Origin of the sequence: Streptosporangium sp. NPDC002721 (assembly GCF_042888905.1) — a bacterium.
Classification (GTDB): Bacteria; Actinomycetota; Actinomycetes; order Streptosporangiales; family Streptosporangiaceae; genus Streptosporangium.
In genome coordinates, this window is record NZ_JBIAQI010000007.1 from 39,468 (window position 1) to 154,810 (window position 115,343).

Annotated in this window: 93 protein-coding genes (1 of these 93 only partly in view); 48 read left to right on the plus strand and 45 right to left on the minus strand. The window is 71.8% G+C overall.

Annotated elements, in window-relative coordinates; all coding sequences use genetic code 11:
• Positions 1 to 141 precede the first annotated feature (141 nt).
• The 4 genes from ACFYWM_RS10955 to ACFYWM_RS10970 form a co-directional block, all read right to left on the minus strand.
• Complete coding sequence (locus ACFYWM_RS10955; protein WP_389912032.1) at positions 142 to 1,443, minus strand: hemolysin family protein; 1,302 nt, start codon at positions 1,441 to 1,443, stop codon at positions 142 to 144.
• On the minus strand, positions 1,440 to 1,922 hold the full coding sequence (gene ybeY / locus ACFYWM_RS10960; protein ID WP_344742683.1) for an rRNA maturation RNase YbeY: 483 nt from the start codon (positions 1,920 to 1,922) through the stop codon (positions 1,440 to 1,442). The genes ACFYWM_RS10955 and ybeY overlap by 4 nt, the downstream gene beginning before the upstream one ends.
• A 121-nt stretch (positions 1,923 to 2,043) precedes the next feature.
• Positions 2,044 to 3,111 carry a PhoH family protein gene (locus ACFYWM_RS10965; protein ID WP_389912035.1) on the minus strand — a complete coding sequence of 356 codons (1,068 nt, stop codon included), beginning with the start codon at positions 3,109 to 3,111 and terminating at the stop codon, positions 2,044 to 2,046.
• Positions 3,112 to 3,203: 92 nt separating this feature from the next.
• Complete coding sequence (locus ACFYWM_RS10970) at positions 3,204 to 3,554, minus strand: histidine triad nucleotide-binding protein (protein ID WP_389912725.1); 351 nt, start codon at positions 3,552 to 3,554, stop codon at positions 3,204 to 3,206.
• Between the two features lie 283 nt (positions 3,555 to 3,837).
• On the opposite strand from ACFYWM_RS10970, the gene ACFYWM_RS10975 reads away from it, so the two are divergent.
• A complete protein-coding gene (locus ACFYWM_RS10975) occupies positions 3,838 to 4,317 on the plus strand; it encodes a SigE family RNA polymerase sigma factor (protein ID WP_043655278.1) in 480 nt (159 codons plus the stop codon).
• Complete coding sequence (locus ACFYWM_RS10980; RefSeq protein ID WP_389912037.1) at positions 4,314 to 5,009, plus strand: hypothetical protein; 696 nt, start codon at positions 4,314 to 4,316, stop codon at positions 5,007 to 5,009. The genes ACFYWM_RS10975 and ACFYWM_RS10980 overlap by 4 nt, the downstream gene beginning before the upstream one ends.
• 233 nt (positions 5,010 to 5,242) lie before the next feature.
• Here the strand turns inward: ACFYWM_RS10980 and ACFYWM_RS10985 are convergent, their stop codons facing one another.
• From ACFYWM_RS10985 to hrcA, 3 genes are all read right to left on the minus strand, one after another.
• Positions 5,243 to 5,974: a 16S rRNA (uracil(1498)-N(3))-methyltransferase gene (locus ACFYWM_RS10985; RefSeq protein WP_389912040.1), complete on the minus strand. Its 732-nt coding sequence runs from the start codon at positions 5,972 to 5,974 to the stop codon at positions 5,243 to 5,245.
• A 120-nt stretch (positions 5,975 to 6,094) separates the two neighbouring features.
• Positions 6,095 to 7,237: a molecular chaperone DnaJ gene (dnaJ, locus tag ACFYWM_RS10990; protein WP_389912042.1), complete on the minus strand. Its 1,143-nt coding sequence runs from the start codon at positions 7,235 to 7,237 to the stop codon at positions 6,095 to 6,097.
• Between the two features lie 14 nt (positions 7,238 to 7,251).
• The gene (gene hrcA, locus ACFYWM_RS10995; RefSeq protein ID WP_389912045.1) at positions 7,252 to 8,265 is read right to left on the minus strand and encodes a heat-inducible transcriptional repressor HrcA; all 1,014 of its coding nucleotides are present in this window, start codon (positions 8,263 to 8,265) and stop codon (positions 7,252 to 7,254) included.
• A gap of 182 nt (positions 8,266 to 8,447) precedes the next feature.
• Between hrcA and ACFYWM_RS11000 the strand changes: the two genes are divergently transcribed.
• From ACFYWM_RS11000 to ACFYWM_RS11010, 3 genes are all read left to right on the plus strand, one after another.
• Entirely contained in the window at positions 8,448 to 9,209 is a 762-nt protein-coding gene (locus tag ACFYWM_RS11000) for a hypothetical protein (RefSeq protein ID WP_389912048.1), read from the plus strand.
• Between the two features lie 78 nt (positions 9,210 to 9,287).
• Positions 9,288 to 10,103, plus strand: coding sequence for a DUF3097 domain-containing protein (locus ACFYWM_RS11005; protein ID WP_389912051.1), 816 nt, complete (start codon positions 9,288 to 9,290; stop codon positions 10,101 to 10,103).
• 33 nt (positions 10,104 to 10,136) lie between these two features.
• A complete protein-coding gene (locus ACFYWM_RS11010) occupies positions 10,137 to 10,838 on the plus strand; it encodes a DUF4870 domain-containing protein (RefSeq protein WP_389912054.1) in 702 nt (233 codons plus the stop codon).
• Between the two features lie 25 nt (positions 10,839 to 10,863).
• Here ACFYWM_RS11010 and hemW read toward each other — a convergent pair whose 3' ends face one another.
• Entirely contained in the window at positions 10,864 to 12,075 is a 1,212-nt protein-coding gene (gene hemW, locus ACFYWM_RS11015; RefSeq protein ID WP_389912057.1) for a radical SAM family heme chaperone HemW, read from the minus strand.
• A 211-nt stretch (positions 12,076 to 12,286) separates the two neighbouring features.
• Between hemW and ACFYWM_RS11020 the strand changes: the two genes are divergently transcribed.
• Together ACFYWM_RS11020 and ACFYWM_RS11025 are read left to right on the plus strand one after the other, a co-directional pair.
• Positions 12,287 to 13,999: a hypothetical protein gene (locus tag ACFYWM_RS11020; RefSeq protein WP_389912060.1), complete on the plus strand. Its 1,713-nt coding sequence runs from the start codon at positions 12,287 to 12,289 to the stop codon at positions 13,997 to 13,999.
• Entirely contained in the window at positions 13,999 to 14,346 is a 348-nt protein-coding gene (locus tag ACFYWM_RS11025) for a DUF5955 family protein (protein ID WP_389912063.1), read from the plus strand. The genes ACFYWM_RS11020 and ACFYWM_RS11025 overlap by 1 nt, the downstream gene beginning before the upstream one ends.
• A gap of 107 nt (positions 14,347 to 14,453) precedes the next feature.
• On the opposite strand, the gene ACFYWM_RS11030 is transcribed toward ACFYWM_RS11025, so the two are convergent.
• Entirely contained in the window at positions 14,454 to 15,383 is a 930-nt protein-coding gene (locus ACFYWM_RS11030; RefSeq protein WP_389912066.1) for a hypothetical protein, read from the minus strand.
• A 145-nt stretch (positions 15,384 to 15,528) separates the two neighbouring features.
• Between ACFYWM_RS11030 and ACFYWM_RS11035 the strand changes: the two genes are divergently transcribed.
• Positions 15,529 to 16,806 (plus strand): glycoside hydrolase family 18 protein, encoded by a 1,278-nt coding sequence (locus tag ACFYWM_RS11035; RefSeq protein ID WP_389912069.1) that lies wholly within the window; start codon positions 15,529 to 15,531, stop codon positions 16,804 to 16,806.
• Positions 16,807 to 16,869: 63 nt separating this feature from the next.
• On the opposite strand, the gene lepA is transcribed toward ACFYWM_RS11035, so the two are convergent.
• Positions 16,870 to 18,708, minus strand: coding sequence for a translation elongation factor 4 (lepA, locus tag ACFYWM_RS11040; RefSeq protein ID WP_389912072.1), 1,839 nt, complete (start codon positions 18,706 to 18,708; stop codon positions 16,870 to 16,872).
• Between the two features lie 74 nt (positions 18,709 to 18,782).
• Here lepA and ACFYWM_RS11045 point away from each other — a divergent pair, with 74 nt between their 5' ends.
• Positions 18,783 to 19,784 carry a hypothetical protein gene (locus ACFYWM_RS11045; protein WP_389912075.1) on the plus strand — a complete coding sequence of 334 codons (1,002 nt, stop codon included), beginning with the start codon at positions 18,783 to 18,785 and terminating at the stop codon, positions 19,782 to 19,784.
• Between the two features lie 168 nt (positions 19,785 to 19,952).
• On the plus strand, positions 19,953 to 20,225 hold the full coding sequence (rpsT, locus tag ACFYWM_RS11050; protein WP_389912078.1) for a 30S ribosomal protein S20: 273 nt from the start codon (positions 19,953 to 19,955) through the stop codon (positions 20,223 to 20,225).
• Positions 20,226 to 20,552: 327 nt separating this feature from the next.
• On the opposite strand, the gene holA is transcribed toward rpsT, so the two are convergent.
• The 5 genes from holA to hutI form a co-directional block, all read right to left on the minus strand.
• A complete protein-coding gene (holA, locus tag ACFYWM_RS11055) occupies positions 20,553 to 21,524 on the minus strand; it encodes a DNA polymerase III subunit delta (RefSeq protein WP_389912080.1) in 972 nt (323 codons plus the stop codon).
• 177 nt (positions 21,525 to 21,701) lie between these two features.
• Positions 21,702 to 24,215: a ComEC/Rec2 family competence protein gene (locus ACFYWM_RS11060; protein WP_389912083.1), complete on the minus strand. Its 2,514-nt coding sequence runs from the start codon at positions 24,213 to 24,215 to the stop codon at positions 21,702 to 21,704.
• A 208-nt stretch (positions 24,216 to 24,423) separates the two neighbouring features.
• A complete protein-coding gene (locus tag ACFYWM_RS11065; RefSeq protein ID WP_389912086.1) occupies positions 24,424 to 25,302 on the minus strand; it encodes a helix-hairpin-helix domain-containing protein in 879 nt (292 codons plus the stop codon).
• A gap of 210 nt (positions 25,303 to 25,512) precedes the next feature.
• Positions 25,513 to 26,382: a DegV family protein gene (locus tag ACFYWM_RS11070; RefSeq protein ID WP_389912089.1), complete on the minus strand. Its 870-nt coding sequence runs from the start codon at positions 26,380 to 26,382 to the stop codon at positions 25,513 to 25,515.
• An 84-nt stretch (positions 26,383 to 26,466) separates the two neighbouring features.
• Positions 26,467 to 27,675 (minus strand): imidazolonepropionase, encoded by a 1,209-nt coding sequence (gene hutI, locus ACFYWM_RS11075; protein ID WP_329091979.1) that lies wholly within the window; start codon positions 27,673 to 27,675, stop codon positions 26,467 to 26,469.
• Positions 27,676 to 28,595: 920 nt separating this feature from the next.
• Here hutI and ACFYWM_RS11080 point away from each other — a divergent pair.
• The 6 genes from ACFYWM_RS11080 to ACFYWM_RS11105 are packed head-to-tail and all read left to right on the plus strand — an operon-like array spanning position 28,596 to position 34,508.
• Entirely contained in the window at positions 28,596 to 29,480 is an 885-nt protein-coding gene (locus ACFYWM_RS11080; protein WP_389912092.1) for an STAS domain-containing protein, read from the plus strand.
• A complete protein-coding gene (locus ACFYWM_RS11085; protein WP_389912095.1) occupies positions 29,480 to 29,860 on the plus strand; it encodes an STAS domain-containing protein in 381 nt (126 codons plus the stop codon). Before ACFYWM_RS11080 ends, ACFYWM_RS11085 begins: the two co-directional genes overlap by 1 nt.
• The gene (locus ACFYWM_RS11090; protein WP_389912098.1) at positions 29,857 to 30,258 is read left to right on the plus strand and encodes an anti-sigma regulatory factor; all 402 of its coding nucleotides are present in this window, start codon (positions 29,857 to 29,859) and stop codon (positions 30,256 to 30,258) included. Before ACFYWM_RS11085 ends, ACFYWM_RS11090 begins: the two co-directional genes overlap by 4 nt.
• A complete protein-coding gene (locus ACFYWM_RS11095) occupies positions 30,246 to 31,256 on the plus strand; it encodes an ATP-binding protein (RefSeq protein WP_389912101.1) in 1,011 nt (336 codons plus the stop codon). The genes ACFYWM_RS11090 and ACFYWM_RS11095 overlap by 13 nt, the downstream gene beginning before the upstream one ends.
• The gene (locus tag ACFYWM_RS11100) at positions 31,253 to 32,935 is read left to right on the plus strand and encodes a hybrid sensor histidine kinase/response regulator (protein WP_389912104.1); all 1,683 of its coding nucleotides are present in this window, start codon (positions 31,253 to 31,255) and stop codon (positions 32,933 to 32,935) included. Before ACFYWM_RS11095 ends, ACFYWM_RS11100 begins: the two co-directional genes overlap by 4 nt.
• Positions 32,928 to 34,508: a SpoIIE family protein phosphatase gene (locus ACFYWM_RS11105; protein WP_389912106.1), complete on the plus strand. Its 1,581-nt coding sequence runs from the start codon at positions 32,928 to 32,930 to the stop codon at positions 34,506 to 34,508. Before ACFYWM_RS11100 ends, ACFYWM_RS11105 begins: the two co-directional genes overlap by 8 nt.
• 234 nt (positions 34,509 to 34,742) lie before the next feature.
• On the opposite strand, the gene hflX is transcribed toward ACFYWM_RS11105, so the two are convergent.
• Positions 34,743 to 36,113, minus strand: coding sequence for a GTPase HflX (gene hflX, locus ACFYWM_RS11110; RefSeq protein ID WP_389912109.1), 1,371 nt, complete (start codon positions 36,111 to 36,113; stop codon positions 34,743 to 34,745).
• Between the two features lie 276 nt (positions 36,114 to 36,389).
• On the minus strand, positions 36,390 to 37,073 hold the full coding sequence (locus ACFYWM_RS11115) for a DUF4097 domain-containing protein (protein ID WP_389912112.1): 684 nt from the start codon (positions 37,071 to 37,073) through the stop codon (positions 36,390 to 36,392).
• A 243-nt stretch (positions 37,074 to 37,316) separates the two neighbouring features.
• Between ACFYWM_RS11115 and aceB the strand changes: the two genes are divergently transcribed.
• The 6 genes from aceB to ACFYWM_RS11145 all read left to right on the plus strand — a co-directional run bounded on the left by aceB (position 37,317) and on the right by ACFYWM_RS11145 (position 44,606).
• A complete protein-coding gene (aceB, locus tag ACFYWM_RS11120; protein WP_389912115.1) occupies positions 37,317 to 38,903 on the plus strand; it encodes a malate synthase A in 1,587 nt (528 codons plus the stop codon).
• A 109-nt stretch (positions 38,904 to 39,012) separates the two neighbouring features.
• Positions 39,013 to 39,648 carry a DUF1016 N-terminal domain-containing protein gene (locus ACFYWM_RS11125; RefSeq protein WP_389912119.1) on the plus strand — a complete coding sequence of 212 codons (636 nt, stop codon included), beginning with the start codon at positions 39,013 to 39,015 and terminating at the stop codon, positions 39,646 to 39,648.
• Positions 39,649 to 39,829: 181 nt separating this feature from the next.
• Positions 39,830 to 41,287 (plus strand): FAD-binding oxidoreductase, encoded by a 1,458-nt coding sequence (locus ACFYWM_RS11130; protein ID WP_389912122.1) that lies wholly within the window; start codon positions 39,830 to 39,832, stop codon positions 41,285 to 41,287.
• A complete protein-coding gene (locus ACFYWM_RS11135) occupies positions 41,287 to 42,534 on the plus strand; it encodes an FAD-binding oxidoreductase (RefSeq protein ID WP_389912125.1) in 1,248 nt (415 codons plus the stop codon). The genes ACFYWM_RS11130 and ACFYWM_RS11135 overlap by 1 nt, the downstream gene beginning before the upstream one ends.
• A 1-nt stretch (position 42,535) precedes the next feature.
• A complete protein-coding gene (locus tag ACFYWM_RS11140; RefSeq protein ID WP_389912128.1) occupies positions 42,536 to 43,783 on the plus strand; it encodes a (Fe-S)-binding protein in 1,248 nt (415 codons plus the stop codon).
• A gap of 52 nt (positions 43,784 to 43,835) precedes the next feature.
• Positions 43,836 to 44,606, plus strand: a complete 771-nt coding sequence (locus ACFYWM_RS11145) for an IclR family transcriptional regulator (RefSeq protein ID WP_389912131.1) — start codon at positions 43,836 to 43,838, stop codon at positions 44,604 to 44,606.
• A gap of 176 nt (positions 44,607 to 44,782) precedes the next feature.
• Here ACFYWM_RS11145 and ACFYWM_RS11150 read toward each other — a convergent pair whose 3' ends face one another.
• Positions 44,783 to 45,712: a hypothetical protein gene (locus ACFYWM_RS11150; RefSeq protein WP_389912134.1), complete on the minus strand. Its 930-nt coding sequence runs from the start codon at positions 45,710 to 45,712 to the stop codon at positions 44,783 to 44,785.
• A gap of 169 nt (positions 45,713 to 45,881) precedes the next feature.
• Here ACFYWM_RS11150 and ACFYWM_RS11155 point away from each other — a divergent pair, with 169 nt between their 5' ends.
• Together ACFYWM_RS11155 and ACFYWM_RS11160 are read left to right on the plus strand one after the other, a co-directional pair.
• A complete protein-coding gene (locus ACFYWM_RS11155; protein WP_389912137.1) occupies positions 45,882 to 46,514 on the plus strand; it encodes an RNA polymerase sigma factor in 633 nt (210 codons plus the stop codon).
• Complete coding sequence (locus ACFYWM_RS11160; protein WP_389912139.1) at positions 46,511 to 47,608, plus strand: CU044_5270 family protein; 1,098 nt, start codon at positions 46,511 to 46,513, stop codon at positions 47,606 to 47,608. The genes ACFYWM_RS11155 and ACFYWM_RS11160 overlap by 4 nt, the downstream gene beginning before the upstream one ends.
• 134 nt (positions 47,609 to 47,742) lie before the next feature.
• On the opposite strand, the gene ACFYWM_RS11165 is transcribed toward ACFYWM_RS11160, so the two are convergent.
• Positions 47,743 to 48,291 carry a hypothetical protein gene (locus ACFYWM_RS11165; RefSeq protein ID WP_389912142.1) on the minus strand — a complete coding sequence of 183 codons (549 nt, stop codon included), beginning with the start codon at positions 48,289 to 48,291 and terminating at the stop codon, positions 47,743 to 47,745.
• Positions 48,292 to 48,384: 93 nt separating this feature from the next.
• Between ACFYWM_RS11165 and ACFYWM_RS11170 the strand changes: the two genes are divergently transcribed.
• Both ACFYWM_RS11170 and ACFYWM_RS11175 read left to right on the plus strand, forming a co-directional pair.
• Positions 48,385 to 49,068: a response regulator transcription factor gene (locus ACFYWM_RS11170; protein ID WP_329091950.1), complete on the plus strand. Its 684-nt coding sequence runs from the start codon at positions 48,385 to 48,387 to the stop codon at positions 49,066 to 49,068.
• Positions 49,065 to 50,324 carry a sensor histidine kinase gene (locus tag ACFYWM_RS11175; protein WP_389912145.1) on the plus strand — a complete coding sequence of 420 codons (1,260 nt, stop codon included), beginning with the start codon at positions 49,065 to 49,067 and terminating at the stop codon, positions 50,322 to 50,324. The genes ACFYWM_RS11170 and ACFYWM_RS11175 overlap by 4 nt, the downstream gene beginning before the upstream one ends.
• A 93-nt stretch (positions 50,325 to 50,417) precedes the next feature.
• On the opposite strand, the gene ACFYWM_RS11180 is transcribed toward ACFYWM_RS11175, so the two are convergent.
• Complete coding sequence (locus tag ACFYWM_RS11180) at positions 50,418 to 50,939, minus strand: hemerythrin domain-containing protein (protein WP_389912147.1); 522 nt, start codon at positions 50,937 to 50,939, stop codon at positions 50,418 to 50,420.
• Positions 50,940 to 51,162: 223 nt separating this feature from the next.
• Here ACFYWM_RS11180 and ACFYWM_RS11185 point away from each other — a divergent pair, with 223 nt between their 5' ends.
• Positions 51,163 to 51,777 carry a TetR family transcriptional regulator gene (locus ACFYWM_RS11185; protein WP_389912150.1) on the plus strand — a complete coding sequence of 205 codons (615 nt, stop codon included), beginning with the start codon at positions 51,163 to 51,165 and terminating at the stop codon, positions 51,775 to 51,777.
• Positions 51,778 to 51,874: 97 nt separating this feature from the next.
• Positions 51,875 to 53,446, plus strand: coding sequence for an MDR family MFS transporter (locus tag ACFYWM_RS11190; RefSeq protein ID WP_389912152.1), 1,572 nt, complete (start codon positions 51,875 to 51,877; stop codon positions 53,444 to 53,446).
• A gap of 113 nt (positions 53,447 to 53,559) precedes the next feature.
• Here the strand turns inward: ACFYWM_RS11190 and ACFYWM_RS11195 are convergent, their stop codons facing one another.
• Positions 53,560 to 55,431, minus strand: a complete 1,872-nt coding sequence (locus tag ACFYWM_RS11195) for a CheR family methyltransferase (RefSeq protein WP_389912154.1) — start codon at positions 55,429 to 55,431, stop codon at positions 53,560 to 53,562.
• A gap of 21 nt (positions 55,432 to 55,452) precedes the next feature.
• Positions 55,453 to 56,469, minus strand: coding sequence for a chemotaxis protein CheB (locus ACFYWM_RS11200; RefSeq protein WP_389912157.1), 1,017 nt, complete (start codon positions 56,467 to 56,469; stop codon positions 55,453 to 55,455).
• A 105-nt stretch (positions 56,470 to 56,574) separates the two neighbouring features.
• Between ACFYWM_RS11200 and ACFYWM_RS11205 the strand changes: the two genes are divergently transcribed.
• The 3 genes from ACFYWM_RS11205 (at position 56,575) to ACFYWM_RS11215 (ending at position 58,813) form a co-directional block, all read left to right on the plus strand.
• On the plus strand, positions 56,575 to 57,420 hold the full coding sequence (locus tag ACFYWM_RS11205) for an STAS domain-containing protein (protein WP_389912159.1): 846 nt from the start codon (positions 56,575 to 56,577) through the stop codon (positions 57,418 to 57,420).
• A 153-nt stretch (positions 57,421 to 57,573) separates the two neighbouring features.
• A complete protein-coding gene (locus tag ACFYWM_RS11210; protein WP_389912162.1) occupies positions 57,574 to 58,143 on the plus strand; it encodes a hypothetical protein in 570 nt (189 codons plus the stop codon).
• 262 nt (positions 58,144 to 58,405) lie between these two features.
• Positions 58,406 to 58,813, plus strand: a complete 408-nt coding sequence (locus ACFYWM_RS11215) for a PepSY domain-containing protein (protein ID WP_389912165.1) — start codon at positions 58,406 to 58,408, stop codon at positions 58,811 to 58,813.
• Here ACFYWM_RS11215 and ACFYWM_RS11220 read toward each other — a convergent pair whose 3' ends face one another.
• Positions 58,814 to 59,491: an HNH endonuclease family protein gene (locus ACFYWM_RS11220; RefSeq protein ID WP_389912167.1), complete on the minus strand. Its 678-nt coding sequence runs from the start codon at positions 59,489 to 59,491 to the stop codon at positions 58,814 to 58,816.
• Positions 59,492 to 59,809: 318 nt separating this feature from the next.
• Here ACFYWM_RS11220 and ACFYWM_RS11225 point away from each other — a divergent pair, with 318 nt between their 5' ends.
• Positions 59,810 to 60,277 (plus strand): peptidase inhibitor family I36 protein, encoded by a 468-nt coding sequence (locus ACFYWM_RS11225; protein WP_389912170.1) that lies wholly within the window; start codon positions 59,810 to 59,812, stop codon positions 60,275 to 60,277.
• Positions 60,278 to 60,357: 80 nt separating this feature from the next.
• Here the strand turns inward: ACFYWM_RS11225 and ACFYWM_RS11230 are convergent, their stop codons facing one another.
• The 4 genes from ACFYWM_RS11230 to miaA form a co-directional block, all read right to left on the minus strand.
• On the minus strand, positions 60,358 to 61,116 hold the full coding sequence (locus ACFYWM_RS11230; protein WP_389912173.1) for an SDR family NAD(P)-dependent oxidoreductase: 759 nt from the start codon (positions 61,114 to 61,116) through the stop codon (positions 60,358 to 60,360).
• Between the two features lie 193 nt (positions 61,117 to 61,309).
• Positions 61,310 to 63,511, minus strand: coding sequence for a tetratricopeptide repeat protein (locus ACFYWM_RS11235; protein ID WP_389912176.1), 2,202 nt, complete (start codon positions 63,509 to 63,511; stop codon positions 61,310 to 61,312).
• Positions 63,512 to 64,151: 640 nt separating this feature from the next.
• On the minus strand, positions 64,152 to 64,958 hold the full coding sequence (gene dapF / locus ACFYWM_RS11240; RefSeq protein ID WP_389912179.1) for a diaminopimelate epimerase: 807 nt from the start codon (positions 64,956 to 64,958) through the stop codon (positions 64,152 to 64,154).
• A gap of 104 nt (positions 64,959 to 65,062) precedes the next feature.
• On the minus strand, positions 65,063 to 65,968 hold the full coding sequence (gene miaA / locus ACFYWM_RS11245) for a tRNA (adenosine(37)-N6)-dimethylallyltransferase MiaA (protein ID WP_389912182.1): 906 nt from the start codon (positions 65,966 to 65,968) through the stop codon (positions 65,063 to 65,065).
• A gap of 73 nt (positions 65,969 to 66,041) precedes the next feature.
• Here miaA and ACFYWM_RS11250 point away from each other — a divergent pair, with 73 nt between their 5' ends.
• Positions 66,042 to 66,368, plus strand: coding sequence for an antitoxin (locus ACFYWM_RS11250; RefSeq protein WP_389912185.1), 327 nt, complete (start codon positions 66,042 to 66,044; stop codon positions 66,366 to 66,368).
• 35 nt (positions 66,369 to 66,403) lie between these two features.
• On the opposite strand, the gene ACFYWM_RS11255 is transcribed toward ACFYWM_RS11250, so the two are convergent.
• The 4 genes from ACFYWM_RS11255 to miaB all read right to left on the minus strand — a co-directional run bounded on the left by ACFYWM_RS11255 (position 66,404) and on the right by miaB (position 70,306).
• Positions 66,404 to 66,931 (minus strand): methylated-DNA--[protein]-cysteine S-methyltransferase, encoded by a 528-nt coding sequence (locus ACFYWM_RS11255; protein WP_389912187.1) that lies wholly within the window; start codon positions 66,929 to 66,931, stop codon positions 66,404 to 66,406.
• Positions 66,932 to 67,000: 69 nt separating this feature from the next.
• Positions 67,001 to 67,699, minus strand: coding sequence for a hypothetical protein (locus ACFYWM_RS11260; protein ID WP_389912189.1), 699 nt, complete (start codon positions 67,697 to 67,699; stop codon positions 67,001 to 67,003).
• A gap of 226 nt (positions 67,700 to 67,925) precedes the next feature.
• Positions 67,926 to 68,474, minus strand: a complete 549-nt coding sequence (locus ACFYWM_RS11265; protein WP_389912192.1) for a hypothetical protein — start codon at positions 68,472 to 68,474, stop codon at positions 67,926 to 67,928.
• 335 nt (positions 68,475 to 68,809) lie between these two features.
• A complete protein-coding gene (gene miaB / locus ACFYWM_RS11270) occupies positions 68,810 to 70,306 on the minus strand; it encodes a tRNA (N6-isopentenyl adenosine(37)-C2)-methylthiotransferase MiaB (protein ID WP_389912194.1) in 1,497 nt (498 codons plus the stop codon).
• Between the two features lie 166 nt (positions 70,307 to 70,472).
• On the opposite strand from miaB, the gene ACFYWM_RS11275 reads away from it, so the two are divergent.
• The 6 genes from ACFYWM_RS11275 (at position 70,473) to ACFYWM_RS11300 (ending at position 76,743) form a co-directional block, all read left to right on the plus strand.
• Positions 70,473 to 71,156 (plus strand): Uma2 family endonuclease, encoded by a 684-nt coding sequence (locus ACFYWM_RS11275; protein ID WP_389912197.1) that lies wholly within the window; start codon positions 70,473 to 70,475, stop codon positions 71,154 to 71,156.
• 80 nt (positions 71,157 to 71,236) lie between these two features.
• Complete coding sequence (locus tag ACFYWM_RS11280; RefSeq protein WP_389912200.1) at positions 71,237 to 71,992, plus strand: amino acid ABC transporter ATP-binding protein; 756 nt, start codon at positions 71,237 to 71,239, stop codon at positions 71,990 to 71,992.
• 51 nt (positions 71,993 to 72,043) lie between these two features.
• Positions 72,044 to 72,865 carry a glutamate ABC transporter substrate-binding protein gene (locus ACFYWM_RS11285; protein ID WP_389912203.1) on the plus strand — a complete coding sequence of 274 codons (822 nt, stop codon included), beginning with the start codon at positions 72,044 to 72,046 and terminating at the stop codon, positions 72,863 to 72,865.
• Between the two features lie 60 nt (positions 72,866 to 72,925).
• Complete coding sequence (locus ACFYWM_RS11290) at positions 72,926 to 73,594, plus strand: amino acid ABC transporter permease (RefSeq protein ID WP_389912205.1); 669 nt, start codon at positions 72,926 to 72,928, stop codon at positions 73,592 to 73,594.
• On the plus strand, positions 73,591 to 74,544 hold the full coding sequence (locus tag ACFYWM_RS11295) for an amino acid ABC transporter permease (protein ID WP_389912208.1): 954 nt from the start codon (positions 73,591 to 73,593) through the stop codon (positions 74,542 to 74,544). Before ACFYWM_RS11290 ends, ACFYWM_RS11295 begins: the two co-directional genes overlap by 4 nt.
• A gap of 321 nt (positions 74,545 to 74,865) precedes the next feature.
• Positions 74,866 to 76,743 (plus strand): prolyl oligopeptidase family serine peptidase, encoded by a 1,878-nt coding sequence (locus ACFYWM_RS11300; RefSeq protein ID WP_389912210.1) that lies wholly within the window; start codon positions 74,866 to 74,868, stop codon positions 76,741 to 76,743.
• Positions 76,744 to 76,944: 201 nt separating this feature from the next.
• On the opposite strand, the gene rny is transcribed toward ACFYWM_RS11300, so the two are convergent.
• The 3 genes from rny to recA form a co-directional block, all read right to left on the minus strand.
• Positions 76,945 to 78,558: a ribonuclease Y gene (gene rny / locus ACFYWM_RS11305; RefSeq protein ID WP_389912213.1), complete on the minus strand. Its 1,614-nt coding sequence runs from the start codon at positions 78,556 to 78,558 to the stop codon at positions 76,945 to 76,947.
• A 286-nt stretch (positions 78,559 to 78,844) separates the two neighbouring features.
• On the minus strand, positions 78,845 to 79,342 hold the full coding sequence (locus ACFYWM_RS11310; protein WP_389912216.1) for a regulatory protein RecX: 498 nt from the start codon (positions 79,340 to 79,342) through the stop codon (positions 78,845 to 78,847).
• Positions 79,343 to 79,857: 515 nt separating this feature from the next.
• The gene (gene recA / locus ACFYWM_RS11315; RefSeq protein ID WP_389912219.1) at positions 79,858 to 80,997 is read right to left on the minus strand and encodes a recombinase RecA; all 1,140 of its coding nucleotides are present in this window, start codon (positions 80,995 to 80,997) and stop codon (positions 79,858 to 79,860) included.
• 335 nt (positions 80,998 to 81,332) lie between these two features.
• Between recA and ACFYWM_RS11320 the strand changes: the two genes are divergently transcribed.
• The gene (locus tag ACFYWM_RS11320) at positions 81,333 to 81,611 is read left to right on the plus strand and encodes a hypothetical protein (RefSeq protein ID WP_389912222.1); all 279 of its coding nucleotides are present in this window, start codon (positions 81,333 to 81,335) and stop codon (positions 81,609 to 81,611) included.
• 214 nt (positions 81,612 to 81,825) lie between these two features.
• On the opposite strand, the gene ACFYWM_RS11325 is transcribed toward ACFYWM_RS11320, so the two are convergent.
• Positions 81,826 to 82,020, minus strand: a complete 195-nt coding sequence (locus ACFYWM_RS11325) for a DUF3046 domain-containing protein (protein ID WP_389912225.1) — start codon at positions 82,018 to 82,020, stop codon at positions 81,826 to 81,828.
• A 71-nt stretch (positions 82,021 to 82,091) separates the two neighbouring features.
• Positions 82,092 to 82,580: a VOC family protein gene (locus tag ACFYWM_RS11330; protein ID WP_389912228.1), complete on the minus strand. Its 489-nt coding sequence runs from the start codon at positions 82,578 to 82,580 to the stop codon at positions 82,092 to 82,094.
• A 353-nt stretch (positions 82,581 to 82,933) separates the two neighbouring features.
• Between ACFYWM_RS11330 and ACFYWM_RS11335 the strand changes: the two genes are divergently transcribed.
• Entirely contained in the window at positions 82,934 to 87,904 is a 4,971-nt protein-coding gene (locus ACFYWM_RS11335; protein ID WP_389912727.1) for a DEAD/DEAH box helicase, read from the plus strand.
• A gap of 227 nt (positions 87,905 to 88,131) precedes the next feature.
• On the plus strand, positions 88,132 to 88,281 hold the full coding sequence (locus ACFYWM_RS11340) for a hypothetical protein (protein ID WP_389912231.1): 150 nt from the start codon (positions 88,132 to 88,134) through the stop codon (positions 88,279 to 88,281).
• Positions 88,282 to 88,469: 188 nt separating this feature from the next.
• On the opposite strand, the gene ACFYWM_RS11345 is transcribed toward ACFYWM_RS11340, so the two are convergent.
• The 6 genes from ACFYWM_RS11345 to ACFYWM_RS11370 form a co-directional block, all read right to left on the minus strand.
• A complete protein-coding gene (locus ACFYWM_RS11345; RefSeq protein WP_389912234.1) occupies positions 88,470 to 94,277 on the minus strand; it encodes an amino acid adenylation domain-containing protein in 5,808 nt (1,935 codons plus the stop codon).
• On the minus strand, positions 94,274 to 95,479 hold the full coding sequence (locus tag ACFYWM_RS11350; RefSeq protein WP_389912237.1) for a 2-oxo acid dehydrogenase subunit E2: 1,206 nt from the start codon (positions 95,477 to 95,479) through the stop codon (positions 94,274 to 94,276). Before ACFYWM_RS11350 ends, ACFYWM_RS11345 begins: the two co-directional genes overlap by 4 nt.
• On the minus strand, positions 95,472 to 96,455 hold the full coding sequence (locus ACFYWM_RS11355; protein WP_389912240.1) for an alpha-ketoacid dehydrogenase subunit beta: 984 nt from the start codon (positions 96,453 to 96,455) through the stop codon (positions 95,472 to 95,474). The genes ACFYWM_RS11350 and ACFYWM_RS11355 overlap by 8 nt, the downstream gene beginning before the upstream one ends.
• Positions 96,446 to 97,369 (minus strand): thiamine pyrophosphate-dependent dehydrogenase E1 component subunit alpha, encoded by a 924-nt coding sequence (locus tag ACFYWM_RS11360; RefSeq protein ID WP_389912243.1) that lies wholly within the window; start codon positions 97,367 to 97,369, stop codon positions 96,446 to 96,448. The genes ACFYWM_RS11355 and ACFYWM_RS11360 overlap by 10 nt, the downstream gene beginning before the upstream one ends.
• Positions 97,362 to 98,840: a condensation domain-containing protein gene (locus ACFYWM_RS11365; RefSeq protein WP_389912247.1), complete on the minus strand. Its 1,479-nt coding sequence runs from the start codon at positions 98,838 to 98,840 to the stop codon at positions 97,362 to 97,364. The genes ACFYWM_RS11360 and ACFYWM_RS11365 overlap by 8 nt, the downstream gene beginning before the upstream one ends.
• A gap of 191 nt (positions 98,841 to 99,031) precedes the next feature.
• Positions 99,032 to 100,495, minus strand: a complete 1,464-nt coding sequence (locus ACFYWM_RS11370; protein WP_389912250.1) for a class I adenylate-forming enzyme family protein — start codon at positions 100,493 to 100,495, stop codon at positions 99,032 to 99,034.
• A gap of 262 nt (positions 100,496 to 100,757) precedes the next feature.
• Between ACFYWM_RS11370 and ACFYWM_RS11375 the strand changes: the two genes are divergently transcribed.
• The 5 genes from ACFYWM_RS11375 to ACFYWM_RS11395 all read left to right on the plus strand — a co-directional run bounded on the left by ACFYWM_RS11375 (position 100,758) and on the right by ACFYWM_RS11395 (position 110,963).
• Positions 100,758 to 107,006 (plus strand): amino acid adenylation domain-containing protein, encoded by a 6,249-nt coding sequence (locus ACFYWM_RS11375; RefSeq protein WP_389912252.1) that lies wholly within the window; start codon positions 100,758 to 100,760, stop codon positions 107,004 to 107,006.
• Position 107,007: 1 nt separating this feature from the next.
• A complete protein-coding gene (locus tag ACFYWM_RS11380; RefSeq protein ID WP_389912255.1) occupies positions 107,008 to 107,181 on the plus strand; it encodes an MbtH family protein in 174 nt (57 codons plus the stop codon).
• Between the two features lie 60 nt (positions 107,182 to 107,241).
• Positions 107,242 to 107,493 carry an acyl carrier protein gene (locus tag ACFYWM_RS11385; RefSeq protein ID WP_389912257.1) on the plus strand — a complete coding sequence of 84 codons (252 nt, stop codon included), beginning with the start codon at positions 107,242 to 107,244 and terminating at the stop codon, positions 107,491 to 107,493.
• 25 nt (positions 107,494 to 107,518) lie between these two features.
• Positions 107,519 to 108,961 (plus strand): hypothetical protein, encoded by a 1,443-nt coding sequence (locus ACFYWM_RS11390; protein ID WP_389912260.1) that lies wholly within the window; start codon positions 107,519 to 107,521, stop codon positions 108,959 to 108,961.
• 148 nt (positions 108,962 to 109,109) lie between these two features.
• Positions 109,110 to 110,963, plus strand: coding sequence for a N,N-dimethylformamidase beta subunit family domain-containing protein (locus ACFYWM_RS11395; protein WP_389912263.1), 1,854 nt, complete (start codon positions 109,110 to 109,112; stop codon positions 110,961 to 110,963).
• Positions 110,964 to 110,988: 25 nt separating this feature from the next.
• Here ACFYWM_RS11395 and ACFYWM_RS11400 read toward each other — a convergent pair whose 3' ends face one another.
• The 3 genes from ACFYWM_RS11400 to ACFYWM_RS11410 all read right to left on the minus strand — a co-directional run bounded on the left by ACFYWM_RS11400 (position 110,989) and on the right by ACFYWM_RS11410 (position 114,524).
• Positions 110,989 to 112,182, minus strand: a complete 1,194-nt coding sequence (locus ACFYWM_RS11400) for an FAD-dependent monooxygenase (protein ID WP_389912266.1) — start codon at positions 112,180 to 112,182, stop codon at positions 110,989 to 110,991.
• A 31-nt stretch (positions 112,183 to 112,213) separates the two neighbouring features.
• Positions 112,214 to 112,471: a hypothetical protein gene (locus ACFYWM_RS11405; RefSeq protein ID WP_389912269.1), complete on the minus strand. Its 258-nt coding sequence runs from the start codon at positions 112,469 to 112,471 to the stop codon at positions 112,214 to 112,216.
• Between the two features lie 382 nt (positions 112,472 to 112,853).
• Positions 112,854 to 114,524, minus strand: coding sequence for a BTAD domain-containing putative transcriptional regulator (locus tag ACFYWM_RS11410; protein ID WP_389912273.1), 1,671 nt, complete (start codon positions 114,522 to 114,524; stop codon positions 112,854 to 112,856).
• Positions 114,525 to 114,995: 471 nt separating this feature from the next.
• Here ACFYWM_RS11410 and ACFYWM_RS11415 point away from each other — a divergent pair, with 471 nt between their 5' ends.
• On the plus strand, positions 114,996 to 115,343 hold the 5' portion of the coding sequence (locus ACFYWM_RS11415) for a MarR family winged helix-turn-helix transcriptional regulator (RefSeq protein ID WP_389912276.1). 93 nt of this gene lie beyond the right edge of the window; 348 of the gene's 441 nt are visible here — the first part of the coding sequence; it begins with the start codon at positions 114,996 to 114,998; the stop codon falls past the right edge of the window.

The following is a 115,343-nucleotide window of genomic DNA, read 5'->3' on the forward strand; positions in this document are numbered from 1 at the left end:
CAGGCGCATCCCGGGCCAGGCGCATCCCGGGCCAGGCGCATCCCGGGCCAGGCGCATCCCGGGCCAGGCGCATCCCGGGCCAGGCGCATCCCGGGCCAGGCGCATCCCGGGCCGCCGAGGCGGCCCGGGGCCCGGAGGCCCTTACTGGTCGGCGGAGGCCGAGACCGAGTCGGACTCGGCGGGAACCGCCCTGGTGACGAGGACCGTGCCGATCCGGTTGCGGCGCCCGGCGAGGCTCTCGGCCGTCAGGCTGAGCCCCTCCACCACCGCCTGGGAACCGGCGATCGGCACCCGGCCCAGCGCGTGCGCCAGCAGCCCGCCGACGGTCTCGACGTCGTCGACCTCCAGCTCGATGCCGAACAGGTCCTCCAGGTCCCCCACCGGGAGCCTGGCGGTCACCCGGACCGCGCCGTCCTCCAGCGGCTCCACCCTGGGCGCCTCCTGGTCGTACTCGTCGGCGATCTCACCGACGATCTCCTCCAGGATGTCCTCGATGGTGACCAGCCCGGCCGTGCCGCCGTACTCGTCGATGACGATGGCCTGGTGGATCTGGCGGGCCTGCATCTCGCGGAGGAGCTGGTCGATCGGCTTGCTCTCCGGCACGTAGGTGGCCGGGCGCATGAGGGCCTCAACCGGCTCGGCTCGTCCGTCGTCACCGGTGTCCTGCACCCGGCGGGCGATGTCCTTGAGGTAGGCGATGCCGATGACGTCGTCCTCGTTCTCGCCGACCACCGGGATGCGCGAGAAGCCGCTGCGCAGGGCGAGCGACAGGGCCTGGTTCAGCGTCTTGCCGCGCTCGATGAACACCATGTCGGTGCGCGGCACCATGACCTCGCGGACCAGGGTGTCGCCGAGCTCGAAGACCGAGTGGATCATCTCCCGCTCGTCGGGCTCGATGACCCTGCGCTCCTCGGCCAGGTCGACCAGGTCGCGCAGCTCGGCCTCGGAGGTGAAGGGCCCCTCGCGGAAGCCCTTGCCGGGCGTCACGGCGTTGCCGAGCAGGATGAGCAGCTTGGGCAGGGGCCCGAAGATCCGGGTCAGGCCGTAGACCAGGGGCGCGCTGGCGAGCGCGATCGGCTCGGCGTGCTGGCGGCCCAGCGTGCGCGGGGAGACCCCGACGATCACGTAGCTGACGACGATCATGACGGCGGCGGCGGCGGTGTAGGCCCACCCCTGGTCGCCGAGCCAGTCGATGAAGAGCAGCGTGGCGATCACCGTGGCGACCAGCTCGCAGCTCAGCCGGAGCAAGAGCAGCAGGTTCAGGTAGCGGGGCGGGTCGGCGACGATGGCCTGCAGGCGCTCCGCGCCCCGGCGGCCGTCACGGACGAACTCCTCCGCGCGAACCCTTGAGATGCGGGTCAGGGCCGTCTCCGCGCTGGCGATCAACCCGCCGACCACGACGAGGACGACGGCCGAGAACAACCACCCGTTGGCGAAACTCACCGCTGGGGGCGCACCTCCCGCCACGACTCCAGAAGCTCGCCCTGAAGGCCGAACATCTCCTTGTGCTCCTCGGGCTCGGCGTGGTCGTAGCCGAGCAGGTGGAGGATGCCGTGCGTGCACAGCAGCTCCAGCTCGGCCTCGGTGCCGTGCCCGGCCTCGGCCCCCTGCTTGGCGGCCACCTGCGGGCAGAGCACGACGTCGCCCAGGAGCGCCGGGTCGGTGGGCGCGTCGCCCTCCTGCCTGGCCCCCGCGCCGGGACCGGGGCGCAGCTCGTCCATCGGGAAGGCGAGCACGTCCGTGGGACCCGGCTCGCCCATCCACTGCTCGTGCAGCACCGACATGGCCTCTTCGTCGACGACCAGGATCGACAGCTCGGCGAGCGGGTTGATGCCCATCCGCTCCAGCACGTGCCCCGCCAGCGAGACGATGAGCCCCTCGTCGATCTCGACGCCTGACTCGTTGTTGACCTCGACGCTCATCGTCCGTCCACCGCTCCCCGCCCGCCGCGCGACCGGTTCGTACGACACGACCCGATCGGTTTCCCGCGCCGGAGTCGCTCCGTGCCCGTCACTTCTCGACCGGCCGCCGGCCCGTCCGCTCTCATGATCTCCCCCGGGGGCGCTGCTTGACCACGCCCTTGATCTGCTCCACCGCGCTGCTCTGGCGCTGCGTCTCGTCGTAGCGCCCGTACGCGTCCACGATGTCCCCCACCAGCTTATGCCGCACCACGTCGGCACTGGTCAGGCGACTGAAGTGGATGTCGGAGATGCCCTCGAGGATGTCCTGGACGACCCTGAGGCCGCTCTGGGTGCCGTTGGGCAGGTCGACCTGGGTGACGTCTCCGGTGACGACGATCTTCGAGTTGAAGCCCAGCCGCGTCAGGAACATCTTCATCTGCTCCGGCGAGGTGTTCTGCGCCTCGTCCAGGATGATGTAGGCGTCGTTGAGCGTACGGCCGCGCATGTAGGCCAGGGGGGCCACCTCGATCGTGCCTGCGGCCATCAGCCTGGGGATCGAGTCGGGGTCGAGCATGTCGTGCAGCGCGTCGTAGAGCGGGCGCAGGTAGGGGTCGATCTTCTCGTAGAGCGTGCCGGGCAGGAAGCCCAGCCGCTCGCCCGCCTCGACCGCGGGGCGGGTGAGGATGATCCGGTTGACCTTCTTCTCCTGGAGGGCCTTCACCGCCTTCGCCATGGCGAGGTAGGTCTTGCCCGTGCCGGCCGGTCCGATGCCGAAGACGATGGTGAACCTGTCGATCGCGTCGACGTAACGCTTCTGGTTCACCGTCTTCGGGCGGATGGTCCGGCCCCGCGAGGAGATGATGTCCAGGGAGAGAACCTCGGCGGGCCGGTCGGAGGTCATCCGCAGCATGGCGATGCTGCGCTCGACCGCGTCGGCCGTGAGCTGCGCGCCCCCGCGGACGAGCTCGGACATCTCCTCGAAGAGCCGCACCACGGTGCTGCTCTCCTCGGGACTGCCGGTGACGGTGATCTCGTTGCCACGGACGTGGATGTCGGCGCGGAAGGCGCCCTCGATGACGCGCAACAACTCGTCGCGCGAGCCCAGCAGGCTGACCATCGACTGATCGTCCGGAATAACCACCTTCGCCTGGGTCCGGCTGGCACCCCGGGACCTCGTCGGCGTTCTGCTGGAATCGTTTGTCTCGGACATGAGCGGGCCTTACGGCCTGTTCGCCTCCAGATATAGGCGCGGAACTTCAACGCCATGCTAGCCGCGATCACCAAGATCGCGCCTACCTGTTTTCAGCCGGGCGGCCACCGCAGGTCGCGCCCGCCGAGAACGTGTCCGTGCACGTGGAAGACGGTCTGGCCGGCCGCGGGCCCGGTGTTGAACACCAGCCGGTAGCCCGGCTCGGCGATCCCCTCCTGCCGGGCGACCTCGTGCGCGGCCTTGATCACCTCGTCGGCCAGGCCGTGGTCGGCGGCGGCAAGGGCGGCCGCGTCCCGGTAGTGGCCCTTGGGGATCACCAGCACGTGGGTCGGCGCCTGGGGGTTGACGTCGCGGAAGGCCAGCGTGCGATCGGTCTCATGGACGATCTTCGCGGGAATCTCCTTGGCCACGATCCTGCAGAACAGGCAGTCGGCTTCGCTCACCATGCAGGCACCATACCGCTGAGGACGTTGCGAATCGGTGATGGTTCCCGTCCGCAAACAAAGATCCACCCAGATATGGTGGGTGTGCAAAACTTCAACCACGACAGCCCTTTGCGCGCAGCAATATATGGCCGCCTGGCGAGGACACGACTGGGTCATGCCCCCTAATGAACCGGAAGAGCGTAAACCCTCTGGGAAGGCCAAGCGTCCCACTGATGTGACCACCGAGACCCTCGTGGCCGACAGGTCGCTCGGGGCGGTGCCCGTCGGATGGGATGCCGACATGGCCGTGACCGCGCTCTACAGCGCGCACTATCGGTCTCTTGTGCGTCTCGCCGTCCTACTCGTCCGCGACATGGCAACCGCGGAGGAGGTCGTGCAGGACGCGTTCGTCGCCATCCATGGCGCCTGGCGCCGACTGCGCGACACCGACAAGGCACTGGCCTACCTGCGACAGTCGGTCGTCAACCGATCACGTTCGGTGCTTCGGCACCGGGCGGTCGTCGAGAAGTACGCGCCCAAGGGCATGCCCGACGCGCCGAGCGCCGAGAACGGGGCGATCGGCGAGTTCGAGCGTTCCGCCGTCATCGAGGCGCTTCGCGGGCTGCCCGCACGCCAGCGGGAGGCCCTGGTCCTGCGTTACTACGGAGACCTGTCCGAGGCGCAGATCGCCCATGCGATGGGCATCAGCAAAGGCGCGGTCAAGAGCCACACGGCTCGCGGGATGGCCGCCCTACGAACCTCACTGGAGCAACTGTCATGACCGACTCCCCGGATGAGTACGGCGAGCTGCTTCGCCGCGCGCTCAGCGCGGAGGCGAACTCGGTCGTTCCCTCCCCGGACGGGCTGGAGGTGATCCGCGGCCGCATCGAGCGGCGCGGGCTCCGCCGCCTGGTGTGGTGGCGAACCGGAGCCTCCGTCGCCGGCGCGGTCCTCGTCGCGGCGACCGTCGTCATGGTGGTTCCCCAGTTCCGCGAGGAGGTGGGCCGCCAGGTGAGGACCGAGTGGGTCAACTTCAACGCGTCGACCCCTCCCGTCGACGGGTCCGCCACCTCACGCCCCCCGGCGCCCGCCTCGCAGCCGCCGTCCGACCACGCCCCGCTCCCCGCCCCCGGCAGGTCGGAACCCGGCGCCACCATGCTCTCGCCGAAGCCCACACCGTCCAGGAGCGTGGCGCCCAGCGCGCGGCCGACCTCCAGGGCGCCCCAGGCTCCGGCGACTCCCAGGGCGACGCCGACGCCGACCCCCACCTGCCCCACCCCTCTCGACAGCCCCACCGTCGAGCCCAGCGGGATCCTCAGGAAGTGCGAGGAGATCGAGGCGACGCCGACGCCGACGAAGCCCGCCCCCTCGGAGAGCCCGTGCTCGCCCGACGGGTGCGCGCCCTCGGACGACGCGTCGCCTCCCCTGCCCACGGAGGTGGGCAGCCCGATCCCGCTCCCCACCCAGAGCTAGCGCGGTGACCGGTCACGGCGGCCCCTGACCGGTTCTCTCGCCGTCCCCTTCGCGGGGCGTGCCCTCAGAGATCCTCCCGCCCTCTTCGCGGGGCGAGTCATCGGAGGTCTCGTCACACGGATCCACCGGGACCGGCGACCATCGGGAGGTGACCGTCGCAAGACGGCCTTCGCAAGACGGCCTTCGCAAGGTGACCGGCTGCCCACCGGCCGGGTGTCACCACCGGCCCGGTGTCACCAGCGGCCGCTGCGCGTCTGGAGCACCGCCGCCGCGACGACCCCGGCCGTCGAGGTCCGCAGCACCGTCGGCCCGAGCAGCGCCGGCACCGCCCCGGCCTCGCGGAACGCGGCGATCTCCTCCCCCGACACCCCGCCCTCGGGGCCGACCACCACGACGATGTCGCCACCGGCCGGAAGGGACAGGCCGGACAGCGGGACGGCGGCCTCCTCGTGCAGCACCACGCCCAGCGCCGCCGCCGACAGCAGGGCGGCGACCTTCGCGGTGGACGCGAGCTCCCTCACCTCGGGCAGGTGGAAGCGGCGCGACTGCTTGCCCGCCTCACGCGCCGTGGAACGCCAGCGGGCCAGCGCCCTGGCCGCCCGCTCGCCCTTCCACTGGGTGACGCACCTGGCCGCGGACCAGGGGACGATCACGTCGACCCCCGCCTCGGTCATCATCTCCACGGCCAGCTCGCCCCGGTCGCCCTTGGGCAGGCCCTGGACCACGACCAGGCGCGGTGAAGGTACGGGAACCTCGTGGCGGCGCAGCACCTCGACCCGGAGCGAGTCCTTGCCCGCCTCGGTCACCACGCACTCGGCGACGGAGCCCGCCCCGTCGGTCAGGTCGAGCCGCTCGCCCGCCCGCAGCCGCCGTACGGCCGCCGCGTGGCGTCCCTCGGGACCGCCGAAGACGAACGCCGGCCTGGCCAGGTCGGCGGGGTCGGCCAGGAAGACCGGGACGGTCATGGGCCGTCGGGGCGGACCGTGCCGGGGCGCCGGGCCCCGGAGCGGCCCCGGCCGGGACGGCCCGGCCGGAGGCGGGCCCGGTCGCGCCGATGCAACCGGGCCTGTGAGCGGGTCTGGTCGTCAGCGGCCATTGAAGGCGTCGCGCAGGCGGGAGAAGAAGCTCTGCTGCCCGGGGGCGAACTTGCCCGGCGGGCGCTCCTCGCCGCGGAGCCTGGCGAGCTCCTTCAGGAGACCCTCCTGCTCGGCGTCGAGGCGGGCAGGGGTCTCCACGTTCACGTGGATCAGCAGGTCGCCGCGGCCCGTCTCGTTCAGGCGCTGCACGCCCCGCCCGTAGAGCGGGATCGTCTGCCCCGACTGCGTGCCGGGGCGGATGTCGAGCTCCTCGGCGCCGTCGAGCGTCTCCATGGTCAGGATGGTGCCGAGCGCGGCCGCGGTCATCGGGATCTGCACGGTGCAGTGCAGGTCGTCGCCGCGCCTCTCGAAGATCTCGTGGGGGCGCTCGACGATCTCCAGGAACAGGTCGCCGGGCGGGCCTCCGCCCGGGCCGATCTCGCCCTCGCCGGCGAGCTGGATGTGGGTGCCGCCCTCGACGCCGGCCGGGATGCGGACCTTGATGGTCCGCCGGGTGCGGACCCGGCCGTCGCCGGAGCACTCCTGGCAGGGGTTGCGGATGATCGACCCGAAGCCGCCGCACTGGGGGCAGGGGCGGGAGGTCATGACCTGGCCGAGGAAGGACCGGGTGACCTGGGACACCTCGCCCCGGCCATGACACATGTCACAGGTGTCGGGGTGGGTGCCGGCCGCGGCGCCGGAGCCGGTACAGACGTCGCAGACCACGGCGGTGTCGACGACCAGCTCGCGGGTCGTGCCGAAGCCCGACTCACGCAGGTCGAGCTCGACCCGGATGGTGGCGTTGCGCCCGCGCCGGGCCCGGGAGCGGGGGCCGCGGCCACCGCCGCCACCGGCCGCGCCGAAGAAGGCGTCCATGATGTCGCTGAACGGGAAGCCCGCGCCGAAGCCTCCGGCCCCCGCGCCACCGCCCGAGGCGAACGGGTCGGCGCCCATGTCGTACATCTGCCGCTTGTTGGAGTCGGACAGGACCTCGTAGGCCTGGGTGATCTCCTTGAAGCGTTCCTGGGTCTCGGGGTCGGGGTTGACGTCGGGATGCAGCTCGCGCGCCAGGCGGCGGTACGCCTTCTTGATCTCTTCCGCACTGGCGTCGCGGCGCACCCCGAGGGTGCCGTAGTAGTCGCTCTTAGCCACTTTTCGTTGACCTCTTATGATGCAGCCAGGATCTGGCTGACGTAGCGTGCCACCGCGCGCACCGCGCCCATCGTGACCGGGTAGTCCATTCGCGTCGGGCCCAGCACACCGAGCCGGGCCAGTTGCTTGTCCCCCGAACCGTATCCGGCGGCGACGATGGACGTGCCCTGGAGTCCGGTGTAGGGGTTCTCCGAGCCGATCCGCACGGTCAGCGCCGAAAGGTCCGAGGTCTCACCGAGCAGTCGCATCAGCACGACCTGCTCTTCCAGGGCCTCCAGCACGTCGCGGAGACCGACGGTGAAGTCGGCTCCCGCGAGGTTGGCGGCCCCGGCAAAAACGATCTTCTCATCATGCCGGTCCACCAGGGACTCCAGCAGCACTGACAGGATAGTGGCAGCGAGCGGCCGGTCCTCCGTGGGCAACCGCTCCGGCAGGTCCGCGACCTTGTCGGGGACGCTGGTGAGCCCGCACCCGTCGAGGGAGGCGTTGAGCATCGCGCGCAGGTGGGCCACGCGCTGCTCGTCGACGACGCTGGACAGCTCGACCACGCGTTGCTCGACCCGGCCGGTGTTGGTGATCAGCACGAACATCAGCCGGCGCTCGCTCAGCGGCACCAGCTCGACGTGCCTCACCGTCGAGTGGGTCAGCGTGGGGTACTGCACCACGGCGACCTGCCGGGTGAGCTGGGCGAGGAGCCGCACCGTCCGCATGACGACGTCGTCGATGTCCACCGCGCCCGCGAGGAAGCTCTCGATGGCCTTGCGTTCCGCGCTCGACAGGGGTTTCACCTGCGAGAGCCTGTCGACGAAGAGGCGGTAGCCCTTGTCGGTGGGCACCCGCCCGGCGCTGGTGTGGGGCTGGGCGATGTAGCCCTGCTCCTCCAGCACCGCCATGTCGTTGCGGATCGTCGCCGGGGACACCCCGAGGTTGTGCCGGTCCGCGAGAGCCTTCGAACCCACCGGCTCATTGGTGGACACGTAGTCCTCGACGATGGCGCGAAGCACGGCGAGCTTTCGGTCGTCGACCAACGTGGTCACCTCCCTGCCTGCGTTCATAGGGAAACACGAGGTTTGGCACTCTGTGTTCCCGAGTGCCAAGTGTACGGCCCCGGTGCGGAAGGCGCGATAAGCAAGAGCTGCGGATGATGACGGCAAGCCGTTGTCAAGTCAACTGCTATCGCGATCCAAGCGGCACCCACCACAATTTGGGCATGTCCAACGATTTCGGTTCTTATCCGGGCGATGCCTCCCGCAACCCCGGTCACGGCGCCCCCCAGCAGCCGTACGGCCAGCAGTACGGCCAGCAGCAGTACGGCCAGCAGCCCCCCTCGTACGGCTACGCGCCCCCCGGTTACGGCGCCCCGCAGGGACCGCCCCCGCCCAGCGGGAAGATCAAGCCGAGCATCGGGTGGATCGTCGGGGTCTGGCTGCTCGCCCTGGTCAGCATCGTCGTCGGCATCGGCGGCTTCGCCGGGGGCCTTTTCAACGCGGTCACCGACGCGGCGCCGACGCAGACGTTCGCCCCCGGCCAGGCCGCGACGGTCAAGATCGATCCCGCGGACAAGCCGGCGATCTACGTCGCCACCGGCGGCCCCACCCAGTTCGAGTGCACGCTGAAGGGCGGCACGGGCACGCCCAGCCTGCAGAAGCCCGACATCCAGCAGACCGTCGCGGGTTCCGACGGCGTCACCTGGGAGATGGGCCTGCGGGTCGGCGTGGACCAGGCGGGCGACTACCAGGTCCAGTGCTCCGCCGATCCCGCCGAGGGCACGACCTTCGGCGTGGGCAAGGAACTGGCCGCCGACTCGCTGGTGGGCGGGGTGCTCGCCCTGTTCCTGATCCCCGCGATCGGGATCCTGCTGGCCATCGTCGTCACGATCGTCGTGCTGGTGAGGCGGAGCGGCGCCCGCAAGCGCCGGGCCGCCGCGGTGCCGGTGGGGCAGTGGGGACAGCCGGGACCCTACGGCGGGTGACGGTGGTGTTTGCTAGCGTCCCACCTGATCCCGGGGAGGTCCCACCTGGTCCCGGGGAGAGAGGGTGGGCGGTCGGTGATGTACGAACGTGACGTTCTGGCGGGAGACTGGCGGCGCCCGCGCAGGGGGACGATCCCCCAGGTGCCCGCGGAGCTCGACCTCGTCGTCGAGGACGCCGACGGCGGCTTCTGCGGCGCCGTGGTGGCCTGCGACAAGGAGGCCGTCACCCTGGAGGACCGGTTCGGGCGCCGCCGGGTGTTCCCGCTGGAGCCGGCCGCGTTCCTCCTGGAGGGCCGGGTGGTGACGCTCGTGCGGCCCGCCGCCGCGCCGCGCGGTCCCAGGCGGAGCGCGTCGGGCTCCATCGCGGTGGAGGGCCTGCGGGCCCAGGTCGCCAAGGAGAGCCGGATCTACGTGGAGGGCGTGCACGACGCCGCGCTCGTGGAGAAGGTGTGGGGGCACGACCTGCGGGTCGAGGGCGTGGTCGTGGAGTATCTGGAGGGCGTCGACCACCTGCCCTCGATCGTCGAGGAGTTCGGCCCGGGGCCGGGACGGCGGCTGGGCGTGCTCGTCGACCACCTGGTCCCCGGTTCCAAGGAGAGCCGGATCGCCGCCCGGGTCTCCTCACCGCACGTGCTGGTCGTCGGCCATCCGTTCGTGGACGTCTGGCAGGCGGTCAGGCCGCGCGTGCTCAAGATCCCTTCCTGGCCGTCGGTGCCGCGCGGCGTGCCCTGGAAGGAGGGCGTCGTCGCCGCGCTGGGCTGGGACGTGGAGCCCGGCGTCGCGTGGCGCCGCATTCTCGGATCGGTCACGACGTACGCCGACCTGGAGCCCGAGCTCCTCGGTCCCGTCGAGGAGCTGATCGACTTCGTGACGGCTCCCGGCGAGGATGACTAGGCCGTCAATTCTTCAGGATCTTCAGGAGGGGACATGAGCGAGAACCCCGAGGACCCACCGGGCGACGACCGGACCCGGCGCATCGGCGACCCCCCGCCCGGCCACACGTGGCCCGGCCAGGGCGCCCCGCCCCCCGGCCAAAGCCACGGACAGCCGGGCCAGGGCTACGGGCAGCCGGGTCAAGGGCACGGACAGCCGGACCAAAGCCACGGACAGCCGAACCAGGGCTACGGGCAGGACCAGAGATACGGGGGCTACCCGCCGCCCGCCTCCCCGTACGACGCGGGCGGCCACCAGGGCGGTTACCAGCCCGGACCCGGATACCCCGAGCACGGCGCGTACAACGCGTACAACTCCTACGGCGCCGCGCAGGGATACGGCTACCAGGCGCCGCCCGGCACGTACGGCCCGCGGCCCGGCAGCGACGACACCACCATGGCGATGCTCGCCCACCTGCTGGGCCTGCTGACCTCCTTCGTCGGGCCGCTGGTGCTCTATCTGGCGAAGAAGGACGAGTCGCCCTACGCGCGCGACCAGGCGGCCGAGGCGCTCAACTTCCAGCTCACGGTGCTGATCGTCTACTTCGTCTCCTGGATCCTGGCGTTCGTGCTCATCGGTTTCGTGCTGATGTTCTTCCTCTGGATCGGCTCGATCGTCATGACGATCGTCGCCGCGGTGGCGGCCAACCGGGGAGAGACGTACCGCTATCCGGTGAACATCCGCTTCGTCAGCTGACCCGGCCGGCCGCCGGGCCCCGGCCTCAGGTGAGGTCGCGGACCAGGGCGTCGGCCAGCAGGCGGCCGCGCAGGGTGAGCACCGCGCGGCCCGCCTTGAACGGCTCCACCTCCAGCAGGCCGTCGGCCAGCGCGCGGGCCACCACCGGGGGGCGTTCCAGCTCCCGGAGCGGGAAGCCCTGCGCGAGACGCAGCTCCAGCATCAGCCGCTCCACCGCCCTGTCCCGCCGGCCCAGCACCTCGCGCGCGTGCGCGGGCGAGGTGCCCGCGGCCAGGCGCTGGGCGTAGGCGGCGGGGTGCTTGACGTTCCACCAGCGGGTGCCGCCGACGTGGCTGTGCGCCCCCGGGCCGACGCCCCACCAGTCGCCGCCGGTCCAGTAGAGCAGGTTGTGCCGGCAGCGCCCGGCCTCCGAGGTGGCCCAGTTGGACACCTCGTACCACTCGAACCCCGCCTCGGCCAGCATGGCGTCGGCGATCAGGTAGCGGTCGGCGGCCACGTCGTCGTCGGGCATCGGGAGCTCGCCGCGCCTGATCCTGGCGGCCAGCTTCGTCCCGTCCTCGACGATCAGCGAGTACGCGGAGACGTGGTCGGGCCCCGCCTCGATCGCCGCGGCCAGCGACGCGCGCCAGTCGTCGTCGCTCTCCCCCGGCGTGCTGTAGATCAGGTCGAGGTTGACGTGCTCGAACCCGGCCTCCCTCGCCTCCCGTACGGCCCGCGCGGGGCGGCCGGGGGTGTGGCGGCGGTCGAGCACCTGGAGCACGTGCTCGCGGGCGCTCTGCATCCCGAAGCTCATCCGGTTGAACCCGCCCGCGCGCAGCTCCGCCAGGTAGGCGGGGTCCACCGACTCGGGGTTGGCCTCGGTGCTCACCTCGGCGCCGGGGGCGAGCCCGAACTCCTCGTCGATCGCCCGCAGGATCCGTACCAGGTCCCCGGCGGGGAGCAGGGTGGGGGTTCCCCCGCCGAAGAACACGGTCTCGACGGGGAGGCGCGTGGCGCCGAGATTGGCCCGCGCCCGCCGCACCTCGTCGACGGCGGTGTCCGCGTAGTCCTTCTGCGACGCGCCCGGCCCGAGCTCGGAAGCCGTGTAGGTGTTGAAGTCGCAGTAACCGCACCGGGTCACGCAGAAGGGGACGTGGACGTAGAAGCCGAAGGGCCGCTCGCCGAGCCCGGCGAGCGCGCTCTCCGGCAGCTCGCCCGAGGTGGGTACGGGATCGCCGTCGGGAAGTGTGGATGGCACGCCCCAAGTCTGCCGCCTCCCCGGCGATGCGCGGTACGCCGGAGCTTGGGCCCCAACTTAACCGGCGATTTCCCCATCCTCCCGGCACGAACCGCCATAGCGTTTCAGCCGATATTTGCGCTATATCGCTGTGAAACACCCCAAGGAATGTATGAGCCACTCATCACAAACATCCAGCGACCCCGCCAACGGTCACGCGCAACGGCCCCCGATGCGAAACGCCACCCGCTATCTCTGCGCCGGCGCCTATCTCGACGACCGTTTCCGTGACCGCGTCCTGAGCGAGGTCCTCGGCGACCCCTACCGGGCCGTCCCCCCGTCCCACGGCGGGTTCGACCTGCTGCCGGTGGTCCTGCACTGCCTGCGGGCCGAGCGGCTCGCGTTGATCCGCGACGCGGTCCTCAGCGCCCTGCTCGCCCTCTCGCTGGTCCTGTCCTTCACCTCCACGCTCTCCTGGCTGAGCCTGCTGCTGCCCCTGGCCGTGCTGGCCCTTCCGAGGGTGCGCCGGCTCTCCGTCGGGCTGCGCGCCCTGCTGCTGCTCGTCATCTGGGCACCGCTCTCCGTGGCCTTCGGGGTGCTGGCGTTCCTCTCCACCCTCTCCAGCGCGTACTCGCGGCCTCTCGGCTACGACCCCGTGACCGGCGAGGTGACCGGGCAGTCTTCCGGCACCTCACCGATCCTGTACTCGCTGCTCACACTGCTGCTGATCGTGGCCCTTTTCGCCGTTGCCATCGGTTACTGGGTGATGCGCTATTTTACTATTATAAATAGCCTCAAACCGGGCGCTCGTGGCGGCAGTATCGAGGAGGCGCCGGAATTCCGGCAGCGACTCGCCTATATCAACAGGGCTCAATGGGGAAATATCACCCTTTATGGGAACGAGAATCCGTTCGTCGGTTCAGGAGGAGTACGACGCTCCTGGTCGATCGCGGTGGAGCTGGACCGGCTGAAGCACCGGCCCGCCGGTGTGGGTCCCGAGCCGCGGCAACGCGTGCGGATCGACCCGATGGACCTCCACGCCTTCGTCCACGCGCGGATCGCGGAGATGCGCGACGCCGTCGAGTGGCAGGGCGAGCGGATCGGCCGGCTGCGCATCAGCGACCACGTCGCGGCGCGGGGCACCTTCACCCGGGCCGACTGGCAGAGCGCGAACCTGCCGGGCCGCCGGGCGTTCCCGAGCCATCCCTTCCTCGATCCGGAGGGGAGACGCCCCCTCACCGAGGCGACCCCGGACATCGTCGACGCGGTGGGGCGCCACCCGCAGGGCGGGATGCGCTACTACCAGCGGATCACCGTGGGCGCGGAGGGGCCGGAGATCAGGAACGCGGCGGGGCAGGTCGTCGCCCCCGCCGAGGACCAGGAGATCACCGTCTCGGCCTTCGTCCACCTGGCCGTGGAGGGGCGGATGCTCTACACGCAGTTCGTGCTGGCGGTGATGCCGCCCGTCAGGGACGACTTCCACATCGACGAGCTGTTCTCGCTGAGCAGGGGCGCCCTGCTCTGGGAGGTCGTCAAGCGCGTCAGGCTCGACCTGATCGCCGACGTGGTCTTCGCGCCCTTCCGCCTCGTCCGCACGGCCTTCCGGAGGCTGCGGCAGAACGCCACCGCGCCCGACCCCGCCGACTACCTGGCCTACCCCTTCGGGGTGAGGGAGAGCGTGCGCGAGCTGGGGGCGGAGCCCCGGCTCGACCGCTTCACCCAGGTCCTGGACGCCGACAAGTACACCAAGCTGATCGAGCAGCGGCTGACCGAGGCGGTCCTGGACTACCTGGAGGCCAGGGAGGTCGACACCAGCGGGTACCGGAGCCAGGCGGCGACCCTGATCAACAACGGTGCGCTGATCACCGGCGGCACCGTCAACGGGCCCGTCGCAGCCGGTGCCGGAGCGACGGCGACGACGACACAGCACCGGGGAGACGCGTGATGACGAACACCAACCACGGGATCCAGATCACCGGCGGCACCGTCAACGGGCCCGTCGCCGCCGGGAAGGGGGCCCGAGCCGTGCAGCACGTGGGCACGCCCCCCGGCGACGACCGCGCCACCGAGCTGATCGCCCTCGTCCGTGACCTGACACGGCGTCACGCGGACGAGCTCGGCGACATCCGGCCGGTGCTCAGGGAGACCGACCTGCTCGAAGCCGAGCTGCTGGAGGAGAACCCCGACCCCGCCCACCTGTCCGACACCCTGACCCGGCTCTCCGGGCGCGTCGCCTCGGTGGCCGCCGTCGCGGAGGCCGTGACGGCCCTCATCGCCCTGCTCTCCTCGTGACCACGGGCCCGCCCTCTCCCGGCCCCTCCCGGCCGAGCCCGCCGGAGCGCCCGTGTCGTGGGCGGGACCGGCGCTCCGCCGAGGCGTCTCCCGTGGGTTCCAGCGGGTCAGATCTCGTGCTCGGCCCGCACCGGCAGGCCGTACCGCCGGGCGAGGGGGTTCCACAGCCTCAGAAAGCCCCGCTTGGCCGTGGTCGCCTCGCCGGAGAAGGCCAGGCCCCGCCGGTAGTCGGCGTCGCCGCTCCAGGCACGGTCGCACTCGGCCTCCTGGCGGGTCGCCCAGGCGAGGAACGCCTCGTCGGCGTCGAAGGAGGCGGTGAGGGCCCTGGTGAGGCGCGCCTTGACCGCGTCGCCTCCGGGAAGCTCGCCGGTGCTCAGCGCGCCGACCTGGACCACCTGCTCGCGGCGGGCGGCGGTGATCCGCTGGAGCGTGGCGAGCCCGGTGGCGGTGCCCTCACAGGAGCGCAGCTGGCCGAGGGCCGAGCCGAGGCCCGACCTGGAGCCGCCGCTGTCGGCGAGCAGGGCGTCGAGGACCCTGGCCTGGGTCTCGGCGTCCTGGGGCCCCTGGGGAGCCCGCCCCGCCGAAGGCGTCCCGGTCTCGGCCTCCGCCCGGTCACCGCTCGCCGCCGCCCCGACGCCGCCCGCCACGGACGTGCCGCTCTCCGGCGGGACGAGCCGGAAGGCCCCGGCGGCGGCCAGCGCCATCGCGAGGACCGTGGCCGTCGTGACCAGCGGCCAGACCTTGCGATCCGCTCGGGGCGGCCGGTCGCGGCCCCGGTTCGGCGGAGGTCGCCAGGGCCGCTCGTCCCGCTGGGGAGGCCGCTCCTCCGGAGGGAGGTGCTGCTGCCAGTCGGCGGGATCCTGCCGCCACTCGCCGGGCGGGACCCGGTTCTCGCCGGGGGGAACGTCGCGCGAGGGCTGGGCCGGCGGGGACTGGCCCAGCGGAGGCCGCCCCCCTGTCGACGCCCCGCACCCGGGGCATCTCGACAGCCCGCGCACAGGGGTGCCACATCGGTTGCAGAACGCCTGCTGCTCCATGCCTTGCCAAGTTAGCCGAAGCATCCCGCCGCCGACCGGTCAAAACGCCGTTGGCCGTTGACGGCCAGATCACGCAGGTCTACGATCCGTGAAAACTTAAAGGAAAGTTTCCTATAAGTTACTATTCCAAGCAGTGGAGAAGCCCGTGCAGAGACTCCTCCGTAAAGTGATCGCGGCAGCCCTCGCCGCGGGTCTCGCGGCGGTGGCCCTACCGGCCCCGGCCCAGGCCCAGACCCCCCAGGGACACGGTGACCGCTACAAGCGGGTCGCCTACTTCATCCAGTGGGGCGTCTACGGTCGCAACTACCACGTCAAGGACATGGAGACCAGCGGCGCCGCCGCCAAGCTGACCCACATCAACTACGCCTTCGGCTTCGTCAACGCCGGGGGCGACTGCTACTCCCCCGACCCGTGGGCCGACTGGCAGCGCCCGGTGCCCGCCGAGCAGAGCGTGGACGGCGTCGCCGACGCCGAGGGCCAGGCGCTGAACGGCAACCTGAACCAGCTGAAGAAGCTCAAGGCCAAGCACCCCGGGCTCAAGGCTCTGATCTCCCTCGGCGGCTGGACCGGTTCGAAGTACTTCTCCGACGCGGTGCTCACCCCCGAGGGCCGCGCCAAGCTGGCCTCCTCCTGCATCGACCTGTGGCTCAAGGGCAACCTGCCCGGCACCGCGGCCGGCACCGGGGCGGGCGTGTTCGACGGCATCGACCTCGACTGGGAGTGGCCCGGTTCCTCCGGCGAGGTCGGCAACGTCATCCGCCCCGAGGACAAGCGGAACTTCACCCTGTTCGTCACCGAGCTCCGCCGCCAGATGAACGAGTTCGACCGGCGCACCGAGCTGACCGCCTTCCTGCCCGCCGCCGCCGCGAAGATCGACGCGGGCTTCGAGGTCCGCGACGTCTTCAGGCAGCTCACCTTCGCCACCATCCAGGGCTATGACCTGCACGGCTCCTGGGAGACCGTCACCGGCCACAACGGCAACCTGTTCACCGACCGGCGCGACCCGCACCCGGTGAAGTACAGCGTGGACCAGACCGTCCGCGACTACCTGACGCGCGGCGCACCCGCCAAGAAGCTCGTGGTGGGCGTACCGGCGTACGGCCAGGGCTGGACCGGCGTCACCGGCGGCAGGAACGGCCTGTACGGCACCGCCACCGGCCCGGCTCCCGGCACCTTCGCGGCCGGAAGCGAGGACTACAAGATCCTCGTGAACAAGCCGGGCAAGCGCTACCGCGACCTGCTGACCGGGTCCGTGTGGCTCTACGACGGCAACGAGTTCTGGTCCTACGACGACCCGGCCTCGCTGCTCCAGAAGGCGGCCTACATCCGCCTGAAGGGCCTCGGCGGCTCGATGATGTGGTCCATCGACCAGGACGACAGCAAGGCGTCGCTCACCTCGGCGCTCTACAGCGTCCTGCGCTGAGCGACCCTCTCATACCGGGCGAGGCCGCAGGATCTGGATCATCTGCGGCCTCGCCCGCACGTTCTACTTCTTGGGCTTGTCCGTGGACGACTCGGTGGACAGAGCGGCGACGAACGCCTCCTGGGGCACCTCGACGCGGCCGACCATCTTCATCCGCTTCTTGCCCTCCTTCTGCTTCTCCAGCAGCTTGCGCTTGCGGGAGATGTCGCCGCCGTAGCACTTCGCGAGGACGTCCTTGCGGATGGCGCGGATGTTCTCACGGGCGATGACCCGGGCGCCGATGGCCGCCTGGATCGGCACCTCGAACTGCTGCCTGGGGATGAGCTCGCGCAGCTTCTTGGCCATCTCGACCCCGTAGGCGTACGACTTCTCCCGGTGGACGATGGCGCTGAAGGCGTCCACGGCCTCGCCCTGGAGCAGGATGTCGACCTTGACCAGGTCCGACTCCTGCTCGCCCGAGGGCTCGTAGTCCAGCGAGGCGTAGCCGCGCGTACGGGACTTGAGCTGGTCGAAGAAGTCGAAGATGATCTCGCCGAGCGGCATGGTGTAGCGGATCTCGACACGGTCCTCGGACAGGTAGTCCATGCCCTGCAGGTTGCCCCGGCGGTTCTGGCAGAGCTCCATGATGGCGCCGATGAACTCCGAGGGGACGAGCACGGTCGTCTTGACCATCGGCTCGAAGACCTTCTCCACCTTGCCGGTGGGGAACTCCGAGGGATTCGTGACGACGACCTCCTTGCCGTCCTCCATGATCACCCGGTAGACCACGTTGGGCGCGGTGGAGATGAGCGAGAGGTTGAACTCGCGCTCCAGCCGCTCGCGGACGATCTCCATGTGGAGCAGGCCCAGGAAGCCGCAGCGGAACCCGAAGCCCAGGGCCGCGGAGGTCTCCGGCTCGTAGTCGAGGGCGGCGTCGTTGAGCTGGAGCTTGTCCAGGGCCTCGCGGAGGTCGGGGTAGTCGTCGCCGTCGATGGGATACAGGCCGGAGAAGACCATGGGCTTGGGGTGCTCGTACCCGCTGAGCGCCTTGACCGCCGGGCGCGTCACGGAGGTCACCGTGTCGCCGACCCGCGACTGGCGGACGTCCTTCACGCCGGTGATCAGGTAGCCCACCTCGCCGACGCCGAGCCCCTGGTCGGCGATCTTCGGCTCGGGCGAGATGACGCCGATCTCCAGCGTCTCGTGGGCGGCGGTGGTCGACATCATCAGGATGCGCTCGCGCTTGCCCAGGTGGCCGTCCATGACCCGGACGTAGGTGATCACGCCGCGGTAGGTGTCGTACACCGAGTCGAAGATCAGCGCGCGGGCGGGCGCGTCGGCGTCGCCGACCGGGGCCGGGACGTTCGCGACCACGTGGTCCAGCAGCTCGGAGACGCCCACGCCGGTCTTGCCGGAGACCTTCAGCACGTCCTCCGGCTCGCAGCCGATGAGGTGGGCGATCTCCGCGGCGTACTTCTCCGGCTGGGCCGCGGGCAGGTCGATCTTGTTGAGCACCGGGATGATCGTCATGTCGTTGTTCATGGCCAGGTAGAGGTTGGCCAGCGTCTGCGCCTCGATGCCCTGCGCGGCGTCGACCAGCAGGATCGCGCCCTCGCACGCCTGGAGCGACCGGGAGACCTCGTAGGTGAAGTCGACGTGCCCGGGGGTGTCGATCATGTTGAGGACGTAGTCGGTGTCGCCGACCTTCCACGGGAGCCTGACCGCCTGCGACTTGATCGTGATGCCGCGTTCGCGTTCGATGTCCATCCGGTCGAGGTACTGAGCACGCATGGAACGGTCGTCGACCACTCCGGTGATCTGCAGCATCCGGTCGGCGAGCGTCGACTTGCCATGGTCGATATGCGCGATGATGCAGAAGTTGCGGAGCACAGCGGGGTCGGTCTGGCCAGGCTGAATGCGCACCGGGGTCCGTTTCAACAGATTGATGACGATCACACGGCTGGCATGCCAGCCGTCTTCCATGGTGACATGTCCGGGTGATTGCCCGGACCAGAGCACGGCGCGGCCTGCGGTTCCTCGCTATGGTGGCGGCCCTGCTCCTCGCGCTTCCCGGGGTGGCCGTGGCCACCCTCACCCTGCAGTTTACCGGGACACCCGCCCCGTGGGCCAAGACGACCGGCCACGACGCCCTGTGGCTGGGCCACGCCTGGGTCGACGGCCGCAAGACGGCAGACGACGTGCGCACCCTCGCCGCCCGGCTGCGAAAGACCGGGATCAGGGACGTGTACGTCCACTCCGGCCCCTTCGACCCCGACGGGACCCTGCCCGCCGGCAAGCACCCGAAGGCGGCCGACTTCCTGAAGTGGTGGCGCGAGGAACTTCCCAAGGTCAGGGTGTCGGCCTGGCTCGGCCAGAAGGTCGACGGCGTCCTGGACCTCGACGACGCGGCCTCCAGGAAGCGCGTGCTGGACGGCGCCCGCGCGATCACGGCGCTCGGCTTCGACGGCGTCCACTACAACTTCGAGCCGATCGGCGACGGCGACACCGACTTCCTCGACCTGCTGACCCAGACCCGCGCGATCGTGGGCGACGGCCTGCTCTCCACCTCCACCCCGCAGATCGAGCCGTTCCCGCTCGTCCGCCCGGCCGCGCGCGCCGTCACCGGCCGCGACAAGTACTGGTCGCCCGGCTACTTCGGCCAGGTCGCCAAGCTCACCGACCAGGTCGCGATCATGACCTACGACTCCTACCTCCCCTTCCCCTCCGTCTACGGCGGCTACGTCGTACGGCAGAGCTCGCTGGCGCTGGAGCTCGTCCCCGAGGAGAAGACGGTGCTGATCGGCGCCCCGGCCTATCACGACCACGGCGTGGCCTGGGCCGACGAGGCCGAGAGCGTCGAGAACGCGGCCAGGGGCGCCCGGCTGGCGCTGACCTCGTACGGCAGGCCGCGCGAGCGTTTCGGCCTGGCGCTCTACGTCGACTTCGCCGCCACCAAGGAGGACTGGGCGGAGTACGAGAAGTTCTGGTTCAAGCCGTGAGCGTTCCGGTCCGAGCCATCATCATCACACGCTAAACTGATCAGGCATCCTTCTGCCCGGCCCGTCGATTTGAGTGTCGACCACGGCAGTTGGTAGCCTAGTCAACTGCGTGTGGCGCGCCCTCTCTGCCCGCGCGCCCCATCCAACGACATTCACCGAGGCTTCTTCGTGGCGAACATCAAGTCCCAGATCAAGCGCAACCGGCAGAACGAGAAGGCCCGGCTGCGTAACAAGGCTGTCAAGTCTTCCCTGAAGACGGCCATCCGCAAGTTCCGCGAGGCCGCCGACCAGGGCAACGTCGAAGAGGCCGTCGTGCTGCAGCGCGCCGCCTCCCGCCAGCTGGACAAGGCTGCCAGCAAGGGCGTGATCCACCGCAACCAGGCCGCCAACCGCAAGTCGGCGATCGCCCAGCGCGCCGCCGCCCTGTCGGCCGCCAAGTAGTTCCAGGTCTCGCGAACGCCGCTCCCTCCGGGGATGCGGCGTTCTTGCGTCTCAGGCCGGTTTTCCCTCCCGTGCCGGGCCCTGCCTCGCGTCTCAGGCGGACCCCGCTCCCCGTGTGCCTGACGCCCTGTCTCGCGAATCTCAGGCCGGATCTTCCCCAGCCACGCCTCACCCCGGCTCTTCCCGGCCCCTAGCCACGCCTCACCCCGGCTCTTCCTGGCTCTTCCCGGCCCCGGCCGTGTCTCCCCCGGCCCTACCGGGCCCCGGGCGTGCCTGGTTCCCGGCCCCGGCCGCGTCTCCCTCAGCCCTCCCGGCTCTTAGGCGTGCCTAGCGCCCCGTGCGGCTGGCCACCACGGTCTGGACCATGTGCTCCAGCGCGTACGCCGGGTCGGCCCCGCCACCCTTCACCTGCGCGTCGGCGAGGGCCGCGGCCTGGATCGCACGGGCGAGGCCCTCCGGGCCCCAGCCGTTCAGCTGCCGCTGGACCCGCTCGATCTTCCAGGGCGGCATGCCGAGATGGCTGGCGAGCTGGCCGCCCCGGAGGTTACGGGGAGCGCCTCCCACCTTGGCCAGCGAGCGCAGCCCCCCGGCGAGCGCGCTCACCAGCAGGACCGGCGCCGTACCGGTCGAGAGCGCCCAGCGCAGCTGCTCCAGGGCGTCGCCCAGCCGCCCCTCGACGGCCGAGTCGGCCACGGTGAACCCGCTCACCTCGGCCCTGCCCCGGTGGTAGCGCGCGACGGCGGCCTCGTCGATCGTCTTGCCGGGGGTGTCGAAGGCGAGCTGGCTGCACGCGGCGGCCAGCTCGCGAAGGTCGTTGCCCACGGCGTCGAGGAGCGCGGCGGCGGCGTCGGCCCCGATGGTGCGCCCGGCCCGCTTCAGCTCCGTCTTGACGAACGCCAGGCGCTCGGCCGCCTTGGTCACCTTGGTGACGGGGACCACCTGGGCTCCGGCCTTCTTGAGCCCGTCGACCAGGGCCTTCCCCTTGACGCCCCCCGGGTGGACGAGGACCAGCACGGTCTCCTCCGCCGGGCGGGCCGCGTAGGAGACGACCTCGGCGATGACGTCCTTGCCGAGGTCGTGGGCCGAGCGGACGACCACCACGGACCTGTCGCCGAACAGCGAGGGCGACGTCATGCGGGTGAGCTCTCCGAGCTCCATCTTCGAACCGGGGAGATCGTGCACCTCGGCGGTCGGGTCGGCGGCCTTGACCGCCGAGGTCACCTCGCTCACCGCGCGGTCGGCCAGGAGTTCCTCGTCGCCGAGTATCAGGATCACGGGTGCCGGATCGGTTGCCGCCATGTCGAGCAGCATGCCACGTCCGGGTGACCGGATGAGCCGTCGGCAAGTCGTTCGCAATCGAAATGCAGGTGCCACGGGGCACTCTGGAAACAGCACAGGAGGTGAGAATCATGACAAACTCCACTATTCGCCGCCACGCCTGCCCGCGCTGCGGGACGTCCCTCGACGAGGGCCCGATCATGTACCGTTGCGCGCGCTGCAGCCGGTCGGTCTACGCCGCCGACGTGAACACCGAGTTCCGCCGCCCGGCCAGGACCGGGAGCTGACCCGCGCCTCCCGGCCGGAGCCGGGAACCGCCGCCCACCGCCCGGTCCGGGCAGGAGACCACCCCCACCGCCCGGCCAGGACCGGGGCCTGACCCGCACCGGCCCCGTCCGTCCGGACCGGGGGCCCCGGGCCGCCCGCCAACGGGGCCGCGCGTCCACGGGCGACGACGGCCAGAGCCCCCTCGCGGACCACCACCGCGAGGTCGCCCGACAGATCCGTCCGGTAGGCGCGCACGCCGAGCCGGTGCAGCGCGGCCAGGGTCGACGGGGCGGGGTGGCCGTAGCCGTTGTCCGCCCCCACGCTGATCAGAGCGGCACGGGCGCCGGAGGCGGCGAGGAAGGCCGGGTCGTACCTGCCCGATCCGTGGTGCGGGACCTTGAGGATCTCGGCGGGCGGCAGGCCGCGCCGGAGCAGCTCCGCCTGAGCCTCGGTCTCGATGTCGCCGCTGAGCAGGGCCGCCCCCGCCGCCCAGCGGACGTGCACCACGACGCTGGCGTTGTTGACGGCCGCCCCCTCCCCCGCGCCGGGCGGGGAGGCCTCGGCCGCCGGGCCGATGACGGTGAGCTCCGAGGGCCCGAACCGCCAGCTCGCGCCGGGCCGCGCCGCCCACTCGGCCACGTGGCGCCGGGCCAGGTCAGCGCTCAGCCTCACCCCCTCTCGCTCTCCGGCACCGTGCGGGGTCACCACCACCGCTCCCACGGCACGCCCGCGAAGGACACCGTCGAGGCCGCCCACATGGTCGAGGTGCGGATGGGTGAGGATGACCAGCGGCACCTCCCCGACCCCCATGGAGCGCAGGCAACGGTCCACCGGCACCGGGTCCGGGCCCGCGTCCACCACCACGGCCCGCCCCGGCCCCGCCGCGACGAGCAGGGCGTCTCCCTGGCCGACGTCGCAGGCGACCAGCAGCCATCCGCGAGGCGGCCAGCGTGCCACGATCGGCGCGGCCACCGTCACGGCGAGGACCAGCCCGGCCAGGGCCGCCAGGGCGATCAGGCGTGGCCGCCGGTGCCGCAGCACCAGCACGGCGACCGGCACGGCGGCGGCCAGCAGGAGCAACCCGGTGACGCCGCCCGGCCACGGAACCACGCCCAGCGGGAGCGCCGCGGTGTGCTCGGCCACCTCGATGATCCATCCGGTGGCCAGCCCCGCCGGACGGACCAGCAGCTGGGCGAGCCCCATGTGCAGGGGCGCGATCAACGCCACCGCGAAGCCGAGCAGGGTGGCGGGGGCCACGGCCGGGCCCGCGAGCAGGTTGGCCGGGATCGCCACCGGTGCGAGCTGCCCCGACATCAGGACCAGGACGGGGGTGACCGCGGCCTGGGCGGCGGCGGCCACGGCGGTCGCCTCGGCGAGCCACCGGGGCATGCGGGTCGAGAGCCGGTCGCGCCAGCCCGGGGCGAGGACCAGGATGCCCGCGGTGGCCGAGACCGACAGCGCGAAGCCGTAGGAGCGGGCGAGTTCGGGGACGAAGAGGACCAGCCCCAGGACCGTCACCGACAGGGCCGCGACACCGTCGCGCGAGCGGCCCGTACCGAGGGCGAGGGCGGCGACCCCGCCCATCAGGAGGGCCCTGAGCACGCTGGGCGAGGGCCGGGCGACGACCGCGAAGGCGACCATGGCCGCCATCGCCAGCACCGCCCGCGCCGCGAGGGGCAGCCCGGCCGTCCTGGCCAGCGCGACCGCCGCTCCCGCCACGACGGCGAGGTTCGCGCCGGAGACCGCGAGGAGATGGCTCAGGCCCGCCGCCCTGAAGTCGGCCTTGACCTGCTCGTCCATCCGGGACACGTCGCCGACCACCAGGCCGGGCAACAGCCCGCGCTGCGCCGGCGGCAACACGTCGGCCGCCTCCCGCAACCCCGACCTGAGCGCCCCGGCCGCGCGCTGTTCCCAGGAGGGCCCGCTCAGGGCCCGCGGCGCTCCCCTGACCAGCACCACCGCCGCGAGCAGCTCCCCGGGGTCGGCCCTGCCGAAGCGCCCGGTGATCTCCACGCGCTGGCTGGGCAGCAGGGAGCGCCACCCGGCGCCGGAGACGAACAGCACCACCGGGGCCCGCAGCGCCACCCTGCCCGTTCCCGTCCCGACCGACTCGACCCGGGCGGGAACCACGAAACCCTCTCGCGGGAAAGGCCCTCCTTTCTGCCTCGTCTCCCTGGGGTCGTCGGTCACCACCACCTCGGCCGTCGCCGAGGCGTTCCTGCCCGCGAGCTCGGCGACCGGCCCCGTACCGACCGCGTGCACCCGGAACGCCACCGACCCCGCCACCGCGGCGGCGCATCCCAGGACCGCGATCACCGCGTTCCGTCTGCCCGTCGCCTCCCGGCCTCGGGTCAGGACTGCCACGGCCAGGGCACCCGCGGCCATGAGGCCGGCCGTCACCGCACCGGTCACGGCCGGGCAGCCCAGCAGGACGAGAGCGGCCATCCACGAGATGGCCGCCGGAAGGACCAGCTGCGTGGCGTGCGCACGCCACCCCTTTCCGGAACCGTCCGGGCTTCCCGAACCGCCGGACCTTCCGGCCCTTTCAGCCTCTCCGGCCCCTCTGGACCTCTTATGACCACCGGAGCCGTCCGAGGTGTCGAGGGCGGCGAGCGTGGTGGACCGCGTCATGGCCGTCCGCGTGGCCGGGGCGTCAGACACGGGCCTTGTCACGCATCTCGGCGTACTTCCGGTCGCCTATCCCGCTCACGTCGCGGAGCTGCTCGACGGAGCGGAAGCCGCCGTGCGCGTCGCGGTATTCGACGATGCGCCGGGCGAGCACCTCGCCCACGCCCGGTAACTGCTCGAGCTGCTCGGGGGTGGCGGTGTTGAGGTCGACGACGGCGGTGGCGGGATCCGGGGGACTCACCGTGGCGGGCGCCGCCGCGACGGCGGCCGCGCCGGAAAGGCCGACGACGATCTGCTCGCCGTCGACGAGCTTGCGCGCGAGGTTGAGGGATCCCGTGGCGGCCGCTCCCCGGACGCCCCCCGCCTCCTGGACCGCGTCGGCGACCCGCGAACCGCCGGGCAACGTGATCACCCCTGGCCGGCGGACCTTGCCCGTCACGTGAACGGTCAGCTCGGCGACCGGCATGGGCTGCTGCCGCGAAGCGGTGACGGGCGCCGACAGCGGGGACCCGGAGACCGGCATCGGCGGGGCCAGTGGCTCGGGCTCCGGCCGGGAGCGCCAGGCGTACACACCGCCCGCGACGGTGGCCACGAGGGCGACGAGCAGCAGGAGGCGCAGCCCCGGGCGGTCAGGACCGATCGCGGCCTTCTGGGTGGCCACGACCTTGCGAAGCGCCTCGAAGGACGGAGGGATCGGCGCCGAACGCGTACGCGCGAAGGAGGCGTCGTGAACGACCGCGTCCTCCGGCTCGCCCGGGGCGCCGGGTCGCGCGTGCCTGCCCACGCACGGCGTGCCGGCCGGACGGCACGGCAGGGACGCCGGGTCGGGTGATCCGCTTCCGGTCAGGCTCCGCAGCCGCGACTCGGCTTGGAACCGCTCGGTGTTCTGGCCTGTGGTCCGCACCCGCAGGACGTTACGGAGGCGGCGGCGAGCGCACTTTCGCCGAATCGTGTTCTGTGGATAGTGGGCCGCACAGACCGGATCGGCCGGTCTCACGGACCGGCGAACCTCGCGGGCCGCTTGAACCTCACGGACCGGCGAACCTCACGGACCGGTGAACCTCGCGGGCCGCTTGAACCTCACGAACCGGCGAACCTCACGGGCCGGCGAACCTCACGGGCCGGTGGACACCAGAGGCTCTCCGGTGGAGATGGTGACGCCGAGCATGCCGGGGCCGACGTGTGCGCCGATCACCGGGCCGACCTCGACGACGATGACCTCGGCGAGGGAGGGAACGCGCCGTCGCAGTCGTGCGGCCAGGGTCTCCGCGCGGGAGCGGGCGGCGAGGTGCTGGACGGCGATCTCCACCCGGCCGGTACCCGCGGCCTCGACCGCGAGGTCCTCGAGGCGGGCGATGGCACGGCTCGCCGTACGGACCTTCTCCAGGGGGACGATCGCGCCGTCGGAGATGTGCAGGATCGGCTTGATCATCAGTGCCGAGCCGAGGAGGCTCTCCGCCGCGCCGATCCGCCCTCCCCTGCGGAGATACTCCAGGGTGTCGACGTAGAAGAAGCTGCGGATCGACTCCGCGCGGCGGCGGGCGGCGTCCGCCACCTCGGTCCGTGTCGCGCCCTTCGCGGCGGCACTCGCGGCGGCGAGGACCGGGAACCCGAGGCCCATGGCGATGGACCTGCTGTCGACGACATCGACCGGAACGGGGGAATGCTCGGCCCCCGCGCGGGCGGCCTCGACCGTACCGGACATCTCAGCCGACAGGTGGATGGAGACGATACCGGTCGCGCCCCGGGCCGCAGCCTCGGCGTAGGCGTCCGTGAAACGGCGCGGGGCGGGCATGGAGGTCGTCACCTGGCCCCGTTCCCGCAGCATGTCGCCCACGCTCGTGCCCTCGGTCCGCGTCACGTCGTCGAGCGCCCGGCCTCCCACGATCATCTGGAGCGGCACCACGACGATTCCCCTGCGGGAGACCTCCTCCGGAGGGAGGTAGGCGGTGGAGTCCGTGACGACGGCGACCCGTGGAGACATGTCCAGAGGTTACGGGGTGGAGATCACGCGAAGGAGACGAGAACCCCGCCTCAGGCCTGCTGAGACGAGGAGCCCGCCGCGGGTCTACTGGACGGGGGTGCCGCCGCGCCAGACGCGGCGGGGCTTGAGGCCGAAGGACCAGGCGAAGGCGCCCTCGTGGTCGGCGTCCCACTGGACGATGTCGGCCAGGCGGCCGGGGGCGAGAACGCCGCGATCGGGGGCGCCGAGGACCGTGGCACCACCGAGGGTGGCGGCCCGGAGGGCGTCGCCGACGCTCATGCCGAAGGCCGCGACGGCGAGGCTGATGACCAGGGACATCGAGGTGATGCCGCAGTGGCCCGGGTTGTGGTCGCTGCCGAGGGCCACGGTTACCCCCTGGGCGAGCATCCGGCGGACCGGGGGCAGGCTGCCACGCTGGAGGGCGGTGCCGGGGCAGACCACGGCGGGGACGCCGTATCGGGCCAGGATCGCGATGTCCTCGTCGGTGGTGTGGTGGAGCAGGTCGGCGGAGGCGCAGCCGAGTTCGGCGGCGAGCTGGACGGCGCCGCGCCGGGTGTAGGCGCCGGCGTGCACGCGGGGCAGCAGGCCGACGTTGCGCCCGGAGGCCAGGACCCAGCGGGCCTCCTCCGCGGTGAAGTGGCCCTCGTCGCAGTAGACGTCGACACCGTCGGCTCCCGCCGCGGCGGCGTCGGCGCACCAGGCGCCCACGGCCTCGACGTAGTCGCGCTGGCGGCCGAAGTATTCGGGCGGGACGACGTGCGCGGCCATGAAGGTCACGTGCACCCGCGGCATCATCGGTTCCTTCTCCAGCTCGCGCAGGAGTCGCACGTCGGCCAGCTCGCCGTCACGGGTGAGGTGGTAGCCGGTCTTGGCCTCGATGGTGGTGGTGCCGCTGAGCAGCCAGTCGCGAAGCCGCTCGCGGACGCCGTTGCAGAGCGTCCAGGGGTCGGTGCCACGGGTGACCGTCACGGTGGAGCCGATGCCGCCGCCCGCCGCGGTGATCGCGGAGGGGGTGGAGCCGCTGGAGCGCATCGCCATCTCGGCGTAGCGGTTTCCCGCGTAGACCGGATGGGTGTGCGCGTCGATCAGGCCGGGGGTGACCAGCGCGCCGCCCAGGTTCTCGACGTGGTCGACGTCGACGATGTCGTCGACGACACCGGGCACGCTCTGCGGAAGATCCGCGGCGCGGCCGACCCAGGCGATCCGGTCGTTGTGGACGAGGATCGCCGCGTTGCTGAACACGTCGTTTCCGGTCCAGAGCCGGCCGATGTTGGTCAGGAGGCGGACCGTCATCGCATCACCGCCTTGTGTTCAGGGGAAGACACTCGGAGGAGGACCGCACCCGGACGGGGCGAGCCGTTCCGGACGTCGCCGGGCACCGTGCCCTTCAAACCCGCTGTGAGTCCGGACGGCATCGGGGGTCTCCTGCTCTCATCCGCGTATCTGTTGTGCGGCGACAGTATCGCCGAGATCATGATCGGGCGATTTCAGTTCAGTTACGTTATTTCACAAGTCGGCCCGCTGTACAGGCTAATTGGGAAGAACGCCGCCCCTCCGCGACCGCACCTCACCCGCCGGCTCGACGATCACGTGTGGCGTTGAGCAACTTTCCACAGCTCAGACTACTTCTTCATCGCCCGTAACAGTAGTCACCAGAGCAACTTGCGTCATAACATCTCGCTAGATTTGCCTTATGGTAGCAATCCAAACCTTGGGCGACCACTGTCACTTTTGAGGCTTTTGTACGTTTTCGCGTTCTTGTAGTGCAGCCCTCACGGGCCCCGGAACGCAAGTTCCGGCATTGAAACGCCGCTCGCCACCACCCTAAGCTGACATCCGGAAGGCCTGAGCCGACACCCGGAAGGCTCGCGCCCTCCCGGCGCGCCCCCGGCGATCCTCACGGGCTCCGCACGGTTCGCCCGTCACGAACGCACGGTTCGCCTGTCACGAACGCACGGTTCGCCTGTCACGAACGTGGTTCGCCCGTCATGAACGTGGTTCGCCCGTCACGAACGCGCGGGTCGTCTGTCGCGAAGCGGCCCCCGAGGACCACCCGCGAGGCCCATGATGTGATACGGCCACCCCGGCCGCCCGGCCCGGCCCCTTCACCCTCTTGAAGCTCTGACCACAAGCGGCCCACCGAACACCCAAAAAGGGTCGTAAGCAGGACGTTCCATGTAACCTTTCGTGCGAGTTGTCTCCAGGTCGTACGCATGGGAGTTGCCTTGTCCGTCCACGCGGACGCCGGTCGGCGTCGCATCGAAGAACTTTTCCAGGAGCACGAGGCGCGCGTCTTCAAGCGCTGGCTTGAGATCGCCCGTTCGCCCAGCGGCGGCACCGGCAATCAGGCGGATCGCGGGGGGCTGGCCGAGCAGTTACGCGAGCTCTACCAGTCGCTGCGCCAGTCGTTCGGCGAGTCCGGCGACCTCAGCGATCTGCGCGGCCTGCTCGCCGAGCTCTCCCGCGACCGCGCCCGCCAGGGGTTCACCCCGACCGAGACCGCGATCGTGGTGTTCGGCCTGAAGGAGGCGCTCTACGAGATCGTCGAGGAGGACGGCTCCCCCGAGGCCCTGCGAGGTTTCATCTGGTTCTCCCGGGTGATCGACGACCTCGGGCTCTTCACCATGGAGAGCTACGCGGCGGCCAGGGAGAAGATCATCATCGACCAGGCGGAGCAGCTGCTGGAGCTGTCCACCCCGGTGGTCAAGCTCTGGGAGGGCATCGTCGCGGTGCCGCTGGTCGGCACGCTCGACTCGGCCAGGACCCAGGTCGTCATGGAGAAGCTGCTGCAGACGCTCGTCGACACCGGCTCCGAGCACGCGGTCATCGACATCACTGGGGTGTCCGCCGTCGACACCGAGGTCGCCCAGCACCTGCTCAAGACCGTGGTGGCGGCCCGGCTGATGGGCGCCGAGTGCGTGATCTCCGGCATCCGCCCGCAGATCGCCCACACCATCGTCACCCTCGGCATCGAGTTCGGCGACATCGTGACCAAGGCCACCCTCGCCGACGCGCTGGCCCACACGCTGCGGGCGAGCGGGGTCAGGTTCGTCAAGGGCGGGGAGTCGCGCATCGCGGTGCGGACGGTGGAGGGCTGATGGATCGCGTCCCCATCCTCAAGCTCGGCGACATCCTGATCGTCTCCATCCAGATCGACCTGCAGGACATGAGCGTGCTCGCGCTCCAGGAGGACCTGTCGGAGAAGGTGGTCGAGACCGGTGCGCGAGGGGTGATCATCGACATCACCGCCGTGGAGATCGTCGACTCCTTCATCGGCCGGATGCTGGCCACCATCGCGGCGATCTCCCGCATGCTCGACGCAGAGACGATCGTCGTCGGCATGCGGCCGGCGGTGGCGATCACCCTCGTCGAGCTCGGCCTCTCCCTAGGCGGTGTACGCACGGCGCTCAATCTTGAGAAGGGCGTCACGATGCTGAACCAGATCGAAAGTTCCGAGCGTTCAGCGGCCTCCCGGTGACGACCGCGGAGGAGTTGCCCATCAACGCCAACGGCGACGTCGTGCTGGTCCGCCAGCGAGTCAGGACCGTCGCCGTGAACGTGGGCCTGTCCCTGGTCGACCAGACCAAGGTGGTGACCGCGGCCAGCGAGCTGGCCCGCAACGCCCTGGTCTACGCCGGAGGCGGGCAGGTGCGCGTCGAGGTCGTCCACAAGGGCATGCGGAAGGGCCTGCGGATGGTCTTCAGCGACAACGGCCCCGGCATCCCGGACATCGATCAGGCACTGACCGACGGCTGGACCACCGGCGGGGGCCTCGGCCTCGGCCTCAGCGGCTCCCGACGCCTGGTCGACGAGTTCGACCTGGAATCGACTCCCGGTGAGGGCACGCTGATCACGGTGACGAAATGGGCGCGCTGATCCGCTCCCAGCGCGACGCCTGGGTACGGGCGGAGGACGCCAGCTCGATCGGCGCCCTCCGCCGTACCGCCGTGACGCTCGCGGAGATCCGCGGATTCAGTGAGGAGGACACCGGGCGGGTCGCCGTCGCGGTGAGCGAGGCCGCGTCGAACCTGGTCAAGCACGCGACCGAGGGCGTCATGCTGATCCGCCCGCACCCGGAGCTGGACTCGGCGGTGGAGGTCCTCGCGATCGACCGGGGGCCGGGGATGCTGGACGTCTCGCGCGCCCTGCGCGACGGCTACTCCACCGCCGGCACCCTCGGCATCGGGCTGGGCGGCATCGCCCGGATGGCCAGCGGGTACGAGGTCCACTCCATACCCAGCCGGGGCACCGTGCTCGGCATGTACTTCGCCGCCCAGGGCGCGCCCCACCCCCCGTCCCGGGTGAGCGGCCTGACCCGCCCGATCGGCGAGGAGACCGTCTGCGGCGACGCGTTTGTGGCCGCCGAGGAGGGCACTACGACAACCGTGATGCTCTGCGACGGCCTCGGCCACGGGCCCGCGGCCGCCCAGGCCTCCCAGGAGGCGGTGCGGCTCTTCCTGCGGCACGCGGACCTCGCCCCGGTCACCGTCCTGGAGCGCATCCACGCCGGCCTCGGCCACACCAGGGGCGGCGCGGTCGCCGTGGCCCGTGTCGACGGCGCCGCGGGCACGGTCAGCTTCGCCGGCCTCGGCAACGTCTCCGCGTGGATCGCCCACAACGAGGGCCGCCAGGGGATGATCTCCGTCCCGGGCATCGCCGGCCACAAGGCCAGGACCCTGCGCCAGTACGAGTACACCCTGCCGCGCCACGGCGTCGTCCTGCTCCACTCCGACGGCCTGACCGAACGCTGGGACATCACCTCCTACCCGGGGCTCGTCACGCGCCTGCCCTCCGTCGTCGCGGGCACGCTGCTGCGCGACGCCGGGACCCGCAGGGACGACGCCTGCGTGGTCGCCGTCAGGCCGAACACATGACCGGGGACGAGCTGGTCCGGATCCCCGTCCGGGACGACCAGGACGTCTTCGCCATGCGCAAGCTGGGCCGCGAGGTGGCGGAGAGCGTGGGGCTGGAGCCCCAGGACCAGATCCGGGTGGCCACCGCGCTGAGCGAGATCGGCAGGGAGCTCGTCGAGGCGGGAACCGACGCCTCCGTCGCCTTCCTGCTGGAGCGGGACGCCCTGCTCGTCACGGTCGACTTCCCGGCGAAGATCGGCTTTCGCTCCTCGGACGGGGTGACGCTGGCGGGGCGTCTCGTCGACCACATCGAGCTCGATCCCGCCGAGGGAAGAATAAGCATGGTCAAACGGCTCCCGCAGGGCCGCAAGCCGAGACTCTCGGCGGAGGAGATCCGTGCCAGGATCGCCGCCACGACGCCCACCACCGCCCTCGACGAGCTGCGCAGGCAGAACCAGGAGCTCGCCGAGACCCTGGAGGAGGTCCTGCAGCTCAACACCGAGCTGGAGGAGACCAACCAGGGCGTACTGGCGCTCTACAACCAGTTGTCCGAGGAGCTGGAGGAGACCAACCGCGGCGTCGTGGCGCTCTACGCCGAGCTGGACGAGAAGTCCGCGCAGCTCCGGGCGGCGAGCGACGCGAAGAACAGGTTCTGGGCCACCGTCAGCCACGAACTGCGCACCCCCCTCAATTCGATCATCGGCCTGGTCCGCCTGCTGGTGGGCCCCGGCGGGGAACCCCTGGCCGCCGAGCAGCTCCACCAGATCAACCTCATCGGCTCCTCCGCGGAGACACTCCTGTCGCTGGTGAGCGAGCTGCTCGACATGGCGAAGGCCGAGGCAGGGAGGCTCGACCCGCAGCCCTCCATGGTCGACCTGGTGGCCCTGGCCGAACGGCTGCGCATGACGCTGCACCCCACCACCGGCAACGACGAGGTGCGGCTCACGGTGGAGATCTCGCAGGCGCCGCAGGAGATGATGGTGGACGAGGTGATGCTCACCCGGATCCTGCGCAACCTGCTCTCCAACGGGCTGAAGTTCACCGAGCACGGCGAGGTCAGGCTGGAGGCGAACCTCGACGCGACCACCCACGACCTGGTCTTCACCGTGACCGACACGGGGATAGGCGTGCCCGAGGAGCACCTGGAACGCGTCTTCGAGGAGTTCTTCCAGGTCCCGGGGCCGATCCAGGTGCGGAGCAAGGGGACCGGGCTCGGCCTGCCGTACGCCCGGCGGCTGGCGGAGGCGCTGGGCGGCGCGCTGCAGCTGACCAGCGTCGCCGGATCCGGCACCACGGCCACCCTGAGGCTTCCCTACCGGCACGACGGGGCTCCCGTGGTCGGCCGGGTGCTCGTCGTGGACGACGACGAGGAGTTCCGCGCCACCATACGCCGGATGCTCACCGGGTTCGCCGCGCACGTCGACGAGGCCTCCGACGGGCTGATGGCGCTGGAGATGATGACGGCCAACCCACCCGACCTCGCGCTGATAGACCTGCTGATGCCCCGCCTCGACGGCACCGCGCTGATGCTGCGGATGTCGGACGACGAGCGGCTGCGAGAGGTCCCTGTGGTCGTCGTGACCGTCGCCACGTCACGCCAGGTCCCCGAGCGGGCGCACATGATGATCTCCAAACAGGGGCTGCGCCGCGACACCCTGCTGGAGGCGATCGGAAGCGCCCTCGGACCCGCCGATGGGTGACAACGCGGCGACGGTGCTGGTCGTGGACGACACCCCGACCAAGCTGTACATCCTGTCGAGCTGGCTGCGGCGCTCGGGGCACCAGGTCGTGCAGGCCACCGGCGGCATGGAGGCGCTCGTCAAGGTCAGGGAGCTCCTGCCGGACCTCGTCGTCCTGGACGTACGGCTGCCCGACATCAGCGGCTACGAGGTCTGCGAGCAGATCAAGGCCGACCCGGCGACGTCCTCCATCCCGGTCATCCAGATCTCCGGGGCGGCGATCACCCCGGCCGACCGGGCGCACGGGCTCGAACGCGGCGCCGACGCCTACCTGGCCGAGCCGGTCGAACCCGACGAGTTCGCCGCGACGGTCGAGGCCACGCTGCGCTACTACCGCGCCCGGCAGCGGGCCGAGCTGATGGCCCTGCGGCTGGCCGCCCTCACCGAGGTCACGCTCTCGATGAACTCCGCCGAGACGTTCGACGAGCTCCTCGCCACGGCCGTCGAGGGAACCTCGCGAATCCTGGGGCGGCACGCGAGCACGCTCGCCCTGCCCCCCGACGGCCAGACCCGCAGGTTCTCCGCGACCCCCTCGGGGGGCGCCGTCGCCAAGGTCGCGGCACCGAACACGCTGCCCGGCCTGAGCGCGATGTCCCTGGGCGGCGCCGCCGGCACCCAGGTCTTCACGGTTTCGGCCGCCGACTGGGTGAACCTGACGCCCGACTCGACCCTCGGCCGTGACATCTCGGCCGTGGTCTGCCGCACCAAGCTGGGCCGGCCTCCCGTCTACCTCGGGGTGGTGGCGGATCCGGCACTCGACGCCGACGAGTCCAACGTGCTGCGCCAGCTCGGCCAGGCCCTCGGCCTCGCCGTGGACGCGCTGCGGGCGTACGCCGAGGAGCACGCGATCGCCCTCACCCTGCAGCGCAGCCTGCTGCCGGCGCGACTCCCCGAGACCCCCGGGGTCGCGATCAGCTGGCGGTACCAGCCGGCGGTCGACAACGTCGAGGTCGGAGGCGACTTCTACGAGGTCCTGCGGCTGGGCCACCGGGTGCTCATCGCCATCGGCGACGTGCAGGGACACTCGCTGCTGGCCGCCACCGTCATGGCGGAGCTGCGCCACGCGCTGCGCGCCTCCGTCATCGGCACCTCGGACCTCGGCGCGTCGATGGCGCTGCTCAACGAGGTGCTGCGGCGCTACCACCCCGGCATGACCGCCACCGTGTGCCTGCTCCTGCTCGACCCGGCGACCGGGGAGATGGAGATCGCGAACGCGGGGCACATCCCGCCCCTGTTCATCGCGGACGCCCAGGCCCACTACCACCGCCTGGGAAACCTCCTGCTGGGGGTGGCCCAGGAGACCTACCGGGTCGACCGGGTGAACGTCCCCGAGGGAAGCTCGGTGCTGATGTTCACCGACGGGCTGATCGAGGACCGCGACAAGCTGCTCGACGAGAGCCTGGAGATCGTACGGCACCTGGCGGAGCGGGTGGAGGAGGACCTGGAGGTCTTCTGCGACCGGCTGATCGAGCGCTTCGGGGCCAGGGAGGACGACGTGGCGCTGGTGATGTTCCGCCGCGGGACACATCGCTGACACAGCACGGGAACGTCACCGGCCCGCACCTGAACGCCACCGGTCGCCACCGGTCGGCACCGGTCGGCACCGGTCGGCACCGGTCGGCACCGGTCGGCACCGTGAAGAGGGCGGGCGGTCCGGACAGGCCGAGAACGATCATCCCGGGCCACCGGTGCCGGAAAGACGAAACGACCACCCCGGGCGACCGGTGCCGGGTCGGCACGGCGGTCACCCCGGGTGGCCGGTGGGAAATCAGACGGCGGTCTCGACCGGTTTGGCGGTCTTCTCCAGCTCGGCGAAAAGGCCGGGCAGGACCCTGGCGTGCAGGACGGTGCCGTCGCCGGTGTGCTCGACGCCGAGGACCTCGCCCTCCTTGTGCGCCCGGGAGATCAGGTCGCCGCGCTCGTACGGCACGAGAAGCCTGACCTCCTGGTCGAAGCGGGGCAGCTCCCGCTCGATCACGGCCCGCAGCTCGTCGAGCCCGGCACCGGTGCGGGCCGAGACCACGACGGTGCGGCTCTCCTTGGCGGTCAGCTGGGCCAGCACCACCGGGTCGGCGGCGTCGGCCTTGTTGATGACCACGATCTCGGGGATGTCGCGGGCGCCCTCGATGTCGCCGATCACCTCTCGCACCGCGGCGAGCTGCGAGTCGGGGTCGGGGTGCGAACCGTCGACCACGTGCAGGATCAGGTCGGCGTCGCCGACCTCCTCCAGCGTGGAGCGGAACGCCTCGACGAGCTGGTGCGGCAGGTGCCGGACGAACCCGACGGTGTCTGCCAGCGTGAACAGGCGGCCGTCGGGCGTCTGCGCCCTGCGGACCGTCGGGTCGAGCGTGGCGAACAGGGAGTCCTCGACGAGCACTCCCGCGCCGGTCAGCCGGTTCAGCAGCGAGGACTTGCCCGCGTTGGTGTATCCGGCGATGGCCACGGCGGGAACCTCGCGCTGCGTGCGCCGCGAGCGCTTGGTCACGCGGGCGGTGGTCATCCCGCCGATCTGGCGGCGCAGCTTGGCCATCCGCTCGCGGATGCGGCGGCGGTCCAGCTCGATCTTGGTCTCACCGGGGCCGCGGCCGCCCATGCCGACGCCGCCCGCGGCGCGACCGCCGACCTGGCGCGACAGGTTGCCACCCCAGCCTCGCAGGCGCGGCAGCAGGTAGTTGAGCTGCGCGAGCTCGACCTGCGCCTTGCCCTCGCGGCTCTTGGCGTGCTGGGCGAAGATGTCGAGGATCAGCATGGTCCGGTCGATGACCTTGACCTTGACGATCTCCTCGAGCTGGCGGAGCTGGCCGGGGCTCAGCTCCCCGTCGCACACCACGGTGTCGGCACCGGTGGCGGAGACGATGTCGGCGAGCTCCTGTGCCTTGCCCGAGCCGATGTAGGTCGCGGTGTCGGGCTTCTGCCGGCGCTGGATCAGCCCTTCGAGCACTTCCGAACCCGCGGTCTCGGCGAGGAGCTTCAGCTCCAGGAGGGAGTTCTCGGCGTCGGTCGCCGTCCCGGAGGTCCAGACGCCGACCAGGACGACCCGCTCAAGTCGCAGCTGGCGGTATTCGACCTCGGTGACGTCTTCCAGCTCCGTGGAGAGGCCCGCCACCCGGCGGAGTGCCTGGCGCTCGGCCAGGTCCATCTCACCGTTGTCGAGCAGGTCGTCGAATCGGTCGATGTCCAGCGGCTCACGAGTGTCTATGTCGTCGCTCCATTCAGATGGTTGGTGCGTATCGTTCTTCCCGTATGAGTGAACGCTCGAACACCCCGGGTCTCTTCCCCCCGATGGTGCCACGGGAACCCCCGCGCCATCACCTGGTTATCACCACTTCGTCCCCAACGGAGTCCCCACCGGAGTTCCCACCGGATCCGGGCATCCCCTGATCAGGGCGCCGGGGAAGGCCCCGGGCCCGCGGCGTCAGGGAAGCAGGACCTGGGCGTCACCGGAGCCCGTCTTCAGCGTGACCTTGCGGGGCGAGGCCGGGTCCTCGGTCACCTCCACGGTCTTCTCCCCGGAGCCGGTCTCGGCGGTGACGTCGTAGCCCTCCTTGGGAAGGTAGGCGACGACGTCGCCGCTCCCGGTCTCGATCCGCACCCCCTCCGGCGGGGCGGAGAACCTCGCCTCGACGTCGCCGGAGCCGGCTTCGGCGGTGAACCGCTTGGAGGTGAGGCCACCGGCCTCGATGTCGCCGGAGCCGCTCGTGGCGTTCGTCTCCCCGGTCAGCCCGCGCATCGTGATGGTGCCCGAGCCGGTGTCGAGCCTGGCCGTGAGGCCCCTGGGGATCTCGACCTTGTAGTCGACCGAGCAGTTCCCCCGGCACTCGTCGCGCAGGGTGAGCGTGCCGCCGTTCACCGGGTGGCTGGGGGTGGGCCTGGCGCCGCGCCAGTGGATGGTCTCGGTCACGTGGACGGCCTCGCGGTCCGACTCGGTGACCACGATGTCGCCGGAGTCGGTGGCGACGTCCAGGGCCGTCAGCCTGCCGGTGACGTCGTAGGAGACGACCTCCTGCCGCCGCTCGCGGAAGTCGAGGGCGAGGTCGCATCCCGAGAGCACGAACATCGACCCCACGACCGCTCCGGCGACGAGCATGTTCTTCCTCATGCGCTCAATCCTCGATTCCCTCGGGAAGTCTTCGCTTCCCGTGTGCGACCGGCCCGTGCCACCCCTCTGCGGAGGGTGCTGATCTCACTGTGTCCGAGTACGCCTCCCAGATCATCGGGGAACTCCCGGAGCGAGCCCTGAGGGAGACCCTGCCTTTGACCGGTAACCGGCCCTCAAGTAGCGTCGATTCCACAATTCAGAATTACTTTTCCACTGTGCGGAAAATTGAAGGAAAGAGGACTCATGGACGGTGTGGAGATCGGCGGTCCCGTCCAGGACCGCTTCGACGAGATCCTCACGCCGGAGGCACTGGCCTTCCTGGCCACCCTCCAGCGTGAGTTCGACGGCCGGCGCCTGGAGTTGCTGGAGGCCCGCCAGGCCCGCCAGGCCGAGCTGTCGGCCGGCGGCACCCTCGACTTCCTGCCCGAGACCAGGCACGTGCGCGAGTCCGAGTGGCACGTCGCCCCGCCCGCGCCCGGCCTGGTGGACCGCCGCGTGGAGATCACCGGTCCCGTCGACCGGAAGATGACGATCAACGCGCTGAACTCGGGCGCGAAGGTCTGGCTCGCCGACTTCGAGGACGCCAACGCCCCCACCTGGGAGAACACCATCGGCGGCCAGCTCAACCTGCGCGACGCGCTCGACCGGACCCTGGACTTCTCCGCCGGGGAGAAGAGCTACGCGCTCAAGCCGGACACGGAGCTGGCCACCATCGTGGTGCGTCCCCGCGGCTGGCACCTGGACGAGAAGCACCTCACCCTCGACGGCAGGCCGTTCTCGGCCTCCCTCGTCGACTTCGGCCTCTACTTCTTCCACTCGGCGCGGCGGCAGATGGCCAAGGGCAAGGGCCCGTACTTCTACCTGCCGAAGATCGAGTCGCACCAGGAGGCCCGCCTCTGGAACGACGTCTTCGTCAGGGCGCAGGAGCTGCTCGAGATTCCCCGGGGGACGATCCGGGCCACGGTGCTCATCGAGACCTACCCGGCCGCGTTCGAGATGGAGGAGATCCTCTACGAGCTCCGCGACCACTCCGCGGGCCTCAACGCGGGCCGCTGGGACTACCTCTTCAGCGTGATCAAGAAGTTCCGCACCCGTGGCCGCGAGTTCCTGCTGCCCGAGCGCAACGCCGTGACGATGACCGCCCCGTTCATGCGTGCCTACACCGAGCTGCTGGTCAGCACCTGCCACCGGCGCGGGGCCCACGCCATCGGCGGGATGGCCGCGTTCATCCCCTCCCGGCGCGACCCCGAGGTGAACAAGGTCGCCCTGGAGAAGGTCACCGCCGACAAGACCCGCGAGTCCGGCGACGGCTTCGACGGCTCCTGGGTGGCCCACCCCGACCTCGTGCCGATCTGCCGCGACGTCTTCGACGCCGTCCTGGAGGACCGGCCGAACCAGCTACACCGCCTGCGCGAGGACGTCTCCGTCTCCGCCGCCGACCTGCTCGCGGTCTCCAAGACCCCCGGTGACATCACCGAGGCGGGGCTGCGCAACAACGTGGACGTGGCGCTGCGCTACCTGGCCGCCTGGATGGGCGGGCTGGGCGCGGTGGCGATCCACAACCTGATGGAGGACGCGGCGACCGCCGAGATCTCCCGTTCCCAGGTCTGGCAGTGGATCCACAACGGCATCGAGCTCGCCGACACCGGCGCCGTGGTGACCAGGGAGCTGGTCGAGAGGATCATCGACGAGGAGCTCGGCAAGATCAAGGCCGAGCCCGGTTACGACGAGGCCCTCTACGGTCAGGCCACCGCCCTGTTCAAGGAGGTCGCCCTGGACGACGACTTCGCGGAGTTCCTTACTCTCCCGGCGTATGCGCGTATGCCGTGACATGACCATTCCGACGGTGAGGAATCCTCATCCCCCGGCGGGGATTCCTCACTCCGGGTGGTCGTCAGGGGCGGATGCGGGCGTCGGGCCGAGTGGATACTTTGCGTGCATGAGCGATGACAGGAACGGCGAAGGAGCCGATCGGGGCGAGTACGAAGCACTGCTCGACGCCGTCAAACGCGAGATCATCGGCAGCAGGGGGCGGGTGGCACTGCTCACCACCGACACCGAGCTGATCCGGCAGTACTGGCGGATCGGCCGCCACATCCTCGACCGGCAGCCCGACGACGAGTGGGGCAGGAGGGCGGTGCCCCGGCTCTCGGCCGACCTGCGCGGCGCGTTCCCCGAGGCAATCGGATACTCACGGACCAACCTCCTCTACATGAGGGCCTTCGCGGCGGCCTGGCCCGACTCCGTGCCGCAGACGGCCCGGCCGATTCCCTGGGGTCACCACATCGTCCTGCTGGATATGCTGGACAGCAGGGCGACCAGGGAGTTCTACGCGCGCAAGACCGCGGACGAGGGATGGGCCAGGGGCGTCCTGATCACGATGATCAAGGGTCGGCTGCACCTGCGCATCCGCCGCTCCCCCTCGGGGCCCGCCCGCACGCCGCCCTCCCCCGACTGCCGGGCCTCCCAGCGGGCGGCCGGCGAGCCCCGCTTCGCCGGGCTCGTGGACGACGGCCCGAGGCACGGCAGGAGCGCCGGCGCCGCCGCGCTGAGCGAGAATTCAAGACACAGATGACGCAGACGACATAGATGACGCAGACGACGAGGACGACGAGGGTGAGGAAGACGACGTCCTCGGTCGGCCGACGGAGGCCGGCGATCACCGGCGGCGCCGGACCGCCGGACCCGCCGGACGCGCCGGGCACACGGGGCACACGGGGCACACCGGGCTCACCGGGCTCGCCGGAGGAGGAGCGATGTCGACGAAGACCCTGGACGAGCCGGCCCGCAGGTTCGAGGAACTCCTCGGCCCCGGGTCGGTCATCACCGATCCCGTACGGCTGCGCACCTACGAGTGCGACGGGCTGACCCACCACCGGGTCACCCCCGGCGTCGTGGTGCTACCGGAGAGCGCCGAGCAGGTCGCGGCCGTGGTGCGGATCTGCAACGAGTACGGCCTGCCCTTCGTGGCCAGGGGCGCCGGGACCGGCCTGTCGGGCGGCGCCCTGCCCCGGGCCGACGGGGTGCTGGTGGTGACCTCGAAGATGCGGCGGATCCTCTCCGTCGACGTGCCGAACCGGCGGGCGACCGTGGAGCCGGGGGTCACCAACCTGGCGATCACCGAGGCCGTCCGCGACCTGGGCTACTACTACGCGCCCGACCCCTCCAGCCAGCAGGTCTGCACGATCGGCGGCAACGTGGCGGAGAACTCCGGCGGCGCGCACTGCCTGAAGTACGGCTTCACCGTCAACCACGTGGTCGGCCTGGAGATCGTCACCCCCGACGGCGACATCGTCGAGCTCTCCGACACCGATCCCGGCTACGACCTGCTGGGCGCGTTCGTCGGCTCGGAGGGCACCCTCGGCATCGCGACCAAGGTCGTCGTGCGGCTGAGCAGGCTGCCCGAGTCCGTCACGACGCTGCTCGCGGCGTTCGAGGACATCGAGCGGGGCGGGCGGGCGGTGTCGGCGATCATCGGCGGTGGCATCGTGCCGGCCGCGATCGAGATGATGGACGCCCTCGCCGTCGAGGCTGCCGAGGCGGCCGTGGCGTGCGCCTACCCCGAGGGCGCGGGGGCGGTGCTGATCGTGGAGCTGGACGGCCCCGCCGAGGAGGTCGCGCACCAGTTCGACGAGGTGACGCGGCTGTGCCGGGAGAGCGGCGCGTTCGAGATACGGGTCGCCGACGACCCGGCGGAGCGGGCCGCGATCTGGCGGGGCCGCAAGTCGGCGTTCGCGGCGGTGGGCCGGATCAGCCCCGCCTACATCGTCCAGGACGGCGTCGTCCCCCGGACCGCGCTGCCGGGGGTGCTGGCGAGCATCGACGCCCTCTCCCGCGAGTACGGCATCAGGGTGGCGAACGTCTTCCACGCCGGTGACGGCAACCTGCACCCGCTGGTGCTGTTCGACGACGCGGAGCCGGGCGCGGGCGAGCGGGCGGAGATCGTCTCGGGCAGGATCCTCGACCTGTGCATCGAGCACGGCGGGTCCATCACCGGCGAGCACGGCGTCGGTGTGGACAAGTCCCGATATATGCCGAAAATGTTTTCCGAGGACGATCTCAACACCATGCAGCTGGTGCGCTGCGCCTTCGACCCCCGCGGCCTGTCGAACCCGGGAAAGATCTTCCCGACCCCCCGGCTGTGCGGCGAGGTCCCCGGGGTCCGCAAGGGCGTGCACCCGCTGGTCGAGTCCGGACAGGCGGAGCACTTCTGATGGGAGCACCTCTGGAAGCCCTGCGCGAGACGGGCGTGACGATCAGGGAGGCGACCGCCGACGACGCGGTGGGCGGGGTCCCGCCGCGCTGGGTGGCCCTGCCGGAGAACACCGGGGAGGTCGCCGCGCTGATGCGCGTCTCGGCCGCCCACGACCTGGCCGTGGTCCCGGTGGGAGACGGCACCAAGCTCGACTGGGGCAACCCGCCCGAACGGTGTGACCTGCTGATCGACACCTGCTGCCTGCTCCTGGGCGACGGGTCTGGGGTCGAGCACTCCTCGGGCGACCTCGTGGCACGGGTCGGCGCAGGGCTCCCCCTCGACGTCCTCGGCGCCACGCTCGCGCGGTCGCGGCAGGAGCTCGCCCTGGACACCCCCCCGGGCGCGGGAACGGTCGGCGGCACGCTCGCCACCGCGGTCGCCGGTCCCCGCAGGTTCCGCTACGGCACCGCCCGCGACCTGCTGATCGGCGTCACGGTCGTGCTGGCCGACGGCACGACCGCCACCTCGGGCGGCAACGTCGTCAAGAACGTCGCGGGCTACGACCTGGGCAAGCTCTTCACCGGCTCGTACGGCACGCTCGGCGTCATCACCGAGGCCGTCTTCCGCCTCCACCCGCTCCCCGCCGACCGCCGCTGGGTCACCGTGGACCTGCCGGGTTCCGTTACGGACAACGCGCAGGCCGCGCTGGTCGCCGAGCTCGCGGCCTCGCAGGCCGAGCCGAGCGCCGTCGAGCTGGACTGGCCGGATCTCACCGGCGGGCCCACCGTGTCCGCGCTCGTCGAGGGGGTGGCGGCCGGCGCGCGGGCCGAGGCCGTGCGCAAGCCGATGGACGAGTACGGGAGCGCGCGGATCACCACCGAGGCGCCCGCCTGGTGGGGGGTGCCGCCCGGCGAGGAGGTGCTGCTGGAGCTGCGGGTCCCGCCCGCCGCCGCGTACCCGGCGCTGGGCGCCGTCGCCGCGCGCGGGCTGCCCGCGCGCGTGCGCGGGTCGGTGGCCTCCGCGGTCCTGCGGGTCGCGTTGCCGCGGGACGTCGGCGCGGCGGAGTTCGCCGGGTTCGTGACGGGCGTGCGCGACGACCTGCGGCGGCTCGGAGGCGGGCTGACCGTGCTCGTGGCGCCCCCCGATCTCGCGGGCGAGGTCGACCGCTGGGGCCCGTCGGGCGCCCTGCCGCTGATGCGACGGATCAAGGAACGGTTCGACCCCGGCCGGAGGATGTCCCCCGGCCGGTTCGCGGGAGGGATCTGACGTGGACCCTGAGCTGATCAACGACTGCGTGCACTGCGGGTTCTGCCTGCCCTCGTGCCCGACGTACGTCCTGTGGGGCGAGGAGATGGACTCCCCGCGCGGCCGGATCCACCTGATGAAGCAGCACGTCGAGGGCACCCCGCTGACGCCGGAGATGGCCGGGCACTTCGACGCTTGCCTGGGGTGCATGGCGTGCGTGACCGCCTGCCCGTCCGGGGTGAGGTACGACCGGCTGATCGAGCAGACCCGGGCAGAGGTGGAGCGGGTGCACGTGCGGGAGCCGGACGACAGGGCGCTGCGGGCGCTGGTCTTCCAGCTGTTCCCCTATCCCCGGAGGCTGCGGGCGATGCGGCTGCCGCTGCGGCTCAGCGCCGGGCTGCGCCGCGCGGTCGCGCCGAGGCTGGAGCGGATCAACCCCTCCCTGGCCGCGATGGCCGACCTCGCTCCCCCGGCCGCCGCCAGGGTGCGGCTGCCGGGCAGGGTCGCGGCGCGGGGGACGCGCAGGGCCACGGTCGGGATGCTCACCGGCTGCGTGCAGGGGGAGTTCTTCCCGCAGGTCAACGCGGCCACGGCCCGGGTGCTCGCGATGGAGGGCTGCGACGTGGTGATCCCGCCGTCGCAGGGCTGCTGCGGGGCGCTGTCGCTGCACTCCGGCCAGGAGGGGCAGGCCCTGCGGTTCGCGAAGCGGACGATCGCCACCTTCGAGCGGGCGGGCGTCGACACGATCGTGGTCAACGCCGCCGGATGCGGGTCGACGATGAAGGACTACGCGGAGATCCTGGAGGGCGAGGGCGGCGACTGGGCCGGCAGGGCGCGGGCGATCAGGACCGTCGACCTGGCGGAGTACCTCGTCGCGCTCGGCCCGGTGGCCGAGCGGCACCCGCTGCCGCTCACCGTGGCCTACCACGACGCCTGCCACCTGGCCCACGCCCAGGGGATACGGTCGGAGCCCCGGAAGCTCCTGGAGGGCGTTCCCGGCCTGGAGGTGCGGGAGATCGCCGAGTCGGCGATCTGCTGCGGCTCGGCGGGGACCTACAACCTGTTCCAGCCGGAGACCGCGAGGGACCTCGGCGACCGCAAGGCGGAGCGGGTGCTGGCCACCGGCGCCGACCTGCTGGTCTCGGCCAACCCCGGCTGCACCATGCAGATCGCCTCGGCGATCCGCCGCCGGGGCGAGGCCCCCCTTCCCGTGGCGCACACCGCCCAGGTCCTCGACGCCTCGCTGCGCGGGCTGGCGAGGGTGCCGTGAGCGGGGGTCCTGCGGGTGGGCGGCCCGGCCGGTACGGGACCGAGGGGGACGCATGAGCGCGGTGCAGTCGGTCGACCGGGCCCTGGACGTGCTGGAGGCGCTCGCCGAGCGGGGCGGCGAGGCCGGGCTCTCGGAGATCGCCGCCAGGACCGGGCTGCCGTACGGGACGATCCACCGGCTGCTGCGCACCCTGCTCGCGCGGGGCTACGTGCGCCAGGAGTCCGACCGCCGCTACGCCCTGGGCGGCGCGCTGGTGCGGCTCGGCGGGGTGGCCGAGCGCATGGTCGGCGTGTGGGCGCAGCCGTATCTGACGAGGCTGGTCGAGCTGTCGGGCGAGACGGCCAACCTGGCGGTGCTGGAGGGTGACTTCGTGGTCTACGTCGCCCAGGTGCCCTCACCGAGGCGGCTGCGGATGTTCGCGGAGGTCGGCAGGCGGGTGCTGCCGCACAGCACGGCCGTGGGGAAGGTCCTGATGGCCGACAGGGCGGACACCGAGGTGGCCTCGCTGGTCGAGCGGACCGGCATGCCGCGCAGGACCGCCAACACGATCACCGACCTGCCGGGGATGCTCGCCGAGCTGGAACGGGTGCGGGAGCACGGGTACGCCATGGACCTGGGCGAGGAGGAGCTGGGCGTGCACTGCCTGGCGGTGGGCGTACGGGACGGGGCGCGGACGATCGCCGCGCTGTCGGTGTCCGGACCGGCCGAGCGCATCACCGCGCTCGACCGGCGCGACCTCGCCGAGGGCATGCGCAGGATCGCGCACGACTTCGGCGCCGAGCTGGGCCCGGTCGTGCCCGCCAGGGCGGACGGCGCGCCGTGACGTCGTGAGCCGGTCGCCCGCCCCGGCGGGCACGCGTGAGGCGATTGCGGGATCACCCGGCGGGGGTTCCGGAGGCAGGCCCGCCTCCGGTGCCGGTCATCGGACGAGGGTTCCGAGGACCGGCACGCCTCCTCGCGACGGCCGCCGGGCGGCGGATGCGAGCGCGAGTGCGGAGGTCAGCGGCCCGGAGGGGTGATGTTGAGGTTGCTGCCCTGCGGCACCGGGACCACGCTGACCTGCCCCTTCTGGATGGCCTGCCAGAGCACGGCGCCCTGCGGGCCGAGGACCCTGACGAGGTCCTTGATCGATTCGATCTCGGTGCGGACCTTGGCGTTGCGCTGCGTCTGCGCGACGTTCTCCGCCTTGGCCGCCTGCTCCGAGGCGAGCGCGGCGACCAGGGCCTCCGGCGGCTCGGGCTTCTGGATGGTGAGGGAGATGTCACCGCACTGCCCGCTGCCCCCGTAGTTCTGGTTGCAGAAGTAGTCGCCCCCGGCCGTCGCCTTGATGAACTGCCTGGCGAGCTCGCCGACCCGGGCCTCCCACGCCTGCTTCACCTTCGGGTCGTTGAACAGGCCCCGCCACTCGAACTCCTGCGAGGCGGCGTCCAGCGCGCGGTCCAGCGGCACCCTCATGTAGATGTTGAGCATCCGCCGCCAGCCGTCGGACGACTCGCCCTCCTCGTAGTAGGCGCGGAACTTCAGCCCGATCTTCTCGTGGAACTGCTGGAGCGTCTTGCAGTCCGTGTTCAGCGTGAACGTCGCCACCCCGGACACGACCATCTCCACGTTGTCCTTCGAGACGACCGACAGCGGCTTGGACTCGGCGTCGTCCGCCCCGGAGAAGTCGAAGGTCCGCTGGCCGAACGGGTAGGAGTACCCGTTGTCGCCGGGGCCGAGGAGCGTGGCGCCGCTGGAGGGGTTGATGCACTTCTCGAACTTGATGGCCTCAAGGACGCCGCCCGCGTAGTGCAGGACCACCTCGTCGGGCTGGGTGCTCACCCGCGAGCACGCGCTGAGGGCGAACCCGGAGACCACCAGCAGGGCGACCGCGAGGAGGAACCCCTTCAGCAGCAGCCGCCTGCCGCCCCCGGCCTTCTGAGCGCTCATCATCTCTCCCTTTCGCACCCGTTTCGTGAAGGCGGAGCCTAGTGGCGGCCGATCACGCGCGAGGTGACCTCCGGTGACTCGACGCCCAAGGGAGACATATACATCTTTGGAACTCGATACAGGTGACCGGCGGAGTAGGGGGTGAGAGCGCGGACGCGCTCCGGTAAGGATGCACCGTGACAACGACTGGACGAAGCGGGTGGTGACGCTGGGTCTCCCCCAACGGGCCGGGGCCCTCCCGTCGCTCCCACCCGCCGGTGACGCGACCGACGCGACGCTGATCGGCGAGTCCCTGACGGACCCCGACAGGTTCGCCGGGCTCTTCGATCGCCACGCCGACGAGATCCACCGGTACGTGGCGCGGCGGCTGGACGACGTGACCACGGCCGACGACGTGACGGCCGAGACGTTCCTCGTGGCCTTCCGCAAGCGGGCCCGGTACGACCTCGGCCGCGCCGACGCCAGACCCTGGCTGTACGGGATCGCCTCCAACCTGATCTCCGGCCACCGCAGGTCGGAGACCCGCAGGTTGAAGGCGCTCGCCCGGCAGGCTCCCGAGCGCGCGGACGGGTTCGAGGACCGCAGCGCCGAGCGCGTCACCGCCGACCGGCTCAGGCCCGCCCTCGCCGCCGCGCTGGCCCGGCTCGGCGCCGCCGAGCGGGACCTGCTCCTGCTGGTGGCCTGGGCCGACCTGTCCTACGAGGAGGCCGCGCAGGCGCTCGGCATCCCGATCGGGACCGTCAGGTCCCGCCTTTCCCGTACCCGGACCAAGATCCGCCGCTCCCTGGAGTCGCACAGATGAACGATGACGAGATCCGGCTGGTGGCCGCGATCCGGCCCGAGGCGCCCGCGTACGACGAGGGGGCGAGGCAGGCGGCCCGGCTGGGGCTGGCCGCGGCCGCCGCGCCGCGGGCCCGGGGACGGAGCCCGCGGTGGCGCGGGCCGTACGCGATGGCACTGGCCGGGGCGCTCGCGGTGGCGGTGGGGGCGACCGCGATCACCCTGACAGGCACCCGGGGAGGCTCGCGGGAAGCCGTGCGGGAGGTCGTGGTGACGATGCCCGAGATCGCCGCGGTCTCGGCGAGCGAGGTTCTCGACAGGGCGGCGCGGGCCGCCGCGAGGACGGACCTGGCGCCGCGCGACGACCAGTTCGTCAAGGTCGAGTCGGAGACGATGTACGGCTCCTTCAGCGGCACGGGGACGAACGCGGAGACGGGCGAGACCGAAGGGGAGACCCGCTACCTCTACCGGACCAAGCGGGTCATCTGGCTGTCGGCCGACGGGACGAGGAACGGCTCGGTGCGGATCGAGCACCTGGAGCCCAGGGCCTACCCCGGCTGGCCGATCCCCGAGAGGGCGTACGAGCAGACCGGCGTCGAGACGCTCCCGCTGGTGAACTGCGGGAAGACCCCCGGGTACCTGCGCACCGACCACGCGGCGCTCAGGAAACTCCCCGCGGACGCCGAGGGGATGCGCGCCCACCTCTACACCGGCGACCGGGGCGGCGACTCGAAGGACGGGGCGGCCTTCACCGCGGCGGGCGACATGCTCAGGGAGACCTACATGCCCCCGGCGCAGCGGGCGGCGCTGTTCAAGGCGGTGGGCACCATCCCCGGGGTCGACGTCACCGAGCGGGCCGAGGACGCGGCGGGACGCGAGGGGATCGGCGTCGGCAGGGTCGGCGCCGACGGCGTCAGGCAGGATCTGATCTTCGACGCGAAGACGTACGAGCTGCTCGGCGAGCGCGGGATCGTGGTCGACGAGAAGGCCGCCAGGTCGCCCGAGGGCAGTCTGGTCGCCTCGACCGCCCAGCTCTCGGTGACCGTGGCCGACGAGGCTCCCGACGCGGACCCGGAGGAGGGCAAGGCGGACGGCAAGGCGGATGGCTGCGGCTGACGGCTGACGGCCGCGACACCCCGCGTCCGCCACGGCGCCGGGGCCCGGTGGTGAGGCCCGGCGCCGGGGACACGCCCCGGACGCCGTACGGGATCGGGCGCGGCTCCGGGGCTCCCGGCCCCGGGCGTGCCCGATCAGCTGTGGACGCGGTGGACGGGTGAGCCGTCGGCCGCGCAGTGGACCTCGACCTTGACCTCGTCCTCCTCGGTCTCGAACTCGACGCGGGCCCGGCTCGCGGGCCCGCGCTCGACGTCGTCGGCCTGGAACCCCTGGGCGGGACTCCACGACCGGAGGGTGACCAGGCCGTTCTCGCACCGGGCGATGACCTTGCCGCCCGCCGTGGTGATCAACCGGCTCTTGCCGGGCTCCGCGGCGGGCGCGGCGGGCGTGGCGGTGGCGGTGACCGTGACGGTCGGCGCGGGGGTGCCCTCGGCCGGAGGAGCGGACGGCGAGGCGGACGGAGGCGTGGACGGGGGAACGGAGGGCGGGACCGACGGGGGAAGGGCGTTGGGCAGGGAGGAGGCGAGGGCGAGCGCCTCGTCGACCTCGGCGGCGGAGAGCGGCCGGAGCCCGGTGTCCGTCAACGGCTCGCTGAGCCGGTCGATCACCGCCACCCCCACCCCGATCGCGAGGAGCCCGGTGATCAGCCATCCGGCCACGACCAGGGAGAAACGCTTGCGCATGTCCTCACTGTGCCACCGAAAACGATAAGACAACGCTAAGGAGCGGCTAACCCGCTTTTGACGCGGTACGGGAGGGGGCTAACGTGGCGGCAAATGTCGAACGTGCTGCTCATCGAGGACGACGCCGCGATCCGCACCTCCCTCACCCGGGGCCTGCGCGACCGCGGCCATGCCGTGTCGTCCGCCCCCGCCGCTCTCGACGGCCTGCGGCTGGCCGTCGAGGAACGCCCCGACCTGGTCGTCCTCGACCTCGGCCTGCCCGACATGGACGGCCTCGACCTGCTGCGGATGCTCCGCGCGGTGAGCCGGGTCCCGGTGATCGTGGCGACCGCGCGGGACGGCGACGCGGAGATGGTCAGGCTGCTGGACGCGGGCGCCGACGACTACGTGGTCAAGCCGTTCAGCGCGGCCCAGCTCGACGCGCGGATCCGGGCGGTGCTCCGGCGGATGGCCGGTGAGAGCCGCGCCGACAGCGCGGTCACCGTCGGGGGCCTGCGGATCGACCCGCGCACCCGGGAGGCGACCCTGGACGGGACGCCGCTGGACCTGAGCCCCCGGGAGTTCGACCTGCTCCACTACCTGGCGGCCCGGCCCGGCGAGGTGGTCACCAAGCGGGAGCTGCTCACCCACGTCTGGCAGATCCCCTACGGCGGAGCCGACAAGACGGTGGACGTCCACCTCTCCTGGCTCCGCCGCAAGCTGGGCGAGACGTCCCAGGAACCTCGTTACCTGCAGACCGTCCGGGGCGTCGGCGTGCGACTGGCCGCCCCCGCATGAGGCGCTGGCTCACCCTGCTGGTCGCGGCGACCACCTCCCTCGTGCTGATCGCGCTGCTCGTCCCGCTCGCCCTGCTGGTACGCACGGTGGCGGTGAGCGGGGCGGTCAGCGAGGCCGAGAGCGAGGCCGAGTCGGTGGCGATCGTGGTCGGCGCGGTGGACACCGAGACCCTGCGGCTCACCGCGGAGCAGGCCGAGCACCCGGTCACCGTCTTCCTGCCCGGCGGCGAGGTGGTCGGCGACCCCGCCCCGCGCTCCCCCGCCGTGGAGCTGGCCTCCCGGGGCCGCAGCGTCACCGCCGCCGCCCCCGGCGGGCGGGAGATCCTGGTCGCGGTCCAGGGGGCGCCCGGAGGTACGGCCGTGGTCCGGGTGTTCCTCGACGACGGCCGCCTGACCAGGGGCGTGCCCCAGGTGTGGGCCGGGCTGGCGGCGCTCGGGCTGGCCCTGGTCGGGCTGGGCGTGCTCGTCGGCGACCGGCTGGCCCGCGCGGTGATCAGGCCGATCAGCGCGCTGGCGGGGGTGTCGCACCGGCTCGCGGCGGGCGACCTGTCCGCCAGGACGGTGCCCGACGGCCCTCCGGAGGTGCAGGCGGTCGGCGTCGCCCTCAACCACCTGGCCGAGCGCATCACCGGCCTGCTCGCGGAGGAGCGGGAGAGCGCCGCCGACCTGTCCCACCGGCTGCGCACCCCGCTGACCGGGCTGAGGCTGGAGGTGGAGTCGCTGGCCGACCCCGAGGAGTCGGCCAGGATCGAGGCGCGGGTGGACGCCCTGGAACGCGCGGTCACCTCGGTGATCACCGAGGCCAGGCGGCGGGGGCGCGAGCGGGCCGGGTGCGACGCGGCGGCGGTGACCGGGGCGCGGGTCGCGTTCTGGTCGGTGCTCGCCGAGGACCAGTCGCGGCACTTCACCCTCGACCTGGCCCCCGGCCCGCTGCCGGTCGGGGTCGCCGCGGACGACCTCGCCGCCTGCGTGGACGCCCTGCTCGGCAACGTGTTCGCGCACACGCCGGAGGGGGTCTCGTTCTCCGTACGGCTGGAGGCGACCGGGAGCGGCGCGCTGCTGACCGTGGCCGACGCCGGGCCCGGGTTCGCCACGCCCGACCCGTCGCAGCGCGGCGAGAGCGGTGCCGGGTCGACCGGTCTGGGCCTCGACATCGCCCGCCGCACGGCGGAGTCGGCGGGCGGCTCGCTGTCCCTGCGGACCTCCCCCGAGGGCGGCGCGAGCGTGGTCCTGTTCCTGCCCGTCGTCACCCCCTGACCCCGGGGCCCTCGCCGTCGGATCGGCGTGCCGTCGAGCCCCGACGGCCCGCGATCGCCGTTCCCCCGGCGGGAGACCCCGCCGGGAGGGAGTTCAGAACTCGTCCTCGTCGTCGATCAGCAGGAAGTCGGGCCGGTTCTCGCGCCACTCGGGGACGTCCATCGAGTTGAGCACGGAGATCAGCTTCTTCTCCTCGTAGATGAAGTGTGTCCGCATGACCGCCGACAGCGCCTGCACCTCCTCGCGCACCCTGGAGGCCGTGGCCGGGTCAGGTTCCTCCGGGAGTGACGCGAGCAGCTTCCGCAGGTTCCCCATCAGCCAGTCCAGCTGGTTGTGGTCCGTGCGCAGGTCGGAGAGCACCTTGCGCAGCTCGGGGAACTCCTCGGCGATCGCCGGGAACGCGCCCCGGTCCTCGCCGGTGTGGTGGCGCGTCAACGCCGTGCAGAAGGCGAGGCAGTGGGCGCGCAGATCCCGTGGCGGGAGCCCCTTGCCGTCGAGGTAGTCGTCGACACCGTCCTGGAGGTCCTCCAGCATCTCGCGGAGCCAGATGTGCACTTCGAGCAGCTGGGTGCCCAGTGCGGTGAGGCGGCCGCCCGCCTCGGAACGTGCGTTCATGCTCTCCCTTCGGACAAGTCACTCCGGCCAGTGTCCCCGAAGTCCCGGGTTCCGGGATATTCGCGGTGGTACGCCACCTACGGAGCGTCCTCGGGTGGCCTACCGTGCTCGCGGCCTTCCGCCCGGTTCGCCCGTCCTCTCTTGCGGTCTCCACGTGTGATCTTCCGCACTTCAGATGATGAAATGTTGCAGAATCTGAAATTTCATCTCTACTGTTGACACCGTGACCAGCGTGGAGAGCACCTACGAGCTCGGCCGGAGAGATCGGAAGAAGCTCGAAACCCGTGCGGCACTGGAGCACGCCGCCCTGACGCTGGTGGCCGAGCGCGGGCTGGCGGGCGTGACGGTGGAGGACATCGCCACGGCGGTGGACCTCTCCTCGCGTACGTTCTTCAACTACTTCCCGTCCAAGGAGGACGCGCTCGTCGGGGCGAGCCCGGCGTCCGCCGACGAGCTGCGCGAGAGGCTGGAGGCCGTCCCCGCGAGGGTGCCGGTCCTGGAGGCGCTGCGCCTGATGTCGCGGGTCGAGGCCGAGCACGTCCAGCAGCGGCGCGAGCAGTGGCTGCTGCGGCTGAAGGTGCTGGAGCAGAACCCGTCGCTCCTGCCTCGGCTGGTCGCCAGCGGCACCGAGACCGAGCGCGCCATAACGGCGGCCGTCGCGCGCAGGACCGGCGTCGAACCGGGCACGAGCGGCTATCCCGAGCTGGTCACCGCGGTGACCATGGCGGCCTTCCGGGCGGCGATGATGCGCTGGAGTGCCGCGGGCGGCCACCCGGCGCTGGCCGACCTGGTCGACGAGGCCTTCTCCCGGCTCGCCGCCGGCCTGCCCGACCCGTGAGCGCCCTCCTCCTGTCGCCACGGCGAACGTCTCCGTTCTCCCGGCGCCCGCGGAAGTCCCGCGGGGTGCCGGTCCCCGTCCGAGAAATCGAGGAAAGATGACATCCACCAGCACGCAGCCCGATTCTGTGGCCGCGGCGCCCGCCTCCAGGAGAAAGGTCCTGCAGGCGCTGTCAGGGCTGATGGTGGGCATGTTCGTATCCATCCTGGCCTCGACCGTCGTGGCCAACGCCCTGCCCCGCATCATCACCGACCTGCAGGGCTCGCAGACCATCTACACCTGGATCGTCACCTCGGAGCTGCTGGCCATGACGGCCACGGTGCCGCTCTGGGGCAAGATGGCCGACCTCTACAACAAGAAGCTGCTGATCCAGCTCTCGCTGGGACTGTTCGTGGTGGGCTCACTGATCGCGGGCCTCACGCCGAACGTGGAGATCCTCATCGTGAGCCGCGTCGTGCAGGGCGTCGGCGCCGGCGGCATGACCGCGCTCGCGATGATCGTGATGGCGGCCATGATCCCGCCGCGTGAGCTCGGCCGCTACGCCGGCATCTTCGGCGCCGTGTTCGGCGTCGGCACCGTGGCGGGCCCGCTCATCGGCGGCGTGCTCGTGGACACCTCCTGGCTCGGCTGGCGCTGGTGCTTCCTCATCGGCGTGCCGTTCACGATCCTGGCCATCGTCCTGCTGCAGCGCACGCTCGACCTGCCGGTGGTGCGCAGGGAGGTCAAGGTCGACTACCTGGGCGCCCTGCTGATCACGGTGGGCGTGTCCACGCTGCTGATCTGGTCGTCGCTGGCGGGTAACCAGTTCGAGTGGGGTTCCTGGTGGACCGTCGGCCTCGTGAGCGGCGCCGTGGTCATCCTCGCGCTGGCCGTCTGGGTGGAGTCGCGGGCGGCCGAGCCGATCATCCCCCTGACCATCTTCAGGAACCGCACCGTCACCCTCGCCACCGTGGCGAGCGTGCTGGTCGGCGTGGCCATGTTCGGCGGCACGGTCTTCCTGTCGCAGTACTTCCAGGTGGCGCTCGGCAAGTCGCCGACGGTCGCCGGCCTGCTGAGCCTGCCGATGGTGTTCGGCCTGCTGGTCTCCTCCACCGTGGCCGGCCAGCTCATCACCAAGTGGGGCCGCTGGAAGGGCTTCCTGGTGGCCGGCGGCGTCGTCATGCTCGCCGGGATGGGCCTGCTCAGCACCATCGACGGCCAGACCGGCACGGTACTGCTCGGGATCTACATGGCGGTGCTCGGCATCGGCGTCGGCATGCTCATGCAGAACCTGGTCCTCGCCGCCCAGAACGACGTGCCCGCCCACGACCTGGGGGTCACCACCTCGGTGCTGACCTTCTTCCGCAGCATGGGCGGCGCCGTCGGCGTCAGCGCCCTGGGCGCGGTGCTGGCCAACCGGATCACCACGCTCATGACGGAGAAGCTCGGCCCGATGGCCGCCGCCGGCGGCGACAGCGAGGCCGTGCCCGACATCTCCAAGCTGCCCGCCCCCGTCGTCAGCATCATCCAGGACGTGTACGCGACGGCCACCGCCGAACTGTTCCTCATCGGCGTGCCGCTCACCGCGCTCGCGCTGGTGGCGGTCCTGTTCATCAAGGAGAAGCCGCTCAACACGCTGTCGGGCGAGGAGCGGCTGGTCCGGGAGCAGGCCATGAACGCCGGTCACTGAACGGCTCCCGCCCGAGACGCGAGGGAACCGCGCGCCGGGGGCGTCCTTCAGAGGCCGGATCGGCGCGTACGCCGTCGCACCGCCACCGTCCTCTGCCCCGTCCCCGGCATCTGTTACTGGTCCTGATCCTGCTGGAGGAGGTTCATCACCATGATCACTCCATGGGGTGACATGTCCTCGTCGTGCAGGCGGGAGAACTCGACGTTGAGCCGGGCGGGGCGTCCCCTCCGGTTCACGCCGTCCAGGGTGACGCCGTGGTCACGGCCGTTCCCCGCCTCCGGCCCCGCCTCCAGCATCCGCTGTGCCCTGGCCAGCAGCTCCCCGACGGGAAGGCCGATGTCGAGGGAGGCCAGCCGGCAGCCGACCGCCTCGTCGGCGCGGAGTCCCCACAGCTCCTCGGCCCCCGGGCTCCAGACCAGCACCCGCAGGTCGGCGTCGATCACGGCCACGGCATCGCCGAGGCTGCGTACCACCGAGGAGACGAGGAGGGTGGCCCGCCTGAGCTCGTCGCTGCGGGAGTTCAGGGTGTCGTTGATCTGCTGGAGCTCGTCGTTGGTCGACTGCAGCTCCTCGTTCATCGTCTCCAGCTCCTCGTTCGTGGACTGGAGCTCCTCGTTGGTGGTCTCCAGCTCCTCGTTCGTGGACTGCAGCTCCTCGTTGGTGGTCTCCAGCTCCTCGTTGGTCGACTGCAGCTCCTCGTAGGCGTGCTCCAGCTCCCGGTTCGTCTGCTCCAGCCGGTCCTGGAGCTGGCGGTAGCGCGTCACGTCGTGGAAGTTGACGCCGACGCCGATCAGCTCGCCGCCCGGTTCCAGGAGCGGGACGACGGCGATGTCGAAGACGCTCGGCTCCGGCGTGTTCGGCCGGTGCCAGGTGACGTCCTGCAGCTCGGCGACGCGCAGGTCGAGCTCCACCTGCTCGATCACCGAGCGGAGCTCGACCGGCCGGTAGGACACCTCCAGATCCTGGAACGGCCGCCCGATGTCGCGGGGGTTGAGGTTGAAGAGCAGCTCGGCGCGCGAGTTCGCCAGGGCGAGGTTCCTGGAGCGGTCGAGCGCGATCTGCGCGACCGGGCCGGTGGAGAGCGCCGCCGCCTGCAGCACCGTGTGCCGCACGTACGGGCGGGCCTGCGACGCGCCCGCGCCGGGGGCCCAGTTGGCGCGGCCGCCGGGCGGCGGCGATCCGATCTTCTTGAACAGCCTCATCCGGAGGTTCACCGGCTCGAACCTGTCACCGTGGTTCAGCAGCATCTCCGCCTTGCCCAGGAAGAGGAAACCGGGGTCGGAGAGAGCGAAGTGGAACCGGCGCACGATGCTGAGCTGGGTCTCGCTGTTGAAGTACATCAGCGTGTTGCGGGCCAGCAGGAGGTCGACCCGGGAGATCGGCGCGTCGCGCGTGAGGTCGTTGCGACCGAAGATCAATTGGCGTCGCAGGTCGCGCCGGAACGCGAACCCGGCCTCCACCTGCTCGAAGTAGGCCTGGCGCAGCTCTTCCGGCACGTCGGCGAGCTGCCGTTCGGTGTAGACGGCCGCCCGCGCCGTCTGGAGGGCCTTCTGGTCCAGGTCCGTGGCGTATATCTTCACCCGCTCGCGGAACTCGTCCATGCCGAGCTGCTCGGCCAGCACCATCGCGAGGCTGTACGCCTCCTCGCCCGTCGCGCAGCCCGCGCTCCAGACCCGGATGACCTTGCCCGGCCCCTTGCTCGCCAGCAGGGAGGGGACCACGGTCTCGCGGAGCGTCTGCCAGGCGGCCGGATCGCGGAAGAAGGCGGTGACGTTGATCAGCAGGCTGTCGAAGAGCCGGTTGAACTCCTCGGGCTCCAGCTCCAGGTAGTCACGGTATTCGCCGTAGTCACGGAGCTTCAGCGCCTCCAGACGCCTGCTGATGCGGCGCATGAGGGTGGTGCGCTTGTAACCCGTGAAGTCGAAACCGCGCGTCTCCTTCAACATGAGCAGGAGGTCGTCGAATTCACGTTCGTCGCCGGGCATCACACTGCCAGCCTAGGCCCGTTACCGACCGCTACGTGAGAGCAAGGCTTCGCCGTTGCCGTCGATGCGGCTTTGTAGCATTCGCATCGTCTCCAGTGCCTGCCTGGTCTGCTCGGCGTCCTCCATCAGACGCTGCGCCGAGTGCCGCCTTCCCTGCAGCCGCGCGCGCTCCAGCATGCGCTCCAGCATGCGCAGCCGCTCCTCCAGCCGCAGGGTCGCCGTCCACAGCGCGCGCTCCACGGCCTCGGCCTGGCTCACGGCCATGCCCTGCGGGGACCACCCGTGCCCCACCCGGCAGCCGTAGTGGGCCTCGTCCCCGCTCCTCGCCTCGTACACCGACCCGCCGCACTCCGGGCAGCTCAGGCCGGTGGGATCGCCTCCGTACGGGCCGATCTCACCCGACAGCAGGTAGAGGGCGACCTCTTTCTCGACGTTCGGATCCCTCACGATCTCGTCCCCCGCGGGCGTGTCGCTCTTCCGTACGATCCACTCGGCGATCTCCTCCACCGGGAGCGCCTCCGCGCTCCGGGCCGCGGCCAGGGCGGCGCGGGGCATCCCGTCGAACGCGCTCGCCCGGGGGTCCTGGACGGCGACCGCGCCGAGATGGCGCTCCACCACCGCGCACCCCCTGGCCCCGTCGTCGAGCGTGCCGCTCAGCACGACGGCGAGCGTACGGGGGCCCGCGTCGAGCGCGGCGCTGAGGAACAGCGGGTCGGCGGCCGGCCGGTGACCGTTGTAGCGGGGGCCGCGCGAGAGCCGGATCTCGCCGTTCTGGACCATGAGGTGGCGGTCGGGGGGCGCCACGTAGACCCGGCCGTGCCGCAGGGACTCGCCGTCTCCCGCGGTGGCGGCCTCCAGCGGCCCGGCCCGGTCGAGGATTCCCGCGAGCGTACTCCCCGCTCGGGGGGACAGGTGCAACACCACCAGGACGGAGGCGGCGAGGTCGCCGGGGAGCCGCGCGAGCAGGGCGCGCAGGGCCTCCACGCCGCCGGCCGAAGCCGCGACGACCACCACATCACGCCCGCTGGAACCTGCCACATTTAGCTTCTATCCCGTCAGGACCCATTCATACTGGGGAACCGTACGATTGTCATCGGGCCTTTTTAATGACCCTTGAAGGGTATGGCCAATATGGATATGTCGGTGTATATCATTCACCAATATGGTGACACGGCCCTGGTGGCCGTGATGGGGGAGATAGACGTCTTCAACTACCGGCTACTGGAGTCGGAGCTGGAGTCGCTCATGTTCGGGGGCACGCGACACATCCTCGTGGACGCCGGGGAGCTGCTTTTCTGCGACGTCAGCGGGGCCCGCGCGCTGGAGCGGATCCACGAGGGCCTCCGCGCGGCCGGAGGTGAGCTGTTCGTCGTCCCCTCCCCGACCGTGGTCCGGCTGTTCACCGTGCTCTGGGGAGCGCAGAGGCCCGAGCACCCCGGCCTGGTCGACGCCTCCGGCCTCGACGACTTCCCCGAGGTCCCGCCGGTCCCCCGGCGGCACTCCCCGGTCATGCGGCGCATCGGCGGCGGGCGCCGCGCCCACCGGGACGCCACCCGGCGCACCGGGCCCCCCGGCCCGGAAAAGCTCTCCACGCGGGACACCATCCCGCCTGGGCACACCACCGATCCCGGAAGTACGGGTCTCCGGGAGGACACGGCCCCCGTTCCGGCTCCGGAGGGCACGGCGCCCCCGGCCGAGGGGGGCGCGGGGTACCCGCCCGCCGGGCGCGCGGCGCACCCCGTGCTGGAGAGGGCCGCCCGCCTGAGGCGGGAGACCGCGGCACGCCTGGAGATCCTCCACCTCCAAACGCAGACGACCTACGCGACGCTGGCCGAGATCCACGACCGGATGGCCATCCTCCAGGCCGGGCTGGACGTCCACATCGCGATGCGGGCCGCGGTGAGGATGGCCTGCGACGACCACTTCCGCCGGGCGAAGGCGGATCGGGCGCGCGCACTCGCCCCCTCGTTCCCCGCCGGGTCCGGCTGAGTCGCGCCGCGGCCGGATCGCCGAGCGGATGATCAGGCTCCGCCGCGGTTACCCGTGGCCGTAGCGGAAAGCATGATGTCACGACTTTTCCGCTTCCCGAAGGGAACGGAATCCCGCCGAGCCGCCTCAGCGGCTCCACGAAGGGCAAGCCATATGGCCGGCGATCCCGAGATCCATGACAGCCCGGACACCCCCGGCGAATCCCGGGACGAACGCCATGAGGCCCGGAGGGAGTGGGCCGAGCGCACTCGCGAGCGCATCGCCCAGGCCGGAGAGCGCGCCGGGCAGGCCGCCGAGCGCCGGTCAGAACTCGCCCGCGGCGAGACGACGCCGACATCACCCCCGACCTCGTCGCCCCCGGCCCCCGCCTCCCCCGCTTCTCCCATGCCTGTCGCGTCGCTCTCGGCGCGTGAGGAACGGGCCGAACGAACCGAACGGGCCGACGCCCACCTGGGAAAGGCGCGCCGGCGGGCCGACCAGGCCAGGGAGCGCGCGGTGGCCGGGTACCGATCGGCGGCCCAGGCCCACAGGAACGCCGCCGCGAGCCACGACCGGGCCGCGACGGCGGGAAGCGGGGACGCGGAGACCCACCGGCTCCAGGCCCTGACGCATCGCCGTCAGGCCGCCGCCGACGAGCACAGGGCGTCCATGGCCGAGCGGGCGGGCCCCGCCCCCGAAAGCGACCCGGACGAACCGCCCTCCGGCGCGGACCGCCGTCCCTGACGCGTCCGTCTTCCAAACGGACCGGCCCCTGACACGGACCGGCCTCCAACGCGGTCCGTCCCTGCCGCGGACCGGCCTCCAAACGACCGTCCCTGACGCGGACCGATCTCCAACGCGGTCCATCCCCGAGACGGTCCGTCCCTGCCGCGGACCGTCCGAAGTGGCCCATGGAGACGCGCCGGAATCCGGCGGCGAGCCGAACTCGTCCCGGGTTAACGCTCCCTTAGCGCGCTCCTAGCAAAGTCTCCGCAAATCTCGACACATGACACGAATTACCAGGATTACCGTTGGAACCCTCGCAACCGCCGCTCTCCTGATCGGTGGAGGTGGTATCGCCCTCGCCGCGCAGACGGACAGCGCGGCGATCACCACCACCGCGACCACCACCGCCGTGACCGGCGGCACCGGCAGCACCGGCGCGACCGTGACCGGCGCCACGGGCACGGCCGCCGCGCCGGTCACCTCCTCGGCGTACATCTCCTCCCGCAAGGCCGTACAGATCGCCAAGAAGCGCGTTCCCGGCGCGCGCGTGAGCAAGGTCGAGCGCGAGTGGGAACACGGTCAGCGGACCTGGAAGGTCGAGCTGCACAAGGGCGCCTGGGAGTACGACGTCTACGTGTCGGCGAGGACCGGAAAGATCATCAAGCTGAAGCGCGACCACGACGACTGATCAGCAGGATTTGAGCACGCCCTCCATGGCGTCCTTCTCCCCGGACGTCACCCACAGGTCGTACTTGACCTTCACCTTGATCTGACGCTCGACATAGGGGCACCGGTAGGCGCGGCGCGGCGGCAGCCAGGTCGCCGCGTCTCCGGCGCCCTTCTGGCCGTTCAGCGGCCCGTCCACGGCCAGCAGGTTCAGCGGGTCGTTGGCGAGTTCCCTCCGCTTCGAGGCGGACCACTGCTGGGCGCCCTTCTGCCAGGCGTCGGCGAGCGCGATCACATGGTCGATCTGCACCGCCATGCTGGTCCGCGTCCCGCGCTCGAACTTGATGGTCTTGCCGCTGTACGGGTCCTCGAGAATTCCGGACTGCACGACGCAGCCGTCCTCGCCCTTCTTGAAGACCTCTTCCTTGAGGTCGCGAATGAGAATGTCGTTGCGGGTGTCACAACCGTTCCCGTCGACGTCCGACCAGGCGGGACCGAATTCGTCGCGGTCGAACCCGGTCATCGAGGCGCGTCCCTTGACCTCGAGCTTCTTCAGGTCCTTGAGCGCCTCGGACGCCGACTGCCCCCCGCCGGAGGACCGCGTCCCGTCGTCCACACCATCGCCCGGCACCGGGCCGCAGCCCGCCACCGTGAACGCGATCGTCGCGACGACCACACCTCGTACCAGCGAAGCCCGCACCCTGCCACCTCTCACGCGCGTCACTCTCTGAAGCGGCAAATTACCCCAGATACCGTTCTCAATCTTAAAAGCCTCAAGCAGTCTTTGGGGGAACGAGGAAATTCCCGGCCCATCAATCTACGCCTTAACGACATCTCTCACTTGACCTGCACAAAGGCCATCAAGGCCGCTCCACCCGAAGACGAAGGGCCCGGATCTCCGGAAAACGCGCGCCCTCGAATATTCACTCAACGCGACTATCGACTACGTAAAGTGATGGTGTTCTAATGACCAGGAGCGCTCACAATCGGTGAGCAATTCGCTACGGAGAGGATTCGCGTGAGGCAGATCTCATCGCGTCGTCCCCACCTCGTACGAACCCTGACGGGGCTGGCCGGTGCCGCGGCCACCCTGATCCTGGTCTCCGGGTCCGGGTCCGGGTCCGCCGCGGCCTCCTCGGCCCCGGCGGCCGAGCCGCGGCTCCCCGCCCCGCCCCCGCGGGTGGTCCAGCTCGACGACAACGTCGAGTGCGCCTTCAACAGCCTCTGCCTCTACCGCGACTACGGCTTCAGCGGGCCGGGATACAGCGTTCCCGCCGGTTACCCGACCGACCTGAGCGAGGTGCCGATGCCGGGCACCCCCACCTCCACCGCCGCGAACAACGTCTCGTCGTGGATCAACAACACCGGCTACTCCGTCCGGCTGATCGACCACTCCGGCACCGATCGCATCCTGCCGCCCTACCACTCGCTGGAGGAGTCGCTGGAGACCAATGACACCGTCGACGCCGTCGACTGGCTCCCCTGACGCCGACGCGCCACCGCCCCCTCCTCCCCGCGCGGCCGATCACCCGGCCCCCGGGGAGGAGGTCTCCCCCACCACCGTGATCAGGTGATCAGGATCCCGCCGTCGACCGGGATCACCGCACCGGTGACGTACGAGGCGGCGTCCGAGGCGAGGAAGATCGCGGCGGCGACGAGCTCGGCCGGGTCGCCGGGGCGCTTCATCAGCACCCGGTGCTCAAGCTGCCAGCCCAGATAGCTCTCGGCGTACTGGTCGGTCATCTCCGAGGCGAAGAAACCCGGCTCGACACAGTTGACCCGGATGCCGCGCCGGCCCGTCCACTGCTGGGCGAGATCGCGCGTGAGGCCGACGACCCCCGCCTTGGAGGCGCTGTAGGCGGCCTGCGGCAGCCCGGCGGTCGTCTCGCCCAGGATGCTCCCGACGTTGACGATCGAGGAGCCCGGCCTCATGAGCCTGGCGCAGGCCTGCGCCATCCAGTAGGTGCCGTGCAGGTTGATGTCCACGACCTGCCGGAACTGCTCGGGCGTCTCCTTCAGCGCCGGGACCGCCGAGCCCACACCCGCGTTGTTGATCAGGATGTCCACCGCGCCCAGCTCGGCCACCGCCGCCTCGGCCAGTGCCTGGCAGTCCTCCGGCCTGGTCACGTCGGTGACGAGGGCCACGCATCGCCTGCCGGTCTCCTCGACCAGGACGCGGGTCTCCTCCAGGCGGTCCTTCCTTCGGGCACCGATCACGATGTCCGCGCCCGCCTCGGCCAGGCCCCTCGCGAACGCCACCCCCAGCCCCGAGGACGCGCCGGTGACGATCGCGACCTTGCCGTCCAGCCGGAATCGTTCCAGCATCCGGATCCTCCTTCGTCCACCCAATGCGCCGAATGAGATTCTAGTGACCGCGACGAGAATCGCCCGTGAGGGGTGTCCCTCACGGGCGACGCGGCGTCCTGTGTCTCCGATGATCCGGGCGGTTCACGAAGGGGCACGGCTTCCCCGGCCACGGACGGCGCGCCCCGCCGGGCGCGGCCGTGGCGAGCCCGTCCTACAGGCCGTACTCCTTGGTGATCCTCTCGTGCCGCTCCACCTCGACGTCGACGGCCTTGGCCAGGTCGAGCCAGGCCAGCGGGTGCACCCAGCGCTCGGTGGCGTCGTCGAGAAGCGCGTCGAGCTCGACCGGGCTGACGTCCGGCGGGACCGCGATCCAGCCGAACACGCCGGGCAGCGGCTCGCCCGAGGTCGGGTGGTTCACGGTGTAGTTGTCGTCGCTGTAGACCCACATCGGCCAGCCGCGCTCGGCCATGACGTCGTTGAACTCCGTCCAGTCGGCCTGGCTGGGAGCGGCGCCGTCGAAGAACCAGCTGGTGTAGCCACCCGGGCGGAGCATGCTGACCGCGGCGAAGGGCGGGACGAAGTTCTCCTGCTCCTCGGCGCTCTCCGGGATCGGCTCGAGCAGCTGCGGCTCGAAGACGACCAGGTCACCGGCGTTGTACTCCATGCCGGGAGGCTGCGGGATGGCCAGGCGCGCGGTCGCGGGGCCGGTGCGCACGCTCAGGACCTGGCGCTGGCTGCCGTCGGGGGCGGGAAGGATGATGCGCACCAGGCCCATCTCCTCCTCGATCGGCCCCTCGCTCGACTGCAGCGGCATCCCGATCTTGGCGGCACCGAGGCGGACGGTCTCCCAGTCCTCGGCGGCCGTCGCCATGACGACCATCCGCCAGACGTCCTGCGGCTCGATCTCCCCGGAGTCGAGGAGGTCGCGCAGGATGCTCGCCCCCTTGGCGTTGTCGCCGAGCTGCTGCGCCGCGGCCGACCACAGGCGGGTCGCCTCGATGCCGCCGCCCGCGGCGGCCGCCGCCTCTCCCTCGGCCGCCGCCTGCTCCCAGCGCTCCCGCGCGGTGTACAGGCGGCCCAGGGCCAGGTGTCGCTGCGCGGCGGGCAGCCGCTCGGCCACCTGCTCCAGCCGCTCGTCCTGGCGGGCCTCGACCAGCAGGCCGCTGAGGTACGCGGCGTCCTGCGGGTCGGCGTTCTCGATGTCGCCGGACTCGACCAGCATGGTCCAGTAGATGTCGGCGCCCCTGGCCGGGTAACCGAGGAAGCCCAGCGTGGTGGTGTGGCGCCGGGTGGCCTCCACGTCACGGCCGGACAGCGGGGTCAGCCAGCCCACCCAGCGCTCCGGGTCGGCGTTGAAGCCGTCGGCGGCGTCGAAGGCGCCGACCAGCTCGGCCTCGGGGCTCGGGGCCGGAAGCGCGGTGGCGTCGTCCGCGGCGGCGCGCAGCTCGGCGACCCGCTTGGCGACGTCACCGGGGTTCCTGAGCTCACCGGACGCCGACTCCGCCAGGTCGGCCAGCAGGCGCGCCTGCCAGATCCCCTGGCGCGCGACCGCCAGGTGCCCGGCGACGAGCGCCAGCTCGACCCGGGCGCGGTAGCCGCCCATCATGGCGAAGTAGTCGATCCACTGCTTGAGCACCCGGCCCAGCTGCCAGGTGTTGGTGATCTGTGCCGTTCCGGCGAGCGCGCGGATGGCGTGCGACCACTCCACCCAGACGCGGGGGTGGTCGCCCACCACGTCGAGGTCTGGCAGGGCGTCGACGGACTCCTGCACGCGGCCGAGGGTGGCGAGCACGAGCGCGCGGAGCACTCCCTCGCGGTGCTCCTTGGCCACCGGGTCGTCGGGCTTGAAACCGGTCGCGGCGTCGAGCGCGGTGAGCGCGTCCTCGGCGCGGCCGGCGGCCAGCAGCGCGCGGGCCGAGGCGGCCCCCAGCTCCCAGCTCGCCTCGCGGCCCGCGCCGCCCAGCGCCGCCACCGCGGTCTCTGCGTGCGTGACGGCCTCGTCGGCACGGCCCGCGTCGACCAGCGCCGCGACGTGGTGCTCGGCGACGGAGGCGAAGGCGAGCGAGTCGGGCTCGACGTCCAGGGCCGAGAGCGCGGCCAGCCGCTCGGCGGCGTAACCGGGACCGTCGGCGTTCGCCCGCGCGATGGCCAGCGCCACGACGGCGCCGGGCACGGCCGGGCACTCCCGTACGTCCTCCCGCTTGGTGAACTCCACCAGCGTCTCGGCGTCGGCGATCGCGACCGTCCCCTGCGCGCGGTCGCCGACGCGGCCGATCAGGTGCCAGTAGCGGGCGTAGAACTCCAGCCAGGGCAGCCGCAGGTTCTCCGCCTGCTGCGCGATGGCCGGCGCGAGCACGTCGAGCTGCGCGTACCGGCCTTCCAGCGCCTGCGCGGGCACGTCTCCGATCGCCATAGCCAGACCGGTGTTACCTGCTTCATGCAGTTGCCGCTGGGTGTCGCCCACCCAAGCCCAGATGTCCACGTCCATGAGACGTCAGTCTGCCAGGTCGGGGAGCATGCCCCAAACAGCTTGACGATCCCGTGCGACGCCGAGGCCTCACGCTATGGCCTCGCGCACGTGCGGACGAGCGCGATCCCGCCGGACGCGGACCCCACCGCGACACCGCGGGGGTCACGGAAGATTCACCCGTACGCCCCTGAGCGTGACCTCGGCGGACACGACACGCTCACGACGAACATGACGCGTTCACGACGGGCACGAGGACACGACGGGCTCATGGCGGACGCGAGGCGTCCACGACGGGCACGAGGACACGACGGACTCACGACGAACGCGACGCGTTCACGACGGGCACAAGACGGACGCAATGGGCTCATGGCGACACCGCGCGGGTCGCGGAGAGGCCGGGTCGACGCGCACGGCCCGGAGCGTCACGTCGCCGGACGCGGCCGGGAGGAAAGCGAGGCTCACGCACGCGACCCGGAACCTGCGCCCACCGGACACGACCGGAAGGAAGCCGGGGTCCGGTGCGTGCTGCGGAGCCTGAGCCCCCCGGACGCGGCCGGGAGGAGGCCGAGGTCTCGTGTACGCCTCAGAGCGTGATCTCGCCGGACGCGACCAGGACGGCCGGACCAGCCAGGTAGCTGGTGTGCTCGTCGAGGGTGACGGTGACGGTGCCGCCGAGCACCTCCACCGCCCAGGTGCCGCTGGTCTCACCGGTCAGCCGCGCGGCCGCCACGGCCGAGGCGACCGCGCCGGTGCCGCAGGACCTGGTCTCGCCCGAGCCGCGCTCGAAGACCCGCATGACGACCCGGCGCGGGCCCACCGGGTTGAGCAGCTCGATGTTGACCCCGCTCGGGAACACCTCGGGGTCGAACGCGGGCTGGTGACTCAGGTCGAGCTGGGCCACCGGGTCGCCGATGACGCAGGCCAGGTGGGGGTTGCCCATGTCGACGTGGAGACCCTCGTACTCGTGGCCCGCGACGGTCGTGCGGCTCGACCCCAGGACCCGGGGCGGGCCCATCTCGACGGTCACGTCACCCGTCTCCGCCAGCCGCACCCGCTTGACGCCGCCCCTGGTCGCGATGCCGAACTCCCCCGGCGCGGCGAGGCCGGTGTCGACAAGGTAGCGGGCGAAGACCCGCGTCCCGTTGCCGCACATCTCGGCGACGCCGCCGTCGGCGTTGCGGTAGTCCATGAACCACTCGGCCTCGCCCGCCTGGCCGGACACCTCCGGGCTGAGCTTCGTCCGGGTCACGCGCAGCACGCCGTCGGCGCCGATCCCCGCACGCCGGTCGCACAACGCCGCCACGGTCGTCGCGGACAACTCCAGCTCACCGTCCGGATCGGGGAGGATGACGAAGTCGTTCTCGGTGCCGTGCCCCTTCGCGAATCGCATGGGACCAACTCTATCCAGACACTTCCCCGCCCCCCGCCGCCCACTACCCGCCGCTCACCGGTCACCCGTCCGGGGGGTGGTCTGGGGAGTGGCCCGGGGGGCGGTCAACCGCGAATCGCGGCGAGCGCGCGACCCAGGAGGTCCGGTTCCCGCTGGGGGAGCCAGATCACGCGGGGATCGCGGCGGAACCACGACTCCTGGCGGCGGACGAACCTGCGCGTCGCCCGTACCGTCTCCTGCCTCGCCTCCTCCTCGGTGCACTCACCGCCGAGGAAGCTCAGCACCTGCGCGTACCCGAGGGCCCGGCTGGCCGTACGGCCCTCGGCGAGCCCGCGCGCGGCCAGTTCCCTGACCTCGTCGACCAGCCCGGCCCGCCACATGCGGTCGACCCGCGCCTCGACCCGGGCGTCCAGCACCTCCCTGGGCACCTCGACCCCCAGCTGGACGCTGTCGTATACGGCGTCGTACGACGGCATCGTGGCCGAGAACGGCCGTCCGGAGATCTCGATGACCTCCAGGGCCCGGACGATCCTGCGCCCGTTGGTCGGAAGGATGGTCCCGGCGGCCTTCGGGTCGCGCTCGCGGAGCCGCTCGTACAGCGGGCCGGGGCCGCGCAGGTCGAGTTCGGACTCCAGCCGGGCGCGGACCTCCGGGTCGGTGCCGGGGAACTCCAGGTCGTCCAGGGCGGCCCGAACGTACAGCCCGGATCCGCCCACCAGGATCGGCACGGTCTCCTCGGCCCGCAGGCCGTCGATGATCGGCCGGGCCAGCGACTGGTACTCGGCCACGCTGGCGGCCCTGGTCACGTCCCAGATGTCCAGCAGGTGGTGGGGCACTCCCCTGCGCTCCGCCACGGAGAGTTTCGCCGTCCCGATGTCCATTCCTTGGTAAAGCTGCATGGAGTCGGTATTGATCACCTCGCCCCCCAGTTCGAGGGCGAGATCCACGGCCAGGTCGGACTTTCCGGCCGCGGTCGGGCCGACGACGGCGATGACGGGTAGCTGAGGCACGGGGTAAGTCTGCCAACTCCCCGGGTATGGGTGAGAGGCGATGCGTCCTCGCATCGGAATTGGGGGATTCACCATGTCGATCCTCGACAAGGTCAAGAACATGCTGGGCGGCAACGCCAAGACCGAAGAACTCGCCAAACAGGGCATCGACAAGGCGGAACAGATCGCCAGGAGGAGATTGGGCGGAAAGCACGCCCGGCACATCGACACCGCCGCGCGGAAGGCCAGGGAGATGGCCGACAAGATCGACGAGCCGGACACCACCCGACCGGACACGACATCGGGCACCGCCCAGCCGGGCACGACACCCGCGCCCGGACGCTCCACGCCTTCCGGCCGGGACGACGGCACCTCCGGTCCCGGCCAGCCCGGCACCACGCCGCCGCCCTACGGACCGTAGGCGACCGGCGAGGCCGATCCCGGCCCCGGTCCCGGTCAGTCCCAGTCGAGCATCGGCTGCAGGTAGCCCTCCAGGGTCAGCAGCCAGCGTTTCGACTCCACGCCGTCGCCACCGCTGAACCCGCCGAGCCCGTTCCCGGCGACCACCCGGTGGCACGGCACGATGACGGGGACCGGGTTGGCTCCCATGATCGACCCGATGGCCCGCGCCGGAACACCCGTCCCGCTGCGGGCCGCCAGCTCGCCGTAGGTCACCACCTTGCCGTACGGGACCGTCTCGTGGAGCGTGCCGAGCACCCTGCGCTGCACCGGCGAGGTCAGCCGCCAGTCCACCGGCGCCTGGAAGACCTTCAGCCTGCCCTCGTAGTAGTCGTCCAGCTCGCCGAGCACGGCCGCCGTCCTGCCGGGGTCGTCCGCCTCCTCCAGCCCGAGCCGGTCGAGCAGGCGGGCCCTGAAGCGTGACAGGTCACCCCATCCCACACTCGCCACCCCGTCCTCGGTCACGGCGACGACCATGTCCCCCAACCGCGTCGGAACACTCCCGAACGCCACGCTTCCCGCCATCGCTCTCGTGCCTCCTTCCGGCTTCCCGGGTTTTCCACCTCATCCGCCACAGTGGCCACCGCGGCCGGATCACTCCGTCCAGCGGACGGCGAAGTAGCCGACGCCGTAGGGCGCCTCGTCGTAGAGGAGCTCGCCGCGCAGGCCTCCCCCGTTCCCGCTTCCGTTCCCGCTCCCGGTTCCCGTCCCGCCGAGAACCTGCAGGGCCGCGCGGCCCGCCACCCACAGCTCGGCGGCCTCCACGGGGTCCAGCGCCGGGACCTCCGCGCGGGCGAGCGCCTCGACGATCGCCCTGTCGTACGGTTTCGCGCGCGGGTCCAGGTATCCGGGGGACTTCTCGGTGAGGCAGGCCGAGCCGTCGGCCATGACGAGCATCGCCACGCGGCCCGCCGTGGCCGCGAGCCGCTCCCCCAGGGCCGCGCACTCCCCCGGGGTCGCGTCGAAGGAGATCGCGTGGAATCCCGAGGCCGCCAGGCGTTCCCTTTCGAGGAGCCGACGGCCGATCGTCAGGGACAGCGGCAGGACGGGCTCCCCCTCGCCGCTCCGGACGTCGACGCCCCAGGGCGCGAGGCTCCCGGCGGCCTCCGCGCCGTACGCCGCGCTCCGATCCGCGCCTCCCACCACCACGATCTCGTCGGCCCCGGCGTCGCGCAGCCCCCCGACAGCGGCCGAGCAGGCCGTCCTGAGGTCGTCGAGCTCCGGGGCCGCGGCCCCGGCCAGCTCGGGGACCAGCAGCGGAGGATGCGGGCACACGGCCGCGGCGACAAGCACCTCGCCAGACTAACGGAGCCCTCCCCGGGAACCGCCCTCCGTCTCCCGGCGAGAACGGCCATACGGGATGACGGCTCCACGGTATGACGGCCGTACGGGATGACGGCCGTACGGGCGGGACAGCGACCGTACGGGACAGCGGCCGCGTGGGGTGTGGAAACGCGCCGGGGCACGGTGATCCGCTCACCGTACCCCGCGCGCGCCGGTCGCCTCCGGCGGATCCCGGTCAGTAGCCGCCGACGGGCCCCTGGGGATGCACGTATCCGGCGGGGTCGTCCTCGGGGGAGTCCTGCTGTCCGCTCTGCGGCTGCTTCGACGGCTTGTTCTTCGAGGGCTGCCCGGCGGCCGACTCGCCTCCGGGCCCGCTCTCGTCCGCCCCGCCCGAGCCCGAGCCGCTACCGGTGCCGGTGTCGGTGTCGGTGTCGGCGTCATTGCCGGAGCCGGTGCCGGTGCCGCCGCCTCCGGAGGCGGCGTCCGCCCCCTTCTCCGGCTCCTGCTTCCCGGGCTGCGGCGGGTTCCGGTCCGGCCCGGCCTCCTGGGAGGTCTCCTGGGCGCTGTCCGGTGCCGGCGGCAGCCGGGGGTCGTCGCGTCCGGCGTTCATGAAGGCGAAGACGGCGCCCCCGCCCAGGAGGGCGGCGGCGAGGACGGAGAAGACGGCTATGGCCAGGCCGTTCATCCGCTGGGGCTTGCGCTTGCGGGGCTTCCTGGGCTCATCGGCGGGGCCGGTGAGGATCTCTGGTTCTCCGGGACTGTTCGGAGATGGAGGGACGTGCATGAGGAAAAACTCCCTGCGGCTCTCGGGGGGAAACCTCCACGGCTTCCGAGGGTGCCAAACCACAGTAGCCACAGCAGGGAAACGCTTGCACATCAATCACAGGCGAATCACGAAATATCATCCTTTAGGGAACCCGTGACGGCGCCGCGCGCATACCCCCTGGCAGGGACGGTGACACCGCCGGAATCGCCGTCGCCACAGGGGATCCCGGACTTTCGATCTTGGGAGGCGTCACACGGAGGAGCACCTCCGAACGGCTCCCGGAAGACCTCTCCCGAACCAGAGGAGAAAACTCGGGAGAGGCGTTTCCGGCGGGGCGTACGAAGGGCGGGATCTCAGGAGACGGAGCAGCCCGAAGCCTCGGGGAGCGGGGCGGGACGGCCGATCGAGGGCATGCCGAGCATGACCCCGGGACCGGGGGCTCCGGCCGGGGCGCCCTGGCGGGCCTCCCAGGCGTCGCCCGCGCGGGTGCGGCGCAGCCTCAGCGCGGGACCGTCGGCGACCAGGTGGTGCGGCGCCGCGTACGTGACCTCGGCGCTCACCACGTCACCGGGGCGCGGGGCCTCGGCGCCGGGGGCGAAGTGCACCAGGCGGTTGTCGGGGGCCCGGCCGGACATGCGGTGGGTCGCCTCGTCCTTGCGGCCCTCACCCTCGGCCACCAGCACGTCGAGCGTCCGGCCGACCTGCTTCTTGTTCTCCGCCCAGGAGATCTCGGTCTGCAGGGCGACGAGCCTCTCGTAGCGCTCCTGCACGACCTCCTTGGGAACCTGGTGGTCCATGGTGGCGGCGGGGGTGCCGGGCCGGATGGAGTACTGGAACGTGAAGGCGTTGGCGAACCGCGACTCGCGCACCACGTCGAGGGTGCCCTGGAAGTCCTCCTCGGTCTCGCCGGGGAAGCCCACGATGATGTCGGTGGAGATCGCCGCGTCGGGCATGGCCGCGCGGACCCGCTCGATGATGCCCAGGTAGCGCTCGGCCCGGTAGGAGCGGCGCATGGCCTTGAGGACCCGGTCGGAGCCCGACTGCAGCGGCATGTGGAGCTGGTGCATCACGTTGGGCGTCTCGGCCATGGCCGCGATGACGTCGTCGGTGAACGCCGCCGGGTGCGGGCTGGTGAAGCGGACCCGCTCCAGCCCCTCGATGTCGCCGCAGGCCCGCAGCAGCTTGCCGAAGGCGAGCCGGTCGCCGAACTCCACGCCGTAGGTGTTGACGTTCTGGCCGAGGAGGGTGATCTCCAGCACGCCCTGGTCGACCAGGGTGCGCACCTCGTTGAGGACGTCGCCGGGGCGACGGTCCTTCTCCTTGCCGCGCAGGGCGGGCACGATGCAGAACGTGCAGGTGTTGTTGCACCCCACCGAGACCGAGACCCAGGCGGCGTAGGCGGACTCGCGCTTGGTCGGCAGCGTGCTCGGGAAGGTCTCCAGGGATTCCTTGATCTCGACCTGGGCCTCCCGCTGGACGCGCGCCCGCTCCAGCAGCACCGGCAGCGAGCCGATGTTGTGGGTGCCGAACACCACGTCCACCCAGGGCGCCCTGCGGACGATCTCCCCCTGGTCCTTCTGCGCCAGGCAGCCGCCCACGGCGATCTGCATGCCGGGGTTGCCCACCTTCGAGGGGCGCAGGTGGCCGAGGTTGCCGTAGAGCTTGTTGTCGGCGTTCTCACGTACGGCACAGGTGTTGAACACGACCACGTCGGCCGTCTCCCCCTGGGCGGCCGGGACGTATCCGGCGTCCTCCAGGAGGCCCGACAGGCGCTCGGAGTCGTGCACGTTCATCTGGCACCCATAGGTACGGACCTCGTACGTGCGGGCGCTCTCCACGGTGGCAGTCATCTCACGACAAGGGTAGGCGCTCCGCCGAACCTTCAGGTACGCCCCCACCCCGTCGAACTCCCCGTAATCATTAAGTCACTCAAAGTCAATCACTTCGCTAAGGTGGGGCTCCAAAGCCGCATGCGAGAATTAGGACTCGACCGACAGCTGAGAGTGGTGAGCCACGATGGCGATGCTCGTGCAGACCTCGGAGGCCCCGGTGAAGGCCAAGAAGCCCGTCAAGAAGCCGCGCGAGAAGCCCCGCAAGAAGGCAGTGCCGAAAACGGTCATCTGGGAAACTCCCGGCGAACTCAGCTTCGACGAATGGTCCGAGCTCAACTCGCGAGACGACGGCGGTCGCTACGAGCTCATCGACGGGAGCCTCATCGTGTCCCCCGCTCCACCATTCAGGCACCAGCGCATCGGAGACCGTCTCCAGACCTACCTGGAGACGGTGACGCCGGAGAATCTGATCCCCGTCACCGCGACGGGCCTCCTTCTGGATCGCAAGCCCGGCGTCATTCCCGATCTGATGGTGGTGGAGGCGGCGCCCTTCGAAGAGGGCGCGGAGGTCGCGCGGCCCGAGTGGGTCCACCTGGTGGTGGAGATAGTCTCCAAGTCCACCACGGCCACGGATCGGATCATCAAACACACGAAATACGCGGAGGTCGGCATCTCCCACTTCTGGCGTATCGAGATGAATCCGTTCCGAGGGCGAGGATCCGACGCGCTTCCGGTGATCTTCACCTACGCGCTCGACGAGAACGACGAGTACCAGCTCATCCACCGCGTCGCCGCCGGGACGACCGTGGAGCTGACAGAACCCTTCAAACTCACCCTCGACCCGGCTACGCTGGGCAGGGTCCGATGATCAAGGCGTGAGCAGGCCGTGATCTGATCGGTACCGCAGGGTTAGCCCCAGGTGCCCTTTACAGAATTACGTTGTCCACCATGACGGAGAACGGGGACAAGACTCCTCTGGTCGTGCTTGAAGGCGTCAACAAGCACTTCGGCAGCCTGCACGTCCTTCGGGACATCAATCTGACGATCTCCCGCGGCGAGGTCCTCGTCGTCATCGGCCCATCGGGCGGCGGCAAGTCGACCCTCTGCCGGACGATCAACCGGCTGGAGGCCATCGACGAGGGGACCATCACCTTCGACGGGCAGCCGCTCGCCGTGGAGGGCAAGACCCTGGCCAAGCTCAGGTCCGAGGTCGGGATGGTGTTCCAGTCCTTCAACCTGTTCGCCCACAAGACGATCCTCGAGAACGTCACCCTCGGGCCGATCAAGGTCCGGGGCATCGCGAAGGGCGAGGCGGAGCGACGCGGAATGGAGTTGCTGGAGCGGGTCGGCATCGGCGCCCAGGCGTCGAAGTATCCCGCGCAGCTCTCGGGAGGCCAGCAGCAACGCGTGGCGATCGCCCGCGCCCTGGCCATGGACCCCAAGATGATCCTGTTCGACGAGCCGACCTCGGCGCTCGACCCGGAGATGGTCCAGGAGGTGCTCGACGTCATGATCGGTCTCGCCCAGGAGGGCATGACGATGATGGTCGTCACCCACGAGATGGGCTTCGCCCGCCGCGCGGCGAACCGCGTGGTGTTCATGGCGGAGGGCCAGATCGTGGAGGAGAACACCCCCGAGGAGTTCTTCACCAACGCCAGGACCGGCCGGGCCAAGGACTTCCTCTCCAAGATCCTCACTCACTGACGGCTCTGCTCCACCCCTGATATGTCCCTGACGAAAGACGAGGTAGCAAGAATGCGTGTACGTCGTATTGGAGCCGTGGTGATCGCGGCCGCGGCGGCGATGGCCGGTCTGACCGCGTGCGGTGACGGCGGTGGCAGCGGAAGCGACAAGTTCGTCGTGGGCATCAAGGTCGACCAGCCCGGTCTCGGCCAGAAGCAGCCCGACGGCTCCTTCAAGGGCTTCGACGTCGACGTGGCCAGGTATGTCGCCAAGGAGCTCGGCTACGCGGACGACAAGATCGAGTTCAAGGAGGCCATCTCGGCCAACCGCGAGTCCTTCATCCAGCAGGGCCAGGTCAACGCTGTGATCGCCACCTACTCGATCACCGACGACCGCAAGAAGAAGGTCGCCTTCGCCGGCCCGTACCTGGTCACCGGCCAGGACATCCTGACCCGGGCGGACGACACCACGATCAACAGCGTCGAGGACCTCAAGACCAAGAAGGTCTGTGGCGCCCAGGGTTCCTCCTCCCCCGCCCGCCTGGTCGAGAAGTTCGGCGACGAGTGGAAGAGCGGCTTCCTCACCGAGCAGCAGGGCTACGGCGCCTGCCTGCCGCTGCTGGAGAACAAGCAGGTCGACGCGATCTCCACCGACGCGACGATCCTGGCCGGCTTCGCCACCCAGTCCCCCGGCAAGTTCCGCCTCGTCGGCAAGCCCTTCTCCGAGGAGAAGTACGGCATCGGCCTGAAGCTGGAGGACAAGGAGACCCGCGACAAGGTCAACGCGGCCGTGGAGAAGATGTTCAAGGACGGCGCCTGGAAGAAGGCCATCGACGCCAACTTCGGTGAGTTCGGGAAGTTCTTCACCACCCCGCCGGCTGTCGAGCGCTACTGATTCGGTCACGACCTGGGCCGGGGCGTGCGAACGTCCCGGCCCGTGACCTTGGAGGGATGAGTGCAGGCACTCTTCGAAGAATTCCCGGTCATCCTTGACGCTTTCTGGTTGACCATCCGGCTCACCCTCGCCAGTGGGCTGGTCGCGCTCGTGCTCGGGACGATCCTCGCGGGCATGCGGGTGAGCCCGCTGCCGATCCTGCGCGGGATCGGCACGGCGTACGTGAACGTCCTGCGGAACACCCCGCTCACCCTGGTGATCGTGTTCTGCGGCCTCGGCCTCGGCCTCGTCCTGGACGTCTCGTTCTCCGAGAGCCTGTCCGTCAACTACCTGTGGCTCTCCATCATCGGGCTGTCCGCCTACACGGCGGCGTTCGTCTGCGAGGCGATCCGGGCCGGGATCAACACGGTCCCGGTCGGCCAGGCGGAGGCGGCCCGCGCCATCGGGCTCACGTTCGGCCAGAACCTGAGGCTGATCGTGCTGCCCCAGGCGTTCCGCGCGGTGATCGCCCCGCTGGGCAGCATCCTGATCGCGTTGACCAAGAACACCACGATCGCCGCGGCCATCGGGGTGGGTGAGGCGTCCCTGACCATGAAGACGCTGTTCGAGGCGCACGGCGACGCGGTCATCCAGATCTTCGCCGGGTTCGCGCTGGGCTTCCTGATCCTGACCCTGCCGACCGGACTGCTGTTCGGCTGGCTCGCCAAGCGCCTGGCGGTGGTCCGATGACCGCGGTGACCACCACCGAGCGGCCCCCGGCGCGCAAGCGGCGCGCCGAGAGCTCCGAACGCGTCAGCGTCCTGTACGACATCCCCGGCCCCAAGGCCCGGATACGCAACAACGTGCTCACCGTGCTGGTCGTCCTCGCCGTGCTGTTCGCGGCGTACGTGATGGTGACCAAGCTCGACGAGAAGAACCAGCTCAGCGCCGATCTGTGGACGCCGTTCCTGCGCGGCGACGTGTGGATCAACCTGATTCTGCCCGGCCTGGTGAACACGCTCACCGCGGCCGCGGTGGCCGCGGTGATCGCGGTGCCGTTCGGGTTCGTCTTCGGCATCGGCCGGCTCTCGACGAACGCCTGGATCCGCCGCGCCTCGGGCGCGATCGTCGAGTTCTTCCGGGCGATCCCGCTGCTGATCATGATCTTCGCGGTGATGTTCGGCGGGAGCGCGGTCTTCGGGCTCACCGTGACGCCGTTCTGGGCGGTGGTGATCGGCCTGGTCCTGTACAACGGCTCGGTGCTGGCGGAGATCGTACGGGCGGGCATCCTGTCCATCCCTCGGGGGCAGAGCGAGGCCGCGCTGGCGGTCGGCATGCGTCCGGGCCAGGTGATGCGGATGATCCTGCTGCCGCAGGCGGTCACGGTGATGATGCCGGCGATCGTGGCGCAGCTGGTGGTGCTCCTGAAGGACACCGCCCTGGGCTTCATCGTGTCGTTCGAGGACCTGCTGAACGCGGGGGCGCGCGTGCTGCCCTCCAACTTCAACAACATCATCCCCGCTGTGATCGTCATCGCGATCATCTACATCATCATCAACGTGATGGTGGGCGCCGTCGCCACCTGGCTGGAGCGGCGGAGCCGTCGCAGCAGGAAGACCGCGGCCAAGCCGATCGCCCGGCCCGACTCGCCGACGGCGGTCGAGGGCGGCCTCGGCACCCCCACGACCCCCGCACCGTAGAAGCGGCGCGCTCGAAGGGCGGTCACCGGATCCGGTGGCCGCCCTTTCGCGTGCCGGAAGCTCCCGCCCGGGGTCGTGGGGTCACGGGATCATGGGGGGCCAGGGGTCATGGGGTCCCAGGGGTCATGGGGGTCCCAGGGGTCACGGACCTTCCACCGTGAAACCAGCCGCAGGTCGACCTTCGGCTAGAAACCGGACTAACGGCTCTCATCTCACCATTCCCCCCGATCTCACGGCCCACAGGGTTCACCGGCGGCATATCTCGGGTGACGCGAGCGTGATACCGGCGACACGCGGCGGGTTATCGGGCAGGATTGCGCCATGTCCCCCGAGCAGGTCGTCCTGCCGTACGCCACCTGGCCGTCGCCGGTCTCCACCTCCGACGTCGCCCGTTCCGGGCTGCGCCTCGGATACCCGACGGTGCTCGGCGACGAGGTCTGGTGGACCGAGGACCGTCCCGCCGAGGGCGGGCGGACCACCATCGTGCACCGCGGCGCCGACGGCGCCCAGCGCGAGCTGCTGAGCGCGCCGTGGAGCGCCAGGACCAGGGTCCACGAGTACGGCGGGCGCTCGTACGCCGTGGTGCCCGGCGAGGGCGTGGTGTTCGCCAACTTCGTCGACCAGCGGCTCTACCTGCTGCCCACCGGGGGCGAGCCCAGGCCGCTCACGCCGGAGCCCGAGGAGCCGACGGCCCTGCGCTACGCGGACCTGGTCGTCCGTGACGGGCAGATCTGGTGCGTCAGGGAGCGCCACGACGGCGGCCGGGTGAGCCGGTCGATCGTGTCCATCCCGCTGTCCGGCGAGGGCGAGCCGCGCGAGCGGGCCGGCGGGCACGACTTCTACGCCTCCCCCGCCCTCTCCCCCGACGGCGAGCACCTGGCCTTCATCTGCTGGGACCACCCCCGGATGCCGTGGAACGGCACCGAGCTGTGGATCTCCCGGCTGTCCGACGGCACCTCCTGGAAGGTCAAGGGCGGCCCCTCCGAGTCGGTGCTCGCCCCGCAGTGGCGTGACGAGGAGAACCTCTATCTGATCTCCGACTGGTCGGGCTGGTGGAACCTCTACCTGGTCGGGATGCACGGCACCTCGCCGAGGGCGCTCCACCCGGAGGAGCGGGAGTTCGCCGGGCCGCTGTGGCAGCTCGGCGCGGTGCCGTACGCCCTGATGGACGACGGGAGCCTGGCGGTCCTGCACGGGCGGGGCGACCTGCGGCTGGGGGTCCTCGACCCCGACAGCGGCGTGCTGAGCGATCTGGACGTGCCCTACGGCGGCTGGGAGGCGGTGCTCGCCACCGACGGGCGGGCCGTGGTCGGCATCGGGTACGGCCCGGCGCTGCCCCGGTCGATCGTCCGGGTCGACACCGTGACCGGGCGGGCGGAGGCGCTCCGCCGCGACATCAACGAGCTGCCCGCCCCCGGCTACCTGCCGGTCGCCAGGGCGGTGGAGTTCGAGAGCCGGTTCGGGCGCGAAGTGCACGCGTTCCTCTACCCCCCGTCCAACCCCGTGGCACGCGGCGAGGGTCCCGCGCCCTACGTCGTGTTCGTGCACGGCGGGCCGACCGGGAACAGCGTCGGCGCGCTCGACCTGGAGAAGACGTTCCTCACCAGCAGGGGCATCGGCGTGCTCGACGTCAACTACGGCGGCTCCACCGGCTACGGCCGCGTCTACCGCGAGCGGCTGCGCGGCCAGTGGGGCGTGGTCGACGTCGAGGACGCGATCGCCGCGGCCGAGTGGCTGGCGGCGGAAGGGCTGGGCGACCCTGCACGGATCGCGATCCGGGGCGGCAGCGCGGGCGGCTGGACGGTCATGGCGGCCTGCTGCGCGTCCGACGCGTTCGCCGGAGGCGTCTCCTACTACGGCGTGAGCGCGCTCGCCAACTTCAGCGCGACCACCCACGACTTCGAGTCACGCTACGTCGAGTGGCTGATCGGCCCGGAGGACCCGGCCCTGTACGCCTCGCGCGAGCCCGTCGGCCGGGTGGCGGGAGTGAGCTGCCCCATGCTGCTCCTCCAGGGCCTGTCCGACCCGGTGGTTCCCCCGGCGCAGTCGCAGGCCTTCGTCGACGCCCTCGCCGAACGCGGCGTTCCCTGCACCTACCTCACGTTCGAGGGGGAGGCCCACGGCTTCCGCCGCGCCGAGACCCGTAGCGCGGCCCTGGCCACCGAGCTCGCCTTCTACCAGCAGATCTTCCACTCCTGAGGGAGGGAGCGGGTAGGCGGGCTCAGCGGGCTCAGCGGGCTCAGCGGGTACGGCCGGTTCGGCGAGATCGGTGGGTTCGGTCGGTTCGGGGAGATCGGTGGCTTCGGCGAGATCGGTGGCTTCGGCGGGCTCAGTGGGTTCGGCCGGTTCGGCGAGATCGGTGGCTTCGGCGGGCTCAGTGGGTTCGGCGGCTCAGTGGGTTCAGCGGGCGAACTCGGTGGAGCGCGATTCGCGGACGACCGTGATGCGGATCTGGCCGGGGTAGGTGAGCTCCTCCTCCACCTGCTTGGCGACGTCGCGGGCGATCACCTGGGCCTGGATGTCGTCGACCGCGTCGGGCTTCACCATGACCCTGATCTCCCGGCCCGCCTGCATGGCGAAGACCTTCTCGACACCCTCGTAGGAGGTGGCGATCTCCTCAAGGCGCTCCAGCCGCTTGACGTAGGCCTCCAGCGACTCGCGGCGGGCGCCGGGACGGCCGCCGCTGATCGCGTCGGCGGCCTGGGTGAGGACGGCCTCGACGGTCTTGACCTCGACCTCGTTGTGATGGGCCTCGATGGCGTGGACGACGTCCTCGTGCTCGCCGTACCGTCTGGCGATCTCGGCGCCGATGAGCGCGTGACTGCCCTCGACCTCGTGGGTGAGGGCCTTGCCGATGTCGTGCAGGAGCGTGCAGCGCTTGAGCAGCGTCGTGTCGAGCCGTAGCTCGGCCGCCATGATGCCGGCGATGTGGGCCGACTCGATGAGGTGGCCGAGCACGTTCTGGCCGTAGGAGGTGCGGTAACGGAGCTGGCCGAGGAGGGTGACGAGCTCGGGGTGCATGTCGGTGATGCCGAGCTCCACCAGGGCGTCCTCGCCCGCGCGCACGCACAGCTCCTGGACCTCGGCCTTGCTGCGCTCGTGGGCCTCCTCGATGCGCTGCGGATGGATGCGGCCGTCGAGGACGAGCTTCTCCAGAGTCAGCCGCGCGGTCTCGCGGCGGACCGGGTCGAAGCACGACAGCAACACGGCCTCCGGCGTGTCGTCGATGATCAGGTTGACGCCGGTGGTCGACTCGAAGGCCCGGATGTTGCGGCCCTCGCGACCGATGATGCGCCCCTTCATCTCGTCACCGGGCAGGTGCAGGACGCTCACCACGGACTCGGCGGTCTGCTCGGTGGCGACCCGCTGGACCGCAAGCGTGACGATTTTGGTGGCGCGCTTCTCGCCCTCCTTGCGCGCCTCGCCCTCGATCTCCCGGATGATCAGCGCGGCCTCGCGCTTGGCCTGGTTCTCGATCTCCCTGACCAGCTCGGCCCTGGCCTGGTCGCTGGTGAAGCCGGACACCCGTTCCAGGATGGTCTTGCGCTCCTCGGCGACCCGTTCGAGATCCTCGCGGCGGTCGGCCAGCTCGGTCTCGGTCTCGGCGAGCTTGCGGGCCCGGTCGGCCTGGCGCCTGGCCTCCTCGTCGAGACGCTGCTCGCGCTCCGCCAGCCGGTTCTCCCTGCGTTCGAGGTCGGACCGGAGCTCCTTGAGCTCGTACTTCAGGATCTTGCCCTCGGCCTCGGCCTCCTTGCGCATCTCGGCCGCGGCCTCGATCGCCGTCTCCGACTTGCGCAGCAGCTCTCCGGCGTCGTCCTGGGCCTTCGCCCGGATGTCGGCGGCCTCGCGCCGGGCCTCCTCCAGGTGGGCCTGGGCCTCGGCCTCCTGCTCGGGGGTGGGGCCCTTCGGAACCCCGGCTCCACCGATGCGACGCAGCAACACGAACAGCACGGCTGTCATCACGGCGAGAGCCACAACCGTCACTGTCAACATGACGACCACGACCGGATCCATGCGCGCCTCACCTTCCTCGCGTCGCAAATATCAGGCACACGAGGGGTCACACGCACGGCACGGAAAGCTCAAGAGGCGGCACCGTCGGGACCGAAGTGAACCCAGAGGGGATCACTCACCGGCTGTTCCCGCCGGTCCGTCGTCCCGTCTTCATCCGCCAAGCTTGCTTGTCCGTATTACACCGCTATGACAATCCGCGCTGCGCGGAGTAACTCCTCACTGCCGTTGAGATTAAGCGTCAGAGAGGTAACGAGCAAGCAAAGACCCGCTGTCAAGCTGCTTTGGACTAGTCGAGTGGATAGCCCTGATCTTCCGCGAATGGCGATGTTTCCGCCCCTTCGTCCTCAAGCACTTCGCGGATCACGCGAAACGCCAGGCCGGGACCGTATCCCTTGCGGGCGAGCATGCCGGCCAGCCTGCGGGTCCTGACCGCGGGCTCCAGCCCTCGGGTCGAGGAGAGCTTGCGCCGCACGAGGCGACGGGCGGTCTCCGCCTCCTCCTCGGGGTCGAGCCGCTCCACCGCTTCCTTCACCGTCTCCTCGTCCACCCCTCGGTGGCGAAGCTCCGAGGCGAGGGCCTTCCTGGCGAGACCACGCCCGGCGTGGCGCGAACTCACCCATGCCGCGGCGAACGCCTCGTCGTCGATGAGCCCGACCTCGGAGAAGCGCTCCAGCACGGCGTCCGCCGCCTCCTGGGGCACCTCGCGCTTGCGCAGCGCCTCCGCGAGCTGGGCCCGGGTGCGCGGCGCCATGGTGAGCAGCCGCAGGCAGATGCCCCGCGCCACCGCCTGCGGGTCGGCTCCGGCCCCCCGGCTCTCGCGGGACTCCTCGACCGGCCCGTCGGACCCGGCACGCCCGCCCGGCCGACCACGACCTCCGGACCTGCCGGACCTGCCGCGTCGCCCACCGGATCCGCCGACTCCGTCGGATCCGTTGAATCCGTCAGACCCGGTGAGGGCGTCGAACCCCTCAGATCCCTCGGGTCCCTCGGGTCCACCAGGTCCGGCGAGGCCGTCAGGCCCGTCGAAGCCGTCAGGCCCGTCGGAGGGAAAGCCCGGGGTGGCGCCCCCGGACCGCCGTCCGCCCCGTGAGGCACGCCTCTTCCGGCCTCGTGGCCCGTCACTCGCCGGGCCCGCGGCTTCCTCGCGAAAGCCTCCCTCGGAGACGGACGGGCCGTGGTCGCGCCCGCGCCGGCCCGGTGAGCCCGCCCGAGGTTCGTCGGGCCAGGCCCCCCAGTCTCTCGGCCCGACCTCGTCGGCCGGACCGGAGTCAGGTCCCGTGATCATCGATCAGCCCGGATTCAGGCGTCACCCGGCTTGGGAGCGGCCGCGGCCTTGGAGCCGCGGCCGGAGGCGGCGGAGGCCGAAGCGGCACCGGCGCGGCCCGACGCGGCGGCCGGAGCCGAGGCCGCGGGGGCGGGTGCCGGGGCGGCCGGGCTGTCGACGCGCGGGCCGACGCCGAGCTTCTCCTTGATCTTCTTCTCGATCTCGTTCGCCATGTCCGGGTGGGTCTTGAGGAAGTTTCGCGCGTTCTCCTTGCCCTGGCCCAGCTGGTCACCCTCGTAGGTGTACCAAGCGCCGGACTTGCGGACGAAGCCGTGCTCGACGCCCATGTCGATCAGGCCACCCTCGCGGGAGATGCCGACGCCGTACAGGATGTCGAAGTCGGCCACGCGGAAGGGCGGGGCCATCTTGTTCTTGACGACCTTCACCCGGGTGCGGTTGCCGACCGCCTCGGTGCCGTCCTTCAGCGTCTCGATGCGGCGGATGTCGAGACGGACCGAGGCGTAGAACTTCAGCGCCTTTCCACCGGTCGTGGTCTCGGGCGAGCCGAACATGACGCCGATCTTCTCTCGGAGCTGGTTGATGAAGATCGCGGTGGTGCCGGTGTTGTTGAGCGCGCCGGCGACCTTGCGCAGCGCCTGGGACATCAGGCGGGCCTGGAGGCCGACGTGGCTGTCGCCCATCTCACCCTCGATCTCGGCCTTGGGCACCAGGGCCGCGACCGAGTCGATGACCAGCAGGTCGACGGCGCCGGACCGGATCAGCATGTCGGCGATCTCCAGCGCCTGCTCACCGGTGTCGGGCTGGGAGACGAGCAGCGCGTCGGTGTCGACGCCCAGCTTCTGGGCGTACTCGGGGTCGAGGGCGTGCTCGGCGTCGATGAAGGCGGCGATGCCGCCGCTGCGCTGGGCGTTGGCCACCGCGTGCAGGGCGACCGTGGTCTTGCCGGACGACTCGGGACCGTAGACCTCGACGATGCGGCCGCGGGGGAAGCCGCCGATGCCGAGAGCGACGTCGAGCGCGATGGAGCCGGTGGGGATCACCTCGATGGGTGCCCGGGTCTCGTCGCCCAGGCGCATGATCGAGCCCTTGCCGAACTGCCGCTCGATCTGAGCGAGCGCGGTCTCAAGCGCCTTCTCGCGGTCGTTAGCTGCCATGGGAGCCCCCTGAAGGGTCGCGGGTTGGATCGGTTGCCAGAAAGCTACGGGGTGCCGCCGACAATTTCGGGAGGGCACGCCACGAGTGGTGGCCTGTTCAATATAGCCGAACGACTGTTCGATCGCGGCCCGTTGGCACCATACGGTGCTGGAGTCGCGAACCACCACGAAACGCCCTCGCGTACAGCCCGGCGCAGTCGTGCGCGGACAGCGGGTCACGGCCCCGAGGGTACGGAACCCATCCGGGAGGCGACATTTCCAAGAATTGTCCTGGACCTGTTGTAACCGGGCTGACCTGGGGTGATCCTGAGGGGAAACGACCCGAGGTGCCCGACGTGCCCAACGCGTTCACGCAGCAACGCCTAGCCCATCTCGATTCCCTGGCCGCCGAACTGCGACAACGAGGGCTGGCGAGCCGCACCCTCGGGGGCACCGCCCCGGTGCTGTGGGTGTGGCATCCGGACAGCCACCGGCAGACCATCGTCTTCGCCACCCCGGTCAGGGACGGCTGGATGTTCCTGTGGTCGCCGGACGGCGAGGAGAGCGCCGACGATCCCGCGCGGGCGGCCGACTCGGTGGAGAGACTTCTCGCCCCGCTCACGGAACCGCCCTGACCGGTCCTTCCCGGCTCCTCTGGTTCCCCCGGCCCCCGAGCCTCGCTCATCCCTCGGGGTCTGTCGGGCCGTCCCTTCGCCTTCGGGCCCGTGGCCCCGGCCTCGGCCCTCCCGGGTTTTCACCGCGCTCTCAGGCTTCCACGCGCCCTCGGGCTTTCATCGCGCCCTCCGCCCCGGGCCCTTCACGCTTATCCGCCCCAACGCCTGTCGGCTCTCAGCGGAGCTTGGGAGAGACGTCGGTCACCCCGCACACGGCGTGCCAGACCTCCTTGGCCCCCACGCCCTCGGCCAGTGCCTGGATCACGGTCCGGCCGCCAAGGTCGGCGATGACGTAGTCGTGGGCCCACGACTCGGCGTACTGGTCACCGAAGTGTGACTTCATCCGCTTCCAGAACTCCGATAGACGCATGTTCCAAGTATGGATCCCCTCCGGTGGGCCGTGAGCCGCCCCGGCACCTCACCGGCCGGGGGGCGGGGGCGTCAGAGCACGCGGGAGCCGTACATCTCGCCGAGGGGGTCGGCGAGCAGTTCCAGGCGGGCCCCGTCGGGGTCGGCGAAGTAGATGGACGCGCCGCTCTCGACCTGGTGCGGGACGCCCGCCGCCTCCAGCTTGCCCCGCAGGCGCTCCCAGGTGGAGGGGTCGACGGAGATCGCGACGTGGTGGAGCCCGCCGAGGACCTCCCGGTAGGGGCCGAGGTCAAGGCCGGGGAAGTCGAAGAAGGCCAGCAGGTTGCCGTTGCCGATGTCGAAGAAGAAGTGGTTCGACCCCCGGTAGTCGCGATTCTCGAAGATCTCCGTCAGCGGGAACTCCAGGAGGTCCTGGTAGAACGCGATCGTCGTCTCGACGTCCGAGGAGATCATCGCGAAGTGGTGCAACCCCCTCGCGCTGCTCGGCGGGCGGTGTGCCCTGAGGTGCTCCGCCTTGATCCGCTCGCGTGTCGCCTCGATGGCCTGATGGTCGATGCTCACCGTTAGCTCACCACTCAATGCGTCATGTGTTCGTCAAAGCCATGTCCGTGACGACCGGGAGCCAACCTATCCCGAACGTCATGTCATGGTGGCGAAGGGCCACCGCGCCGGGGAACGCCGCGGGCGCGGCCGTCCCGTGGTCCGGCCGCGGCACCGGCGAACCGTGTATCCGCAGGCGGTACGCGAGCCGTCCATCCTCGTCCGCCACCCGCTCGCCGGGCGGGCGGTGACGGGTTCTGTCGGTGGGGCCGTGCAGTATGGGCGGTGACCCGGTCTGCCTGCTGGACCGGAGGCAGGGGGCGGCGATGAGCGAGACCTCGGGCGCGAGCGGTGCCCTCGATCACTTCACCCGGATGACCAGGGAGTGGTTCACCGGGGCGTTCGCCGCGCCGACCGCCGCGCAGGAGGGGGCGTGGGCGGCGATCGCCCGGGGTGACAACACCCTGGTGGTCGCGCCCACCGGATCCGGCAAGACGCTCGCGGCCTTCCTGTGGTCGCTCGACCGGCTCGCCTCCTCCGCTCCCGTCACGAGTCCGGCGACCGACGCGGGCGGTAGGAGCGGCAAGGGCGGTGCGAGCGCCCGGGGCGGCCGGGGGCGTTCGCGGGGGGACGAGGAGCCGGTGAGGCGCTGCCGGGTCCTGTACGTGTCGCCGCTCAAGGCCCTCGCGGTCGACGTCGAGCGCAACCTCCGGGCGCCGCTGGCCGGGCTGGGGCAGACGGCGCGGCGGCTCGGTCTGCCGGTGCCGGAGATCTCGGTGGCGACCCGGTCGGGCGACACCCCACCCGAGGAGCGGCGCCGGTTCGCCACCAGACCGTCCGACATCCTGATCACCACCCCCGAGTCGTTGTTCCTGCTGCTCACCAGCCAGGCCCGCGAGGCGTTGCGCGGCGTGGAGACGGTCATCGTCGACGAGGTGCACGCGGTGGCGGCCACCAAGCGCGGCGCGCACCTGGCCCTCAGCCTGGAGCGGCTCGACTCCCTTCTCCCCCGGCCCGCCCAGCGGATCGGCCTGTCGGCGACCGTCCGGCCGGTGAGCGAGGTGGCCGCCTTCCTGGGCGGGTCGCGCCCGGCGACCGTGGTCCAGCCGCCCTCCGACAAGGAGATCGAGGTCGAGGTGGTCGTCCCGATCGAGGACATGACCGAGCTCGACACGCCCCCCGCCCCGCCCTCCCCCGACGACGACCGCTGGCTGACCGAGACCCCGGCCAGGCGGTCGATCTGGCCGCACGTGGAGGAGCGGCTGTTCGAGCTGATCGGGAGCCACAGCTCCACGATCGTGTTCGCCAACTCCCGGCGGCTGGCCGAGAGGCTGTGCACCCGTCTCAACGAGCTGGCGTGGGAGCGGCGGGAGGGCGGCGAGGAGCAGGCCGGGGAGACGGCTGGGGAAGGGGCGGAGCCGGGCGGGGAGACGTCCGGGGAGGGTCCGGAGCCGGTCCACTGGGCCGAGGGGTTCCCGGTGCCCCCGGCCTCCCTGTCCACCCCGGCGGCGATGATGGCGCAGGCCGGGGCGGCCAAGGGGGTCGTCCCGGAGATCGTGAGGGCCCACCACGGTTCGGTGTCGAAGGAGGAGCGCTCCCAGATCGAGGACGCGCTGAAGTCGGGGCGGCTGCCCGCCGTGGTCGCGACCTCCAGCCTGGAGCTCGGCATCGACATGGGCGCGGTCGACCTGGTGGCCTGCGTCGGGGCGCCGCCGAGCGTGGCGAGCGGCCTGCAGCGGATCGGCCGGGCCGGGCACCAGGTGGGAGCCGTCTCACGTGGTGTGATCTTCCCCAAGTACCGCGGGGACCTGGTCCAGACGGCCGTGGTGGCCGAGCGGATGAGGAGCGGGGAGATCGAGGATCTTCGCTACCCACGCAACCCGCTCGACGTGCTCGCCCAGCAGATCGTGGCGATGACCGCGCTGGACGAGTGGACGGTCGACGAGCTGGAGCAGGTCGTGCGGCGGGCCGCCCCCTACCGGACGCTGCCCAGGAGCGCGCTGGAGGCGACGCTCGACATGCTCGCCGGGCGCTACCCGAGCGAGGAGTTCGCCGAGCTGCGGCCGCGCATCGTCTGGGACCGGGTGACCGGCACCCTGAGGGGCCGTCCCGGAGCCCAGCGGCTCGCGGTCACCAACGGCGGCACGATCCCCGACAGGGGGCTGTTCGGTGTGTTCCTGGTCGGGGAGAAGTCCTCCCGGGTGGGCGAGCTGGACGAGGAGATGGTCTACGAGTCGCGGGCCGGGGACGTGTTCGTGCTGGGCGCGACCTCCTGGCGGATCCAGGAGATCACGGCCGACCGGGTGCTGGTCACCCCCGCCCCCGGCCAGCCCGGGAAGCTCCCCTTCTGGCACGGCGACACCGCCGGGCGGCCGGCGGAGCTGGGGCGGGCCATCGGCGCGTTCCTCCGCGAGATGTCGGCGGCGGGCGCGGACGCCGAGACGGGGGGCGGGGCCACCCGAGGAGCGGGGAAGGGAAAGGCGGGAGCGGGAGGCGGAGGGACAGGGAAAGCGGGAGCGGGAAGCGGACCGGCGCGGGACGCGGGAGCGGGAAAGGGGCAGGGGCAAGCGGGAGACACGGGGGCGGGAAAGGGGCAGGGACAGGCGGGGGACACGGGAAAGGGACAAGGGCAGAGGCAGGCGGGGGACGCGGGAGCGGGAGGCGCGGAAGCCGGGGGCACGGTGCGGGAGGGGGCGCTGGGGAGGATCAGGGCGGCGGGGCTGGACGAGTTCGCCGCCGCCAACCTGCTCTCCTACCTGGCCGAGCAGCGGCAGGCGACCGGCTACGTGCCGGACGACAGGACGCTGCTGGTCGAGCGGTTCCACGACGAGCTGGGCGACTGGCGGGTGGTGGTGCACTCCCCGTACGGGGCGCGGGTGCACGCCCCGTGGGCGCTGGCGATCGGGCGGCGGCTGCGGGAGCGCTACGGCGTCGACGTGCAGGCCGTGCACTCCGACGACGGGATCGTGCTGCGCATCCCCGACACGCTCTCCGACCCCCCGTCCGATGTCGCGATCTTCGACGCGGACGAGATCGAGCGGATCGTCACCGAGGAGCTGGGCGGCTCGGCGCTGTTCGCGGCGCGGTTCCGCGAGTGCGCGGGGCGGTCCCTGCTGCTGCCGCGCCGCGTGCCGGGCAGGCGCTCACCGCTCTGGCAGCAGCGGCAGCGCGCCTCGCACCTGCTGAACGTGGCCGGCCGCTACGGGTCGTTCCCCGTGGTGCTGGAGACGATGCGCGAGTGCCTCCAGGACGTGTTCGACGTGCCCGGGCTGGTCCGGCTGATGCGCGACATCGAGGCGCGGCGGATCCGTGTGGTGGAGGTCGAGACCGACAAGGCGTCGCCGTTCGCGGCGTCGCTGCTGTTCAACTACGTCGGCGCGTTCATGTACGAGGGGGACGCCCCGCTGGCCGAGCGCCGCGCCCAGGCGCTCGCGCTCGACACGAGCCTGCTCGCCGAGCTGCTGGGCCAGGCGGACCTGCGCGAGCTGCTCGACCTCGACGTGATCACCGACGCCGAGCGGGAGCTGGCCCGGCTGGACCGGCCGCTGCGCGACGCCGAGGACCTGGCCGACCTGCTCCGCTCCCACGGTCCCCTGGTGGCCGAGGACGTCGGCGTGCGCGAGGGCGACCCGGCGTGGCTGACCGCGCTGGAGGGCTCCCGGCGGGCCATCAGGGTGCGGGTGGCGGGGCAGGAGCGGTGGGCGGCGATCGAGGACGCCGCCCGGTTGCGCGACGCGCTCGGCGTGCCGCTGCCCGTGGGAGTGCCGCACGCGTTCCTGGAGCCGGTCGACGACCCGCTGGGCGACCTGCTGGCCCGGCACGCCCGTACGCGCACCCCCTTCCTCGCGAGCACGGCCGCGGACAGGTTCGGTCTCGGTGCCGCGGTCGTCACCGACGCGCTGCGCCGCCTGGCCGCCTCGGGGCGGGTGGTGAGCGGGGAGTTCCGGCCGGGCGGCCGGGGCGAGGAGTGGTGCGACGCGGGGGTGCTGCGGATGTTGCGCCGCAGGTCCCTGGCCAGGCTCCGCAAGGAGGTGGAACCGGTCTCCCCGGAGACGCTCGCCTCCTTCGCGCCCGCCTGGCACGGCATCACCGGCTCGCCGCAGCGGGGCAGGCCGCCGATCGACGCGCTGGTGGCCGCGATCGAGCAGCTGCAGGGCGCGGCGGTGCCCGCGTCGGCGCTGGAGACGCTGATCCTGCCCTCGCGGGTGCCCGGGTACGACCCGTCGTTCCTGGACGAGCTGACGGCCTCCGGCGAGGTGATCTGGGCGGGGCAGGGGTCCCTGCCGGGCGGCGACGGCTGGGTCTCGCTCTACTTCGCCGACACCGCGCCGCTGCTGATGTCCGGCCCCGCCGACGTCACCCTGACGCCGGTGCACGAGGCGGTGCTGGAGGTTCTGGGCGGTGGAGGGGCGCTGTTCTTCCGCGAGCTGGGCGGCCGGGTCGGCGCTCTCCTGGCCGGTGCCGTCCCGGACGACCGCGCCCTGTCCGCGGCCGTGTGGGACCTGGTGTGGTCGGGCCGGATCACCGGTGACACGCTGGCGCCGCTGCGGGCCGTCCTCGGGACGGGACGTCCCGCGCACCGCCCGGCCCCGACCCGGCGGCGGCGGGCGGTGCTGCCGACCAGGAGCGGCCCGCCCACGGTGGGAGGGCGCTGGTGGGTCCTGCCCGCCCTCGCGGAGGACACCACCCAGCGCGCCCACGCCCAGGCCGAGGTGCTGCTGGAGCGGCACGGCGTGGTGACCAGGGGCGCGGTGACCGCCGAGCGGCTGCCGGGCGGGTTCGCCGCCGTGTACCAGGTGCTCCGCGCCTTCGAGGAGAGCGGCCGGTGCCGCAGGGGTTACTTCGTGGAAGGGCTGGGCGGCGCCCAGTTCGCCCTCCCCGGTGCCGTCGACCGGATGCGCGCGCTCACCCGGCCGGACGCGGCCCCGGCGCCCGACCCGTGGAGCACGCGCAGGCCGGAGAGCGCGGAGGTGACCGCGCGGCGGGCGGTGGTGCTGGCGTCCGCCGACCCGGCCAGCCCGTACGGGGCGGCCCTGCCGTGGCCCGCCCATCCCGGGGAGGTGTCCCACAAGCCCGGCAGGAAGGCCGGGGCCCTGGTCGTGCTCGTCGACGGGCACCTGGTCCTCTACGTCGAGCGCGGCGGCAAGACCCTGCTGTCCTTCTCCGCCGACGAGCGGCTCCAGCCCGCCGTCGACGCCCTCGCGCTCGCCGTGCGCGACGGCGCGCTGGGCAAGCTGACCGTCGAGCGGGCGGACGGCACCGCCATCAACGACTCCCCGCTGGGCGCCGCCCTGGAGTCCGCGGGGTTCCACCCGACCCCCAGGGGGCTGCGCCTGCGCGCTTGAAGGACCCGCCGTCGTCGGTCCGGGTGAGGACCACCGGTATGGGCGCGGGCCGCCGACGTACGGGCCGCCGACGTATGGGCCGCCGACGTATGGGCCGGCGTCCTCGCGGGCACCGGAACCGGCCGGGACCGACGCGTGACTCGCGCGGGATTGCAGTCGGCCACCACTGGCTCGCAAGCAGAGGCTGCGACATTCGCCATGTTGTTAGATCGAAAGGGGAAACAACCATGGCGAAGGCCAAGCCTGAGCTCTCCGCGCTGTCCGAGGTCGGCACCGAGCTGGACGAGAGCCAGCTCGCGCAGGTTAACGGCGGTTACTACTGGGACTTCTACCACTGGGAGGACTTCGCTCCCGGTGGCTGGGGATACCGCCCCTGACACCGGGCGCGTAGCCGAATAGATGTGGGAAGACGGGGTGCGGCCACCGGCCGCACCCCGTCCGCGTTCCCGGCCTCGTTCGCCCCGCCCCCGGGAGGTTCCCCGGCCTCCGGAGCTTCCCCGCCCCCCCTTCGAGCGGAGCGGTGGAAGGTGGCCGGTGCGCGGGGGTTCCACCGGCCGGGACGGGGTCACCTCCGGATCGAGATCACCTCCGCGACCGGCTCGTCGCGCTCGCGTTCGTCACCTTCCTCACGCTCACCTTCCTCACGCTCACGTTCCTGGCGCTCACGTTCCTGGCGCCGCTGGATGGCCTGGAATCCGACCAGGTCGTCCGGGAGCGCGTCGGGGACGTTCGCGTCGAACCTGGACAGCGTGCGGGTCCGCATCGCGACCAGCGCGGTGACCGCGATGGCGACCGCGAACAGCACGTACATCAGGCCGACGCCCCGGCCCCCGCCGGTGCCGAGCACGAGGCCGACCGTGTCGGCCAGCGGCCCGCCGGGGAGCAGCAGCGGTTCGAACAGCGCGCTGCCGTACGGGGCGACCAGCCCGAAACCGACCGGCAGGGTGGACCAGGCGATGAGCGTGTTGAGCGCGATGACGCGGCCGTGGAAGCGTTGCGGCACCTTGACCTGGATGATCGTGGCGTAGACGCCGTTGAGCATGGTCAGCCAGAACGACATCCCGAAGGCGCCGACCGCGATCAGGATCAGGTTCTGCTGCAGGCCGGTGACCAGGCAGAACAGGCTCAGTACGAGGGTGGAGAGCATGACGCCGCGCAGCCGGTGCCGTCGCGGGCCTCCCCAGACGGTCATGGTCAGGCCGCCGAGGAAGACCCCGAGGCCGCCGAAGAAGGAGATCCGGCCGACGTCGTCCAGGGTGGCGAAGCCCAGCACCAGCGGCGAGATGAGCAGGAACAGCGGGGACAGGAAGATGTTCAGCACCGCGAAGAAGAACAGCATGCCGCGGAAACCCCGGTTGCCCCAGGAGAACTTCCAGCCCTCGACCATCTCGGCGAGCAGCGACTCCCTGCGCTTCCACGCCATGGTCTTCGGGAAGCGGACGAAGAGCAGCACCCCGATCGCGAAGACGTACGAGACGACGTCCAGGACGAGGATGCCCTCCAGCCCGACCACGGCCATCAGGCCGACCGCGGCCAGCGGGACGACCAGCTGGGCGGTACCGGTGACCATCTGGACCACGCCGTTGGCGTGGCCGAGGAAGCGCTTGGGGACCAGCTGCGGGATGGCGGAGTTGTAGGCGAGGCGCTGGAAGGTCAGCGCGACCGACAGCAGGACCAGGAGCGGGTAGATGTGCCAGATCTCCAGGTTGCCGGTCCACAGCAGCACGCCCAGTGCCAGCTGGGTGCCGAACGCGCCGAGGTCTCCGGCGAGCATGACCCTGCGCCGGTCGTGGCGGTCGACGAGGGCACCGGCCAGCGGGGACACCACCATGCCGGGGACCAGCGCGAGGACGGAGAACAGCGCCATCATGGGGAGCGAGTCGGTGGTGATGTAGATCCACAGCGGGATGGCGAACTCGGTCAGCGACGACCCGACGATCGAGACGAGCTGCCCGGCCGCCACGGCGGCGAACCGTTTCATGCTGGGCGGCGGGCCGGAGCTCGCCGGAGGGTCCGTCGCGACCGGGTGTCCCGTCCCCGGTGGCGCGCCGCCCATGCCGGTACCTGAGCCGGTACCTGAGCCGGTACCTGAGAGAGCGGACGCGGCCTCTCCCTGACGGGACAGCGCCGCCGCTTCCGGGCCGGGGAGCGCGGGCGTGGACGTGGGCGTCCCCGGGCCGGTGGCCGGTCCCGCGCCGGTGACCGCGGGGGCCGTCGTCGCCGGGGCGGTCTCCGCGAGGGCCGGGTCTGCGAGGGCCGGGTCTGTGAGGGCCGGGTCTGTGAGGACTGGGCCTGTGAGAGCTGAGGCTGCGAGGGCCGGGGCCACGAGAGCCGGGCTCGCGGTGGCGTCCTGGATGGAGACGCCGCCGAGCCACCATGTGGACCGGTCGGTACGGGCGAGCCTGGCCGTGTCGCCGGAGGCGATGGCCCGGTGGGTGCCGGTGACGATCGTGGCGAGCTCTTCCGCCCGATATTTCAGGAAAAAGTGCCCGGCCTCGTCGAGGACGACCACGGCCGTGGAGCCCGTCAGGAGGTGCCACTCGCGGTAGCGCTCCTGGTGGAACTCGGTGGCCGGGTCGCGGTCGCCCGCCACCGAGATGATCGGTGCCCTGAGCGGCTCGACGCCCTCCTCGAACAGGCGGGTGAAGTAGCGCTCCGCCTCCCTGGTGCCCTTGCGCCGATTGTCGATCATCAGCTTGAGCTGGTCGCGTTCCAGGTCCTCCACGTCCAGGCCCGCGGCCTGCAGGGCGTTCGCCCAGACCTGGTCGCTGCGCAGGCGGTCGGTCAGGTTCGACAGCTTGGCCAGCAGCGAGGCGGGACGCGCGAAGGGGAAGACGCCGCCGAGGTAGATCGCCTCGACCGGGCGGCCCGCGGCCTCCAGGCGACGGGCGATCTCCACGGTCAGCATGACGCCGAGCCCGCAGTGCCCGTACAGCGCGAGCGGGCCTCGGATGTCCTTGAGGATCTCCTCCACGCAGCCCTGCGCGACCTCCGCGACCGGCCGGGTCTCCTCGATGAGCCCCATCTCCTGGCCGGGGACGGCGACCGCGTGCAGCGCCCAGTTCGAGGGCAGCGTGTCGGCCAGCGGCTGGTAGATGGCCGCGCTGCCGCCGCCGTACGGGACGCAGACCAGCGTCGAGGTGGCCGTGCGGGCCGAGGTGAGCCGGTGCAGGAGCATGCGCGGGCCGTCGTCGGCCGTCTCGACGAGCCGCGCGAGCTCGCGGACGGTCCGGTGCTTGAACAGATCCAGGATCGTGACCTGGCGCCCGCCTTCCGGAATGGCTTTCCGAAGGCGGGCCACCACCTGCGCGGCGAGCAGCGAGTGACCGCCCAGGTCGAAGAAGTCGTCCAGCACGCCGACCTGGACCAGTCCGAGCACCTTCGCCCACACCGCCGCGATCGCCTCTTCGAGCGGCGTCCCGGGCGGGACGAACCCGGCCTCCTGGTCGGGCCGCGCCTCGTCGGGTTCGGGGAGCCTGGCCCGGTCGACCTTGCCGTGCGACTTCAGGGGCAGCTCGTCCAGCCAGACGAACCGCCCGGGGATCATGTACTCGGGAAGCCGCTCGCCGAGCCGCGCCCGCAGCTCGCCGACGCCGGCCCGCTCTCCGGGGACCTCGCCGACCACGTACGCGACCAGCCGGTCCGCGCGCAGCTCGACGACGGCGTGCGCGATCCCCGGCTCGCCGGAGAGCACCGACTCGATCTCCGACAGCTCCACCCGGTAGCCCCTGACCTTGACCTGCAGGTCGCGGCGGCCGAGGAAGCACAGGTCGCCGGAGGGCAGCCACCGGCCGAGGTCGCCGGTCCGGTACATGCGGGCGCCGGGCTCGCCGTGGGGGTCGGGCAGGAATCTCTCGGCCGTCAGGCCGGGGCGGCCGAGGTACCCGCGGGCGAGCCGGTCGCCGCCGAGGTAGATCTCGCCGGTCATGCCGGGCGGTACCAGCCGCAGGTGCTCGTCGAGCACGTAGACCGCGGCGCCGGGCAGCGGCCTGCCGATCGGCAGGTTCAGCGCCCGCTCGTGCTCGCCGGTGACGGCGTGGGTGGAGATGCCGACCGTGGCCTCGGTGGGGCCGTAGTGGTTGACCACCGTGGTGTGCGCGGTCAGCTCGCGCGCCCAGCTCCAGCGGGAGGCCTCGCCGCCGAGGACGAGGAGCTTGCGCGGGAGCAGCTCGGCGGGGTCGTCGACCGCGGTGAGCAGCGAGGCGAGGTGGGAGGGGGTCATCTTCAGGTAGTCGGTGCCGCTCAGCAGGCCGGCGAGCTCCTCGGCGGGGGCCTGCGGGTCGGCCAGGTGCAGCTCCCCGCCGGTCATGAGCGACAGGTAGAAGATCGTCACCCCGAAGTCGAACGAGAGCGACTGCAGCAGCGTGTAGACCCCGCCGGGCTCGACCTCGAAGCGCTCCCCGACCCCGGCGAGGTAGTTGAGCACCTGCCGGTGCTGCACCCCGACGCCCTTCGGCCGCCCGGTGGTGCCCGAGGTGTAGATCACGTACGCGAGATGGTCCGGCGAGACCTCGGGGGGTTCGAAGCCGGTCTCGTCCAGCGCCTCGGAGTCCAGGCAGATCGTCGTGACGTCGGGGACCAGCTCGCGCAGCGCGGAGGTGGTCAGGACGGCGACGGCCCCGGCGTCGGCGAGCATGTACGCCAGCCGGTCGCGGGGCTGCTTGGGGTCGAGGGGCAGGTAGGCGCCACCGGCCTTCAGCACGCCGATGACGGCCGCCGCCAGGTCGGTGGACTGGTCCAGGAAGACGCCGACCCTGGTGTCGGGGCCCACGCCGTGACGGTTCCTCAGCAGGGCGGCGATCCTGGTGGAGCGCTCGTCGAGCCCGGCGTACGTCAGCGAGCCACCGCGTGCCCCGGACGCCGTACCCGAGGCGGTGACGTCGTGGACCACGGCCGTCGCGCCGGGGGTGAGCGCGGCCCGCGCGCTGACCAGGTCGTGCAGCAGGTCGTGACCGGACGGCCGCGGGGCCGGTCCCGAGCCGAAGCCCAGGACCAGGTCCCGCTCGTCGCCGGAGAGCAGCGACAGCTCCCCCACCCGCGTGTCCGGGTCCGCCACGATCGAGCGCAGCAGCGTCTCGAAGCGGGCCGCGAGCAGCTCGACGGTCTCCGGGTCGAACAGGGCGGTGCTGTAGGAGAGGTGGCCGACCAGCCCGTCCGGGCTCTCGAACAGGTAGAGGCCGAGGTCGAAGCGGGTGGTCCTGGCCGGGAGCGTGAGGTAGGAGACGCGCCCGTCCTCCTCACCCGCCTTGAAGTTCTGCAGCGCGAACGTGACCTGCGCGAGCGGCGACCGGCTCACGTCGCGGACCACGTTCAGCTCGCTGACCAGCTGGTCGAACGGGAGCTCCTGGTGCGCGTACGCGTCCAGCGCGGCCTCGCGCGTCCGGGCCAGGAAGGTGGTGAACGACGGGTCGTCGGCCAGGTCGGCGCGCAGGACCAGGGTGTTGACGAACATGCCGACGACCCCGTCCAGCTCGGGCAGCCCGCGCCCGGCGACGGGGGAGCCGACCGCGAAGTCCGTCTGCCCCGAGTAGCGGGCCAGCAGCACCTGGAAGGCGGCGAGCAGCGTCATGTACGGCGTGGCACCGGCCGCGGCGCCCAGCTCGGCGAGCCTGCGGGTGAGGTCGGCGTCCACCCGGACGTCGAGGGCGGCTCCCTCGTGGCGCTGCTCGGCGGGGCGCGGCCGGTCGGCAGGCAGCTCGATGGCGGGCAGCCCGGCGAGCCGGTCGCGCCAGTGGTCGATCTCGCGGCGGTGGTCGCGGCCCCGCTGCCAGAGGGCGTAGTCGCCGTAGCCGACCGGCGCGGGCGGCGGGGTGGCGCCGTCGTGCAGGGCGAGCAGCTCGCGGATGAGCAGGTCGCTGGACCAGCCGTCGATGACGGTGTGGTGGGCGGCGATGAGGAGGACGTGGTCGCCGGGCGCGATCCTGACCAGCACGGTTCGCAGGAGCGGGCCGCGCTCCAGGTCGAACGGGACGGCGAGGTCGGCGTCGAGCAGCTCGATCGCGGCGTCCACGTCGTCCGCCTCGGCGACGCGCAGCGCGGCCGGCCCCGGCTCGTCGATGACCAGCTCGGGGGTGCCGTCCTCGGTGGTGAGGAACCGCGTCCGCAGGGCCTCGTGGCGCGCGACGATCTCGTCCAGCGCCCGGCGCAGCGCGTCGGCGTCCAGGTCCCCGCGCAGGCGCACCGCGACGGGGACGGTGTAGGTGGTGGTGCCCGGCCGGTACTGCTCCAGGAACCACAGGCGTTCCTGGGCGTGGGACAGGGGCGGTACGGTCCCCGGGGCGCGTCGGGCGACGGCGGCCCGCGCCTCCCCCCGGTTCTTCAGCCGCCTGGCCAGAAGCGCCTTCTTGGCGTCCGACAGCGTTGTCTCGGTCACGCGTGTAACTCCATCCGGAGGGCCGCGAGGAAGAGCGCGGCGTCCCGTCCGTTGATCAGCCGGTGGTCGTAGGCGAGGCCGATGTTGGCGACGGTCCTCGCGGTCACCGTGCCGTCCTCGGCGAGTACCAGCTCGGGCTGCGGCGAGGTGATCGCGAGGGCACAGACCGTACCGGGGAAGATGAGGGGGATCGCGAGGACGACGTCGGCGTCGGTGTGCAGGGTGACGGCGATGTTGGCGCCGGTGAGGTCCCTCTCGCGGAAGTCGCCCTCGGTGGCGGCGAGCCGGTAGCGCATGAGCGCGTCGGCGATGGCCTTGAGCGAGCCGGTGTCGTGGACGACCGGCACGTACAGACCCTCGCCCATGTCGAACGTGACGCCGACGCGCGGGGCGTCGGCCGGGCGCGCCAGGTCGCCGTCGACCGAGGCGAAGAACAGCGGGAACGCCGGGTGCAGCGCGGCCACGGCCTGGACGAACAGCTCCGCCAGGCCGACCGGCCTGCGCACCTCCCTGCTCAGCCCCCTGGCCCGCTCCAGCAGCGGGCCCACCTCGAACCTCACGACGGTGTACGCGGCGGGGATGGTGGCGTGCGAGGTGGTGACGGCGCGCGCGACGGCCCGCTGCACCCGCGAGAGGCGGTGCGCGCCCGCGTCCGCGACCGGTCGCGGCACGTCTTCGAGGACGTCTCCCGGCACGCCTTCGCTCACGTCCTCGCTCGTGTCTTCGCGTACGTCGGAGGCCGCCTGGCCGGTACGGCGCGAGGCCAGGGCCTCCACGTCGCTCCTGCGGATGACGGCCAGCCCCAGGGAGACGACCTCGGCGTGGGAGACGCCGAGTTCCTCCATGGCCGCGCGGGCGGGGGCGGTGACGACCGGCTCGGCCACCGGGACGTCCTCCTGCCCCGCCGCGTCCTCCGGGGCCACCGGCTCGGTCTCGAGCACATCGGACGCCGGGGCGGGCTGCGGGGCCGCCTCGGCGGTGACGCGGGCGAGGAGGGCGCCGGGAGCGATCCAGGTACCGAGGGCGGCGGCGTGGTGCAGGTAGCCGGTCTCCTCCGCCTCCAGTTCGTCGGCCGCCTTGGAGGTCTCCAGGACGGCGATCGGCTCCCCGGCGATGACGGGCTTGCCGTTGCCCACCAGCCACTCGACGATCTGGTACTCGGTGTCGTTGTTGTTGAGCTTGGGGACGTGGATGTCAGCCACGCAGAGCCTCCCGTACGGCGTGGTGGATCGTGGACTCCCCGACCAGGACCTCGTTCTCCAGGTGCGCGGCGGTGGGGATGACGGAGGCGCGCGAGTGGACGAGGCGGACGGGTCCGCGCAGGCGGCCCCAGAGGCGGTCGTGCAGCAGGTGGGCGACCTCGCTGCCCCAGGTGCCTCCGGCGGTGCTCTCCTCCGCGACCAGGACGACGTCCCCGAGGTGGGGCAGGAGCGCGTCGGCGTCCAGCGGGTAGAGCCGGGAGGGGACCAGCAGCCGGACCGAGATCTCCTCCTCCGTCATCAGGGAGCGCATCGCGCCCAGCACCCGGTGGACCATCCCGCCGGGAGCGATGACCACGCAGTCGGGGCGGTCGCCCGCGTCGCGGATGTCCACAACCGCCAGGTCACCGTCGCGGCGCATCACGAAGAGAGGGTCCACCCGCTCCATCTGCCGGGTGTAGAGGACCTTGTCCTCGAAGAACACGCACGGCTCACCTCGTTCCAGCATCGCCGCGAACGCCGCGCGGTTGTCATGGAAGGGGGACATCTCGTACAGCGACAGCCCCGGCATGCCGACGAAGTGCTTCTGCAGGCTCTGGCTGTGCGTGGGGCCGTAGCCCCGGCCGCCGCCGGTCGGGCAGCGCACCACCATCCGCAGCGGCAGCCGCCTGCCGTACATCGACACCGACTTGCTCGCGAAGTTGCACAGCTGGTCGAAGGCGAGCGCGACGAAGTCGCCGAACATGATCTCGGCGACGGCCGTGTTGCCGGTGAGCGCCAGCCCCGCCGCGACGCCGGTCAGCGCGCCCTCGCTGATCGGGGTGCCGATCACGCGCTCGGGGAAGCGGGTGGACAGCCCCTTGGTGACCTTGAAGGCGCCGCCGTACGGGTCGAGGATGTCCTCGCCGAGCACGTAGGCGGTGGGGTCGTCGTCCAGCAGCCCGTGCAGGGCGGCGTTGAGGTTCTCCGCTACGCGCACGACTCCTCCCAGCGGGAGAGCGGGCGCGCGGCCACCTCGTCGGCGAGGGCCTCGACCTCGGCCTTGACCGCGTCGTCGAACCGGTAGAAGTGCTCGGGATGGTCGTGGGCGTAGCGGGCGTACCAGTCGTTGTCCCTGGCGGCCCGTACGACCTCGGCCGGGCGGATGTCGTCGCCCTTGCTGTGCGGCCCGAGGCGGTGGGTGACGAACTCGACCACCAGCGGCTGGCCCTCGCGCACCCGGGCGATCTCGCGTTCCAGCGACAGGCGGATCTCGTTGACGTCGGTGGAGCGGACCAGCCGGTGCGGGATGCCGAAGGCCGCCGCCCGGCCGGCCACCGTGCCGGCCATCTGCGCGGCGGTCGGGGTGGACTGGGCGATGCCGTTGTTCTCCACCACGACGAGCAGCGGGAGCCGCCAGAGCGCGGCGAGGTTCAGCGCCTCGTAGACCGCGCCCTCGCCCCAGGTGCCGTCGCCGATGTGCACGCAGGCCAGGGTGCCGGGCTCGGAGCGCTTGAGGTGGAGCGCGACGCCGGCGGCGACCGGCATGCTCTCGCCCTGCACGCCGGTGGACATGTAGCGGTCGCGGTGGATGTGCTGGCTGCCGCCGACACCCCCGCAGACCGCGCCCTGCCTGCCCATGATCTCGGCGAGCAGGCCGTGCGGGTCGCGGAACCTGGCCAGGTAGTGGCCGTGTCCCCGGTGGTTGCTGAAGACGTGGTCGGCCGGGCCGAGCAGGGGGCGCAGCGCGACCGGGACGTACTCCTGGCCCAGGCAGGTGTGCGTGGTGCCGTTGAGGTCGCCCCTGCCGTACAGCTCCAGGAGCTTGAGCTCGAAGTGCCTGACCAGCAGCAGGAGCTCCAGGTCCTCGTCGGTGAGAGGGGAGAGACGGAGCCCGTCGAGGGTCTCAGTCATCGCCGAGGGAGTCCACGATCCCGGCGATCGTCGGGTTGTCGAAGAAGGCGTCCAGGGAGACCTCGATGTCCAGGCGCTTGCGCATGCGGGCGATGATCTGCGTGATGGTCAGGGAGTGGCCACCCAGATCGAAGATGTCGTCGTCATCGGCGATCGGTGAGATGCCCAGTACTTCCTCCCAGATCTCGCGCACCTGGTCGGTCAGCGTGGTGACGGAACCCATCTCGTTCTCCAGAAGTTCGTGCAGTGACAGGTCGGGGTCATGGGTGGCGCGTTCCAGAAGGAGACGCAGGTCGTCGGCGACCCGGGCGGCGTCGGGCACCGTCTCGGGGTCGTGGCGCAGGCTGATCTCCAGCCCGCCGGGACCGTCCACGCACTGCAGGTGCAGCGCGCCGCGTACCGCGTGGTTGAAGACGGTCCACTCCACCGACGCGCCGAGCCCGGCGAACACCGGGTCGGCGTCGCGGCGGGTGCGGTAGCTGACGGAGACGGGGACCAGCGCGGCGTGCGGCCGGAGGCGGGGCATCGCCCGGGAGAGCGGTACCTGGCGGAACCGGTAGACCTCCCGCAGCTCGGCGCGCAGCGCGCCGGCGAACTCGCGGAAGGTCGCCTCCGGGGACGGGCTGGAGGCGACCGGGAGCTCGTTGACGAACAGGCCGACGTGCCCGGCGGCCTCGGGAGGCCGGGTGGACAGGTCGACGGCGGTGGTCACGGCGGCGTTGCCGTAACCGAGGAGCAGGGTGTGCAGCGCGGCGAGCAGCACCTCGAACCGGGTCAGGCCGGGGGTTCGCGCGGTCGACGGATCGACGGTGAACCGCAGGACCCCTCCCTCACCCGCCCGCCGGGACTCCAGCGCGCGGCCGAGCACGACGGTCTGGCCCGGATCGCGCCAGCGGGGCTTCCAGAACTCCCGCGCGCCGGGAAGCAGCGCGGCCACCCGGTCGCGCTCGGCCCGGCCGTGGTCGGCGAAGGGCAGCGGGGACGGGGACTCGCCGTTGTAAAAAGCGGCCAGGTCGCGCACCAGGATGTCCTTCGACTGGCCGTCGAAGACCAAATGGTGGGCGACGAAGAGCAGCAGGTGCCGTCCGGGTCCGACCTCGAACAGGGTGAACCTGGCCAGCGGGCCCTTCTCCAGGTCGAACGCGCGCAGGACCTCCTCCCGCACCGCCGCTCGCACGGCCTCCCCGCTCCCGGCGTCGCCGGGGGAATCGGTGGGGACCGCCGTCTCGCGTACGGGGACCTCCGCGCCCGGCACCAGCCGCAGCTCGTTGTCCACCTCCGCCACCACGCTGCCCAGCATCGGGTGCCGGGCGACCACCGCCGCGCAGGCCGCCAGGAGCGCGCCGGTGTCCAGGTCGCCGTCCAGGTGGACGAGTATCGGCATGTGGTAGGCGGCGCCCCCGCCCACGGTCTGCTCGGTCACCCACATCCCCTGCTGGGTGAACGTGACCTCCGGCAGGCCCGCGGGCACGGGACCGGACGTGCCTTCTCCCGACGGTCCGGACGTGCTTCCCGACACGGGGCCGGACGCGCTTTGCTCCGGTGACCCGGACGTGCTCCCCGGCACAGGGCCGGACGTGCTCTCCCCCGGCGACCCGGACATGCTCTCCTCCGGCGACCCGGACATGCTCTCCTCCGGTGGTCCGGACGTGACCCGGGACATCACGCGCTCTCCAGCGTCCGGCGCAGGGCCTTCTTGTCGACCTTGCCTCCGGCGTTGCGCGGCAGGGCGTCGACCGTGACGACGTGCGCGGGCAGCTCGTGCGGGGCCAGGCGGTCCTTGAGGAAGAGCCGCAGGTCCTCGGGCGTGAGGGGTTCCCTGGTGGCGAGGGCCACGGTGACGACGGTTCCGAGCACGGGGTGCGGGACCCCGAACGCGGCGGCCTCGATCACGGCCGGATGCCGGTAGACGACCTCCTCGACGTGGATCGTGGAGACCTTGAAGGCCCCGGACTTCACCACGTCGCTCTCGCGGTCGACCAGGTAGAGGTAGCCCTCGTCGTCGATGTAGCCGAGGTCGCCCATCCGCACCCAGCCGTCGCGGAAGGTCCCGCTGTCGGGGTCGCCGTAGTAGGCGCGCGGCGCGGCGGGGGACCGCATCCAGACCTCCCCGGTCTCCCCCGGTGCCAGCGGCTCCCCCTCGGCGGTGGCGATCCTGACCCGTCCCCCGGCGATGGCGCGGCCGACGCTTCCCGGCCGGTCCGGGTCGAACATCATCACCGTCTGGGCCGGGGCGGCCTCGGTCGAGGTGTAGTAGTTGGTGATCGTCGCGTTGGGGAAGGCCGTGGTCAGCGACTGGGCGACGGCCGAGGGCAGCGGCGCGGCGGCCGAGCCGAGCAGCAGCACGCTGGACAGGTCGTGCCGGTCGGCCACCTTCGCGTTGACCAGCTCGATCGCCATCGCGGGGACGAGGAAGACCGTCCCGGCGCGGTAGGACTCGATCAGCGAGGCGAAGCGGGCCGGGGTGAAGCGCGGCAGCGTGACGACGGCCGGGTGGGCGTCGAGCGCGTTGATCAGCATCGCCTGCCCGGCGTTGGTCCCGATCGGGAAGGCGTGGACGAGATGCCGGGAGTGCGCGAACGGCCGGCGCTTGGCACCGCAGCCGTAGGCGAGATTGGCATGGGTGGCCGAGACGCCCTTGGGACGGCCGGTCGTGCCGGAGGTGTAGAGGATCTGGGCGAGATCCCCGGGTTCCGGGGGCTCCGGGAGCGCGACATCGGCCGTCTCATAGGACGTTTCGCCGTTAAGACCGTCGACCGTGGCGCTCCAGCCGATCTCGGGCACGGCGAGGCCCGTCGCGTGGACGACGCCGGTCGCCCGGCAGTTCTCCAGCATGAAGCGCAGGTCATCGAGGGTGAGCCGGTCGGAGAGCGGCACCGCCACCGCTCCGGCCGCCAGGACCCCGCAGAACGCCACGGCGTAGTCGGCCCAGTCGGCGGCCCCGAACACCAGGCCCACCCGGTCGCCCCGGCCGACACCGCGCGTGAGCAGGCCGTTCGCGAGCGCGACGGAGCGCTCGTGCCACTCGCTGTAGGTGAGCTGGGCCGAGCCGTGCACGATCAGCGCGACCCCGTCGGGGTCGGTGAGGGCCCGGTCTCCGAGCAGCTGGGGGACGGTCAGGTTCACCAAGTGAACCTCCCACTAAAGATCGGATGTATGCGCCTCCGGTATGTGCGAGCACCCGGGGCACTACAGGAAAGAATCTTTACTATTTAAAATCGAGCGTCAGTCTTACATGATCGTAAGGGCTTCGCAAGACTTTGGGGAGAGGTTCGCAGAGGCAACAAAACCCACGCGAAAGTGACCCTTGCGCCCTCAGGGCGAAGGTGTAACACTGACGACCGCAGAACTAACTGAAAGGTTTCTTTCCAGAAAGAGACCCTTCCCGATGCCCGCCCAACTGGTCAAATGTGCACAGAGCGGGCTTTTTGCGTACCAACCTCCAGCGCGATTGCGTGAACTAACGGGCCCGCGGCCGAAAAAGGAGCCCTGCGTGTTCCCACCGGAGACCGTTCCGACCGGCCAATCAGGGACGGAATACCCCCTGTCGTACGGCCAGCAGCGGCTTTGGTTTCTCCATCGGCTCGATCCGGGTGACTCCACTTACAACACCTCCTATGTTTACAGGTTGAAAGGTCACCTTGACAAGATCGCCCTGGAGGCCGCCTTCACCGCGGTGGCGGCACGGCACGAGAGCCTGCGGACCCGGTTCCGCGAGGTGGCCGGGGAGGCCGTGGCGATCGTCGAGCCGCCGTCACCGGTGACGGTCGCGCGGTTCGCCGCCGGGGACGAGCGGGAGGTCGCGGCCCTGGTCTCCGCGCTCACCAACACGGCCTTCGACCTGGCGGCCGCACCCCCGTTCCGCGTCTCGCTGATCGAGCTCGGCCCCGCCGAGCACGTGCTCTGCGTCGTCCTGCACCACATCAACGGCGACGGCTGGTCGCTGAACGTGCTCCGCTCGGAGGTGGCCGTCCACTACGGGAGCCGGGGCACCGCCCCGCTGCCCGAGCTGCCCCTGCAGTACGGCGAGTACGCGCGCACCCTGGGCCCCGCGGACTCCGAGCTCCGCTGGTGGACCGAGCGGCTGGCCGGGGTACCTCCCCTGGAGCTCCCGGCGGACCGGCCGCGTCCGGCCCTGCGGACCGGCGCGGGCGCCGAGGTCGAGTTCCGGATCGCCTCCGGCCTGGCCGGCTCGATCGGCGCCCTCGCCCGCCGCGCCCGGTGCACGCCGTTCATGGTGCTGCTCTCCGCCTACCAGGTCCTGCTGCACCGGCACACCGGCCAGACCGACTTCTGCGTGGGCACCCCCTCGGCCGGCCGCGGCAGCACCGAGCTGGAGACCATGATCGGTTTCCTCTCGACCACGCTGGCCCTGCGCTGCGACCTGTCCGGCGACCCCACCTTCGAGGAACTGCTCAGGCGCAGCCGCCGGATCGTGCTGGACGGGCTCTCGCGGCAGGACGTCCCCTTCGAGCGCCTCGTGGTGGAGCTCGACGTGGAACGGGACCTGAGCCGCACGCCCCTGTTCCAGACCCTGTTCGCCTTCCACACCCACGGCGACCTGGCCGATCCGCTGCCCGGCCTCGACGTCACGACCTTCCCCAACGGCTGGGCCCGCGCCAGGCTCGACCTGTCGGTGGACATCTACCCCGGCGACGACGGCGAGCTGCACGGCACCGCCATCTACAGCACCGAGCTGTTCGACCGCGAGACCGTGGAACGTTTCGTCGCCCGCTTCCAGGAGCTGCTCGCGGCCGTCGTGGCGGATCCCGCCTCCCCGGTGAGCGCGCTGCGGATGCTGCCGGGCGCGGAGCTCGGCCTGCTGGAGGAGTGGAACGACACCGCGGCCGAGCTGCCCGAGGTAACCCTCGTCGACCTGCTGCTCGACCAGGCCGCCGCGACCCCCGACGCGGTCGCGGTGCGCGCCGCGCCCGCCCCGACCGGCGGGTCCGGTGCCGTCGAGGAGCTGACGTACGCGGAACTCGCCGGGCGGGCCGCCGAGCTGGCCGGGCGGCTGGGCGCGGCCGGGATCGGGCGCGGCTCGCTGGTCGCGGTCCGGATGGAGCGCGGCGCCGACATGCTCGTCGCCCTGCTGGGCGTGGCGATGAGCGGCGCGGCCTACCTGCCCGTCGACCCCGACTACCCCGAGGCACGCGTCTCGTACGTGATCGAGGACTCCGCGGCGGCGCTGGTGCTGACCGGCCTCGGCGACCTCCCTCCGGCGACCGGCACGAGGGCGCTCGCTCGCCCGCTGCCCGACGACACCGCGTACGTGCTCTACACCTCGGGGTCCACCGGGCGGCCGAAGGGGGTGGTGGTGCCGCACCGGGCGCTGACCAACTTCCTGCTGGCGATGCGCGACCTGGTGCGGTCCTCGCCCCGGGACGTGTGGCTCGCGCTGACCTCGCTGTCGTTCGACATCTCCGCCCTGGAGCTCTACCTGCCGCTGGTGACGGGCGGGCGGGTGGTCGTCGCCGACGCGGAGACGGCCCGTGACGGGGTGCGGCTCGCGCGCCTGGTCGGGGACGAGGGCGTGACCCACGTCCAGGCGACGCCCTCGGGGTGGCGCGTCCTGCTCGCCGGAGACCTGCCGCGCGTGGTGGGCCTCACCGGCGGCGAGCCGCTCGCCCCCCGGCTCGCCCGCGAGCTGCGTCCCCGGGTCGACCGGCTCGTCAACGTCTACGGCCCGACCGAGACCACCATCTGGTCCACGGCCTGGGACGTCCCCGAGGACCCGGACGAGATCGTCATCGGCCGCCCGATCGCCAACACCGTCGTCCGCGTCGCCGACCCCTCCGGCGGGCCGTGCCCGATCGGGGTGGCCGGGGAGCTGCTCATCGGCGGCGAGGGGGTCGCCACCGGCTACCTCGGCCGCCCGGCCCTGACCGCGGAGCGCTTCGTCCCCGGCCCCGGGGGCTCGCGGCACTACCGGACCGGGGACCGCGTCCGCCTGCGCAACGACGGCACCCTGGAGTTCCTCGGCCGGACCGACAACCAGGTCAAGCTGCGGGGGCACCGCATCGAGCTGGGCGAGATCGAGGCCGTGCTGGACGCCTGCCCCGGCGTGCGGCAGGCGGTCGTCGCGGTGCGCGGGGACCGGCTGGTGGCCTTCGTCGTACCCGCCGAGCCATCGGGGGCGGAGACCGACGGCGCCGGGCTCGGGGAGCGCGCCGCGCGCGAGCTGCCCGGTTACATGGTGCCCAGCGTGTTCGTCGAGGTGGCGGCGCTGCCGCTCACCCCCAACGGGAAGATCGACCGCAACGCGCTGCCCGACGTGGACCCGGCGCCCGTACGGGACGCGGTCGCTCCCCGCACCCCGGGCGAGCGGATGGTCGCGCAGGTCTTCGCCGAGGTGCTCGGGACGGCGGACGTCGGGGCGCACGACGACTTCTTCACCCTCGGCGGGCACTCCCTGCTCGCCACCATGGTCACCGCGCGGCTGACGGCGCTGTCGGGGACGGAGGTGCCCGTCCGGGAGGTGTTCACCCGGCCGACGGTCGCCGCGCTGGCGGAGCTGATCGCCACCGCGTCCGGCGAGAGGAGCGACGGGCCGCGGCCGAGGCCCGAGGGCACCGTGCCGCCGCTCTCCTTCGGCCAGGAGCGGCTCTGGTTCCTCAACCGGCTCGACCCGGACGACGCGTCGTACAACATGTGCCTGGTCAGGAGGCTGCGCGGGCCGCTGGACCGGGACGCGCTCGCCGGGGCCCTGGCCGGGACCGTCGCCAGGCACGAGAGCCTGCGCACCCGCTTCCCCGAGGTGGACGGCGTGCCGGTCGTGGTCGTCGACCCGCCGGGGCCGGTGACCGTCGAGGAGACGGTCGCGGCGGGCGAGGCCGGGGCGCTGGAGCTGGTCGCGGCCCTGACCAACGCGCCCTTCGAGCTGGGCGCCAGGCCGCCGCTGCGCGTCACGCTGATCGAGATCGACGAGGACGACCACGTCCTGTGCGTCGTGCTCCACCACATCCTGGGCGACGGCTGGTCGCTCAACCTCATCTTCGACGAGGTGTCACGCCTGTACTCCGGCGCGACGGCCCTGCCGCCGGTCCCGCTCCAGTTCGGCGACGTCGCCCTCTGGCAGCGCGGGCGCGACCTCGGCGACCTGCTCGGATACTGGCGGGACAGGCTCGCCGACCCCACCCCGCTGGACCTGCCGGTCGACCGGCCGCGCACCGCCGGGGCCGCCAGGCGCGGCGACGTGGCGAGCGTCCGGCTGGACGCCGCGGAGGCCGCCGCCCTCACCCGGCTGGGCCGGGAGCACGGCGCCACCATGTTCATGGTCCTGCTCGCCGCCTACCAGGTCCTGCTGTCGCGGCACACCGGGCACGACGACATCCTGGTCGGTACGGCCACCGCGGGCCGGGACCGGGTCCAGCTCGAACCGGTCGTCGGCTACCTCAGCGACACCCTGGTCATGCGCGGCGACCTGTCGGCCGACCCCACCTTCGCCGACCTGCTCCGCGAGACCCAGATCGGCGTCCTGGACGCCTTCTCCCACCAGGGCGTGCCGTTCGAGGAGCTGGTGACGGCCCTGAGGGTCGAGCGCGACCTGACCCGCACGCCGCTGTTCCAGACCATGCTCATCCTGCACACGCAGGACTTCGCGCAGTCCCGCGACGCCTTCGCGGGGCTGACCACGACGGGGTTCGAGCACGGCATGCGGCAGGCCAAGCTCGAACTGATGCTGGAGGCCTGGCAGGACGAGCACGAGCTCACGCTCAGCTTCGTCTACGACGCCGAGCTGTTCGACCGGGCCACGGTCGAGGCGATGGCCGCGCGGTTCCGCCTGCTGCTCACCGCGCTGCCGGACGCCTGCGGCGACCGGGTCTCGGAGCTGCCGCTGCGCACCGGGGACGACGACGAGCTGCTGCGGCGTCTCTCGCGGGGACCCGCGCGGCCGTCCGCCCCCTCGGTGCCGGAGCTGTTCGCGGCGGCCGTACGGGACACGCCGGACGCGGTGGCGATCGGATGCGGGGGCGCCACGCTCACCTACGCCGGGCTGGACGCCCGCGCGGACGAGCTGGCGGCGCTGCTTCGAGGGCGGGGGGTCGCCCCCGGCGACGTGGTCGGCGTCTGCCTGGGCAGGTCGCCCGACGCCGTCGCGGCCCTGCTCGCCGTGTGGCGGGCGGGGGCGGCCTACCTGCCGCTCGACCCGGAGCACCCCGCCGAGCGGCTCGCCTTCATGCTGGACGACAGCGCCGCCTCCCTCGTGCTGACCTCGGCGGACCTGGACGACCGGCTGCCGTCCGGCACGCCGCGCGCGCACGCGGACGAGCGTCCCCTCGTGCCGGTGAGCGCTCCCGTGCCGGGTCCGACGGCCTACGTGATCTACACCTCCGGGTCCACCGGAACGCCCAAGGGGGTCGTGGTCCCGCACTCCGGCCTGGCCTCCCGCGTCGGGTGGATGCGCGAGGCGTACGGGCTGGGGCCCGGCGACCGGGTGGTCCAGTTCGCCTCGCTGAGCTTCGACACCCACGCCGAGGAGATCTATCCGGCGCTCGCCGCCGGGGCCAGGCTGGAGCTGCTGCCCGAGGGCGGCGTCACCCTGCCCGACCACCTCGACCGGGTCACGGTGCTCGACCTGCCCACGGCGTACTGGCACGCGCTCGTCGACGACATCGGCGAGATCGCCTGGCCAAAGACCCTGCGGCTGGTGATCCTCGGCGGCGAGCAGGTACACGAGGCGGCCGTGGCCCGCTGGCGGGAGCGCTTCGGCGACCGGGTGCGGCTGGTCAACACCTACGGCCCGACCGAGGCGACGATCATCGCCACCGCCGCCGAGCTGGACGGCTCCCCCGGGCGACCGCCCATCGGCGTCCCGATCGCCGACACCTCGATCCTGCTCCTGGACGGCTCGGGCGAGGCCGTGCCGCCGGGGGCGCCGGGCGAGCTGTGCGTCGGCGGGGCCGGGGTGGCGGTCGGCTACCTGGGCAGGCCGGACCTCACGGCCGAGCGCTTCCCCACCCTCGGCGGCTCCCGTGGAGAGCGGATCTACCGGACCGGGGACCTGGCGCGCTGGCGGGCCGACGGGCAGCTGGAGTTCCTCGGCCGTCTCGACGACCAGGTCAAGGTACGCGGCTTCCGGATCGAACCCGGCGAGATCGAGGCGCGGCTGCTCGCCCACCCCGGCGTCGGCCAGGCGGCGGTGGCCGTGCACCGGGAGACGCTGGTCGGCTACGTCGTCGGCACGGCCACCGGGGACGAGCTCGCCGGGTACCTGGCCGGGACGCTGCCCGCGTACATGGTCCCCGCGCTCTGGGTGAGCCTCACCGCGCTGCCGCTGACCGCGAACGGCAAGCTCGACCGGGCCGCGCTGCCCGCGCCCGAGGCCGGGCCCCGGACGAGGACCGCCCCGCGCGGCGACGCCGAGGAGCTGGTGGCCGAGATCTTCGGCGAGGTGCTGGGCGTCGAGGGGATCGGCGCCTTCGACGACTTCTTCGCGCTGGGCGGGCACTCGCTGCTCGCCACCCGCGCCGTCGCCAGGCTCCGCGCCGCCGTCGAGGTGGAGGTGCCGATCCGCACGCTGTTCGCCCGCAGCACCGTGGCCGACCTCGCGGCGGCGGTGGAGGAGCTGCTCGTCGCCGAGCTGGCCGAGATGTCCGACGAGGAGGCCGAGCGCCTCATGGAAACCGGGAGTTGAGATGGGTCACCGCGTCGTGGTCAACCACGAGGAGCAGTACTCGATCTGGCCGGACGGCCGGGACCTCCCGGACGGCTGGCGCGAGGAGGGCTTCTCCGGCACCAAGGAGGACTGCCTCGCCCACATCGACCGCGTCTGGACCGACCTGCGCCCGCTCAGCGCGAGAAGGGTGTGAGATGTGACCGGATCCGGATCCCGGCGAGCGGCGCCGGAGACCGTACGAGAGGGGCTGGTAATGGTTAGGGAGCGGCTGGCGGCGATGGTGGCCTCGGCCTCCGACGGAGCCGTCACGGCCAAGGAGGCACTGGCCGCCACGGTCCCGCTGTCCGCGCTGGGGGTCACCTCCCTGGCGCAGATGCGGCTGATCGACGCGGTGGAGACCGAGTTCGGGGTGGAGATCGACCTGTCGGGCGACGGGTTCGACCTGCTGGACGACCTCGACGCGCTGGAACGCCACATCAACGAGGCGCTGCGCGCGCATTCCTGAAAGCATTTCCGAACGGGGGAAGCACATGGACATCCGGTTCTCGGGGAGCCGGTCGGAGGCGGCACCGCTGACCTGGGGGCAGCGGGCCATCTGGGACACGATCCGGAAGACGGCGCCGGACGACCACTACTTCAACTTCGGCCGCGTGCTCGCCGTGCCCAGGCGGGCCAGGCCGCTCACCGTGGCGGGGGCCGCCGAGGTCCTTCGCGCGCTGGTGGAACGGCACGAGTCCCTGCGCACCAGGCTGGGCGAGGCGCCACGCGGGAGGACCCTTCGCGCGGGCGGCACCGAACCGTACGGGAAGATCGTCCACACGAGCGGCGCGGAACCGTACGGGAAGGTCGTCCGGACGAGCGGCGCGGAACCGTACGAGCACGACGACGGCGCGGAGCCGTGGCAGGTGCTTGCGACCGGCGGCTCCATCCCGGTCACCGTGTCGGAGGGCGACCCCGAGCGGCTGCGCGACGCGCTGGCGGAGACGGCGTTCGACTACGGGAACGAGTGGCCGCTCAAGGTGGGGCTCGTCGTCGACCGCGACGAGGTCACCCACATCGTGCTCGTCTTCTGCCACCTGGCCGCCGACGGCCTCGGGGCCGAGGTGGCGGTCACGGACCTGCGGCTGCTCCTGCTGCGCGGCTCCGTACCCGGGCCGCCGCCGCCCTCGCCGCTGGAGCTGGCCCGCTGGCAGTGCTCCGAGCAGGGCCTGAAGGTCGCGGCGGTGGCCGCGGAGCACTGGGAGAGCGAGTACCGCCGCATCCCCCCGACCATGTTCGACCGGCGGGCGGGCGTTCCCTCGGACCCGCCGATCTGGCGGGCGCACCTCGTCTCCCGGGCGATGGACCTGGCCGTGCGGCGGGTCGCCGCGCTGAGCGGCGCGAGCACCTCGACCGTCCTGCTGACCGCCGCGTCCGTGCTGGCCGGGAGGGTGACCGGCCACGACCTGAGCGCGATGCTGCCGATCGTGGGCAACCGCTTCCGCGGCGACACCGTCAACGCGGTCACCACGCTCTCCCAGGAGGGCCTGTTCGTGCTGGACCTGCGCGAGGGCGGCTTCACCGAGCTGCTGCGCGCGGCCAAGCCCGCCGCGCTGCGCGCCTACCGGTCCGCCTACCACGACCCGCACGACCGGGACCGGCTCACCGAGCGGGCCGGCCGGGAGCGGGGCGTGCCGATCCACCCGTACTGCTGCTTCAACGACATGCGCTTCACCGACCGGGTGGACGCCTCCCCCGACGAGCGGAGCGTGCGGCGGGCCCTGGCCGAGACGACGCTCACCTGGCCGCTCAGCCAGGATCGGCTCAACTGCCGCTTCTGCCTGCACGTGACCGGCGAGCCCGGCGGGCTGGGCGTCTCGCTCACCGCCGACACCGGCTACCTTCCCCGCCCCGCCATGGAACGCTACCTGCTCGACCTGGAGTCGCTGCTGGTCGAGGCCGCGTTCCGCGAGGCGCTGGAGCCGGTCGGTTGAGCGCCCTTCCCGCGACCTGGACCGGCCGGTCGAGCGTTCTTCTCGCGGCCGGAGCCGGCCGGTCGAGCGCCCTTTCCATGAGCGGAGCCGTTCGGTCGAGCGCTTTTCCCACGGCCGGGCCCCGGGGACCGTACGCCGGAGGTGTCCGATGACGATCCACGCCTACGCCGAGTCGACGTCCTGCGTCCAGGGCGGCGCGCTCCGCTTCCACCTCGCCCGCGCCTCCCGCGCCCCGCTGCGCGGCTCGGTGCTGGTCGAGGACGTGGCCACCAACCTGGCCGTACTCGACGGGGAGTTCACCGGCCCGGTGTGGACGCTCGACGTCTCCCCCGGCTGGCACAGCTCCCTGTACCGCGCGGTCTTCACCGCCGACGAGGAGAGCAGCGAGGTCTACTTCGTCGTACGGGCCGCCCGTCCCGGCTCGCCGATCCTGCTGTCGATCCCGTTCCCGACCTGGCAGGCCTACAACCGGGCGGGCATCCCGGGCGAGTCCATCTACTGGAGCGAGCAGCCGACCCGCGCCTCGCGCGTCTCCTTCGACCGGCCCGGTGGCGGGCCGCCGCCCGAGCGCTGGGAGGAGGGGATGATCCGCTGGCTGGGCCCGGCCGGGTACGACGTCGACTACTGCTCGGCCCTGGACCTGCACGAGGGGCGCGAACTGCTCTCCGGCCACCGGCTGCTCATGGTGAGCGGGCACGACGAGTACTGGTCGGCGGGGATGCGCGACAGCGTCGAGGAGTTCGTCCGCCGGGGCGGCAACCTGGCCGTCTTCTCCGGCAACACCTGCTGGTGGCAGTTCCGGCTGGAGGACGACGGGCGCACCATGGTCTGCTACCGCGACGCGATCGCCGACCCGATGGCCGCCGTGGACCCGGCCCTCACCACGGTCGAGTGGTCCAGCGCGCCGGTGAACCGTCCGGAGAACGGCCTGACCGGCGTCAGCTTCCGGCGCGGCGCCGGGACCTGGGGCCCGTACATGCAGCTCATGCACGAGGAGTCCTACACCGTCCGCTTCCCCGAGCACTGGGTGTTCGAGGGCACCAAGCTGGGCGAGGGCGACACGTTCGGCAAGGGCGCGATCGGCTACGAGACGGACGCCTGCGACTTCGTCGAGGAGGACGGCGTGCCGCTGGCCACCGGGCGTGACGGCACCCCGCCGTCCTTCGTCATCCTGGCCACCGCCGACCTGCGGCACTGGCACCGGTACGGCCAGGGCGGCATGGCCACCATGGGCGTCTTCGGCCTCGGCGCCGGTACGGTCTTCACCGCCTCCACCGTGAACTGGGGGAACACCCTCCACGACCCCGCGGTGGACCGGATCACCCGCAACGTGCTCGACCGGCTGTCGGTGCGCACGGGCGGCTGGGAGACCGTCGGCGGCGCGGACGAGGTCGGCGCGCTGACCGTGTTCGACTCCCTGCTGTACGGCGCCACCTCGGACGGCTCGCTGCTCACCCGCGAGATCTCCGATCAGAACCTGCGCTGGCGCCCCGCGGGCACCGCCCCCGCGCTGGTCGCCCTCGCCACCCCCAGGGAGGCCACCGCGATCCACCCGATCGGCCTGTACGGCCTCACCACCGACGACCGGCTCGTCTTCCGCGACCCCGACCAGGGTTGGGTCACCCTTGCCGACGGCCCTCGCGGCGGGGTCGGCCTGGGCATGGTGAACGGCGAGCTGTTCGCCGCCGCCGCGGAGGGCCTGTGGCTGTTCGACCCGGAGACCTCCACCTGGAGCCTGGTCGAGGCCGCTTCCGGAGCCGGGGCCGTGGCTCTGACCGCCATGAACGGCCGGCTGTACCTGGCGGACGCCGACGGCCGGATCCGCACGCGCCTGCCGGTGGCGACCCCGGCCGGATGGGCCGACCTGTGCGACGCGGGCGGCTGCACCGTGCTGACCGGCCACGCGGGCACCCTGATCGGCACCGCCCCCGGCCGCCCCCTGCTGCGGCGCGCGAACTTCCTGGAGGCGGCTCTCCCGGAGGAGGCGGCGCCCACGCCGTGACCCCGTTTCCCGGGAAGGACGGCGCTCAGGTCTTTCCCGGGAAGGACGGCGCCCACGGCGCGGCGGAGGTCCCGGTGAGCGCCGGGTAGCCCTTGAGCCTGATGTCCGTGGCGAACCTGTCCGTCACCCCGAGCATCGCCCGCAGCAGGAACCGGTGCTTGAGGATCCGGTTCCGCATCCTGATGCGCCGCCACGTCGCCGGGGCGAGGAAGGGACCGGCACTGCCCTTCCCCGCCACCTTGGCGTAGCCGCGGAAGGCCTCCTCGTACCCGCGGAACGCCGTCCGGTGGTCGCCACCGGCCTCCGCCAGCTCCCCGGCCAGCACGTACGCGCCCACGACCGCCAGGCCGGTGCCGAAGCCGCCCAGGGTGTTGCCGTAGGCGGCGTCGCCGAGCAGCACCACCCGGCCCCTGGCGTAGTGGTCCGTCTCGACCCTGCTGATCGAGTCGAGGTGGAGGTCGCGCGCCTCGGGCAGCCTGGCCACGAGCTCGGGAACCCGCCAGCCCATGCCCCGGTAGGCGTCGGCCAGGATGCGCTTGTGCCCCTCCACGTCGTAGCGGTCGTGGTCGAGCCGCTCGGAGGCGAAGACGAAGAACGCGGGCGACTTCGGGCCGCCCAGCGCCACCATCCGGCCGGGCTCGTTGTACATCACGTTGCCCGAGCCGACGCCGAGGTCGGCCAGCGCGTAGTAGTGACCGAGGAAGCGCACGTACCCGGACTCGGGACCGAAGGCCAGCCGCCGCACGTTGGAGTGGATGCCGTCGGCGCCCACCACGAGGTCGAAGGTACGCGGCGCGCCACGCTCGAAGGTGACGTGCACGCCGCCCGCCGTGTCGGTCAGCGAGGTGATGGAGTCGCCGAAGACGTACTCGCAGTCTCCCTCGGTCCTCTCGTGCAGCAGGGCGGCGAGGTCGCCACGGAGGATCTCGACGTCGCCGCCGGTGAACTCGCCGGGCATGACCGCCAGCCGCCTGCCGTCCGCGTCGACGATGACCTGGTCGGTCCCGCCGGTCTGGCACCGCCGCACCTCCGCGAGGATTCCCATCCGCTCCAGCACGACGCGGTGGGTCTCGCCCTTGAAGTCGACGGCTTGGCCGCCGGGACGGAGCGCGGGCGCCCTCTCGACGACGGTGACGGCGTGGCCGGAACGGCTCAGCCAGTAGGCGAGCGCGGGTCCGGCGATGCTCGCACCGGAGATGAGGACCGTGGTGTTCTTCATGCCCGCGAGCCTCGGGGGAAGCGCTGACAACTCACCGACCGTCGGCTGACAGCCGGTCGCCCTCCGCGTCGTCCGCGTCGTCCGCGCCATCCGCGTCGAGTGTCGCGAGCACCTCGTCCCGGCGCATCGCGGCCCCGCGGGCGTACGCCGACGCGAACGCCTCCGCGCCCGCGAGGTCACGGGCGCGGGCGGCGACCTCGGTGACGTCGCGGTCACCGGCCACGGCCGTCCCGCGCAGTGCCACCGCCATACCGAGCAGCAGCGCCGCCCGCGTCCCCGCGCGCGTCACCGTCCCCTCACGCGCCCGCGGCGCCGCCCCTTCGAGCGCCCGCGGCGGGCCTCGGGGAGGTCGCCTTCCAGCCGCGCGATCTCCCCCAGCCCCAGATGCGTCACGGCGGGCACGCCCGGCGCGCCCGCCTTCCCGGCGAGTTCCCCGGCGCGCCGGTGGTCGGCGGCAGCGGCGGCGAGATCGCCCTCGCGCGCCAGCGCCTCGGCCCGGCGCCCCAGTACGTCCGCGGTCTCCTCGACGGCACCGAGTTCCTCCAGCAGCTCGGCCGCCGCCTCTCCCGCGTGACCGCGCCGGCCGCCCAGCCACCAGTACGCCGCCAGCGCGGCGACCAGCCGCAGCCCCGTCTCCCTGTCGTCGCGTACGGCCCGGCGGAGCGCGGCCGTCAGGTTGTCGTGCTCGGCGGACAGCCTGGCCAGCCAGCGGAGTTGTCCGGCCCGGCGCAGGTGGGGGTCGGCGCGCCGGGCCAGGTCGAGGAAGTGGCGGGCGTGGCCGCCGCGCAGGCGGTCCTCCTCGCCCGCCTCGGCCAGCCGTTCCGCGCAGAACACAGCCTGATCGTGTCGAGCATCCGGTAGCGGTCGCCGTCTGCCACGACCAGCGACCTGTCCACCAGGTCGGCGAGCAGCCCGGACGCGTCCTCCACCTCGCAGACCGCCTCGGCCACCTCCAGGGACGCGCCTCCCGCGAACACGGAGAACCACCTGGCCAGCACCTGCTCGCCGGGTGAGAGCAGGTCCCAGCTCCACTCCACCACCGCGCGCAGGGTCCGGTGGCGGGCCGCCGCCGTGGGGTCGCCGCGCGACAGCAGCCGGAACCGGCCGTGCTCCGCCAGTCGCGTGGCGATCTCCTCGGCGGTGAAGGAGCGCAGCCGCGCGGCCGCCGCCCGGTCGGCGAACAGCCGCACGGCCGGACAGGCCAGGGCGGCGGACGGCGAGGCATCCGGCGGCGGGGCCTCCAGCGGTGCCAGCGGCACCAGCGTCTCGCCGGTGATGTCGAGGGGCTCGCGGCCGGTGGCCAGGACGGCCAGCCCGGGACACTCCCCCAGCAGCCTGCGGGCCAGCGTGGCGACGGCGGCGTTCACGTGCTCGCAGTTGTCGAGGACCAGCAGCGGTTCCTGCCCGGCGAGCGCCGCCGCCAGGTGCTCCACGAGGTCGGCAGGGCGCGGCGAATGGAACCCGGGCTCGCGCAACCCGAGCGCACCGAACACCGCCCGCGCCACCTGGTCACCCCCACCGGACGGAACGCGCCCACCGGGGGTGACGGGACCGCCGGGCGAGCCTGGACCACCGGATGAAACGGGACCGTCGAGCGCGGAGAGGTCGACGAAGCACACCTCACGCCGACCGCGTCCGGCCGCCTCGATCGCCAGCCGGGTCTTGCCGGTGCCGCCGGGCCCGATGATCGTGATCAGCCGCGAGTCGCGCAGCAGCGCGTCGATCCGTTCCAGCTCCCGCTCGCGTCCGACGAAGCTGGTGAGCTGGGCCGCGAGCCCCCGCCGTGGCCGCGGCGCGGGCCGCTCGGCGCGCAGGACGGCCAAGTGGATCGCGGCGAGCTCGGGGGAGGGATCGGCGCCGAGCTCCTCGGCGAGCAGCCGCCTGGCCTCCTCGAACACCGCCAGCGCCTCGGCCTGCCGCCCCTCCGCCCGCAGGGCGAGCATCAGCCGGCCTCTGAGCCGCTCCCGCAGCGGATGCGCGGTCACCAACCGCTGCAGCTCCGCCACCGAAGCCGGCGAAGTCGCCGAAGTCGCCGAAGTCGCCGAAGCTGTCGAAGCCGCCGAACCGCCCTCGAGAAGGGCCGACTCCGCCTCCGCGAGATCTTCTGTCGCCGTCAGCCGGAGCTCCTCCAGCCGGGCCGCCCAAGCCTGCCCGAAGGGCAGGTCGGCCAGCGCGGGCCCGCGCCACAGGGCGAGCGCCTCCCGCAGCGAACCGGCGGCGGCCGCGTGGCGCCCCTCCGCCAGCAGCCTCCGCCCCTCACGGGCCAGCCGTTCGAACCGGTGGGCGTCGACGTCGTCGGGGTCGGCCACGAGCCGGTAGCCGGTCCTGTGAAACTCGATCATCTCTCCGGGCAGGCTCCGGCGCAGCCGGGAGACCTGGGCCTGCACCGCGTTGGCGGCACCGGCGGGGGGGATCGTCTCCGTACTGGCCGTCGATCAGGCGCCGCACGCCGACCACCCGGCCCGCGTCGAGCAGCAGCATCACGAGCAGGGCACGCGGCCGGGGCCCGCCCACGGAGATCTCCTCGCCGCCGGGGGACCGCACCTCCAGGGAACCGAGAACGCCGAACCGCATGGCCCCGATTGTCTCCCACATCCCCGCGAAGGGACGGACACCGTACGGCGGTACAAGTCCGTGGTCGCGCGAGACACGAAGATCCGTCGACCGGACCGGAGCAGAGGAGTGAACGAGACCGAACGAGGCGGCCGGTGAGCCGATGCCGGTCGGCACGCCCCCGATCGTGCCGACAGGCGGCGGCGTGCCAATCAGTTCGATCGTTGACAGTTAGAGCTCTAACAATTAGAGTCCTAACCATGGAAGCACCGAACCTCACCGGCACCCTGGGGCTGGCCCGCTGGGTCATGTGGGCCCAGCGGAAGGCCGCCGAGGACTGGATCCGGGACCGCGAGCTCAGCCACGAGCAGAGCTTCGCGCTCGGCTACCTGGTCCAGAACCCCGGCGCGATCCAGCGTGACATCGCGCAGATGACCCGCACGAGCGCGGCGAGCGTCTCGAGCCTGCTGCAGGGGCTGGAGCGCCGCGGCCTCGTCGAGCGCCGCACGGAGGGCGGCAACGAGCGCAGTAAACGCGTCTACGCGACACCGGCCGGCATCGAGCTCATCTCCGGGTTCGACACCGCGATGGCAGCCGCCGACGAGACG

Excerpts from the sequence above, each read along its gene's own strand:
- holA (WP_389912080.1), bottom strand. The coding sequence starts at position 21,524 with ATGGCGGCAACCGATCCGGCACCCGTGATCCTGATACTCGGCGACGAG.
- ACFYWM_RS11340 (WP_389912231.1), top strand. The coding sequence starts at position 88,132 with ATGGCGAAGGCCAAGCCTGAGCTCTCCGCGCTGTCCGAGGTCGGCACC.
- ACFYWM_RS11335 (WP_389912727.1), top strand. The coding sequence starts at position 82,934 with ATGACCAGGGAGTGGTTCACCGGGGCGTTCGCCGCGCCGACCGCCGCG.
- ACFYWM_RS11300 (WP_389912210.1), top strand. The coding sequence starts at position 74,866 with ATGTCCCCCGAGCAGGTCGTCCTGCCGTACGCCACCTGGCCGTCGCCG.
- ACFYWM_RS11100 (WP_389912104.1), top strand. The coding sequence starts at position 31,253 with ATGACCGGGGACGAGCTGGTCCGGATCCCCGTCCGGGACGACCAGGAC.
- ACFYWM_RS11030 (WP_389912066.1), bottom strand. The coding sequence starts at position 15,383 with ATGGAGCAGCAGGCGTTCTGCAACCGATGTGGCACCCCTGTGCGCGGG.
- ACFYWM_RS11255 (WP_389912187.1), bottom strand. The coding sequence starts at position 66,931 with ATGGCGGGAAGCGTGGCGTTCGGGAGTGTTCCGACGCGGTTGGGGGAC.
- ACFYWM_RS11060 (WP_389912083.1), bottom strand. The coding sequence starts at position 24,215 with ATGGCCGCTCTCGTCCTGCTGGGCTGCCCGGCCGTGACCGGTGCGGTG.
- ACFYWM_RS11080 (WP_389912092.1), top strand. The coding sequence starts at position 28,596 with ATGGGAGTTGCCTTGTCCGTCCACGCGGACGCCGGTCGGCGTCGCATC.
- ACFYWM_RS11400 (WP_389912266.1), bottom strand. The coding sequence starts at position 112,182 with ATGAAGAACACCACGGTCCTCATCTCCGGTGCGAGCATCGCCGGACCC.
- ACFYWM_RS11125 (WP_389912119.1), top strand. The coding sequence starts at position 39,013 with ATGAGCGATGACAGGAACGGCGAAGGAGCCGATCGGGGCGAGTACGAA.
- ACFYWM_RS11210 (WP_389912162.1), top strand. The coding sequence starts at position 57,574 with ATGGCCGGCGATCCCGAGATCCATGACAGCCCGGACACCCCCGGCGAA.
- ACFYWM_RS11130 (WP_389912122.1), top strand. The coding sequence starts at position 39,830 with ATGTCGACGAAGACCCTGGACGAGCCGGCCCGCAGGTTCGAGGAACTC.
- ACFYWM_RS11175 (WP_389912145.1), top strand. The coding sequence starts at position 49,065 with ATGAGGCGCTGGCTCACCCTGCTGGTCGCGGCGACCACCTCCCTCGTG.
- ACFYWM_RS11005 (WP_389912051.1), top strand. The coding sequence starts at position 9,288 with ATGTACGAACGTGACGTTCTGGCGGGAGACTGGCGGCGCCCGCGCAGG.
- ACFYWM_RS11000 (WP_389912048.1), top strand. The coding sequence starts at position 8,448 with ATGTCCAACGATTTCGGTTCTTATCCGGGCGATGCCTCCCGCAACCCC.
- ACFYWM_RS11105 (WP_389912106.1), top strand. The coding sequence starts at position 32,928 with ATGGGTGACAACGCGGCGACGGTGCTGGTCGTGGACGACACCCCGACC.
- ACFYWM_RS11385 (WP_389912257.1), top strand. The coding sequence starts at position 107,242 with ATGGTTAGGGAGCGGCTGGCGGCGATGGTGGCCTCGGCCTCCGACGGA.
- ACFYWM_RS10980 (WP_389912037.1), top strand. The coding sequence starts at position 4,314 with ATGACCGACTCCCCGGATGAGTACGGCGAGCTGCTTCGCCGCGCGCTC.
- ACFYWM_RS11170 (WP_329091950.1), top strand. The coding sequence starts at position 48,385 with ATGTCGAACGTGCTGCTCATCGAGGACGACGCCGCGATCCGCACCTCC.
- ACFYWM_RS11115 (WP_389912112.1), bottom strand. The coding sequence starts at position 37,073 with ATGAGGAAGAACATGCTCGTCGCCGGAGCGGTCGTGGGGTCGATGTTC.
- hutI (WP_329091979.1), bottom strand. The coding sequence starts at position 27,675 with ATGACGGTCCGCCTCCTGACCAACATCGGCCGGCTCTGGACCGGAAAC.
- ACFYWM_RS11020 (WP_389912060.1), top strand. The coding sequence starts at position 12,287 with ATGCGAAACGCCACCCGCTATCTCTGCGCCGGCGCCTATCTCGACGAC.
- ACFYWM_RS11215 (WP_389912165.1), top strand. The coding sequence starts at position 58,406 with ATGACACGAATTACCAGGATTACCGTTGGAACCCTCGCAACCGCCGCT.
- ACFYWM_RS11230 (WP_389912173.1), bottom strand. The coding sequence starts at position 61,116 with ATGCTGGAACGATTCCGGCTGGACGGCAAGGTCGCGATCGTCACCGGC.
- ACFYWM_RS11395 (WP_389912263.1), top strand. The coding sequence starts at position 109,110 with ATGACGATCCACGCCTACGCCGAGTCGACGTCCTGCGTCCAGGGCGGC.
- ACFYWM_RS11250 (WP_389912185.1), top strand. The coding sequence starts at position 66,042 with ATGTCGATCCTCGACAAGGTCAAGAACATGCTGGGCGGCAACGCCAAG.
- dapF (WP_389912179.1), bottom strand. The coding sequence starts at position 64,958 with ATGCGATTCGCGAAGGGGCACGGCACCGAGAACGACTTCGTCATCCTC.
- ACFYWM_RS11360 (WP_389912243.1), bottom strand. The coding sequence starts at position 97,369 with ATGACTGAGACCCTCGACGGGCTCCGTCTCTCCCCTCTCACCGACGAG.
- ACFYWM_RS11135 (WP_389912125.1), top strand. The coding sequence starts at position 41,287 with ATGGGAGCACCTCTGGAAGCCCTGCGCGAGACGGGCGTGACGATCAGG.
- ACFYWM_RS10965 (WP_389912035.1), bottom strand. The coding sequence starts at position 3,111 with ATGTCCGAGACAAACGATTCCAGCAGAACGCCGACGAGGTCCCGGGGT.
- ACFYWM_RS11010 (WP_389912054.1), top strand. The coding sequence starts at position 10,137 with ATGAGCGAGAACCCCGAGGACCCACCGGGCGACGACCGGACCCGGCGC.
- hflX (WP_389912109.1), bottom strand. The coding sequence starts at position 36,113 with ATGGACCTGGCCGAGCGCCAGGCACTCCGCCGGGTGGCGGGCCTCTCC.
- ACFYWM_RS11375 (WP_389912252.1), top strand. The coding sequence starts at position 100,758 with ATGCCCGCCCAACTGGTCAAATGTGCACAGAGCGGGCTTTTTGCGTAC.
- ACFYWM_RS11235 (WP_389912176.1), bottom strand. The coding sequence starts at position 63,511 with ATGGCGATCGGAGACGTGCCCGCGCAGGCGCTGGAAGGCCGGTACGCG.
- ACFYWM_RS11265 (WP_389912192.1), bottom strand. The coding sequence starts at position 68,474 with ATGCACGTCCCTCCATCTCCGAACAGTCCCGGAGAACCAGAGATCCTC.
- ACFYWM_RS11180 (WP_389912147.1), bottom strand. The coding sequence starts at position 50,939 with ATGAACGCACGTTCCGAGGCGGGCGGCCGCCTCACCGCACTGGGCACC.
- ACFYWM_RS11325 (WP_389912225.1), bottom strand. The coding sequence starts at position 82,020 with ATGCGTCTATCGGAGTTCTGGAAGCGGATGAAGTCACACTTCGGTGAC.
- ACFYWM_RS11410 (WP_389912273.1), bottom strand. The coding sequence starts at position 114,524 with ATGATCGAGTTTCACAGGACCGGCTACCGGCTCGTGGCCGACCCCGAC.
- ACFYWM_RS10975 (WP_043655278.1), top strand. The coding sequence starts at position 3,838 with ATGGCCGTGACCGCGCTCTACAGCGCGCACTATCGGTCTCTTGTGCGT.
- ACFYWM_RS11085 (WP_389912095.1), top strand. The coding sequence starts at position 29,480 with ATGGATCGCGTCCCCATCCTCAAGCTCGGCGACATCCTGATCGTCTCC.
- ACFYWM_RS11190 (WP_389912152.1), top strand. The coding sequence starts at position 51,875 with ATGACATCCACCAGCACGCAGCCCGATTCTGTGGCCGCGGCGCCCGCC.
- ACFYWM_RS11095 (WP_389912101.1), top strand. The coding sequence starts at position 30,246 with ATGGGCGCGCTGATCCGCTCCCAGCGCGACGCCTGGGTACGGGCGGAG.
- ACFYWM_RS11070 (WP_389912089.1), bottom strand. The coding sequence starts at position 26,382 with ATGTCTCCACGGGTCGCCGTCGTCACGGACTCCACCGCCTACCTCCCT.
- ACFYWM_RS11160 (WP_389912139.1), top strand. The coding sequence starts at position 46,511 with ATGAACGATGACGAGATCCGGCTGGTGGCCGCGATCCGGCCCGAGGCG.
- recA (WP_389912219.1), bottom strand. The coding sequence starts at position 80,997 with ATGGCAGCTAACGACCGCGAGAAGGCGCTTGAGACCGCGCTCGCTCAG.
- ACFYWM_RS11285 (WP_389912203.1), top strand. The coding sequence starts at position 72,044 with ATGCGTGTACGTCGTATTGGAGCCGTGGTGATCGCGGCCGCGGCGGCG.
- ACFYWM_RS11295 (WP_389912208.1), top strand. The coding sequence starts at position 73,591 with ATGACCGCGGTGACCACCACCGAGCGGCCCCCGGCGCGCAAGCGGCGC.
- ACFYWM_RS10985 (WP_389912040.1), bottom strand. The coding sequence starts at position 5,974 with ATGACCGTCCCGGTCTTCCTGGCCGACCCCGCCGACCTGGCCAGGCCG.
- miaB (WP_389912194.1), bottom strand. The coding sequence starts at position 70,306 with ATGACTGCCACCGTGGAGAGCGCCCGCACGTACGAGGTCCGTACCTAT.
- ACFYWM_RS11280 (WP_389912200.1), top strand. The coding sequence starts at position 71,237 with ATGACGGAGAACGGGGACAAGACTCCTCTGGTCGTGCTTGAAGGCGTC.
- ACFYWM_RS11155 (WP_389912137.1), top strand. The coding sequence starts at position 45,882 with ATGCACCGTGACAACGACTGGACGAAGCGGGTGGTGACGCTGGGTCTC.
- ACFYWM_RS11275 (WP_389912197.1), top strand. The coding sequence starts at position 70,473 with ATGGCGATGCTCGTGCAGACCTCGGAGGCCCCGGTGAAGGCCAAGAAG.
- ACFYWM_RS11150 (WP_389912134.1), bottom strand. The coding sequence starts at position 45,712 with ATGAGCGCTCAGAAGGCCGGGGGCGGCAGGCGGCTGCTGCTGAAGGGG.
- ACFYWM_RS11025 (WP_389912063.1), top strand. The coding sequence starts at position 13,999 with ATGACGAACACCAACCACGGGATCCAGATCACCGGCGGCACCGTCAAC.
- ybeY (WP_344742683.1), bottom strand. The coding sequence starts at position 1,922 with ATGAGCGTCGAGGTCAACAACGAGTCAGGCGTCGAGATCGACGAGGGG.
- ACFYWM_RS11145 (WP_389912131.1), top strand. The coding sequence starts at position 43,836 with ATGAGCGCGGTGCAGTCGGTCGACCGGGCCCTGGACGTGCTGGAGGCG.
- ACFYWM_RS11195 (WP_389912154.1), bottom strand. The coding sequence starts at position 55,431 with ATGCCCGGCGACGAACGTGAATTCGACGACCTCCTGCTCATGTTGAAG.
- ACFYWM_RS11380 (WP_389912255.1), top strand. The coding sequence starts at position 107,008 with ATGGGTCACCGCGTCGTGGTCAACCACGAGGAGCAGTACTCGATCTGG.
- rny (WP_389912213.1), bottom strand. The coding sequence starts at position 78,558 with ATGGATCCGGTCGTGGTCGTCATGTTGACAGTGACGGTTGTGGCTCTC.
- ACFYWM_RS11390 (WP_389912260.1), top strand. The coding sequence starts at position 107,519 with ATGGACATCCGGTTCTCGGGGAGCCGGTCGGAGGCGGCACCGCTGACC.
- aceB (WP_389912115.1), top strand. The coding sequence starts at position 37,317 with ATGGACGGTGTGGAGATCGGCGGTCCCGTCCAGGACCGCTTCGACGAG.
- ACFYWM_RS11165 (WP_389912142.1), bottom strand. The coding sequence starts at position 48,291 with ATGCGCAAGCGTTTCTCCCTGGTCGTGGCCGGATGGCTGATCACCGGG.